The sequence below is a fragment of the Sporolactobacillus sp. Y61 genome, from assembly GCF_040529185.1.
Taxonomy (GTDB): domain Bacteria; phylum Bacillota; class Bacilli; order Bacillales; family Sporolactobacillaceae; genus Sporolactobacillus.
Window position 1 is genome coordinate 1,730,142 of record NZ_CP159510.1, and the last position, 115,343, is coordinate 1,845,484.

Here is a 115,343-nt window from a genome sequence, read left to right on the forward strand (position 1 = left end):
GACCGCCCAGGCGATTGGCCAGCAACTGGGTATTGATGAAGTTCATGCAGAGTTATTGCCGGAAGATAAAGTGGGTTATGTAGAAAAGCTGAAGCAGGCGGGCCATCATGTCGCTTTCATCGGGGATGGCGTCAATGACAGCCCGTCCCTTGCCTCGGCACATATCGGCATTGCCATGGGCAGCGGGACCGATGTTGCAGTGGAAACCTCAGATATTGTTTTAATGAAATCCAGATTTTCTGAGCTTGTCCATGCTTATGGATTAACGAAGAAAACAGTAAGAAATATGAAAGAAAATATTGTGATTGCCATTGCTACCGTTGCGTTCTTATTAGTCGGTCTGATTCTTGGTTACATTTATATGGCGAGCGGCATGTTCGTCCATGAACTCAGCATTTTAGTAGTCATCATGAACGGGATGCGTTTGTTAAGATACCACACGAAGCAGGCTGCGTAACACTTTGCTCTTTATTTTTAAAAGTTGATAACTGTCAATTTATTAATGAACGAGCCGCATTAAACTGAACATGTAAACAAAAGAAAGGGGAATTCAAGATGAAAAAAGTGATTTTACAATTAGAGGGATTGACTTGTCCGTCATGTCTGCAAAAAATTGAATCCGGCCTTGCGCATCAGGAAGGCATTCTAAAGTCGAAAGTCCTGTTTAATTCCAGCAAGGTGAAGACAGAGATCGATCCAGATAAGATCTCAGCCAAAGAAGTGGCGCAGATCGTGTCGAAACTCGGTTATGAAGTCAAATCGGTCAAAGAAAAAGAAGCTTAAGGATTTACAAATTCAGAGGAGGAACGCGTATGTCAATCGATACATTATATGAAGCAGAAGTAGCCCAGACGGAGAAAGATCACCATATCCCGACTGCCGGAGCGATGACCGGCCATATTTTAGCCAATCTGAAGATTCATCAGGAGAAGCTGGCTCAGGCTGTTTATTATGCCAGAGGACCCGAAAGGCCCTTTTTAAAAAAGTCCTTCAGCCAGGCCATTCAAACTGAAAACAGGTTATTTGATGGACTTGCACAATTGTTGTTAGATGAAGACGAAGTGATTCCGACAACAACTGAAGAATTCAGCCGTTACAGCATGTTGGAGGAACATGGAAAATTCAAGTATCTCTCGGCTAAAGAATGGCTTGCATCTGCAGTCAAAGACTTTGATACGCAAAATCTGTTTATCACGCGTGCTATAAAATTAGCTGAGAAAGAGGATAAACCGGCCCTTCAGGCGTTTCTGGTGCAGCAATTAAGCTGGAATAATCGTCAGATCCGTGAATTACAGGCTTACCTGGGTCATGCGCCTCGAGAGGGCTTAGAAGAAGAAGAAGAGGATGACGACTAAGAAATGGAGGTCTGAAAATAAAGAAGCGCGGCCGTTTGATTCCGGTATCCGTGTTCTATTTTAAAAAAAGAGAGCACCTGTTCCGGAAGAACTAAAAATTGTTTTGTCTGATTGTCCCATCAGCCTTTCCCTGATGGGATTTTTTTGTTACCTGCGACTTGTCAGAAGGCAATTTTTGCTTTATGCTTTTTAGGCATTTAAAAAAATACACGCTAATCGACGCGAACAGGCAGGATGATCCGGTCTGTCACGTAATTGTCATTTTTTAAGCAGCAAAACGGGTGAGGAGCCTGCGGCAGGAAGGTTAAGGATTTGTATGCTGCTGCCGGTTGTCTGGTAAAATTGAGATGTAAACATGATGTTGAAATTGATAATCGTTATCAATAGAATGAATAGAGAGCAGAATGTGAATTAGCTGAGGATACAATGAATGGCTCCTGAATCTTTAAAAAGAAAGAAGGAATTAATGTGATTCTTTATACGCGAACCGGTGACGAGGGGAAAACCGCGATTATCGGCGGTCGAGTAGATAAAGACGATCTGCACGTCGAAACCATTGGTACAATTGATGAAGCCAATTGTTTTGTGGGTCAGGCTGTCGCACAACTTGATCCCGGGCGTTTTCATGATTTACTTACCGATTTGAAGAAAATTCAAAATGAGCTGTTTGATTGCGGTGGCGATCTGGCATCGGTCACGAAACATCGTAAAAAACATGTGAATCAGGAAATGATTGATTATCTGGAGAAACGGATCGATCGGCTGATTGATGAAGCTCCGGATATTGAACAGTTCATTTTACCGGGAGGTTCAGTGCCAGCCGCCTCGCTGCACCTGGCGCGCGCGGTAACCAGACGGGCAGAGCGCTGTGCGGTTAAACTGGTGAAGGTGGATCAGAAACAATCCTTATTACCCTTACACTATTTGAACCGGCTTTCCGATTACTTTTTTGCTGCTGCCCGTGTTGTTAATTATCGGCTGAATAAACAAGAGGATTTGTATGGACGCAGTGCGCCGGTTTTTCGCGGGGGCAGAAGAAAGCAAAATCGAATGCCGGGAGAGCAGGAGGGCAGATGAGAAACCGTGGATTGGGCTTTGAACGGAAATTTGTGAACGAAACACACAGCCAGGGGAGAAAAGGAAACATCTGTCACATGGGTCAGGCCCGACCAGATCAAGGAAAAACAGGCTATTAAGGCACGCCGGGTATGGGCAATATTCTGTCGGTGCCATCTCTGAGCGGGTCGCAGGGACAGATCTTATTCTTGAAAACAGGACGTATTACCCATAGAATGTTTAGAGGAGAGAGTGAATCCATTCAGGAGCCGGGACGTCCTGTTCCATCGATAAATTGTCCTGCTTTTCGGGTCTTTCTAAATTTATTTCCGATAGAGTCGATACAGAATATAGAAGAAGCTGGTATACGATGATGACAAAATACAGAACTGGTATTGGAGAAAGCAGCAGTAAAATTATTCTGATTGGTGAACATTCGGTGGTCTACGGGCAACCGGCAATCGCCATGCCCGTACCCGTCGTGCGTGCAGTGACCCGGACCATGCACTGCCCCGGACCGCTGAGGCTGGAGTGTGCCTTCCATCATGGGATTTTGAGCAACGGTGATGACAACATTGCCGGACTCAAAAAGATGATTCCGGCCGTTCTGCGCGCTTTAAAACAACCTGAACGGGATCTTATGATTTCCATCAGCAGCCGCATACCGGAAGAGCGGGGCATGGGTTCGAGTGCAGCTGTGGCCATATCGGTTGTCCGCAGCCTGTTTCATTATTTTAATACACCGCTTGACCGGCACAGACTCCTCAGTCTCGTCGAAATTTCTGAAAAATGCTGTCATGGAAATCCGAGCGGTATTGATGCGGCTGCAGCCAGCAGTGCACATCCGATTTTCTTTATGAAGGAAAAGGGAACAGAATGGATCCACAATACGCTGCATGCCACTCTGGTGATTGCCGATACCGGTTTAAAGGGCCAGACCCTTCACGCGGTTGCCAGCCTGAAAAAGCGATTGAAGCAAAGCGTACATCTCCGGGGAAAAATAGAACAGTTAGGTGTGCTGACTTCATTGGCAAGAAAAACACTGGAAACAGCTAAAGAGGAAGCGCTGGGACCAATCCTGCTCGATGCCCATCTGATTCTCAGAGAACTCGGCGTCAGCCATGCCACTCTGGATCATCTGGTTGATACCGCCATGGCGAATGGAGCGATGGGAGCAAAGCTGACCGGCGGCGGCTGCGGCGGCTGCATCATCGCACTGGTTAAAGATGCAGAAAGGGCGTCACATCTGGCGAAAAAGTTAGTGAGTGCAGGCGCGCACAATACGTGGATTCAGCCGTTTCAGGATGGATATATTCCAGTCAGAACCTGAATCCATGCCCGGCGTGGCATGGGAAAGGGAGTGAATGCTGTGGATGCTGCACGAGCCTATACGAATATTGCTTTGATCAAGTATTGGGGAAAAAGGGATGAGCAGCTGATTTTACCGATGAACAGCAGCTTATCGCTGACTCTTGATACGTTTTACACGGAAACAGGCGTTGAACCGCTAAAAGCGCTGCACGAAGATGAAGTCGTCATGGATGGCGTGCTTCTGAGCGGCGCTTCCGCTGAAAAAGTCAGACATTTTATGCATCTGATTCGCGAAAAATCGGGAAGTCGTCTGTTCGCGCGCATTGTCACCAGAAATCATGTTCCGGTTGCTGCCGGCTTTGCTTCTTCAGCTTCCGGTTTTGCAGCGCTTGCGGCCGCAGCCGCCCGCGTGTATGGGTTGGACTGCTCCCCCGCTGCCCTGTCACGGCTTGCCCGTCGCGGTTCGGGATCAGCTTCGCGTTCGATTTACGGCGGTTTTGTGAAATGGCTGAAGGGAACGGATGATGCAAGTTCTTATGCACTGCCGGTGGATCCGGCCAGATGGCCCATTCGCGTCCTGTCGGTTGTGGTGAATGGAAAAGCGAAAAGGCTCTCCAGTCGTGCGGGGATGAAGCGAACAGTTGAGACCTCACCTTTTTATCCTGCCTGGGTTCGGCAGTCTGAAAAGGACCTTGCCGGAATAGAGCCGGCGATTCGGGCACATGATTTTGAATCTCTTGGCAAAATAGCGGAAGCCAATGCGCTCAGGATGCATGCGGCCATGCTGGCGGCCGATCCGCCTTTTACGTACTGGGAAGAAGGCACCCTGACCGTGATGCGGCGCGCCGCATATCTGCGCAGCCAGGGGGTGCCGTGCTATTTCACGATTGATGCCGGACCGAATGTCAAACTGTTTTGCCTGCAGCCGCATGTTAACCGGATTCGCGAAGATCTGTCCAGGTTCTTCCCCTCTGAAGCGCTCATCGTGACCAGACCGGGTCCAGGTGTTGCGTATCTGGATCATCCGGTTCAGTAAAGGAGACAGATTTAATTGCCCTTCATACAATGTGCACCTGGAAAACTTTATATAGCAGGAGAATATGCGGTCGTTGAACCGGGTTATCCTGCGATCATTGTTGCCGTCGATAAGTACGTGACGGTACAAATTGAACATAACGAAACAACCGGGCGGATCCAATGGGCTGACGCAGCGCTGGTTCTGAGACGCAATGGCGCCAGTCACTGGATTACTGAAGGAGACGCCCGTCCCTTTCGCTTTGTATTATCGGCGATTGAATGGACGGAGCAATACATACAGTCGCTGGGGAAAATGCCTGATACCTATCAAATAACGATCAGCAGTGATTTGACAAGAAAAGATGGGAAAAAATATGGACTGGGTTCCAGCGCTGCTGTAACAGTCGCCTGTGTGAAGGCCATCCTTGCTTTTTATGAAGTAAAAATGGACCGGGAAACCGTCTTTAAACTGTCGGCCATCGCCCATCTTCACATTCAGGGGAACGGGTCCTGCGGAGATATTGCTGCCAGTGTTTACGGCGGCTGGATTGCGTATACATCATTTGATCACCGATGGCTGGCGCAGATGATTCGTTCAGGAGCAGACTGGCTTGGATTGCTTCATACAGACTGGCCCATGTTATCGATACGCTCACTCGCGCTTCCGCCGGATCTGCGATTGCTGGTCGGCTGGACGGGGAAACCGGCATCAACATTCAAACTCGTTGATCGGGTGGAAAAAGCAAGGCGGACGAGGGAGCAGGGTTACCGGCACTTTTTAAATCAAAGCAAGGCCTGTGTAGAAAAGATGATTGGCGGTTTTCTCAAACAGCATGCGCCGGCCATATTAGAGGGGATCCGGGAAAATCGAAGGATTCTGGCCCAATTATCGAGGCTTTGCGGCGTGTTAATTGAAACCGACAGACTGCACCAGCTCTGCAGGATTGCTGAAAACCATCAGGGCGCAGCGAAAACGTCCGGTGCCGGCGGAGGAGATTGCGGCATCGCGCTTGCTCATCGAAAAGTCGATAAAGAAGCGCTCTTTGCCGAATGGAAAAAGCATGGCATCCTGCCGTTAGATCTGCATGTAGCGAAGAAAGTATTCTAAAAGGGAAAAGGGTAATGTGATGGAGTCACGTAAAGATCAGCATGTCCGACTATTTCAGGAAACCTACCGGAAACACGAGAACGATTTTGATTCTGTAAAATTTATTCATGATGCTTTGCCGGAAATGAGCCTTAATCAGATTGACTGTACAACGGAACTGCCGTTTACTTCATGGCCGCATGCCTTTTTTATCAATGGGATGACCGGAGGAAGCGAGAAAACTAAAAAAATCAATGAAAGCCTGTCACGGGCAGCAGCAGCAACAGGGATAGCAGTTGCCTCCGGTTCACAGAAGGCGGCTTTAAAAGATCCGGAATTACGCGGTACATTTCGCGTGCTGCGCCGCGTCAATCCGGATGGATTTATCTTTGCCAATATAGGTGCTGAGCTGGATGCGGAACAGGCGAAAAGAGCCATCGATATGCTGGAAGCAAACGCGCTGCAGATCCACTTAAATGCACCTCAGGAAATTGTCATGCCGGAAGGAGACCGGGATTTTTCATCATGGCTGAAAAATCTGGAGCAAATCGTCCGTTCGGTTGATGTACCGGTTGTCGTTAAAGAGGTTGGATTCGGGATGAGCAGGGCAACGTTTCGGAAATTGGTGAATGCAGGCGTGGATGTGATCGATGTTGCCGGCAGAGGCGGTGTTAATTTTATTTCCATTGAGAATCGCCGCCGGAACCGGGCGCGATACAATTATCTGGAGAATTGGGGTCAGTCGACAGTCATTTCCATGCTTGAAGCGCAGTCTTATCTTGATCAGACTACTTTTTTTGCATCAGGCGGGGTGCGTCATCCTCTTGACATCCTTAAAGCGCTCGCACTGGGCGCCCGTGCGGTTGGCATCTCAGGTACTTTTCTCCATACCGCTCTGGCAGAGGGAGCGGATGGACTGATCAGACAGATTGAAGAATGGAAAGAACAGCTGACTCAAATGATGCTGCTGCTCGGCTGCCCGGATGTGGCCTCTCTTCGCAGAAAAGACCTGATCCTGAGTGGTTCTCCACTGGAGTGGGCACGGCTTCGGGGACCAAATCCGGAAAAACTTGCCAGACGTTCATCCGTAAGTGATTAATTGGACAGCCATCCATGACGGTTCTAAGTATATAGTGAGTATACCACCGCGCCCTGAAAAGACGTGGCCTGTGAGTCAAAGCCGGACGCTAATTTTCTTTAATAATCTTATTCAGCATAGCAAGTACACTCCCGGCATAACCCAGACCAAATTTATCCAGATGAACCATCAGATAATACAGCTGATAAAACGCCAGACGTTTTTCATATCCTTCATCAAACGGACAGGACGCCGCATAAGCCCGGTAAAATTCAGAAGTAAAACCGCCAAAGACCGTTGTCACGCCAATATCCAGCTCTCGATCGCCGTAAAGGGCTGCCGGATCAATTAATGCAGGGGACCCGTCTGCTGTAAACATATAGTTCCCGCCCCATAAATCACCATGCAGCAAGACGGGCTGACTCGGATGTCGTGCCAGCTCGGAGACGATGCAGGCACGACTTTCTTTATATAATCTTTCTTCCTGTCCGGTCCACAGGCCTTTCTTTTGCAGCGCTGAAGCAAGTACGTCCAGACGCCGGGTGACGAACAGCTCCGTCCATGAATCTGTCCAATCATTATTGAATGAAATGCTTGTACCCGAATAGGGGTAATCAAAGCCAAATTTACCGTTCGGGCTTCTATGTTGGTGAAGATGGGCAACCAGTTTTCCTAAATCAGACTGGCTTCCGGTTCCACGCTCAAGGTAATTGAGCAGGAGATAGGCATCACCGTGGATCTGTCCGCTCTTAATGACCTGTGGAGCCTGAACACCTGCTTCTTTAAATGCTTTTAATCCGGCAATCTCACTATCGTAGAAGCTTTGCGGATGATTCGGCTGAACCAGAAGAAAATAGCTTTCCCTGCCGGTATCGACACGGTAAGCCTGATTCACATCACCACCGCCAATACGTGTTACCGACCGGATATCCTTAAGCGGCAACTTGCTTATCCAGTTAGGGTCCATTTTACATCCTCCTCGTCATGAAAAGGTCTATCCCTATATTATAAACCTTAGTGATGCATCCGGGTCTGTTCACCTGTTTTCTTTCCAACCAAATGAGCGGTCATTCACTTCGCTTTTCTTTATGCCAGACACATATGGGTTGCCTTTGACAAAGAAACGGAATGGCCAGCAGGTGCCACTTCCCCGGCGGCTGATCCCTTTACGGGCGGAAACGCCGATTTCTTCCGGTTCCCTTTCTGCAGACAGATCTATGTACAGAGGGGCGTCCCCCATATGTTTCCTGTTTAACGATTTGTCGTGGATGCCCAGTGCTTCCATGAATTTACCCGGACCATTTGTGAGCTCAAAGCCATGCTTTTTTCGGTTCTTTTCCATCAGATCCCTGCCGTCCAGTGGCTCAATGGCACGAATCAGTATCCCCTGGGGAACTTCTTTCTTCTGCACGGCAATGTCCAGCATGGCCCGTCCGTGCAGCAAATAAATATAAATCGTACCGGGCGGCCCGTACAGTGCTTCGTTTGCCGGTGTGCGTCGTCCTTTATAGGCGTGCGCTGCTGAATCTTTTTGCCCCAGATAGGCTTCTGCTTCAACGATATATCCGCTCATGATCCCCTCGGGGTGCTCATAAACGAGCTGTTTTCCCAGAACGGAGCGGGCAATATCGGGAGTCGACTGCTGACTGAAAAAATCGCTGAGTTGTCGCTTCCTGTTCATCCTGTATCACCTGCTGCTGTGTTTTTAACGTTTATATGGCCCGAGGAATACTGCGCAGCTGATCCTTATCTTTTTAAGAGATGCCGAATGGAGAAAATGGGATGATACAGCAGCATCCACGGTCCGGAGAAACGCATGACTTCTTTGATTTTTTTTCGATAAACCGGACTGTAGCAATGGACTTTACAATTGGAGCAGGCACTTTTATTTTCTCCAAAACGGCAATAGGAAAGTCGTTTTAATGCATAATTGTTTAAATCGCGACACGAATCACACAGTTCTTTCTGATGGTGTTTTTTTCTGCAGAAAATCTCGATCATTTTGGTAACGGTTTCTTTTTCTTTGCGGATTACAGGGCCGTTATTTAATGCTCTTTTTCCCATTTCTTTAGCCTTCCTTCTCAAGCGTCGATCAGGGTTCTGCCAAACCCTATTTTACAAGTTATATCACGCTATGGGTATGACAGGGATCAAGGCGCAGGAAAAAACCGGGAAATTTTTCTTTGCTCAGGACATCCCGGTTTTTTACTGCTTTATTGTCAAATCATTGTCATCAGGACAGGAATTTCAACCAGGCTGAGAAGTGTGGTTTCTGTCACCATCACTGCTGCGTAGTCCGAATCGGCATGGTAAAGTTCGGAGACGACCGGCGCATTGGTCATCACCGGCATCGCTGACTGCAGGATAAAAACCTGTTTCATCAATAGCGGCATCGGTGCCGGCAGGACGAGCAGGGTCATCAAGACAGGTGCAGCAATGAATCGTCCGACCAGGACACCAATATTATCCCTGTTCAGGCTTAATTTGTTCAGTCCGGCCTGATGAATGGCGAAACCGATGAAGAGCATCGACAGAGGAATGGTCAGACCTCCGATATAATTCAGATCCGACATAAGGAATTTCGGCAGCCGAATATTCAGCAGGATCAGGATCACGCCGACAATAAAACCCATCAGAGGCGGTGAGAAGATTTTACTTAACGTTTGTTTCAGACTCAGGCGTGAAGAGCTGTCCCCGTCTCTTTGAATCAGATAAACACCCAGAGTCCAGAAAAAAGTAGTATTGGCCATATAATAAACAAGGACATAGGGCAGACTATCATCACCAAACAGCGCCATATTAACCGGCAAACCGATGAAAACGGTATTCGAATTACAGAACATCGATTTAAACAGACCGCTGTGACTATTCGGGACGGCAAACAGTTTGACGGCTAAAAAAGAAAGGGCAAACAGGATAAACATGGACAAAAACGGAAAAAACAGGTCAGGCAGCAATACCATTAATTCCTTACTGGTAAAATCGGCGGTAATGGTACTGATCATATAAGCCGGCAGGGCGATCTGTGTGACCAGTCGCGCCATTAATTTACCGGTTTTCCGATCAAACCAGCCACGGTCGGTTAATACGTAGCCGATACTGATCATGACAAGGATCACAAGAACCCCCTGGATCCCCTGAAAAAACGTTCCCAAGATAAAGGCCTCCATCACTGTGCGACAAGTCATAAATCGTCATAAAATTTACTTATTAATTAGTATCAACGAGCATACAACAATGCTAGAATTATAGTCAAATGTTCATAGGGTCATAAAAAATATTTATATCAGTGAAGAGGACAAATGAATTTACAGGATTTGAAATATTTCCAGCGGCTGGTCCAGGAGCGGAGTTTTACAAAGGTAGCGGAATATTATCATGTCAGCCAGCCGACCATCACTCTGTCCCTTAAAAGGATGGAGAAAGAATTTCAGACCAGACTGGTCGAGCGGAACCATAACCATAATGAACTGCAGATTACGGAAAGCGGAAGGCAGCTTTACCACCATGTTGAGCCTATGCTGAATGAGTGGCGGCTCGCCCATCAGGAGATTTACGCGCTTAACCGGCAGATTATTCGATTTGGGATGTCGCCGACGATCAGTGCCCGTTTTTTTCCAGGTATGACCTATCAGTTATTAAAGTCCGGGCTGCTGAATCACCTGTACACGTACGAAGCCGGTTCCCGGGAACTTCTGCACGCCGTCCTGGAAGGGAAGATTGACATTGGACTGATTGGCAGTGTCACATCGCCAGTGGATGAGCAGTTAATAGAGGAAAGTCTGAAAGTGGTTCCATTTAAAATCGTCGCGGGTCCGGGCAGCCCGCTCGCGGCCTGCCGTTCGGTCAGTTTTCGTGAAGTCGGTGATTTCCCGTTTGTTGTTCTGGACAACCATTATGCCAATCCGGTCGCTTTTGCGCGTATTTCCCGCCAGGCGGGTGTTTCACCGAAAATCATCTATCGCACCAGTAATATCGACACACTGAAAAGGATCGTCAGCGGTGGCATGGCCATCAGTTATATTGCAGATTTGTCCATTCTGCCTGGGGATCCGATTGTCAGCATCCCCCTGACAGATCAGGACCAGCCGGTTCTGACCGTGATGATGGTTTACCGGAAAACGCTGGAGCTGACCGAACGTGTGAATAAATTTATGGATATTGTCCGAAAATACGAATAGCCGGCACATTCACCTGTTTCCGGGCAGAACCGGAATTTTTTTCCGCTTGCGCCTATTCGTGTTATGATAAGGATAGATTCTATAAAAATCAGGTGATAACAGTGAAACAGGGGACAACGATTATTACGCTTGACAATGGATACCATCTCTGGACACATACGCGGGGAACTGGCAATATACACCTGCTGTGCCTGCACGGTGGGCCGGGGGGCACCCATGAATATTACGAGAACTTTGCGGAGAAACTTGCCGGGCAGGGGCTGGATATTCAGGTCCATATGTATGATCAGCTTGGTTCTTTTTATTCTGATCAGCCGGATTACTCCGATCCGGAGACGGCCGGGAAATATCTGACGTATGATTATTTTCTGGGAGAAGTTGATGAGGTCCGCAGAAAACTGGGACTTGATCATTTCTATCTGATTGGTCAGAGCTGGGGCGGACTGCTGGTTCAGCTGTACGCTTTGAAATACGGGCAGCACCTGAAAGGCTCCATCATTTCTTCCATGACCGATAATATTGATGAGTATGTCGCACATATTAATCAGATCCGGGAAAAAGAACTGTCCCCTGATGCGGTGGCCTTTATGAAAAAGTGTGAGGCTGAGAATCATTACGATAATGACCGCTACCAGGGATATGTTGATCAATTAAATAAAGGCTATGTCGACCGGAAACACCCGAAGGCCATTTCCCATCTGATCAGTACGATGGCGACTCCGGTCTATAATGACTTCCAGGGAGATAACGAATTTGTCGTGACCGGAAAACTGAAAGAGTGGGACGTACGGGACCAGCTGAAAAACATCCAGGTACCGACGCTCCTTACATTCGGTGAACACGAGACGATGCCACTTGCGGCAGCCAGGCGTATGGCTGAAAGCATCCCTCACGCACGGCTGGCCACAACTCCGGAAGGCGGTCATCACCATATGATCGACAACGCCCCGGTCTATTTTGATCATCTGGCTACTTTTATCAGGGATGTCGAGAGCGGGAATTTTAAAGATTGAAAAGAGGAGAAGCATCCGGCGCAGGTTCGGATGCTTCGATTTCGTATTTATTGACGGAAGAATCCGTCAGATTATTTTCGCAGACTGATTAATAGCAGAATGCGGTGCCGACGATAATCAGCAGAATGAAGAGAACAACGAGCAGCGCAAAACCATTGCCGTGTCCAATACCTCCGACATTATCATAAGGAGCTCCCACACAGAACACCTCCTCATCCATCAGATAGTCCATTGTATGAAAGAGGGCCCGCTCCGGCATGGGCAAAAGTCGTAGGGACAAAAGCAAAAAAGAAGGAGGATTTCCTCCTTCTTTTTCATGGTGACCGGTTAACGGGAAGATGAAATACCGGAAAGGGCAGCTTCGGCTTCATCCCGGTAGTGATCCCTGTCAGCCAGATCACCAAGTGCGACATAACCAATCAATTTTCCCTGATCGACCACAGGAAGCCGGCGAATCTGATGCTCAGACATCAGGCGCGATGCCTCATGGATATCCATATCAGGTGTTCCTGAAATCAGATGATCACGCGTCATGCACTCTTCCACATGGATCTGATCGCCATCTTTTCCACGTGCTGTGGAGCGAAGCGTCATATCGCGGTCTGTAATCACTCCCAGAAGAGTGTGATCGTTATCGACAACCGGAATCGAACCGATATGGTGATGGCTCATCAGTTCAGCAGCTTCTTTCAGTGTCTGACCCGGTCGACAGCAGATGACGTCATGAGACATAATATCTTTCAGTGTGTGTGTCAATCTCATCAATCCCCTTTCGCTAAATAATTTGCCCTAATAACGGGAATACATGACTGCGAAAAAGAGGGATTTTTTGCTATAGAGCTTCTCCGGATCTTCAGACCAGGTTTAAAAAAAGGCCGGTGCAGAAGGCAATGAGAAACAGGATCAATGCCAGAACGTCGTTTCTGTTCAGCTTCAGAACGGTCAGACGCGTCCTTTGACTGCCCCCGTGATAGCATCTGCTCTCGATGGCATTGGTCAGCTCGAAAGCGCGGCGGAAGGAAGACATAAACAGCGGCAGGATGATCGGAGCATACGATTGAATCCGGCGGATAAGGTGGCCGCTTCCGATTTCAGCACCCCGGGCTTTCTGCGCATCGGTAATCCGTCCGATTTCATCAGCCAGTGTCGGAATAAAGCGCAGCGAAAGCGTGACGATCATAGCCAGATCATCGACTCTGAGATGCAGTTTCCTTAAAGGACGCAGCATTTGCTCCAGGCCTGCTGCCAGGGCATTCAGCGAAGTGGTATAGGTGATCAGTGAACTGCCGGCAATCATGGCGGTCAGCCGGATCATGAGCGACAGGCCGACAAACAGCCCCTCACGTGAAATGTGTATAAAATAAAAAGATAAAAGCGGTTCGCCCCTGACATAAAACAGGTTCATCAGTGCTGTAAAAATGATGACAGGAATCAATGGACGGATGCCGGTGAAAACCTGCCTGATCGATACGCCTGAGAGGCCGATCAGGACGGCAAGAACAGTGACCATGAAACCCAGGCTTGCCGGGCTTCGCGAAATGAAGACCATAATAATGAAAAGAAAGGTCAGGGTTATTTTCACTCTGGGATCCAGGCGGTGCATCAGTGAATGACCCGGAATATATTGCCCTGCAGTGATGTCACGCGTCACAGTCCGTCACTCCCTCTGAACAGCTTAAGAATTTCAGCTTCCGCCTGACTGACGGTCAATGCTGCCGTATTCACAGGATAACCGGCTTGATTCAAGAGATGCAGGAGTTTTGTTACCGGGGAATATCCAGCCCCAGTGATTCGAGGCGATCAGCCTGTGAAAAAATAACAGCTGGCGCGCCGGACATGACCAGACTTCCCTGATCGATAACGATGACTTGATCTACGCGTTCAGCGATATCTTCCATACTGTGCGAGACCAGAATGACGGCACTCCCGGTTTGCTTCCTGTAGGATTCGAGGCGATCCAGCATTTCTTTCCTTCCTGCAGGATCAAGCCCGGCCGTCGGTTCATCCAGAATAAGAACCTGCGGGCGCATGGCGATCACACCGGCAATGGCGATTCGCCGCATTTCACCGCCGGATAACCGGAACGGATTTCGTTCAAGATAAGAGGCATCCAGGCCGACAAAGTTCAGGGCATTCAGCACCCGGCTTTGGATCTCCCGATCGTTGAGACCCATGTTTATCGGACCGTACATGATCTCTTTCTGGACGGTGTCCTCAAAGATCTGTGTTTCCGGATATTGGAAAACAAGGCCGATACGGAACCGGACAGAGCGGATTTGATGAGGGGTACGCCAGATATCTTCGCCGTTTACCCGTACCTGTCCGCTGTCCGGACGTAAAAGTCCGTTCATCTGTTTGATCAAGGTTGATTTTCCGGAGCCTGTGTGGCCGATGATACCTATGTATGCGCCGGCAGAAACCGACAGGGAAATATCCGACAGTGCCTGTTTTTCAAAAGGCGTGCCGGATCCATATCGATAGGAGACATTCCTGAGTTCAATGATCGGCATGACTTTCCTCCAGACTGGCGATCAGTGATGTCGCGCATTCATCGACACTTGTTATTTTTTCAGGTATGGGGATGCCGTGGCGGCGTAAATGACTGCACAGTTCCACGATCTGGGGAACATCAAGCTTCACATGCCGGAGCTGCTCAGGCTGTGTCAGGATATCCTGCGGTTTCCCCTCACGATAAACCTTGCCCGCATCAAGCAGGATCAGTCGATCCGCAAGAGCTGCTTCTTCCATATTGTGCGTGATCAGTATGATCGTGATCCCGTAGTCGCGGTTGAGCCCCCTGATGGTATTCATGACATCCCGGCGCCCTTTTGGATCAAGCATCGATGTTGGTTCATCCAGGACAATACATTTTGGACGCATGGCCAGGATGCCGGCTATCGCGATACGCTGTTTCTGACCTCCCGAGAGCTTAAAGGGGGTGTGCAGACGATAATCGAACATACCTGTCGCCTTGAGGGCTTCATCCACGCGTCTGCGGATTTCTGAGCGCTCCATACCAAGATTTTCAGGAGCAAATGCGACATCTTCTTCAACGATAGTCGAAATGATCTGGTTATCCGGGTTCTGAAAAATTAAACCCACGGTCTGCCTGATGGCCTGTTTTTTCTCCTCATCCCTTGTATCCATGCCGTCGATGAGGACTTCTCCCGAGGAGGGCTGCAGAAGTCCGTTCAGGTGCCTGGCCAGAGTGGATTTCCCGCATCCGTTCGGACCAAGAACGGCCACGAACTCACCGGCCGCCACATCAAAGCTGATTCCATTCAAAATCCACGGCCTGCCGTTGTGGTGGTGCAGATATTGAAAATGTAAATTTCTGACTTCGATCAGGTGTCCCATGGTATACCTCCCATTTCCTGATAAAGTGAAACTTCAATCAGTGGGGAAGTCCTTCAACCCCACTGATTGTTCGTTGACTCATCGGGCTGCTGCGGAAAGCGATTCCCTACCGGGGCCGTTTGTTTATTCATTATAAATGAAAAAGTCCGGACAGATGTTCATTGCCCGAACTTATCATACAAATTCCCTCAGACTTTGGAAACCCCTTTATTTGAATCGAAAATTTCAAGTCCCTTTTTCAGCGGGAAGTAAAGGATGGTGACAATAATGACAGTCGAGACCGCATTGATCGAAGTAGCCAACTGACTCGTGATTGAAGCAATCACTGCGGGTCCGAATGCACTTCCTGATAACAGGGCAAGAATAACATGATAAATAAATTCCAGAATGATTTTGGATGCCCCGGCAATAATCGCCACAAAGAGGATATGGAGCACGGTATCGCGACGTCCGAAAAGGCGAAAAGACCCGGTAACAATTGCTGCAATAATCAGCGCCATGAGTGCTGTAACCGGTGACGTTGAAGCGTATCCGTTCAGAAGATCAAACAGACCCAAACCGATTGCGCCGGCAATGCCTCCGCGTGTACCGCCTAAAAGCAGGGCGGAAAGAACGACCAGTGAATTACCGAAATGAATGAACGGAGCGCCTATCGCAGCCGGGAGCGGGATGCGAAACAGGGAAATACCCAGGTAGGTGATTGCGGCGAACAGTGCCACAAGCACGATGTCACTTACGCCAAAACCGTTTTTTGTCCGACTCATAATGATGTCCTCCTCAAAAAAAGTAAGATAAGTAATAATTCCTATAAATATACAAGGGATAATGGATAAGAATTGCGCTTATTTTACACTCAATGGTCCGTTCTGTCAAACAGACTCAGGCAGAAATGAGGACAGGTCTATTCGATTCTGATAAAATACGCTATGTAAGATGAAAGGAGCTGTTTCAGTTGTCTGAAAAAAAGGTACTGATGATTACGAAAAGGGTCTGCCCATACTGTGAGCGGGCGAAGGTTGTACTGAATAAAGGACTCGAAGGCAAATATAATGATCGGATAGAATTTTTTGTACGTGAAGATGATGAAAAGCGTTTCTCTGATCTGAGAGAAAAGTATCATTTTCTAACTGTTCCGACGTTCATTGATAAAAAAACAGGCGATGTTCTGAGCGATTCTAAGCCTGAAACCATTACCGCCTTTATGAAAAAGGCGTTTGGTGAGTGAGCGGAGTAACAGGTACGGACGGATAAGCATCCGTCTTTTTTTTTAGCTTTTTTTCAGGATTTACCGACAGGGTCACGAGCTTATTGTGTTGTGGGGAACCCCTTGTGCCGTTAAGGGTTCAGAAATTATTTTCTTCCAAAGTAGAAGGCAAATTTTCGTACGGTCAAAAGTTAGGGACGATTTACCCCCATATGAAAAATACTGGGGAGGGTGACCTGGTATCCGCTCTTATCGGTTGGGGGATCAGGTTAAGCGCATGATCAGATGAATAGGCGGAAAACTTTCGCTTATTTAGAAAATAAAATGAAAAATAAGCTACCATAGACGGAGAGCTTCCGCCTATTGCTTTGAAAAGCTGGAAAATAGAGCTTTTTGTCTGGCATAATCGGATAGTTTCCGCTTATATCCCCCGAAAAGAATGCCGTTCTGCCCCTAACCGGAAAATTTCCGCTTATTTTACTTTTTGCTCTCAGGACAAAACATCTTATGACAAGTAAATCAGATGAAAGCCCTCGCAAGATAGGAGATGGCCTGTGGCTACTTTGAAAGGGATCGCAATACGTCAGGAAGGAAAACCTTTGACAATCCGGAAAAGTTGCGCCGCTAATATTGGTGTGATGAAAAAAATCAACATTGAAAAAGCTCACCACATAAATCCCTTTTCTAATGCCTCCATTTCAGTTACGATAGGAAGAGATCTTTCATTTCATTTAAGGAGATATCCGCATGGATGCTGTATCCTGGGTGATCGATGTATTTCTTCACATTGATCAGTTTTTACTTCAGATCGTAAGTCAGTATGGAGTCTGGACTTACGGCATACTTTTCGTCGTAATTTTCATTGAAACTGGTCTCGTCATTTGCCCGTTCCTCCCCGGTGATTCACTGCTGTTTGCCGCGGGGGCGATTGCAGCCAACAGCAGTTCCGGTCTGAATCTGTTCTTACTGATCGTTCTGATTATTGTTGCTGCGGTCCTGGGCGATACAGTCAACTACTGGATCGGACGTGAACTGGGGCAGGCACTGGAACGACATCATCTTTTTCACCGGTTGATTAATGAAGAAAAGATGGAAAAGGCAAGACAGTTTTTTAATAAATATGGCGGATTTGCTGTTTTTCTGGGCCGGTTTATTCCGTTTATCCGAACATTCATCCCTTTCATTGCCGGCGGCAGCCGGATGCATTACCCGTTTTTCTTCTTCTACAATGTTCTGGGCGGAACGGTATGGACACTGGTCGGACTTCTTGCCGGGTACTTCTTCGGACGGATTCCATTTATCAGTGAACATTTCTCCATTATCATGCTGCTGATTATTTTCATTTCTGTGATACCCATTCTGCTGGTCTGGGTGAGCAATACGTTCCGTAACAAAACCGAAAACTGATTGAAAAAGGCAGGGTTCCTGTGGCGGGTGCCTGCTTTTTTAGTTATGATCATGAAATTTGCACTCATGAAACATGAGTGAAATAATAGAAGGGATGAGTCTAATACAAGGAGATCTTTTGTATGGCTAAAAAGTCAAAAGTCGTCATGGAGAAAAAACGGGAAGCGATCGTTGCGAAGTATGCAAAACGGAGAAGGGAATTGAAGAAAGCGGGAAATTATGAAGCCATTCGCAAATTACCCCGTGATTCATCACCGACGCGTTTGCACAATCGCTGTGAATTGACTGGAAGGCCACGCGGCTATCTGAGAAAATTCCATATGTCTCGAATTGCTTTTCGTGAATACGCACATAAGGGTCAGATCCCGGGTGTCAGGAAATCCAGCTGGTAATTCCCGGGTAAAATGAAAACCGACAGGTCAGAGACTTTCTGACCTGCCGGTTCATTCTGTGCGGGTGAAATCATAAGCCAAGGAATCCTCTGGCAAACAGAGCCGCAGCGGCCGCTCCAAGAAATGGGGCGATACCTGGTACAATGATGCCGTATTGCCAGTCATTGTCTGCTTTACCGCCGGGGATCGGCAGGATAGCATGAGCGATTCGCGGTCCCATGTCACGGGCCAGATTCATGGCGAAGCCCGTCGGTCCGCCCATCCCCATACCGATGGCCCAGACAAGCAGCCCGACCGCAATGGGAACCATCCCGGGTGTTTTGACTCCGGAGATGGCAAGAATGGCTGTAATAAATATGAACGTATCAATAAATTCGACAAAGAAGTTACGAGGCAGATTGCGTACATTGGGGTTTGTTGAAAAGATATTTCTGATTTTCACTCGATCAATAGTGACAGATTCTTTGAACTGATCAGCATAAGCAATATAAACTACAATAGAACCGAAAATACCGCCAAGGACTTCAGCGATGCTCAGCGGAATTACCTGGGCCCACGTAATGTTGCCGAGGATCGCCTGCGCGAGAACCATCGCCGGGTTAATGCAGACCTCTCCGAAAATAAATAAGGATATGGTGATCCCAAATCCCCAGGTTGTAATCGCAAAAAGATGTCCGGACCCCTGGTATTTCGACGTGTTGAGGACTTCGCAGCAATGGACGCCGACACCGAAGACAATCATCAGCGCTGTACCGAGAAATTCCGCGACTAATTGATGCATGTTCAACATTTCCCCCTGAATCATCATTTCTGTTTTTTATACCTGAATGAGTATATCGGGAGAAAAACAGGCTGTCTTTTCCGATTTACAGGAGATTGTTATCCAGTTTTAAGAGTATCCGTTTTCAAAATGCAAATTTCCCAACTTGTTCAGGGATTACAGTTAAATACCGGCGCCACAGGAGAAAAAGATGCCCGGACGACTGGAACGAGCGGCTCAGATGTAACAACATCGTCACAAAACGTGGCTCCATTTTCTGATATACTCCTCGTTGTGAGCATCTAAGATGTACCGGGAGGACCTGTTACGTGCACGACATCTCATTTCATTTCGCATCGCTTGATTCTCGAGTCACTTGTCTGAATCAATCCTGCTTTACACTGATGCTGCCTGTTCACGGGTGCATCAGCATGGTCACATCAGCAGGAAATAAAAGAATCAGCGGTACGCAGATTTGTCTGCTTCCAATTCATCATGCCTGTACCTTCTGTGCAGACGGATCGAACGAGAGCCTGGTCATCGAAATTGATGAAATCTACGCGGTTCACTACTTTAAATCCAGATATACGGAGTGTGAGGGGGATGTTCTGGAGATGGACACCGTACTGCGTTCGGTGAAAGAGCTGTTGATCCGTGAAGTACTTCAACATCACCGGGATGAGTCCTTACTTCTTCTCAATTATCTGCTCCACAAGATTACCGAGAGACCGGTAACGCCTTCAATCCTTTTTATTCATGAACATTATGCTGAAAAAATTGACATCAAAGCTTTAGCTGCGATGGAACATTATACCCCTTCTTATTATTGTGACTGGTTTAAGCGGAAAATCGGAATGACCCCCCTTGCGTATATTCATTTTTTACGTATTCACAGAGCAAAAGAAATGCTTCATGACTCAAAGATGAGTGTACTGGACATCTCATACCAGGTCGGCTATGAGTATAATGCCTCTTTTACAAAAATGTTTAAAAAGTACGAACGAAAATCACCATCCGAATATCGGGCAGCCCTGCATCTCTCGTAAAGCTGTTCAGACAGGATATTCAGATGGTGTGACATGAATGGACAGCAAACACTCAGCCGGAGGTAACCTCCGGCTGATATATTTTCCGCCCGGCTGAAATGACGTGGAAACCGGCTGATATATTTTCCGCCCGGCTGAAATGACGTGGAGACCCGCTGATATATTTTCCGGCCGGCTGAAATGACGTGGAACCCGGCTGATATATTTTCTAGCCGGCTGAAATCAACTGGAGACCGGCTGATATATTTTCTAGCCGGCTGAAATGACGTGGAAATCGGCTGATATATTTTCCGCCCGGCTGAAATGACGTGGAGACCGGCTGATATATTTTCTAGCCGGCTGAAATGACGTGGAACCCGGCTGATATATTTTCTAGCCGGCTGAAATGACGTGGAAATCGGCTGATAAATTTCCGGCCCGGCTGAAAAGACCTGGAGATCGGCTGATAAATTTTCTGATCGGCTGAAATGACGTGGAAACCCGCTGGTATATTTTCTAGCCGGCTGAAATGACGTGGAGACCCGCTGATATATTTCCGGCCCGCTGAAATCAACTGGAGACCGGCTGATATATTTCCTGGCCCGCTGAAATGACGTGGAGATCGGCTGATAAATTTCCGGCCCGGCTGAAATGACGTGGAGACCGGCTGATAAATTTCCGGCCCGCTGAAATAAGTCGTAGACCGGCTGATAAATTTTCCGCCCGGCTGAAAAGACCTGTAGATCGGCTGATAAATTTTCCAGCCCGGCTGAATTGACGTGGAAATCGGCTGATATATTTCCGGCCCGCTGAAATCACGTGTCAACCCAGCTGATAACCCAGCTGATAAATCTCGAATTTTGGCCAAATTTCCAGAGGGTCTGATCAAACACTTCCAGACAAATCTTCCAGCACTCCGGCGGCATGTGTGACCCCCTGTTTTTTTGATTGATGCCTTTCTTCAGCCGAAGCCTGCAGATTTCCGGGCCGACCACGCCACGTGTATGAATGATCTGTTCCGGGTTTTGCGCCTCAGAGAACAGGGGAGAGCAGGCGTGAGGGATTGCCGCATGATTTCGGCAAATTCGCTCACTGCTCACAGAACAGGGGAGAGCAGGCGTGAGACCGATTCTTTGAATTTAATCAGTGCTGAGCGTTTCTTATAATCTTCCAACGTTAATTCCCGTGACAATCGCATATCCCGCTTGAAGATATCAGCCAGTTTTCGCGCCGTCTGCTCATGATAAATAAAAGCATTAACCTCAAAATTAAGACTGAAACTGCGAAAATCGAGATTGGATGTACCCACCGTTGCCAGCCGTTCATCTGCGATCATAGACTTGGCATGGAGAAATCCGTTTTGATACAGGTACACGCGTGCGCCTGCTTCAAGCAGCTGTCCGACATTGGAAAGAGTCGCCCAGTAGACGAAGGGATGATCCGGTTTGTTCGGAATCATGATCCGGACATCCACCTGTGAAAGCGAGGCAATAGAAATAGCGGTCAAGAGACTCTCATCAGGAATCAGATAAGGGGTTTGAATATAGACGGTCTGTTTGGCCGACAGGATCATTTTAATAAACCCGTTTTTTATCTGCTCCCATTTTTTATCCGGTCCGCTTGATACAATCTGAATCCCGACTTCTCCGTAATGCTTCCTGTTATTAATCTTATAATATTGCTGAAAAGGGACCTGTTCGCCTGACGCCTGATTCCAGTCCAGGAGAAAGCGTGATTGAATACTGTTCACTGCTTCACCCATAATACGCAGATGCGTGTCACGCCAGTAACCGTATTTGGCACTCAGCCCCAAATACTCATCGCCGACGTTAAAACCGCCGAGATAGCCGATTTCTCCGTCTATGATGACTAATTTTCGGTGGTTGCGATAATTAATTCGCAGGTTTAACAGCGGAAGACGCCCGGGGAAGAACGTCTGAAACTTGCCTCCCGCACGAGTCAGCCTCCGGACCAGCTTCTTTGAGAGGTGGCGTGATCCCTCATCATCAACGAGCAGACGGACGATCACGCCTTCTTCAGCTTTCTGCGCCAGTGTATCGATCATTTCATTACCGAGAAAATCGCTGCGGAAAATATAATACTCAATATGAATATGGTATTTTGCCGCTCTAATATCCTGAAGCAGCTGTCTGAACTTCTCTTCTCCGTCTGTGTAGATGGTCATGCTGTTGTTCAGCGTGAGCGGTGCTTCATCATTATTCAGATTCATATAAATCAGTCCGTGATAATCTCTGAGAACAGGTTGGGTAAATGGCGGGTCGTTATTAATGATCGCCAGCATTTGCTTTTTTACCAGCTCACGGGTACGCAAGTGCACGTTATGGTCCCATTTAAAAATCTTACGGCGGCTGAGGTTCTGCCCGAAAACCAGATAAAAAATAAAACCGACAATCGGCATGAAGTTAAGAATCATCAGCCATGCCCAGGTGGAACTGATACTTTTTCTTTCCAGAAAGACAACTGTTGCTCCCAGGAAAATATTAGATAAAATAATGACGCCCAGCAGTATAGTCGTAATGGTCATTCAAACACACATCCTTTACCCCGCGCCAGCAGGCGTTTAAATTATATAACAAAAACAGACAGCCCTGCCAGCATCTGCATGATAGCAAGGGAGGTTTTTCATTTCACTGCTGCCCGTCATCGTGAAAATCAGGGTATCCTGCCAGTGTCTGCGTTGATTCATTGATTCTGCACACGCTATAATAGAGTAAGCGAAAGGTCCCGAGACCGGTGGCGAAAGTTGATAAAGGTGTGATCACGTACTGTGCTAAAAAAACATTCAAAATTGATATTCTGGACAATTGAACTGCTTGCACTTTCTCTGTTGATTTTTGTTCTGACAAAAATTTCCTTCATTTTCGTACCGATTGTTACGCTGATCACGACACTTTTCTTTCCGATCATCGTCGCCGGTTTTTTATTTTTTCTGCTCAGTCCACTTGTCGATCTGATTCAGCATTTTAAAATCCCCCGAGGATTGGCGATTCTATTGATCTACATCCTTCTGGCCGGCTTAATCGTGCTGCTTGTGGTGTCCGTCGGTCCTCCGCTCGGCAATCAGGTCAAGTCTCTGTTTGCACAGATCCCGGATTATATCAGAAACTGGCAAACAGGGATCGAGCATTTGGCGGATACGCGCGGCTTCAAATGGCTGATTCATCAGGATTATTATTCAATAGATAACATCCAGAAAAATTTTGCTGAAATGATTCAGAATTACTCAAAAAACGCAAGCTCCGGTATCTCCACCTTTTTTAATGTTCTGGTCAATATTACATTAACGGTGGTGACTGTACCTTTTATTCTATTCTACATGCTGAAAGATGGGGACAGGCTGCCACATGCCGTCACACGTTTTTTCCCCTCTCAGTATCATCACGAAGTCACAAAGATTTTGCAAGATCTGAGTACAACTCTTTCATCGTACATTCACGGCCTGATTATCGTTGCATCTTTTGTAGGCATCAGCTCAAGCCTCGGATTTTCGATCATCGGTCTGCCCTACAGCCTGCTTCTGGGGCTTGTTGTCGGTATAACGAACATCATTCCTTATCTTGGCCCGATACTCGGCGCGACACCGGCGATCATTATCGCACTGATGGATTCGCCGACAAAAGCACTGCTTGTTCTCGCGGTCATTGTGACCGTGCAGCAGATGGATAGTCATCTTATTTCTCCGCTTGTCATGGGGAAAAGACTGCAGACGCATCCGCTGACGATTATTTTTCTTCTCCTGGTTTCAGGGAAATGGCTCGGCCCCATCGGGATGATTCTTGCGGTACCCACCTATGCGATGATCAAAACGATTGTGATGCACGCCGTCAGGCTATTCCGTCTGAGAAAGAAGAGTAAGGATGACAGTTTAATTGATAAGTAATCCGTCAGTCGATCACTTTCCCGATTTTACGGGTCAGGCTGATAAACTGGTGCATGGCGGGATTACTGTTGGTCTTGCGTCTGGCCAGTGAAAGAACAGCATGGAGTTTAATCCCTGCAATTTCCCGATAGACGACATCAAGATTGAACAGCTTTTCGGCACCGGCGGGTACGACACCAATACCGATCCCGGCTGAGACCAGTCCGACGACCATTTGATATTCCGTTGCTTCCTGGACGATGTTTGGGGAAAAGGGGACATCACGGAACAGCGATAGAAATTCATCATACAGACCGGGCCAGATTTCACGGCTGACCAGGATGAAGGACTGATCACGTAAATCTTCGATATGTAATTTCTTTTTTTCAGCAAGCGGATGATTTTTCGGGAGGGCCAGGGCGGCAAAACCCTGCTTCACAGGCTCTGCTTCAATCAGTGATGAACTGATCGGAGGGTGAAGCAAACCGATATCGATCCGGTTGCCGATCAGTGCGCTGATCTGGTCGGGAGTGGAAAGCTCATGAAGAACCACTGCCACGTCCGGGAAGTTCTTTCGATATTCGCGAATAAATCGGGGAAGAATATCATAAGTAGCCGAACCGACGAATCCGATGACCAGGCGACCAAACTCCCCCCGCTGTGCACGCTGCGCGGTACTGACCGCCTGCTCAGCCTGAGCGAGCACCTGCCGGGCTTCCGGGAGGAAAAATTCTCCGGCCGTTGTCAGTTCCACATGTCTTTTGTTTCGCTTAAACAGGGTAACACCAATCTCTTCCTCAAATTGCTGAATCTGTTTGCTGAGTGGCGGCTGGGTCATACGCAGCCGTTCAGCAGCCCGGCCAAAATGCAGTTCCTCAGCCACTGTGATGAAATAAATAAATTGACGGAGTTCCATCCGTATTGCCGCTCCCTTTCGTGAATCCTGTAAGTAGTTTCATTATAATTGTTGCCGTTTTCATTTTCAATTAATATATATTATATATTACAACGAAAAGAATAATATATTTCACAACAATGAACATGCCATGTAAAATGATAGTAAATACTAAACAGAGTAGTTATTGATCTGAAAAAGGCGGGATCTGCGCTCTTTTCAGATGAGTTAAGGGAGTGAGAATCAATGAGCCGTATTGAGAAAAAGCAGAAAAAGACACGGACAACAGGTGCAGAGCTGGTCGTTGATTGTCTGATCAGACAGGGTGTTCAGTATGTGTTTGGTATTCCCGGTGCAAAAATTGATGCAGTGTTCGATGTGTTACAGGATCGCGGTCCGGAACTGATTGTCTGCCGCCATGAGCAGAACGCCGCATTCATGGCAGCCGCTGTGGGGCGCATCACGTGTAAGCCGGGGGTCTGCCTTGTCACTTCAGGACCCGGTGCCTCAAATCTTGCGACCGGAATCGCTACCGCGAACGTTGAGAATGATCCGGTTGTCGCGCTTGTGGGGGCAGTACCACGGGCGGATCGGCTGAAAAGAACCCACCAGTCCATGGACAACGCCGGACTGTTCCATCCGATTTCAAAATTCAGCGCTGAAGTCGTCGATCCGAAGAATGTCGCCGAAGTAGTGACAAATGCCTTTCGTGCTGCCGAATCCACAGCGGCGGGGGCAAGTGTCGTCAGCTTCCCTCAGGATGTCATGCAGGCGGAAACGGATGTCACCGCGCTCGGGCCACTAAAGACCCCTGAACTCGGGACGGCTTCTGATGCGGCGGTTGATGCAGCCGTTGACGCTTTGAGTAATGCGAAGATGCCTGTGATTCTGGCAGGGATGCGTGCCAATCGTTATTCTGTCGTATCCGCCGTCCGGTCACTTCTGAGAAAGATCTCCTTACCTGTCGTTGAAACCTTCCAGGCAGCAGGACTGATTCCACGCAACATGGAGGAACATTTCTTTGGACGTATCGGACTCTTCCGCAACCAGCCGGGAGACCTGATTCTGGAGAAGGCAGATGTGGTGCTGACGATCGGATACGATGCTGTAGAATATGATCCGAAATTCTGGAACCATTCAGGTCACCGGAAGATCATCCATCTGGATGAGATACGTGCCGATATTGACCACTTTTATCAGCCGTCTATAGAGCTGGTTGGGGATATACCGGGGACGGTAAAAGAAATTGAAAAGAAACTGACACACCTCAGTATCGCACCGGAAAATTTGGATGATCTGGAGCAGATGAGATTGCGCCTGGACGCTTACGATGAACTGCCGGAAAACCTGGCGAGTCATCTGGTTCATCCGCTGCAGCTGATTCATACCCTGCGCCGTCTGATCAGTGATGAGACAACAGTGACCTGCGACGTTGGGTCCCATTATATCTGGATGGCCAGACATTTCCGTTCTTATGAACCCAAAACGCTGCTGTTCAGTAATGGGATGCAGACCCTTGGCGTGGCACTTCCATGGGCCATGGCAGCAAGTCTGATTCATCATAAGGCAAAAACGATCTCGATGTCGGGAGACGGTGGTTTTCTGTTCTCGGCGATGGAGCTTGAAACGGCGGTACGGCTGAAACTGCCGATCGTCCATATTGTCTGGCGGGACGGCGCGTATGATATGGTTGCCTTCCAACAGAAGATGAAATATAACCGGACTTCAGGTGTGGATTTCGGAAAAATTGATGTGGTGGCTTATGCTGAAGCATTTGGTGCAATCGGGATGCGCGTAGACAAACCGGATGATCTGGAATCTGTCCTTCGCAAAGCGCTTGACATTCAGGATGTACCGGTGATCATTGACGTTCCGGTCGATTACAGTGATAATATTGCACTTGGAAAGAGTCTGATTCCAAATCAGCTGAACTGATCTGGAGTCATGCACTCGAAATACAGTGACCATTTTTTGTAAAGGAGATTTTAATTGTGACAAGTGAAGGAAACAAAGAAACCGGAGAAGTTTTTCAGCTTTCTACAATGACCTCGCTGCTCGCAGGTGTCTATGAAGGGGCTATGAACTATCATCAAATTAAGGAACACGGTGACTTTGGTATTGGAACATTTGAACATCTCGACGGAGAAATGATCGGCTTTGACAATAAATTTTATCGATTGCGTGGTGACGGGACGGCCACACCGCTGAAACCGGAAGACAAGACGCCTTTCTGCTCGCTGACTCACTTCCGTCCGCAAATCAAAAAAAATTTCGATAAGCCATTAAATAAAGCGGAATTTGAGCAGGAACTGCACCGGCTGGTACCGAGTGATAATCTGTTCTATGCTTACCGGATTGACGGTGTGTTCAGGGAAGTACGGACACGGACCGTCGCTTATCAGGAGAAGCCGGTGCCGATGACAGAAGCGGTAAAAACCCAGCCTGTTTTTGATTTTGAAAACAGAAAGGGGACGATTATCGGATTCTGGACGCCTGCTTTCGCCCAGGGCATAGCGGTTGCGGGTTATCATTTTCATTTCATCGACGAAGAGAAACAGGGGGGAGGCCATGTGCTTGATTATGTCCTTGACCATGGCACGCTGCTGATTGATCAGAAGACGCATCAGAGTCTGTATACCCCTCATACCGAATCTTTCCTGAAAGCCGACCTGGCACGAAATGATCTTGAAAAAGAAATTCAGGTGACTGAGGGCTGAGTCGGCCCGCAAACAGAACGATGATGCATTTAAACCCGGTAACACCGGGCTTTTTTATACCGTGAACGGTCAAACGACTGGTGCCGCACCGGATGAAAAAAGGGGTATGCTTCCTCGGACCTGCGCGAGGGCCGGTGCCAGATGATTCTTTTCCTGCTTCACATTTAGTATAATTCTATATAGATCCATCATCCTGATCATTCGGAGGAAAAAAGTGTGAATAACCATGATATCACCTGTGATTGAAGGGCAGGACTTGCCGGATGTCCGGATGGGCCTGATCCCGGGGAAACGGTGATTGCAAAAAGCGGGTGACGATTTTTGGTGAGAGCTGGCTCTTTTGACCTGCTTGACGGCAGAGAATCACTCCCGTGCCGATGGGTGAAAACGATTCAGTTGAGATCTCTTCCGGATCATGTAAGAATGGATACAGGGCAAAATATTGAATACCAATTTTTACTGGAGTGGCTAAAAAAGTGGGAAACAGAGAAAAGGTATCAGGAAACGGATCAGACAGGAAGAGTTTTAAACTTGTATTCTGGCTCTTTGTTGCTAAAATCGCACTCATTCTGCTACTGGCCGGCTTTGCAGTCTGGCTGATTTATGTGGTGAAGCAGGCGGTGACAGGGGACAACTCAGGTCTTCACTTCAAACATATTACAGGCAGTGGCTACACGCAGAACGGAAAGCTCTGGGTCGCATCCGACTCGGGCCTTGCCGGTTACCATGACGGGAAATGGAGCAGGAGTTCTGAGAACAAAACGAAAGGGACCTTTTTCCTTCCGGTGGATAACGGTTATTTCCGAATCACTGGAAAAACGATTGAATACATAGCGGATGGAAAGGTCATTACAAAGAATGAGTTGCCTGCAGGGCTCGGTAAGGGAGTCTGGGCTGCCGGTTACAAGTCGCACGCAATCAGTCACCTGAGCCGAGATCAGTTGTCCATCTCCGTAGATTCAGGAAACTCCTGGGAGGACCAACAGCTGGAAGGGATCAAAGGAAATCCGCAGCAACTGGCGATTGACCCGGGGAACGACAGAAATTTTGCTGTAGCAACAGATCGGGGACTTTATCTGACTTCGGATGGCGGAAAGACGGGTATTGCTATGCTGAAAGGTGAGAACGTCACCAGTGTGTCATACGGATTTAACAGCCGCCAGACACTGCTTGCGGGTACTTCAGGGGATGAAACGGCGCTCTACAGCATCATTCCCGATGAGGATAAGGCGATTCATCTGGATATCGGCTCGGTTGAGAGCGACCGGCTAATTCAAATAAAGCAGAATCCCGTACGTCATCAGGAGGCTGTTCTGATCACAGCAGGTGGAAATATTTATATGACGGAAAACGGGGGTCAAAACTGGGTCATTATCGCTCAAAACGGCCGTGCTTTATCTCTCCACTGAGCGACGGACAGGACGGCAGCAATTTCTGACACTTTTCTGAGCCCTTCAGACCACTCCGGGACGGACAACGATGACTGAAGCAAGACATGAAGTGCAGTGTTCAAAATGAGTGATGGGATTGGTGAACAGGGGAAAATGATAAAAACAATTTTATTTGATGTCGACGGGGTTTTCCTGAGTGAAGAACGCTACTTTGACGCTTCGGCGCTGACGGTCAGGGAGCTGCTGCTAAGTGATCATTATCTTGGACTCGGCAGGGCGCATGAGTTCAAGACAAGGTACAGCGACCGTGAAATTGCTGGCATTCGCGCGAACATTTTTCTAAACGATGATGTATTAAACTTTATGAAATCCAGAGGCATGAATGCAAACTGGGATATGATTTACGTCACTTTTTCCGTGCAGCTGATTCACTTAACAGCACAGTTGCCGGAAGATGCACGCGAGGAGGCGAAAAAGTGGTTTCAGAAACCGATCGACAGGGCGTCACTCGATCAGTTCAGAACGCTTTTCCGGAAATATCCGGTTCAGCCTGATTTCTCTCAGTTTATGACTGATTTTGCCGATACAGAGGTAACCCGTCAGGGCATCATCCTCTATCTGAATCAGATCGCCGGGAAACGTCTGGGACTGGAAACGGACATTTTCAGGCCGAAAAGTGCGTTATGGCATATCGGGGAACATGCTTCCCAGGAATGGTATATTGGTGATGATCATGTACTTGCCGCAACAGGTATGCCTTCCGTACAGACAGGGAAAGAGGGCTTCATGAATGAAGAACGGACACTGGCAGATCCGGCGCGGATTCGCCGGTTGTTCAGCCGGCTCTCTGATAGCGGAGTGAAGATCGGTATTGCAACCGGACGACCGCATCTTGAAACCTTCAGACCCTTTGGTTATCTGCACTGGCTGGAACTGCTCGATGAGAATCACATAGCGACAGCCGATGACGTCCTTATGGCAGAAAAAAAATACGATGCAGCCCCGCTTGCCAAGCCGCATCCATTTACCTATCTGCTCGCCCGTTATGGAAAGGACAGCGATGTAAAAGCACTGACGGTAAGGAAACCGGAAAAACTTGCAGATGGGAAGGAGACGTTAATCGTCGGGGACTCTCTTGCCGATCTCTTCTGCGCCCGTCAGCTGGGCTGCCGCTTCGCCGGTGTTCTGACCGGTCTCTCCGGTCAGAAAGCAAAGCCGGAACTTGAAGCACACGGTGCAGATTACATTCTTGATTCCATAGCCGATATGGAAGATCTTGTTTTTGAAAAGCTGAATAAATAAGCCGTTTTGTTAAGAAAATTCAGCAAAGTGGAGCCTCCGGCGGCTGAGCCGATCGAGATTTATCCCTGCCACCGGGGATTTTGTTTTTCTGAACCTTTTTTCCTTAAAAGTTATATGCCGTTTAAAAGTACAGAAAAAACCCCCTCCGGATGTCGAAGGGGATTTTTTCTAGTTCTGTAAAATTGTCCGGCGGGAACGAGAAATCAGAACCTGATCAGTCATTTTCCGGAACGTCAATTTCCGCGAACTGAACATCATCCAGATCCGGAAGGGAGAGGATTTCCTTTCTGATTTCCCGGAAACGGGCTTATCTACAGTGAGGATCATCACCGCTTTCCCGCCAACCGCCTGCCGGCCGACATACATGCTGCCGATATTGATATGATCTTTGCCGAGCAGTGATCCAACATTGCCAATCATGCCGGGCACGTCATTATGGGTGATGTAGAGAGAATATTTTTCAGGCTCCATATCCAGACGATAACCGTTAATGGAAACAATACGGCCGCCGAATCCCGGCAGATAGGTGCAGGCGATGGTCGCCCTTTCACCGTCATGTTCGATTTCGAGTTCAATAAAATTAGTGAACCCTTTATGCGCCGCATTCTTCTGTACATTGTAAGAAAGACTGTGTGCCTTCAGTACCTGCATGACATTAACGATGTTGATTGATGTATCCAGATAAAATGAGAGCAGAGCCTTAATGATTTGTCTGGTCAGGAGTCCGGTATCTTCCAGAAAAAGTTCGCCATAATAATTGATCGTAATTTTTTTGGGCGCTTTTTTGAAAATCTGCATCAATAGCTCAGCCATCTGTTCGCTTAATGTCAGGTAGGGCTTGATTTTCTGCTGAACGGCAGCAGAGATATGCGGAAGATTCAGTGCATGCTGGACACTTCCCGTTTCAAAAATTCCGACAATCTCTTCACTGACCGACTGGGCTACCTTCTCCTGAGCTTCGGCAGTTGAGGCGCCAAGATGCGGCGTCACAATAATCTTGGGATTTTGCGTAAGCCCTGTGTTTGCCGGGGGTTCATGCTCAAAAACATCAATGGCGGCTCCCGCCACCTGGCCGCTGTTTACGGCATCTACAAGTGCCTGTTCATCAATGATACCGCCGCGGGCGCAGTTAATGAACCGAACGCCCTTTTTGGTTTTCGCCATAAAGCCGGCATCAATCAGACCTCGAGTCTCAGCGGTCAGCGGAGTATGTACCGTAATAAAATCCGCCTGCGCCGCAATCGTGTCCAGATCGGACTTAGTGACCCCCATTTTTTTTGCCCGGTCTTCAGTGAGAAACGGATCATAGGCGAGTATGTTCATCCGGAAGGCTTTTGCCCGTTTCGCGACTTCTGTCCCGATGCGTCCCATGCCTACAACGCCGAGCGTTTTCTGGTACAGTTCTACACCCTTAAACCGTTTGCGGTCCCATGTTCCCGAAGAAAGGGAACCGTACGCCTGCGGGATGTTCCTGGCAAGTGCAAGCATCATGGCCAGGGTATGTTCCGTTGCGGCAATCGTGTTACCGGCCGGAGCATTGATCACGATTACCCCTTTTTCCGTAGCTGCATCGATATCGATATTGTCTACACCGACACCGGCGCGGGCAATCACCTTCAGATGATCGGCTGCCTGAATGATCTCGCGTGTCACCTGTGTCTGACTGCGGACAATCAGGGCATCATAACCGCTGATAGCATGGACCAGTTCCTCCCGGGGCAGTCCCGGACGCTGATCAACCTGGACGTCGGGATGGTTAAATAGCGCTTTTAATCCTGTTTCATTTATTGGATCGGTAACGATAACTTTATACATGCTGGATCCACACCTTCTCTGCTTTTTTCGTTGCCACACCAAGCTGTGGTTCCTGACCCAGTTTTGCAAGTGTCAGTTCAAGAGCGCTCAGCACTTTAAGCACATCAAAGGGTGTGCAGTACCCCATATGCCCGATTCTGAAAATCTTTCCTTTGAGTTTCTTCTGACCGCCGGCTATGGTGATCGAAAAATCTTTTTTCAATGCTTTCTGAATGTCTGGTGCAGGAATGTCTTCCGGCTGAACCGCGGTGACGGTCGGAGAGGCATCTTCATCGCTTGTCAGAAGCGGCAGACCCAGCCCGCGGATGCCGGCACGCATCATGTCCCGGAGCAGGGTATGACGCTCGACGACATGGTTCCAGCCTTCTTCTTCAATCATCGTGCAGACTTCACGGGCTCCGGCAATCAGCGAAACAGCCGGGGTGAAGGGTGTGGATTTCTGCTCTTCATAGGCTTTTACGTACCGGTTCAGGTCAAGATAAAATCTTCTTTCAGGGCAGGCCTTAATGGCCTCAAGGCCCCGGTCGCTGAAGGAAACAAAAGCCAGCCCCGGCGGCAGCATCAAGGCTTTCTGTGAACTTGTGACGAGCAGGTCAATCTGATCGGCTTCCATATCTACCGGAACCGCACCGATACAGCTGACGCCGTCGACGATAAAGAGAGCGTCTGTTTTTTTACGGACCACCTTGCCCAGTTCATGAATGGGATTCAGCACACCCGTTGACGTCTCATTGAAGGTGGCAAATACGGCTTTTACAGGTGTTCCTGACAGTTTGTCGAGGAAAGCTGCCAGTTCATCCGGAGAACAGGATTTGCCCCATTCAATATTCAGCCGGTGCGTATGAACGCCGTAGTTTTCAGCGATTGTCGCGAATCGGTCACCGAAGGATCCGGCCACAATCACCACAGCGTGTTCGCCCGCGGCAACCGTATTGACAACGGCGGCTTCAAGTGCCGAAGTACCGCTGCTTGTCAGGGCGAGTACCGGGTGTTTCGTACCAAAAACCGGCATCAGTTTAGTGGCCACTTCTTCAATGAGAACGGAAAAATCCGGACTGCGGTGGCCAATCATCGGTCGGGCCATTGCTGCATTTACTCGATTGGGTATGGGAGTCGGACCCGGTGTGAACAAATACGTTTGATCAAGAAACAGGTTGCTCATCATTTAACTCATCCCTTCTCTTCTCTGTTTTTTGTTGCTCAGGTTCTGCCCGCCATGTCTGTTGATTCTCGATCCGGCCGGTATCCCGAATCAGCCAGTATATAGCATGAACATTGCCCTTAGAGTATAAAAACGCCCCCCGCAGTGTGCATAAACTCACTGCGAGGGGCGTGATTATCGCTGTGCCACCCTCATTTACCGTCTGCATTGCAAACGGCCTTCCTTACGCTATAACGGTCAGATTTTTCTACCGGACCGGCCTACTGAAACATTCAGCCGATCAGTTCCGAAGGGCTAAAGCTGAAGAAACATACACCGGTTTCCAGCACTCCCGGCTCTCTGTCTGTACCTTTCCAAAGCCTGTTATCTTCTTCATCACTGTTATTTTAATTGTGTACAAATTGTAACAGCATTTTGGCAGTTTGTAAAGAAAAATATTTTCAAAAATGTTTACCGGGTTTCACAAACTGGGTTCGGACAGGGTTTCATTCATCGCCTGTTCAAGGACGGGCAGCAGGCCCTTCATATCATTCATTTTTCCAATCGTGATTCGGACCCCGTCTTCAAAGGCCTGAATCAGATAACCGTTTCGTTTGCAGATCTCCTGTACGGCTTTGGCATGCCCCGTTTTTACAAAGATAAAATTCGCCTGGGAAGGAAAATAAGGGATCTCTTTCCTGTCCAGAAAAGCGTATGTCATATCGAGAACTTCTCTGTTCTTTCGTACGCAGGCCTCTTTAAAGGCCTGATCCTGGAGGGCGGCGAAGGCTGCGATCTGGCTTAGCCGCGGATTGTTAAACGGTGGCCTGACTTTTTCTATTTCTTCAATCACGCGACGCCGGCCAATGGCATAGCCGATTCGGAAGGAGGCAAGACCGTATGATTTTGAAAAGGTGCGCAGGACAAGTACGTTTTCCTGATCATTTATCCATTCAAGTGACCGGGGAAAATCTTCTGCAACGACAAAATCGATATAGGCTTCATCCAGGACGATGAGCACATCGCCCGGTACGCGCTTCACGAAGGCGTAAAGTTCTCTGCCGGTGACATAGGTGCCCGTCGGATTATTCGGGTTACAGATCCAGACGACTCTGGTGGTCTGATCAATCGCGTCGAGCATGCCCTGAAGGTCGTGCCTGCCTTCCCTGTTGCAGGGGATCTTGCGCGTTTGTGCCCCTTCAATCTGCGCATGGCAGTAATATTCGTAGAACGTCGGCCATGCCATGACGATACTGTCTCCGGGAGCAAGAAAAGCCCTGCTGACCAGCACAATAATTTCATCCAGCCCCAGTCCGAACAGCAACTGGTTTTCATTAATGTTGAGCCGCTTCGCCAGGTCCTGCCTCAAAGCGCTGTCCTGGCAGTCCGGATACAGCTCAGGGAGAAGGGCTGCCTGAGCGATAGCCCGGGCTACCTCAGGTGAAGATCCATAAACATTTTCGTTGGCGTCGAGTTTGACGAGATGATCCAGACCATATGCTTTTTTTATCTCATCAGGAGACGGCCCCGGGTCATAAGCCCGCAGATGAGCGAGATTTTTTTTAAACATGTCAGACACTCCCTGTTAATCATTTAACCGATATGATATATGTATGATGATTGCCCTTTTTTGGGTAAAGGTGCCGTTTTCGGGAAATGTGCAGAATGGCCACCTTCATGATTCAATTTAAACACGCCGGTTCTGCTATGTAAAGAGACCTGACATAAGGGCGAATGAAGTTATCGGACGAGCCCATTGACTTGAATGACATTTTTTTATAATCTGTGTTCATACTGATTTTATCGCGGCAGAAGCGGGAGGGACGGCAAGTGACGGCAGATCGTCTGAGGCAATTACGCAGGGAGATTGATACTATTGACAGAGAACTGATCGGATTACTGAATCAGCGGGCCCGTGTTGTTCGGGAGGTGGGCAAAGAAAAAAAGGCAGCAGGGACCGCCTACACCGATTCGCTGCGTGAAAAGGAAATACTGAACCGGATTGCAGAGGAAAACAGAGGCCCGTTTCCTACCGCCTCTCTGCAAAAACTGTTTGGTGAAATCTTTGAAATCAGCAAGCATCTTGAAAAGAAAAGCGATTCAGATTAAATATTTTGTTTAATTTCAGCAAACGTTTACAGAAAATTATTTTCAAATGTAAGCGTTTGATGTACAATAAAGATATGATATAAATAGGGAGGGGAAGAATGATGACACAGCAACAATGTCTGATTCGCATTCAGTCGGCATACCCGCACCTGAGCGAAAAGGAGAAAAGGATTGCCGATTATATTCTGAACGACCCGGAAGAGACGGTGCACAGCAGTATTAATCAGGTGTCGGCGAGAATTAAAGTAGCTGACGCGACGGTCTTCCGTTTCTGCAGGAGGCTGGAATTCAAGGGATTCCAGGAAATGAAAATTGTTCTGGCGGCAGACATCGCCAAAAGCCGCCATCTTGAACAGGAAAAGGTTAGGTTTGACGGCGACGAAGAGATGCTGCTTGCCGATCATGTCTTCAGAGATAATATCCGCACGCTTGAGAACACGTTTCAGATCCTGAACAGCGATCATTTTAAGCAGGCGGTAAAAATCCTGTCCGGTGCCAGGCGTATTGCCTTCTTTGGCAGCAGCGGTTCGGCGATGATGGCTCAGGAAGCCCACCGTAAATTTGTCCGGGCGGGCATGATGACTTTTGCTCCGTCGGATAATGAGTTCCAGATGCTTTCGGCTTCTCAGCTGGGTGAACGTGATGCGGCCGTTTTTATCTCGTATTCAGCGTCCGATAAGCACCTGCTTCAGGTTGCCAGAACGGCAAAGTCAAAGATGAGCCCGACAATCGGTCTGACCGGATTTATGAAGTCCGCACTCAGTGATCTGATGGATGTGTCTCTTCACACGGTGTCTGTATCTGCCGACTACAGATCAGAATCTTATGTCGCCCGGGCGGCACAATTAACACTGATCGATGCCCTTTTTGTTAACGTGATGCGACGTGTCAGGAAAGACCGCCATAATGAGCAGGAACGTGTTGTTCTCCAGAGTTAGAGTGTTCATAAATGATTGCTTTGGAAACGTTTGCAATAGCATCTAGTGGGAATGGACAACGAGATAGACAACATATAAGATGCCCAGTAAACATGCAAAGAAAAAGATAAAGCCCCAGCCAATTTTTACTTTCATAAAAAAACTCCCTTCTCTGTCTTATTATTGGCAGAAGAGGGAGTTTTATGTGTCCGGGTCAGGTCTGTTATTGATCTTTTGTGCGTGGCACCGCTTCGGTCACCCTGGAAACAGCCCCTTCTGAAACGGGGTGCAGGGTGACACAGATGTCATTTGGGAAAGCTGTCTGCAGTTTTTCCTTTATGGCGGAACTTTTTCCCTGAGGAGCCAGACACATCACGGTCGGACCGGCTCCGCTCAGGAAAGTGCCGAATGCACCGGCTGACTTCGCAAGAGAAGAAATCCCCTCGAGGTCGGGAATCAGTTTCGCGCGGTACGGTTGATGAAAATGATCACTCTCCATCATCTGACCGGCCAGTTTGCCGTTATGACTCAAGAGAGCGCAGATCAGTACATTAGCCACACTGCTGCCTTCTATAGCCTGATGGAAGGGAAGGACATCAGGCAGGACATGACGGGCATCACTGGTTTTCAGTTCAAAATCAGGAATCAGTGTGACAAAATCAAAATCAGGCACGGGCAATTTAACCGAATGGACAGCCGCAGCCGATTGGGTGGATATCACAAGCCCCCCGTACAGAGAGGCTGTGACATTATCCGGATGGCCTTCGGTGCGGCAGGCGAGCCATGATTTTTCTTCTATGCTGAGCTTCAGGTCAAGCAGAAAGTCAGCCAGTTCAATCCCGGAAATAATTGCTGCACCACTGCTTCCCAGACCACGTGCAAGGGGAATATCACTGTGCACGGTGATTTCATAGGGAGGAAGAGATGCCTGGAAGTGTTCTGCAAGCTTTTTCGCTGTCCTGTAAATCAGATTTTCTGCAACAGGAGGATGAAAGTCAGGCTGATCCACATAGTTGAACTGCCATCGGTCTGCCTGCCGGGCATCCAGCACAAGATAACGATTGACGGCCATACCGATTGAATCAAAACCTGGTCCGAGATTGGACGTACTGCCCGGAACTTTGATCTGGAAAGCGGGAGGATGTATCATTTTGCCACCTGCCGGAGTGAATCGACGACCGCGGATTTTTCCGCACCGATCTCAGTCGGTTCAATAGTCAGCGTGTCCATAGCGGTAGCGGGATCCTTTAGTCCGTTTCCGGTCAGGATGCAGACAATTTTTGATCCCTTTTTGATTTTACCTGCGCTGATATGCTTGATCAGTCCGGCGATCGAAGCACAGGAAGCCGGCTCGGCAAATACACCTTCTGTCCGGGCTATCCGCTTATAAGCTTCCAGAATCTGCATGTCAGTCACATAATCAATCTCACCATGGGATTCTTTTTCAGCAGCGACGGCCAGTTTCCAGCTGGCCGGATTGCCGATACGGATGGCAGTCGCGATCGTCTCGGGATGCTCGATCACCTTGTTCTTTACGATGGCGGCAGCTCCTTCTGCCTCAAAACCGTGGATCTCCGGAGGGGCAATCTGCCGCTTGTCGCGCAGTTCCTTAAATCCTTTCCAGTAAGCAGAGATATTGCCCGCATTGCCTACCGGGATGCAAAGAACATCCGGGGCTGTACCGCCCAGCTGTTCAACAATTTCGTAGGCACCTGTTTTCTGCCCTTCAAGACGATAAGGATTGATTGAATTCACAATTTTATATTCAGAGTGAGCCCCGGTATACCGGACGATGTCAAGCGCCTGATCAAAATTGCCATCGACTTCAAAAATACGGGCACCGTACATGACCGACTGGGCCAGTTTCCCGAGCGCAATTTTTCCCTTTGGAATCACAATGATGCAGTCCATACCTGCGCGGGCACTGTATGCAGCAGCTGAAGCAGATGTATTTCCTGTTGATGCGCAGATGACTCCTTTAGCCCCTTCTTCTTTTGCTTTAGCAACGGCAAGAAACATCCCGCGGTCTTTAAAACTTCCGGTCGGGTTCAGCCCTTCGAACTTCACACTGATCTCACATTCCAGCTGTTCTGATAGTTTGTCCAGCGGAATCAGGGGTGTATTCCCCTCCAGTAAGGTCAGCCGTGGTGTCTTCTCTGTCACAGGCAGGACATCTTTGTATTTTTCCATAAGCCCCTTCCAGACCATTTGCTTATCCCCTCTCAACGCCAAAGTATTTTATGTTTAACACAACATCCAGACTTTTTAATTTTTCAAAAGATTTTTCGAAAAGTAACTTGCCGGTTTTATGGGTGATAATGGAAACCTCTGCTGCCTGATCACCGGCAATGGGTTCCTGATACAGCTTTTCAAGACTGATATGCTGTTCTTTAAATAAGTCGGTCAGCTTTGAAAAAGAGCCGGGCTCGTCCTTAATATGCAGCCTGACAAAAAACTGGCTTTCCATCTGACTTTCTTTTCGGGCATGCATTTCTTTCTTAGGCAGGAAAATATGTTTTCCTGTTACGCCCAGACGGATGTTTCGCACGATGGACATCAGGTCCGAGATCACGGAGACTGCAGTCGGGCCTTCACCTGCGCCGGGCCCGTAATACATCGTTTCACCAAGTGCTTCACTGTATACGTAGATCGCATTATTTTCGTTATCTACAGACGAAAGCGGATGATCATCCGGTAACAGTGTCGGTGCAACCCGTACATCAATTTCATCATTGCTGACTTCTGATATACCGACGAGTTTGATTGTATAGCCCAGTTTATGGGCATAAATAATATCCTCACGCGTGACATTGGTAATGCCGTCAATCCGCACATCATCCATCGTCACTGGAATGGAGTAGGCGAGGTGGCTGAGGATGACCATTTTTCTTGCGGCATCCAGACCTTCAACATCCGATGTGGGATCTGCTTCGGCAAAACCGAGTGCCTGAGCGGATGAAAGGGCCTTTTCGTAAGACAGCCCGTCATGACTCATTTTACTCAGTATATAATTGGTCGTTCCGTTGACAATACCAATCATTTTCCGGATCCGGTCGGCCCCCAGACTGTCCGTCAGGGTTTTGAGAATGGGGATACCTCCTGCCACACTGGCTTCGTAATAGAGGTCGCAATCCCTTTCCCTGGCTGACATGAGGAGTTCCTCACCATAAGTGGCCATCAGGTCTTTGTTAGCTGTAATCACATTTTTTCCGGCATGGAGTGCGCGCAGAATATAGCGATAGGCTCTGTCTACTCCACCGATCAGCTCAATAACGATATCAATTTCCGGATCATCCAGTATATCTGAAATATCGGTTGTCAGCTTGCGATTGTCAATAAGCACCTTTCTGGGTCTGTTTTTATTGCGGACCAGAACTTTTTTTAAATCAATTCTGCAACCGGTTCTCTTCTTCAGTCTTTCCTGATCCCTGGTCAACAGTCGGACAACACCGGTGCCTACTGTACCGAAACCAAGCAGCCCCACAGTTACTTTTTCCAATCCCATCACTCCCCGTAACACTTGCGATTATCCGGTCATCCCCGCGCTTTTCGCTGATTTCCGGGTGGCGGAAAGCGCTTTTTGTCTATATATATCTTGCATTATAACCCGAAGCTAAAGAGACAACAAGATTCACTTAATGGCAAAATCATTTTAAAATCCGTATGCCTGTCGTGTTAAGGCGTGTCATACCGAAAAAATGGGTTTAAAAATAGTTTAGCACACTGCCGCAGGAAAAAGGAAGGCCCGGACCACATCTGTTTTCCGGCAGGGGATGGTGACTTACTGCCCGGGAGAGGGAGCTTGCCTTGTTACGACCTGAAGCCATCCGAAAACAGGAGCTCACGGATCTTCGCGCATGCTCTTCATGGCGGTTTCAATCAGACGGCAGGCTTCCTTCTGAAAATCAGGACGGATCCGGAGTTTCGATGGATCAAACCGGGTAAAAGCAGGCGTCTGTTTTTTTATCTGTTTTCCGAATACAGAGAGCATCCTCTGATATTCAAAATCATCATTGACAGGCAGAACAGCAGAGATTTTCTGCACCTTTTTTGATTTATCGAGCTCGGAGATCCGGTAAATGATGACGGCTGCAATATGTTCACAGGGCAGCTCTCCGCCGCAGCTGCAATGGAAAGTTCTTTTGTCCATGTACCGGGGGAGGGGGCCGGCAGGATCACTGCGGGCTGCATCCCATCTGATATCGACCTGGCAAAATTCCGAATGACGGTCTTCAACATTGGCGTGGATCGATGTCTGTGAAGCATGGTAGTCCCATACACGGTTACGGCGGCAAAAATCATAACCTCTGCTGAATTTTGTACGGTCTATTGTCCCGGAAAAATGGATCAGCCAGTCAGCCAGCTGAGGATCATGTATCGAAATGAGCCCCTTCACTTTACATCACGCCTTCTCTTAATCGAATCAGATCGAAAATTTCACTGTCACTCAGTTCGGTCACCCAGCCTTCTCCTTTATTAAGGATCTGCTGCTGAAGTGTCTTTTTCTGTTCAATCAGCTGGTCGATCCTTTCCTCAAGTGTTCCGCTGCAGATTAATTTATACACCTGTACATTATGTTTCTGGCCGATACGGTAAGCTCTGTCTGTCGCCTGTTCTTCGACGGCCGGATTCCACCAGCGGTCATAGTGAATGACGTAACTTGCGGCTGTCAGATTAATCCCGACACCACCGGCTTTCAGGGACAGGATAAAACAGGCAGGGCCTTGGGTATCTTCCTGGAATTTGCGGATGAACTGTTCCCGCTTTCTGGCCGAAAGAGATCCATGAAGGAAAGAGATATCAGCGTCCGGATATCTTTTTTTCGTTTCATGGAGCAATTTTTCTCCCATCCCGACATATTGGGTGAAAACGAGGACTTTTTTCCCGCGGCTGAACAACGGATCCAAAAGATCATAAAAGAGTGCGAGTTTTCCCGATGCTTTTTTACCGCCCTCTCCACTCATAATCAGGGCCGGGTCATCACAGACCTGTTTCAGCCGGGTCAGCGCGGACAGGATCAGTCCTTTTCTCTGAATACCGCCGGCAGATCTGACTTTCTGTTCCAGCCGATTGACAATAGACTGATAAAGAGAAGCCTGATCTTTACTGAGATAACAGGTTTTTTTGGTTTCAAATTTATCAGGAAGATCACGAATGATCCGTTTGTCCGTTTTTTCCCGGCGCAGAATAAACGGCTGAATAATCCGGGTCAGATCTGCTGCCCGCGTGCGGCTGTTCTTTTTCTCTACCGGACGGATAAACTGTCTGCGGAACCGTTCCAGCGTACCGAGATAGCCGGGATTCAAAAAATCCATGATGGACCAGAGTTCTTCAAGCCTGTTCTCAATCGGCGTGCCGGTCAAAGCCAGTCTGTGCGCGCATCGTATGGTTCTCAGGGCACGTGTTTTCTGTGCGTGCGGGTTTTTGATCGCCTGAGCCTCGTCAAGGATCGCGCTGCGCCAGACGATCTGCTCAAACCAGGAGGCCTCTTTGGTGTAAATCGTATAACTGGTTACGACGACATCGGCCTGTCTGATCCGCTGCATCAGCCGATCACCGTGAAGTCGGGCGGATCCATGGTGTATATAAATGTCGAGCCCGGGTGAAAAAGTGTTAAATTCGTGTTTCCAGTTCGCAACAAGCGAGGTCGGACAGATAATCAGGGACGGGGTATCCGGTGCTTCCTTTGAAGGAAGCTGACGGCAATAATCGAGATAGGCAATGGCCTGAACCGTTTTTCCCAGCCCCATATCATCTGCCAGACAACCGCCGACATGTCTCCGTCGCAGGTTGACGAGCCAGGTATATCCCTTTTTCTGGTAGGGACGGAGCTCGCCTGTAAATCCTGACGGAACAGGAACGGTACGTGAGGGCTTTTTCAGGATATTTTTCAAATAATTTTCCAGATCGGCTGTCATGCGTATGTGGGTGAGCCGGTTCCGCTTTCTGCGCGTTACCGCTTCCAGACGCAGAGCTGCTGCGACATCAGGCCGGTTTTCAAACAACTCCATGGCGTCGCTGATTTCCTGAAAGGCCTTCTCCATTTTGAGTCTGGGCAGGTGAATCCACTTGTTGCCATGGCGGATGAAGGACTGATTGGCTTTCACAAGCTGTCTGAACGTTTCAGCTGACAGCTGAAGATCGCCTATGGAAATCCGCCAGTCGTAACTGATTAATGAGGCAAGACTGAACAGTGATCCATCCTGTCCGGGCGCTGAATGAATACTCAGATCAACAGATACTGTGTCGGGGCTGTCACTGATTTTCAGATCTGCCGGGAAAAGCAGCCTGACAGCATACGTCTCAAGTGTACCCTTCTGCTGATAAAGTTCGGAGATGTCGGGAGAACTGAGGTATCCGCGACCCGAACCTTCAAACAGCTGCATCACTTTTTCGGGAACTGCATCGCTCAGTTGTTTCAGCTGCTTATCCAGCCATTTTTTGCCTGCCAGTGCGATGGTATTCCGAAATGCCTCCAGTGGTTTTTCGAGTCGTTCTCCGTCCTGGGTACCGAACACGTGGACATCATAAGCCCAAAGCGTATTGGCTGAAAATGGATCTTCCGGATGGTCCGGTTCGAGTGAGACAGTCAGCCTGTCTGGGAGAAAGTTTTCCTTATTCTGCTTCTTTTTAAAATTGATCAGTGCAGCTATCCATTTACGGGACTCTTTTCCGGCTGCCGGCTCCACCCATTCGGCAACTTCGAGTTCCAGAAGATTCAGTTTTTCAATCTGATCCGGATCAGCTGTTGTGATCCACGGTTTTTCCGAAAAATTGAAGGGAAAAGATCTTTCCAGTCGTCCGGTCAGGTGATCAGGACCCTTCATTTCAGAAGCGGCAGTATGATGCCGGATAAGGGCATTCATCCAGTAAATGACAATGAGATAGAGCCATTGCTGCACGCGTTCATCCTGCAGGTCGGCAATTTCGAAGGACAGATGGGGAAGCCGGCTGAGCCAGTCAGAAAAAAGCCCGCTCTGAAGAAGGGGGCCCGGGACAGGCAACCAGGTGCAGAAGTAGCTGCGGGTTCGGTCTGCATCTTCCAGGTGATACATATACGGATAGAACTGACCCTGATCAATGATCAGTGATACAGCTTCGGCGATATGACCGAACCATTGCATGGTCTGGCCGGGTGCTATATCCGAAACCCGTTCTGCCGGGCACAGATGACGGATCATCCGGTAAACGTTTTCCATTGTTGACAGAGCGCCGGACACCGGATACGTACGGTCGGTGCTGATAAAGGACGCCTGAGCCGGGACCAGATGGTAAGGCGACCCTGCCTTCAGCCATTCGGGTCCAGCTTCTTCCGCTTCACCGGTTCCCGGAAACGGCAGCGGATGACCGTTTTCATCTGTCAGCCAGAGAAAAAAATTCTGCTCTTTTTCAATCTGAGGGATGAAAGTCAATTGCAGGTAACACTTCACGTACAATAATCTCCTTTTCACTTCGGAACAACCTTAAGATGCAGCTGTCGGGCAATTCCCGAACCGGCAACGTCATAAATGATCTATCCTTTAAGTTTAACATATCCCATGTTTCAATGATACAGACCCTTAAAGGGGAAGTTCAGCCGGATAAGACGTGCTGCTATGATTCTGCTACCCTTAACGGGGAATTCCTGATATGATAGAGGAGAAGGACGACGTGAGAGAATCAGAATAATGGCAGCGCTAACATTTTATGGACTGCCCCTGGGGGCGAAACGATAAGATGCAGTCAGATCACTGGTCTTTTATGGATTCAGGCAGGCAGACCCCGGCCTATAATATGGCCCTTGATGAATATCTTCTGAATCGCGGAGCAGGCGGCAGAAAAAAGCCGGTTCTCCGGTTTTACGGATGGGATCCGCCCGGCCTTTCCATCGGCTATTTTCAGAAAACAAAAGGAAGAATCAGCAGCGAGGGAATCCGGCGTCACGGAATCAAACTGGTTCGCCGGCTGACAGGCGGGCAGGCTGTACTTCATCATCATGAACTGACTTACAGTGTCCTGATACCGGAGGATGATCCGGATATGCCGGGAAGTGTTGTCGGTGCCTATCGACTGATTTCAGAGGGATTGCTCAAAGGGTTCAGCCATCTTGGCCTCCACGCAGAACTTGCCATACCTGAAAAGAAAAAAAGCCACAGTCATTCACCCGTCTGCTTTGAAGAGGCGTCATGGTATGAACTTGTTGTTGAAGGCAGAAAAGCAGCAGGAAGTGCTCAGACGCGGCAGAAAGGGATGATTCTTCAGCATGGATCTATCCCGATTGATATCGACAGGGAAGAACTCTTCGATTGTTTCATCTACCCGAACAATCGGGTCCGCGACCGCGCCAGGCAGGCTTTTCTGCACAAAGCCGTGACGATTGATGAGATTGCCCGCCGGAGAATCACTCTGGATGAGGTGAAACAGGCTTTTTATCAAGGGTTTGAGCAGGGCCTTGGCATAAAACTGGAGACAGAAGGCATCACACGGGCGGAAGAAGAACAGGTTCGGATACTTGCACGGACAAAATATGAGACGGATGCCTGGAACTGGAAAAGATAAATCATCCGGAAGGGGAGAACTTCAATGGAGAAACATAGAGAATTTCTGAGAAAACCGGACTGGCTGAAGATCAGACTGAATACAAACCAGGATTTTCGCGGAATCAGGACATTAGTGCGACAGGAGAGGCTGCATACGGTCTGCGAAGAAGCGAAATGTCCCAACATCCACGAATGCTGGGCTTCAAGACGAACCGCAACTTTTATGATTCTTGGTGATATCTGTACCCGCGGGTGCAGGTTTTGTGCCGTTAAGACAGGACGGCCGACAGAACTTGACCTCAGAGAACCGGAGCGCGTTGCCGATTCAGTGAAAAGAATGAAACTTCGTCATGTCGTCATTACTGCAGTTGCCCGTGATGATCTGAATGATGGCGGTGCCGGTGTTTTTGCCGAGACGGTCCGGGCCATCCGGAGAAAAGTGCCATACTGTACCATTGAGGTTCTTCCTTCCGATATGAAGGGTGACGATGCAAGTATCGAGACCCTGATGGATGCGAAGCCTGATATTTTTGACCATAATGTAGAAACCGTTCGCAGATTAACCAAAAGAGTCCGGGCGATCGCAACTTATGACCGATCGCTTGCCGTTCTGCGCCGGGTCAAGGAACTGAGCCCGAATACACCTACTAAATCCAGTATTATGCTGGGTCTTGGTGAAACAAAGGAAGAAATACTGCAGGTTATGGACGATTTACTGGCCAACCATGTCGACATTATGGTTATCGGTCAGTATCTTCAGCCAACGAGAAAACATCTGGACGTTGTGCGTTATTACAGTCCGGAAGAATTTAATGAGCTGAGAGAAATTGCCCTTTCCAAAGGCTTTCGTCATTGTGTGTCGGGACCGCTCGCGCGTACCTCCTATCATGCTGATGAACAGGTGGGCGAAGAGTCACGCAGGAGGCATGACCGGTTGATTGCTGAGGAAGAAGAGTCCGGTCAGTAAAGACAAAGACGGCCTGACACATAGGAAGCGGGCATCCGGTCTTCAAACCGGATGCCCGCTTTATATCATCACATGTATTACTGCCCAAAACGATACAACCGTTCATAGAACTGATCTGTAAAACTGGAGAACAGCTGTTCTGACGGGGCGAGTTCCCGGTCCCGCGGCCGGATGACTCCGACCGTTCGGGATATTCTTGGCGCTTCAATCGCAGCGGTTGTAATCTCAGGAGACAGATTATAGGCTACCGAGTTCTGCGGCATTAACGCAATACCGAAATTAGCAGCAACGAGTCCCTTAATCGTATCCATATCTTCTCCTTCAAAGACAATGTTCGGCTTAAATCCTGCCTGCGCGCAGGCCTCGCGGAACAATTCCTGAAGGGACAGCCGGCTCCGGAACGTAATAAACCGTTCGTCTTTCAGCTGGGATAAGGATACCGGGCCGCGCCCTGCAAAAAGGTGATGCTTCGGCAGCAAAAGTACCAGTCGTTCGCTGTAAAGAATTTTGCTTGAAACACTGTCAATATCTTTCGGGACGGGGGAGGCAAAGGCGAGATCAATCCGCCCCTGTTCAATCATCCGGATCAGGTAGGGAACCGTCCCCTGATGCAACTGAAAACTAATGCCCGGATGGGCTTTTCTAAAGTTTTGCAGGATGACAGGCAGCGTATGAACGGAAAGGCTTGTCGAGATCCCGAGAGGAATCGTGCCTGTTTCCGGATTAAGATGCTCCCTGATTTTTTGTCTGGCTTTATTCAGTTCTATTAATCCCCGCTCTGCATGTTCCAGAAAGATTTTCCCGGCCGGTGTCAACTGGATATTTCGGCCTTTTCGTGTGAACAGGGCGATACCAAGTTCTTCTTCGAGTACCGCAATCTGCCTGCTGACTGCTGACTGGGCAACGTGCAGGGATTCGGCGGCTTTAGTCATATGTTCACGTTTTGCTGCTTCGATAAAATATTCAATTTGCCGCAATTCCATGTATCCCGACTCCATTCATATCAATATGAGATTGATATATTCTTAATTATATATTGTAAAGATTGATATATAAAGTGTAAAATATAATCAACATACTTTTCGGAATAAAATGATAAGAGACAGAAAAGCATTTTCTGAAAAGTGGAACAGATAGATGCAGATATACGAGTGATGATGGCATACAGAAGGAAGGATGAGGTTAATGCTGCCAACAAGTCAAACAGGAGAAAAGGTTACGGAAGGCCTGTACCGTCCTGAATTTGAACATGATTCATGTGGTATTGGTCTGTATGCGGATATAAAAGGACGGGCGACAAATGATGTGGTCAGGACAGCACTTAAAATGCTCACTCGTCTTGATCACCGGGCGGGTAAAGCTGCTGATGGAAAAACAGGTGACGGGGCTGGCATTCTTGTACAGATTCCGGATCGTTTTTTTCAGGAAGTGTGCACGTTTTCTCTTCCTGAAGCCGGGCATTATGGCGTCGGCATGTTTTTCCTTCCTCAGGACCGTTCAAGCCGGCTTGTGGCCATAGGAAAGATCAAGGCATGTATTTCCGCACGCAACATGCGACTTTATGGAGAACGCGATGTTCCGGTATCTGAAAATGAAATCACGCCGCTTGCCCGCAGTAAAGCGCCGTTTATGATGCAGATGTTTATCGGGACGGCATCTCACGATTCAGGGCAGGCTCTGGACATCAAATTGTATCTGTTAAGAAAAGCGATCGAAGAGAAGCTGAAAGGTGAAATCTATGTCGCAAGTCTTTCCAGCCAGACACTGGTCTATAAAGGTATGCTTCGTGCAAAAGAAGTGGCCGCTTATTATACGGATTTACAGGATGAGCGTTTTATTTCGTCACTCGCTTTAGTGCATTCCCGCTACAGTACAAATACGTTCCCAAGCTGGGAGAGGGCACACCCGAACCGTATGATTGTTCATAATGGCGAAATCAATACCATCCGCGGGAATATAAGCTGGTTTAATGCCATGGCTAAACGGCTGTCGGGCGGAAGACTGCCTCAGATTATTGATCCGGAAGGCAGTGACTCAGCCATTTTTGATAATGTGCTGGAATTTCTGACGTTCCACGGATTCTCGCTGCCGCATGCCATTATGATGATGGTGCCGGAACCGTGGGAAGGGGATTCTGAACTTCCGGATTATCTGCGTCAGTTCTACGAATTTCACAGCCGGCTGATGGAACCGTGGGATGGTCCCATGGCGCTCGGCTTTTGTAACGGTAAACAGATTGGTGCTGTTCTGGACCGTAACGGTCTGCGCCCTGCCCGCTACTATATTACAAATGATGACAAGGTTGTGTTCTCCTCCGAGGTGGGTGTGGCTGATCTGGATCCGGCAAACATTCGTGAAAGATGTCACCTGAAGCCTGGACAGCTGCTGCTCATTGACACGGAGAAAGGAAGAATTATTCCGAGCGACGAGCTCAAAAAAGAGATCAGCCTTTCTGAAAATTATCAGGAATTATTGAAAAAGACGGTTATTGAATTAAAAGGAGGAGCAGCAGAACCGGAGAAACTCCCCGTAGCGTGCGACTTTATCAGCAGAAAGTGCAGGGGTATACGTATGAAGATGTAACCAAAGCGATACAGCCGATGGCAGAACAGGGAAAGGAACCCACCGGTTCGATGGGAAACGACACCCCGCTTGCTGTTCTTTCCAATAAACCGCAGCTCTTATTTGATTATTTTAAGCAATGGTTCTCCCAGGTGACGAATCCGCCAATTGATGCGATCCGGGAGGCATGGGTCATGTCGAAGATCACCTGGCTTGGCCCTCATGTCGGACTTCTTGACCCGACGCATCACCTGACCAGACAAATTCGGCTGGAGCATCCGATACTGGATCGCCGCACGTTCCGCGCTGTAACCCGTCAGGGGCTCAAGTCGGCGACGATTGACACACTCTTTACGGCAGATAAGGGGGAGAAGGGCCTTTCCGATGCGCTGGATCAGGTGATTTTACGGGCTGATCAGCTGATCCATGAAGGGGTTTCCCTGTTGATTCTCTCTGACCGAAAAATTGATGAACATCACCTGCCGATCCCTTCGCTGCTGGCAGTCAGTGCCCTGCATCATCATTTGATTGATAAGGGGACCCGGCCGGAGGTCAGTCTGATTGTTGATTCCGGAGAGCCGCGCGACAGCCACCAGGTGGCTTTACTGCTGGGTTACGGAGCAGACGCCATTCATCCGTATCTGGCCATTGAAACGGTCTGTGCGCTGAGAACGGCCGGACATCTGACTATGGATGAGGAAACGGCCGAAAAGAATTATATAGCCGCACTTGTCGGCGGCCTTGTGAAAATCATGTCCAAGGTAGGTATTTCATCTATACAGAGTTACAGGGGTGCTCAGACATTTGAAGCGCTCGGCCTTTCAGATAAACTGATTCAAAAATATTTTAAAGGTACCGTTTCCCAGATCGGCGGTATCGGACTCGACGAGATCGCTGAGGAAACGATTTTACGGCACAGAAAAGCCACTGATGAACTCAGGGAAGGAAGACTCAGATCACTCGATGCCGGCAGTACGCTGCAATGGCGCAGGGGCGGTGAGCAGCATAAAATTGAACCGCTCATTATTCATATGCTTCAGCAGGCGACAAGACGAAATGATTATAAATTATATAAAGATTATGCGGAAATGGTTGACAATGCCCCATTCTCAACGATTCGCAGCCTGCTGACTTTCGAAAGAGACAGAGAACCGATTCCTGTCGATGAGGTCGAACCCGTTGAAAACCTGTTCAGACGATTTAAAACAGGGGCTATGTCCTATGGATCAATCAGCAAAGAAGCACATGAAGCCATGGCCATAGCCATGAACCGGATTGGCGGAAAGAGCAACAGCGGTGAAGGCGGCGAAAATCCCGAACGATTCACCCCTGACGCAAAGGGTAACTGGCGCAGGAGTGCCATTAAACAGGTGGCCTCGGCACGTTTTGGCGTAACAAGCTACTATCTTTCGGAAGCATCAGAACTCCAGATCAAGATGGCACAGGGTGCAAAACCGGGCGAGGGCGGTCAGCTCCCTGCCGGTAAAGTGTACCCCTGGATTGCACATACAAGAAGAGCAACGCCCGGTGTGGCCCTGATTTCACCCCCGCCTCACCATGACATTTATTCTATTGAGGATCTGGCGCAGCTGATTTATGATCTGAAATCCAGTAATCCAAAAGCGAGAATAAGTGTGAAACTGGTCGCCAAAGGCGGGGTCGGAACAATCGCTGCCGGTGTTGCGAAAGGAAAAGCCGACGTGATTCTGATCAGCGGCCATGACGGCGGGACAGGTGCCGCGTCCAAAACATCGATTAAGCATGCCGGACTTCCGTGGGAAATCGGCCTGGCCGAAGCCCATCAGACATTGATGAAGAACGGGCTTCGCGACCGTGTCAGACTGGAAACGGATGGAAAACTGATGACAGGCCGCGATGTATTGATTGCTGCCTGCCTGGGTGCTGAAGAGTTCGGCTTTGCGACAGCTCCGCTTATTGTGCTCGGGTGTCTGATGATGCGCCATTGTCATCTGGACACCTGTCCTGTCGGCATTGCGACTCAGAATCCTGAACTGCGCAAAAATTTTTCCGGCAGTCCGGATTACATTGTCAACTTTATGACTTTCATCGCTCAGGATCTCCGCGAACAGCTTGCTGATCTGGGTTATCGCTCACTGGATGAGGTGATCGGTCAGGCGCACCTGCTGCGGATTAAAAAAGAAGTGCATAATCACTGGAAAGCAAAGCATCTTGATCTTTCGGATCTTCTCTATCAGGCCGAAAGCGATGTCTCCAAACGGCATTTTGCGCGGGCTCAGGATCATCATATGGAACGTCGTTTCGATGAACGTCATCTGATATCTACATGCCTGTCGACGATTGAAAATAAACATCCGATTCATCTGTCCTATAAGATCAGAAATGCAGATCGGACGGTGGGCACTACCCTGGGGTATGTGATTTCCAAGTCTACAGCCGGTCGCGGTTTACCCGAGGATACCATCAATCTTCAGTTTGCCGGAAGTGCCGGCCAGAGCTTTGCCTCGTTTATTCCCAAAGGGGTCACGATGTCACTTATCGGCGACGCCAACGATTATGTAGGAAAAGGTCTCTCCGGTGGTAAAGTGATCATCAGGTCTGAAGAAGTGGCCGGTGTGAATACCGACGCTCAGGCGATGATGGGGAACGTTGCCTTTTTTGGTGCCACGGATGGAGAAGCCTATATCCGTGGTACTGCCGGCGGCCGGTTCTGTGTCCGCAACAGTGGGGCACAGGCGGTGGTCGAAGGAGTCGGTGAGAACGGATGCGAATATATGACAGGCGGAAACGTGATCATTCTCGGTGCAATAGGACGGAATTTTGCTGCCGGAATGTCCGGCGGAGTGGCTTATATCCTTTCTGAACAGCCCGAAGATCAGCTGGTTCATCATATTAATCAGGCGCTCGTCAATATCGAACGAGTGACGGAGAAAGATGAGCAGATGAAGGTATACGAACTGATGAAAAATCATCTCGCTTATACCGGCAGCCCGAAAGCAAAGGCTGCGCTTGATCACTGGAGTGAGACACTTGAGCGGCTGGTCAAAGTCATCCCGCGCGATTATGAAACCATGCTGGCACAGATTAGTCGATTGGAGTCGGAAGGCCTGTCTCAGAAGCAGGCTCAGGAACAGGCTTTTTATTTAAAGAAGAGTGGAAAGCTGACGGCCGGCTATGTCAAATACCAGCCGGTATAATAAGTGATTATCGGGAAAATCCGGAAAGGATGAAGAGTGACTATGGGACAACTGATGGGTTTCCTGAATATAGAGAAGAAGAATCAGAAAGAACGTTTACCGCTTGAGCGGGTTCATGACTGGAATGAATACCGGTTGACCATGTCAGAAGGAGATGTCAGAAATCAGGCTGCCCGCTGTATGGATTGTGGGACACCCTACTGTCAGTTGGGTACTGTTCTGAACAGAGGAACAAGCGGCTGTCCGATTCACAACTTGATTCCGGAGTGGAACGATCTTGTCTATCATGGACTCTGGAAAGAAGCTTACGAACGTCTGACGAAAACAAATAATTTTCCGGAATTTACGGCAAGAGCCTGCCCGGCACCGTGTGAAGGCTCATGTACGGCAGGTTTTGTCAGTGAGCCGGTTTCCATTAAATCTATTGAACGGGCCATTATCGACCGGGCATTTGAAGAAGGATGGGTTACGCCGCATCCGCCCAGACGCAGAACAAATAAGAAAATAGCTGTCATCGGATCGGGCCCGGCGGGACTTGCCTGTGCCGATCAGCTCAACAAGATCGGCCACAGGGTCACGGTATTTGAACGTTCAGACCGCCCGGGCGGTCTCCTGATGTACGGTATTCCCAGCATGAAAATTGAAAAGGATATTGTCGATCGACGGATCAGTCTGCTTAAGAAGGAAGGGATAACGTTCCGGACAGGTGTGGATGTCGGCAGGGACATCACGCCGTCAGAACTTCGGGACGATTATGACGCCGTTGTGCTTTGCACGGGTGCGGGAAAGCACCGGGATGTGTCGATTGAAGGACGGAATCTCGATGGCATTAATCCGGCGATGGTTTATCTGACAGCAAGTAATCGCCATTTACTCTATGGTGAACCGCTAAAAGCGGATTTAAATGCAAAAGGAAAACGCGTCATCGTGATCGGCGGCGGTGATACAGGGGAAGACTGTGTCGCAACAGCTTTGCGTCAGGGATGCACCAGTGTCGTGCAGTTCGGAAAGCATGGCAGACTCCCGGACGAGCGGCAGAAAGATAATCCCTGGCCGGAACATCCGAATGTCTTCTCACTGGATTATGCTTACGAAGAAGCTGACCAGCTGCTCGGCAGGGATCCGCGTGCATACTATATAAAGACAAACAAGTTTATTGGTGATGAGCAGAATCATGTCAAACAGCTGGTTACCGGATTATTTAAGTCAGATCAGTCAGATGAGACAGAGCGGATCTGGGATGCCGACATCGTGTTGATCGCGATCGGCTTCATTGGTGCGGAAGACCGGCTGATCGATGATTTTCAGGTTGATAAAGATCCGTCGGGTCGTGTGGTCCAGGCAGATGCAGAAAGTTATATGACCAGCCGGGAAGGCGTATTTGCAGCAGGTGATGTGCGCCGGGGTGCTTCCCTTATTGTATGGGCAATCGAAGAGGGGCGCCGGGTTGCTGCGGCTGTCGATCTTTATCTGGACAAAAAATATGCACTGATGAAATGAATGAGACAGGAAAATAAAGATCATGTATGATTATCCTGAACATCTGCAAAATGTTCGGGGTTTTTCTTTGTCTTTAGTGTCTTATCCAGGTGACAGGAGTAAACCTGAGACCGGAGTATCCTGTGTTTTTTTGTAAAGATCGGTCAGGACGGTTAAGTTCTTTGTTCTTTTACTTTATAATAAAGACAGAAATATGCCGTTTCATGAAGAAAACCCTGCCGGCCGGCCGCCTCTGGCACCGGCTGAGGCAGGGTTCGCTGACACGATCATCCAAAGAATTTTTACGGATAAGAAAAGACAGGGCTTGTGAAAATGGGGTGAAGACGACGGGAAGACACAGACTCTTTGCGTCCATAACAGTAGGATTACAGGTGATCGACCTGAAAATTGCCGATATGACGAGTCTTAAGGTACTCGAAGATGTCAGTGCCGATGTCACAATCGGTGCCGATATCTATAATCACGACATGATTGCTTTCCGTACGGTGGATCAGGCCTGCCGGGCGCTTGCCGGGTTTGTCCGGATTATGAAAGATTATGGCGTGGATGAATACAGAGCAGTTGCCGCAAGTTCTGTTCAGGAGGCAGCAAATGCCGCCTATGTCAAAGAACAGATCCGGATTAAGACAGGACTTAATCTTGAATGGCTGTCAAATGCGGAAGAACGCTATCTGCATAATCAGGCGGTTTCATATAAAACAGAAGGATTCAGTAAACTGATTGAGGAAGGGACCATGCTGATTGACATCGGCTCCGGGAGTATGCAATTGACCGTCTATAATAACGGGCAATTTATTTTTTCCAGAAACATCAAACTGGGACCGCTCCGTATCCGCGAAATGCTTGGCAATCTTGAAGGGCAGACGGGTAATTATGTAGATATCATGGAAGATTATATTATGAGCAAGATTAACGGGTATCAGCAGTTTGCACCGAAGAATGTCCGTTACGAACATTTTGTTCTTGTCGGAACGGATCTCCTCGCATTTAAAAGAGCATTTTTGAAAACAAGCAGCGATAAAATCAACAGAGAACGTTTTAATGAACTCTATCGCCATATTTTGAATATGCCGGTTCAGGTTCTTGCCCGGCAATACCGGGTACCTTATGACTCTGCCAATCAGCTTCTTCCTTCTGCCATGATACTGAAAATCATGCTGGAGATGACCGGCGCAAAGAGTATTCTGCTTTCTGAAGCAGATCTGGCAGACGGGCTCCTGATCCATAATGAACTGGAACATAACAAAAGGAGATTTAATCATTCTTTCACAGAGGATATTATCGGGTCAGCACGCAATATTGCGGCAAGATATAATTGTGATGCGCAGCATATTGCTACGGTCGAGAAGTTTGCGCTGCATTTATTTGATCGTCTGAAGCCGCTTCACGGGCTGGATAAAAGGTGCCGTCTTTTGCTGCAGCTGGCAGCGATTCTCCAGGATGCCGGAAGCTTCATCGATATGAATGCGCATTATATTCATTCTTACTACATCATCCAATCATCGGAAATCATTGGCGTATCAGACAGAGAACGGGATATTATTGCCTGTATTGCACGTTATCACAGTGTAGAAACTCCGGTGAAAGGGTCTGCAGCATTCAGTATACTTGATCCGGACAGCAGACTGATTGTAGCCAAGCTTGCCGCTATTCTGCGTCTTGCGGATGCCCTTGATGACAGCCGCCAGCAGAAGGTCCGACGTATCACGGTTTCTCTTAAACACGACCAGGTGGTTATTACTGCGGCAGCCGAAGATGACTTATCCCTTGAACATTTGACATTTGGGGAAAAATCTGGATATTTTGAAGAAGTTTACGGATTGAAACCGATATTAAAAGGATGAGGGGATTCAATCATGGATCAATACGGGAAAACAGAATATTTTACAAATCGTGAATTAAGCTGGCTGCAATTTAATGAGCGTGTACTGGAAGAGTCGCGTGATAAAGATAACCCGTTGTTTGAACGCGTCAAATTTCTTTCGATCACGGCCAGTAATCTGGATGAATTTTTCATGGTTCGCGTGGCCTCACTCAGTGACATGGTTAACGTCGGTTATGAAAAGGCGGATCCCGCCGGTCTGAAACCGGACAGGCAGCTTTCACTGATCAGTGAAGCGGCACACAAAATGATTGGACAGCAGTACACCACTTATAACCGCATCCTGAAAAAACTGCTGAGTGAGCAGAACATCCGGATCTATGAGCTTGCGGAACTCAGTGAAAAACAGCTCGATTATACAGATCACTATTTCAGCCGGGAAGTATACCCTGTATTAACGCCGATGGCGGTGGATTCTTCGCGCCCTTTCCCGCTTATTTTAAATAAAAGCATCAACATTGCCGCATTGATCCATAAAAAAGGGAGCGGCACCAGACACCTTGAATTTGTGACCGTTCAGGTACCCAATGTCCTTTCCCGCGTGATCCGGGTTCCGGATGAGGCGGGCCGCGTCAGTTTTGTCCTGCTTGAAAATGTCATTCGCCGTCACCTGGGAGACTTATTTATTGGCTATGATATTGATGAAGCGTCATGCTATCGGGTGATGCGTGATATGGATCTGGAAGTCGATGAGGAAGATACGGAAGACCTCCTGAAAGAAATTGAGAAACAGCTTCGTCTTCGACAGCGCGGTAACGTGATTCACCTGGATGTCGAAGCCGGGATCAGTGATCGATTGATTCATAAACTGATCAATCGTCTTTCGGTGAGTGCCGACAACGTCTATCGCGTCAATGGACCGATTGATCTGACTTTTCTCTCGAAGATGATTGATACACTTGATGATAACGAGAATCTGCGTTTTCCGGTTCATCACCCGTTCGTTCATTATGAACTGATGGAACATTCTATTTTCGATACCATGCGAAAACATGATATCTTTCTGCACCATCCTTATGATTCATTCGAACCGGTGATTGAGCTGATCAGGCAGGCGTCCAGCGATAAAAGTGTACTTGCGATAAAAATGACCCTTTACCGTGTATCCGGAAATTCACCGATTATCCGTTATCTCGAAAAAGCGGCGGAAAACGGGAAACAGGTCACCGTTCTGGTTGAGCTCAAAGCACGGTTTGATGAAGAAAACAACATCAACTGGGCACAAAAGCTGGAGAAAACCGGATGCCATGTCATATACGGGCTTGTCGGGCTGAAAACGCATTGTAAGATGGCTCTGATTGTCCGACGGGAGACAAACGGTATCAAGCGTTACATGCATTTTGGAACGGGTAATTACAATGATATTACTGCAAAGTTTTATACGGATATGGGTCTGCTTACAAGTAATGAGCAGATGGGTATTGATGCCTCGAATGTTTTCAATATGCTGTCCGGTTACTCTGAGCCGCCTTATTTTCACAAACTGGTCATGGCGCCGCTCTGGCTGAGAAACACGTTACTTGATCTGATCGAACGCGAGACGGAAAACGCGCGGGCGGGGAAACCGGCCTTCATCCATGCAAAAATGAATTCTCTTTCCGATGACGGGATGATAAAGGCACTCTATAAAGCATCTGCAGCAGGCGTAAAGATTAAACTGATTGTCCGCGGAATTTGCTGCCTCAGGACGGGGATACCCGGAATCAGTGAGCATATCGAGGTTCATTCCATCGTCGGGCGCTATCTGGAGCACAGCCGGATATATATTTTTGGAAATGGCGGCGAAGAGAAAGTTTTTCTGGCCAGTGCAGATCTGATGCCGCGCAATCTGAACAGACGCGTTGAACTGATGTTCCCGATAGAAGATGAAAAGATACGGGCACAGATTATTGAGATTTTCCGGATTATGATGAACGATAATGTGAAAACCCGGGTGCTTGGCCGTGACGGAAAATACAGAAAGAAGGACCGGAGAGGGAAAACAGCAATGAATGCACAGGAGTATTTTGCACGTGAAGCGGAGAAGCGTTCCATCACCCGCCATAAGTCCATCCATGAACAGCGTACCTTTACGCCGATCGTCGGAAAAGAGAATCCGGAGGAGCAGAAATAATGCGCTCCGCTTATCTCCCGTGTTTCCCTGATTCGCCTGCCAGAACAAGAGCTGACTGCTTGCCACTTACTATATATTGTGGTAAATTAATGATTACAGGCTATATGTAGTACTATCCGAGTAAAATGAACATAATTTGGAAAACAGTCTGAACAGGCTTTTTTCTTTTTTCAGGGGGGATTCCGGTGCTCATATTATATGAAAGTATGACCGGAAATGTCAGACGTTTTTTAAGTAAAACGGGGCTTTCATTTCAGCCCATCAGTCAAACAGATACAGTCGATCAGCCGTTCATCCTGGTGACCAACACCATTGGGTTCGGCGATGCCCCTGAGTGCGTCAAACATTTTCTGGCGCGAAACGGGCGTTATCTGAGGGCAGTAGCAGCGAGCGGCAATCGGAACTGGGGCAGAAATTTTGCCCATGCCGCTGATGTAATTGCAGAGACCTGCCATGTCCCGGTATTATACAAATTTGAGCTGGGCGGAACAGCAGAAGACGTTGTGAATTTTCGGGAAAGGGTGAGGGCATTTGTTGAACGAAGCGACCAGGCAGAAGTCATACATTGAGCTGAATAATGAGGTGCTCACACGTGGAAAAGAGGGCTTCTATCAGCTGGAAAAAGATCAGGAGGCTATTCAGGCTTTTTTGGAAGAAGTACGTGCAAAGACCGTCCGGTTCGACAGTATTTTAGACCGACTGCATAACCTGGTTGATCATCATTACTATTATGATGTATTCAGTGAGTATGATGAAAGGGCAATAGAATCCCTGCACCGGATGGCGGCGGATTATAACTTCACATTTAAGTCCTTTATGGCTGCAAGTAAATTTTATCGTGACTATGCGATGAAAACCAATGATAAATCTCACTATCTGGAAAACTATGATGAACGCGTGTCTATTGTCTCACTCTTTCTTGCACATGGTGATTTTGATAAAGCGCTGCGGCTGATGCATGCCATGATGGAGCAACGTTACCAGCCGGCGACTCCGACTTTCCTGAATGCAGGCAAAGCCAGACGCGGTGAAATGGTGTCCTGCTTTCTGATTGAAGCCGATGATTCTCTGAATTCAATCAACTACATAGAAAGTACATCCCAGCAGCTGTCGAAAATTGGCGGAGGGGTGGCCCTTAATCTTTCGAAAATACGCGCCCGCGGTGAAGCGATTAAAGGCGTTGAAGGGGTGGCAAAGGGTGTTGTGCCGGTTGCACGGAAACTGCAGCTTGGTTTTTCCTATGCCGATCAGCTCGGCCAGAGACCGGGTGCCGGTGCCGCTTATCTGAATATTTTCCACTGGGATGCACCAGAATTTCTGGATACTAAGAAGGAGAATGCGGACGAAGATATTCGGCTGTCAACGCTCTCCATCGGACTGATCGTACCGGGAAAATTTTTCGAACTGGCTGAAGAGGGAAAGCCCTTCTTCATGTTCGCTCCTTATACCGTATATAAAGCTTATGGCAAACACCTGGATGATATGAACATGGATGAAATGTATGATCAGCTGGTTGCTGATCCGTCGGTGAAAAAGAAGAGTGCCGATGCACGTGAATTTCTCAATCTGATTGCCCAGATGCAGATGCAGTCCGGCTATCCCTATATTTTTTATAAGGACAACGCCAATAAAAATCATCCGCTGCACCGGCTCGGAAATATCAAAATGTCTAATTTATGTACAGAGATTTTCCAGCTGCAGGAAACGTCAACAATCAATGATTATGATGTACCTGATCTGATCCGCCGTGATGTCTCATGTATTCTGGGTTCACTTAATATCGTCAACGTGATGGAAAGTGGCAAAATCCGTGATTCTGTCCATGCGGGCATCGAGGCACTGACCCAGGTCAGCGATATGACCCACATTGCCAATGCTCCCGGAGTACGCCTTGCAAATCAGGAACTGCATTCCGTCGGCCTGGGTGCAATGAATCTGAATGGTTACCTCGCAAAGAACCAGATCGCCTATGAATCGGAAGAGGCCCGGGATTTCGCTCGTACCTTTTTCTCGCTGGTCAATTATTATTCGATTGAAAAATCGATGCTGATTGCCCGGGAGCGCGGGGAAACATTTAAGGGGTTTGAAAAGTCCGACTATGCGGATGGCTCTTACTTCAAAAAGTACGAACAGGAGTATTTTGGTCCGCGGACAGAACGTGCAGCCGAACTGTTTCAGGCGATTCACATTCCAACAACGGAAGAATGGGCGCATCTGAAAGAAAAGGTGATGAAATTCGGGTTATATAATGCCTATCGTCTTGCGATCGCACCGACACAGTCCATCAGTTATGTTCAGAATGCAACCAGTTCGGTCATGCCTGTTGTCAATGTCATTGAGCGGCGCAAATACGGTAACAGCGAAACCATCTATCCCATGCCCTTCCTGTCCCCGCAGACGATGTGGTACTTTAAATCGGCGTATCAGACGAATCAGTACCGGGTCATTGATATGATTGCCGAAATCCAGCGACATGTGGATCAGGGCGTGTCGACCATTCTGTATGTTGACAGCATGACCAGCACGAGACAGCTGGCACGGCTTTATGTCTATGCCCATAAAAAAGGATTGAAATCACTGTATTACACGCGGACACAGCTGCTGTCGCCGGAAGAATGCACAGCCTGCGCCGTATGATACGATCAAGCATGTAAGGACGGTTGGAAAATGAAAGCTATAAACTGGAACAACAGTGATAACCAGATTGCAAAGATATACTGGAAGCAAAATATCAATCAGTTCTGGACAGAAGAGGCCTTCAAGGTTTCACGGGATCTGCCCGACTGGGGCCGGATGACTGAGGCAGAACGGCGTACCTATGTCGAAGTCCTGTCCGGGCTGACAGGGCTTGATCGTGAACAGGGGGATAACGGCATGCCCCTGATCTCGATTCATCATGATAATATGCATGAGCAGGCTGTGTTTGCCTGGATGGGGATGATGGAACATATCCATGCAAAATCTTATTCCCATATTTTTTCAACGCTCATACCATCGAAGAAAACCAATTATTATCTGGGTGAATGGGTAGATCGGCAGCCGGAACTTCAGGCAAAGTATCAGGCGATTGCCTTCTGGTATAACCAGCTTTATGATCGGCGGGAAAATGTGACGCCGTTTAAACGGTATATGGCCATGACCGCATCCGTTTTCCTTGAAAGCTTTTCCTTTTACAGTGGCTTCTTCTATCCGGTTTACCTGTCCGGACAGGGGCGGATGATTGCCAGCGGTGAGATCATCCGGAAAATCATTCAGGATGAATCGATTCACGGGAGTTTTACCGGAATGGTCGCCCAGAGGCTTTACCAGGAGGATCTGTCGGACAGTGAAAGAGTGAAGGCGGATCATGAATCTTTTAAACTCCTTGACCATTTGCTTGATATCGAGAAGAGATACACGCAAAAGATCTATGCGGATGTCGGTCTGGTGAAAGAAGTGAACGATTACGTCCTGTATAATGCCAACCGGGCACTGCAGAATCTGGGCCGGGACGATAAATACGAACATGATCCGGTCAGCCAGATTGTGCTGAACGGGATTGATACCGGTACGATCAATCATGATTTCTTCTCAACAAAAGGAGATTATGTTGTTCCGCTGAATATCGAACCCTTAACTGACGACGATTTTAAATTTGATAATGTGTAACTCCTGACAGCCTGTGATCCTCTTCGCAGGCTGTTTTTTCGAAAGAAGGACTGATGTTTCGGAGCGCTGCGAATGATATAATAAGAGTACAGATGACGGAGAGCCGGGAGGGGATTTTTTGATTCCAAAATTCATGAGAAAAACACTAATTGGAATAGTCGCTGTACTGACATTTGGCGCCATTGTCCCCACTTTTCCGGCGAATTATCTTGATAAACAAAGTGATAAGCAAAATATCCAGAGCACGAAAGGTCAGAAAACAGATCTTCCAGCTTATGTAGAGACGCAGGAAGCAAGCAGGAGAACAGGCTGGAGTGCCGCAGTTCCTGACAATGAGCCGGTGGAGAAACTGATCAGTGCCTTTTCGTCCTATGCGCTCCTGGAAGTCAGGTATCAGGGCCTGCATAAATTTGGTCGGCGGATCACAGAGAAAATGGGTTATCAGTATGCTACTGAAGTGGCTCCTGCATTTGCAGCCGTCATACGGGAGCTAAGTCGCGGCCATGATTCAGAGTGGGTCCGCAGTCTTGCCGTAACGCACTCTGCTGCACCGGGACTGGGTGAACGAATTTTGCACATTTACAATACGGATTCTGGAAAAAATGTACTCAAACTGCACGTCCGCCGGGATCACCCGCCGCTTGACGGTTACTGGTTTGATTTTCATTATCATTCTGCGCGGGATGGTTTTCAGGCACATCATGAATTGAAGAAAATATACTGGGGGAAAAATATACCACCTAAATGGCGGGCATAGCCGTCAAACAGCCGGGCTGATGGAGTTCCGGCTGAATGTATAGATAAAAAAATCAGTTCTCTGGCAGCTTACCGGTATGTTCGGAACCGGATCTCTGGTAAGGGTCGAACCCCAGTTCAGCAACAACCTGCGTCATGAGGCGGTAGCCGGCCGGATTGGGATGCAAATGATCGAAACTGAGCAGATAAGGCTCATAGCCGGTGAAAGCCTGATAGATATCCGCCGTGCGGACAAAAGGAAAGCGTTCGAGAGCAGACAGGCCCTGATTGTACTGTTCAATCCAGAGGCTCGAGCCGGGAACATGAAATAAAGGGTTGTAAAGGTTAAGGACCCGGATCATGAGAGGTCCGGTCTGATGAATATCCAGAATAGCTGACAGGATTCGTTCCATTTGATCCAGACATTTACGGACTGCTGTTCTCGCTATGCTGTCATCACCGGTTTTCAGCCAGGCTCTTCCGGCACGAAGGAGATCATTCCCGCCTCCTGTGATTGTGATAAATCCAGCCTGTCGGACGGCTTCGGAGACGGCCGGATGAGCCAGACTGCGAAGAATGTCTGCTGTCGTTGCACCGTTTCTTGCAAACACTTTCAGCCTGACAGGGAGCCGGAAGCGGTCTTTCAAAATACGGTGATATTGCCTGACAAAATCAGGATAAAATAAAGTTGATCCCACGCCCACGGTAAGAGAATCGCCGAGGGCTACATATAGCGGGTTACTCATCGTCATAACCTCCGCGAAGTCAAGCTTCTTTTTTCATACTATTCAGCAGCGCCCGCAACGTTACCTTACCGATTTGAAATAACAGGCAGCGCCGGATACATGGTCCGGCGCTGCCTGTTATAGTTTATGATTAATGAATTAAAATAACGGATTGAAAATTATTCTCCAATAAATTCCTGAGTCCAGTACGTGCCGTATGATCCACCTTCAACAAAGCCGACACCAATTGTTGTAAAATTAGCGTTGAGAATATTCGCACGGTGTCCCGGGCTGTTCATCCAGCCCTGAACGACTTCTTCCGGGGTTTTTTGACCGGCTGCAATATTTTCTCCGGCTGCTCTATAGTTGATTCCGTATTTTTTCATCATATCAAAAGGAGATCCGTAGGTCGGTGACTGGTGGTCAAAGTAATTCCTGTCTCGCATATCCTGCGATTTGGCACGTGCCATTTTCGCCAGCTGGGCATTTCCCGATTTCAGCGGCGCCAGTCCGGCTTTTGTTCGTTCCTGATTCGTCAGTTCAACGACTTTCTTTTCAAATGCATTCATCTGACTCGTTGATTGCTGATGATCAGAAGGTTCAGGACTTTTGTCCGGTGCCGGTTTTTCCGGAGTTGCGGGTTTTTCCGGGGCTGCCGGCTTTGCCGGTGCCTCAGGCTTTTGTGGTTGAGCTGCCTGTCCCGGGTTTTTCTGCGGCTGATCTGTCTTTTGACCGATATCCACCACGATCGGCTGATTTTTCAGATGAGAAAGATCAACCTGAATGCCGAACTTTTTCAGCAGTTCATTGACGTCGGGCAACTGATTGTCCTTCAACTTCCACAGATTTAAAAGGTCAGTCGCAGCAACTTTGAGCTGGACATTATTTGGAAGAGCTGCAGCTTCTGCGTGTCCCCCTGAAACGAATGGCAAGGCAAGCGACCCAGCAAGAGTTAAAGCAAGAATTTTTTTGAACATGTTTTGTAACTCCCTCCTTGGTCAATAGGTTTCGAGATTATGAGACTTTCGGAGGGGTACAAAAGAAATTGCATGATGTTACCAGTTAAATGGAAAAACCGGCCTGCGCGTCAAGATATGCTATTTCCCGGGAAATCCACGGGTTTAGCCAGGCCTGAGGCGCCGGCTGAACCCGAGTTGCATCCATAGATTGTGATCCTTCCTCTATGTAAAAAAAGGCACTGCTCCATTCAGGAAACAGTGCTGTAAATTCATTCGATTAAGAAAGGATTAGAAAAACCGGATTTCTGGCGCATCGGCAACTTGCCAGAGCAGTCTTTTTTTCAGCCCCTTCTTATTTGGGAAACTGCTGCCGGGCATACTGGTTGAACTGTTGCTGTGTCTGCTGCATTTTCTGAGGTTCCTGAGATTCAAATTTATACCATCCCTTGTTAAACATCAGATTGTACAGATCGCGCTGATGGTCGCAGGTGGCATCAAAAACAGATTTAATATCCTGATAAAGCGCCTGATGACTCGCTTCCTGCATGGCATGTACATAGGAAATGCCCATATATTTTTCCGACAGGAGCAAATCATTTAAATAATCCCTGTCATTCATCTGCGGCGTTTTCGGAACCTGGGATTCTGTATTCTGGATCGGCGTCGACTGTGCGGGCTGCTTCATCATTTCGAAATCCCTCCTGTAACAGGGGTCTGTATGTGTTTACCTAGGTGATTCAGGATATCCTGATAATGGCGCTGATGAAGCTGACAGGTTCGATTCATCGCCTGCATCACATCCTGATCCTGACACATAGAAGCATAGGCGTGTGCTTTCTTGATGAGATCCAGGTTCCATGAAAGCATGTCTTCAATATACAAATGATCTTTAGTGGACAGGATGTCCGGCGGCTGCGGGAAGTTCGTCTGAGACTGCCCGCCCTGCTGCATAAACATGTGTGTTTCACACTCCTCTGTTAATTAAATTAATGGTGACGGTGCTCAGGTGTATTATGTCCCTGCGTGCGGAAATCATTTGGCTTTCTTTTTATTTTCTACAGGAAACAACAGTCACATGCCTTTAGATGATCTTATGAAATAGGCTATACTATAAGAAACAGGCCCGTTCAGCCTGCCTGTTATTTTTCACTCAGGTGTCATTTTCCGCGGGCGATCCGTGCCTTTCCTCGCCCGGTATATTCGCTGCGGGGGCTCACCAGGTTGCTGGTGCCGCCGGAGTGTCGCACCTGCCACTGATCCATTAAGGGCAAAACAGGCAGCGCGGACAAAGCCGGTAAAAAGAATAAGCGAAGGGGTGGTGAAGCACGTTGCTGACGATGTATGGTTATCCGACCTGCGGGACATGTAAAAAGGCGAGAAAATGGTTAAACGACCACGATATCAACTACAGCGAGATACAGATTGCTGAGCATCCGCCTGCAAAGAATGAACTCAGAAGTCTCTACCGAAAATCAGGACTGCCTCTGAAGGAATTTTTTAACACAAGTGGCAGACATTATCGGGACCAGGATATAAAGACAAAGATCAGAACCGAACCTGAAGAAAAATGGCTGGAATGGCTTTCTGCTGACGGCATGCTGATCAAACGCCCGATTATAACCGACGGGGAACATGTTACGGTTGGCTTTAATCCGCAGCAGTTCGAAGCCATCTGGGGCAAAGTCATGAGGGAAAATTAAAGGGCATCACAGAGAAATTACGATATAATGGTATTGAAAAAAAATAAAAAGACACAGTGCGGTCAGCCGCTTAACTGAAACGGAGGCATTATAATGAGTATTCCTGAAGATTTACTTTACTCGAAAGATCATGAATGGGTGAAAAAAGAACCAGACGGCAAAGTCCGAATCGGAATCACGGAGTACGCTCAGAAGGAATTAGGTGATATTGTTTTTGTCGAATTACCGGAGACAGGCAATGAATTAAAAAAAGGAGACTCGTTCGGCAGTGTCGAATCGGTGAAAACCGTCTCGGAACTTTATGCACCTGTTGGCGGGACGGTATCGGACACAAATAGTGATCTTGAGGATTCTCCCGAATTTGTTAACGAATCACCCTATGAGAAGGCCTGGATGATTGAGCTTGAATCTGTGGACTCAGATGCTTTCAATCAGTTACTTGACGCAGCGGCTTATGAGAAACTGATCGGCGAAAAAGGCTGAGATCAGACTCCCTCTCCATCTGGTAAAAATATCATGTTTTTTAACAGCCCTTGTCATCTGAATGTTACCATAATGTCGCTTCCCCTGCGGTAGCTGTCATGGTATAAAAGAGACAAGGGCATTTTACTGATTCTGACAGGAAACGATGTCGTTCGACTGAAAATACGGCACAGATTTTGACATTAACAAAAGTTTTTGACAATACTCACCAGAACTGTATTGACGTGATATGTTTAAATCAAGATCAATTGACCAGAAAAAAGCGAGAGGTGGAATCGTGATGAGCGCCGGCCAGATTGCTATAGGTGGAGCGTACAATTTTCCGCTTGAAACCAATATTTTTAAAGCACAGCAGGGCGATGAGACCCTGAGAAATAAAATTATCGAATCGTACCAGCCTTTTATTAAAAAGGTTGTTTCTAAAGTATGCAATCGTTTTATTGATCAGACCATGGATGAATTCAGTGTCGGAATGGTCGCTTTTAATGAAGCCATAAACCAGTATAAAAAAGGACAGGGCAGTAAATTCCTGACGTTTGCCGATATGGTTATTCGGCGCAGAATTATTGATTTCATACGTAAGGAATCAAGACAAATGCGCAATATCTATCTGGATCAGGCGCAGCATGATGATGAAAACAATATGGAAGAAAGCTATGTTGAGCAGCAGGCAGCCATTGATTTTTATGAAGAAAAATGCCGGATCAGTGAGCGCACGGAACAGATCGACAGTTACAGAAAACTGTTGCTTGAATACGGGATCACCTTCGATGTCCTGAGCAGGCACTGCCCGAAACATGCCGATGCCCGTGAGAACGCCAAGATTTCAGCGAAAATTCTTGTAGAACACAAGGAGCTTGTTCAGTTTTTGCGTAAGAAAAAGCAGCTGCCGATAAAAGATTTACTGCAATTTGTTTCATGCAGCCGCAAAACCATTGAAAGGAATCGAAAGTATATAATAGCATTAGCGCTGATCTATATCGGCGGATTCAATGCACTAAAGTCATATATTGAACCGGAGTACTCAGAGGTTCATTGACGTAAGAAGGGCGGGGAGGAAACTGAACAATCGTGGAGTTCTTGTCTCCAAACAGGGACGCCGGGCTGTCATTCTGACAAATGATGGTGATTTTGAATCGGTCAGACTGAGGCGCACCGCCACATTGTCAGTCGGGGAAACGGTTTTATCCGCTCACCTTGCTCATTCATTTCATCTTGGCAGTTATTTTCTTATACCTGTACTGGCTCTTGGATTTTCCATGTTCTGCTTTGCACCCTTATCGCATAGTACCTTCCAGCCGGACCGGCCGGTTGCCGCCTATGTCAGTTTCGATGTTGCATCCGATATTGAAGCGAGTGTCGATCCGGACATGCGCATTATTTCCGTTCAGACCCTGGATGGGAATGCTAAAGCATTACTTCCGGATCCGGATGCATTCCGGGATATGTCTTTCAGTGCCTTTACATCACATTTGTTCGAGAGGCTCGATGCGCGGGGACAGTTAACCGGACAGACCCTGTGTCTGATTACGACCGTATTTACCAATCAGATCACGCGGTCAGAGCGAGACCATTTTAACAGAAAATTATTCGAAGCATACACGGAAGGAACGGCCCGGACGGCCATACGAAGTGGATCGGCGTCAAAGTGGCAGATCGCATCGATGGCCGGACGGCAGAATGCCAGACAGGCGGGACTGTCGATGGGCAAATACCTGTTGTATCTTAAGGCTAATGCGTTTCACAAAGTGCTGTCACTGGATCAGGCGCGACAGCTTTCTGCGTTACGTCTTGAACAGCAGCTTTCTTCCTCCAGACCGGTCTGGTATCCATTTATCAGGGAGCTGACGGGGAAATTTCAGAACGGTGAAAACCAGGCTGCGAAAGCAACTTTTCATTATATTAAAGAAAATTCACTGTTCAGAAATCCCTTTAACGGTCTGGAGAAGAAAAAGCCTGCTGAAGATCTGAGCGGTATGCGTCTCAGTGAGCCGCGGTCAGTTGCGTTGACTCATGCCCTGCGGCAACGTCTGGAAGCCTGATGAAAAACATAATCATGGATTCTGATGTTCAGGCAGGGGCGGCAGGCTGAAGTGCATTATTTGAAGATCAATCTGTTTCCGGATAAAGGAGACAGGTTATTTTTTTGGGCAAAATTTTTAACTGAAGAACTGATTTCCAGTGGGCAAGCCGTTGTTCTTCATTTTCCGGGTAGATCCTCATGCTGTTTTCTGTAAAAAATTGTCTGATCTGATAAATGTTCTTATAGCTGTCTTATCCTGCATCAAATATTAAACAACTGTAATGAAGACGTATCGCTTCTGTTAACAGCATGTAACTGCCATGAAAAATCTGGGGACTATGATTAACCTTGTTGAAAAGTTTAATACACATGTACATATAAGCGACGCGTGATTTTTGAAATACGAGCAGGAGGTTATCCGAAAATGAAGAAAAAAGGAATTATATCAGCAACGCTTATCGGCGGACTGGTTGTAGCAGGAACGGGTGCCGGAGGAGTAGATCAGGCAAAGGCAGCTCCTTCGGGAAATGCAGCAAGTTTGGCCAGACAGGGTATTGGTCAGCAATACAGATGGGGAGCTAACGACTGCTCCGGCTTTACGATGAAAGTCTTTGCCCGTTTAGGGGTGAATCTGCCTCACAGTTCTGCGGGGCAGGCAGCGTACGGTGCTTATGTCAGCAGAGATAACCTTCAGCCGGGGATCTCGTCTTCTTTAACACCAATAATAAAGGAATTTCTCATGTGGGGATCTATGTGGGCAATAACCAGATGATCAGTGCTGAAAATGAAGAAACAGGTGTCCGTCAGACGCAAATTTTTGATGGCGGTGCATCCAGCTACTGGGAACCCAAATATGTGACCGCCAGACGGATTTCTGAAAGCACCCCACCCGCTCAGAAAGCGAAAAAATCTGTACGTCCTGCAGTAAGACAGGCCGCACCGGCTTCGAACACGACTCAGAAAGCCACAAGCAACAATCAGGCGACGCCGTCTGGAACCTATAAAATTCAGGACGGGGATACGCTGTCAGGAATCAGTCAGAAGACAGATGTATCGGTGTCTCAGCTGAAAGCACTGAACGGGCTGAACTCGAATCAGATTAGATCCGGCCAAGTACTCCGGCTGAAGGGCAATCCGATTTCGCCATCCAAAGCTCCTTCAAAGGTTTCTGCAGCAAAACCGGCTAAAGCTTCTGCAGAAAAGCCGACAACAGCTTCTGCAGCAAAACCGACAACAGCTTCTGCAGCGGAACCGGCTAAAGTTCCTGCAGCAAAACCGAAAGCACAGACGGTTAATAAGTCAGGAGTTAAGGAAGCGGCGCAGCCTGCACAGTCGGCAGAACGTCCTGCCGCTGCTCAATCAGATAAAGTGTCCGGCGGAACTTATTTCGTCCGGACGGGTGACAGCCTGTGGGCGATTTCAAGACATCACGGAATCAGCGTATCCGAAATTAAACTGAACAATCATTTGAAGTCGGATGTGATTTATCCGGGTCAAAAGCTTAATTTCAATGTGCAGAATAAAGGCCAGACGCATAATCAGGCAAATAAAACATACGCGATTAAGCGCGGGGATACCCTGTGGGATATTGCAAGAGCGCATGGCACGACAGTCAGCAAGCTGATGAAAGAAAATCATCTGCATTCTTCTCTGATTTTCGCAGGTGATCAATTAAAGTTGCCGAAAAAATAATTAAAAATTTCATAATGATCATAAACGCCGGGCAGGAGGAAAATCTTGCCTGGTGTTTTTTTGAATCGTCGATTTGACAACTTTCAGCCACCATGTTAAGTTAAATTTACGCATAAGAATAGAAGAATAGGTAATCACTCTTATCAAGAGCGGCGGAGGGACTGGCCCGATGATGCCCGGCAACCCCTGTTTTCTGTTTATTCGGAAGACAGGAAGGTGCTAATTCCTGCAGAAATGCAAGTTTCTGGCAGATGAGAGAGGCAGCGGGCTCCTCTTTCATTGAGGAGTTTTTTGTTTACCTTCATGAAGCGTGAAAGGGAGGAGATACAGGTTTCGGATTTTCCGGAATATCCGGCTAAGCGTATAGAAAAGGTTTTGAAAGTGAGGAAATGGTGTTGATTGAGCTTCAAGATGTGAAAAAGGTTTACCAGACTGATGCCGGACCGGTTGAAGCTTTGTCTGACGTCAGCCTGAGCATCCGCCGGGGTGAGATATTCGGCGTCATCGGCTACAGCGGTGCCGGTAAGAGTACGCTGATCCGGCTGATTAATATGCTGGAGAAGCCGACATCCGGTCAGGTGGAAGTGGACGGGCGTGTGCTGTCTGATTTATCAGATAAACAATTGAGGAGGGAAAGACAGCAGATTGGAATGATTTTTCAACACTTTAATCTGCTGTGGTCCCGCACGGTTGCTGAAAATATTGCTTTCCCGCTTGAACTGTCCCATCTTCCAAAAACTAAAAGGAAGGAGCGGGTGTCGGAACTGATTCGGCTCGTCGGGCTATCAGGACGCGACTCGTCCTATCCGTCACAGCTGAGCGGAGGCCAGAAGCAGCGTGTGGGCATTGCCCGGGCTCTTGCCAGTAACCCCAAAGTGCTGCTCTGTGATGAGGCGACGTCCGCACTGGATCCGAAAACAACAGAGGACATTCTCCGACTGCTCAGCGAAATTAATAAGAAACTGGGAATCACGATTGTGATCATTACCCATGAGATGCATGTCATTCATCAGATCTGTGATCGTGTTGCTGTCCTTGATCGGGGAATCATTGTCGAAGAAGGTTCCGTTCATGATGTTTTTCTGCATCCACAGAAGGAGATCACAAGATCGTTTGTCGGCCGGACAGACGAATCGCTGACTGAAAAGGAGCGAATCAGCTCGTTTCAGGAGCATCATCCGGGAGGGACCATTATCCGCATCACATTCAGGGAAGGGGACAGCCAGAAACCGCTGTCGACGATTTTATTCCGGAATCCGGCTCTTGAGGTGGCTGTCATTGAAGGCGATCTGTCATCGGTGAATGGCGGTTCAGAAGGGCTTCTTCTATTAAATCTGACCGGTGCGGAAACCGATATAAAAGCTTCCATTGAGAAGCTCCGGGCAGGGCATTTGGAAGTTGAGGTGATTTCCCGATGAACGGTTTCTTATCAAGTATCGACTGGCCGGGAATGTGGCTGGCTACCGAACAAACGCTTTATATGACTCTGGTTTCCGGTGTCCTGACTTTTGTTATTGGTCTGATTCTCGGCCTGATTCTTTTCCTGACGGCAAAAGGCGGGCTCTATGAGCAGCTGTTTGTTTACCGGATTGTTGCGGCAGTTGTCAATGTCTTTCGATCGATTCCATTTATCATCTTAATTATCTTGCTGATTCCGTTCACTGTTCTGATTGTCCGGACGATGATCGGCGCAACAGCAGCTCTTCCTGCGATTATCATCGGGACAGCCCCGTTTTACGGGCGCCTTGTAGAGATCAGTCTCCGGGAAGTAGATAAAGGGGTCATTGAAGCCGCTCAGGCGATGGGAGCTTCCCGCCTGCAGATCATTGTTAAAGTCCTGCTTCCTGAAGCCTGGCCGTCGCTGATCTCCGGCATGACCGTCACGCTGATTGCCTTAATCAGTAATACCGCGATGGCGGGCGTTGTCGGCGCAGGCGGACTGGGCACCATTGCATACAATGACGGTTTTCAGGCGAATAATAATCAAATTACCTTTGTCGCGACAGTCATTATTCTGATTATTGTTTTTATTATTCAGTTTATCGGTGACCGTATCACCCGGCATGTTGATAAGAGATAAACAGACAGATCATAAATGATGGATTTTTAAATGAAGAGCACATCTGAACTATTGGAGGACTGCAACATGAAAAGGAAAATTTTATCATTAATACTGGCCTTATCCGTTATTCTGGCGCTTGCTGCCTGCGGAAACGGAGGCAGTGCGCAAAGCGGTACAAAAGGAGAAACAACACTGACGGTCGGCGCGACGGCTGTACCGCATGCAGAAATACTTAAAAAGGCGGCTCCGCTGCTTAAGAAAACGAACATCAACCTGAAAGTGAAAGTATTCCAGGATTATGTGCTGCCGAACAAAGCACTTGCTGCCGGACAGCTTGATGCAAATTACTTCCAGCACATCCCGTACCTGGATTTATATAATAAAGAACATCATACGGATCTGGTCAACGCCGGAAAAATCCACATTGAACCCTTCGGTATTTATTCAAGTAAATTTAAGTCTGTTGATGATGTTAAAGATGGCGCAACCGTCCAGATCAGCAACAATAAAGCCGAACAGGGTCGTATCCTGATGCTGCTTGAATCAAAGGGATTGTTAAAAATAAAACCGGGCGTTGACAAAATGGCGGCGACATTGAAGGATATTGAGAACAAAAAACATCTGAAATTCCTTCAGCCGATTGATCCGGCTCTGCTGCCGAAAGCTTATCAGCACAATGCAGCTGATCTGTTTGCTATTAATACGAATTTTGCTCTGCAGGCGAAACTTAATCCGGAAAAGGATGCCCTGATTCTTGAGGGGGGAGAATCACCTTATGCCAATGTTGTCGCTGTGCGCAAGGGTGATGAAAAGAAAAAGGCGATTAAAGAACTTGTCTCTGTGCTTCAGTCGAAGGAGATTCAGGACTATATCAAAACAAAATATAAAGGGGCTGTACTGCCGGTCTCTGATTAACCTGAGGGTGGTTTTAAAAATCTGTTTCCGCCAACTGTCCGGAAACGGATTTTTATTTTTATTCTGAGTCATGCTAAACCCGTTCATCCATTTTTCTTGAGTAAAATCAGCGTTATAATGAAGAGAAAGGTTTATACAGATTTTTCACGTATTTTCCTGAGGGCTTTAGTTGCTATCTGATTACATGTGATATAAGATGATAATGAGAATAGACTGAGAATTTATTTCAGTGAGCTTTCAGATCACACGTCATTAACTATTGGAGGTTATGGTATGACAGTACCAGAATTAAAAATAAAAAATCTTCATGTATCAGTAGAAGGAAAGCCGATTGTCAAAGGCTTTGATCTGGATATTAAAGGCGGAGAAATTCACGCCCTGATGGGGCCGAACGGAACAGGAAAGTCAACGGTTGCTTCTGCTGTGATGGGGCATCCAAAGTATGAAGTCACAGCAGGCAGTGTCGAACTTAATGGAAAAAATCTCCTTGATATGTCTGTTGACGAACGGGCCCGTGCCGGATTGTTCCTTGCCATGCAGTATCCCAGAGAAGTCAGTGGTGTAACCAATGCAGACTTTATGAGAACCGCTATCAATGGCCGCCGCGGTGAGGGTAATGAAGTACCTCTGATGAAGTTCATCAAAAAGCTTGATAAAAAGATGGACCTTCTTGAAATGGACCATAAATTTGCGGAACGTTACGTCAACGAGGGCTTTTCCGGTGGCGAAAAGAAAAGAAATGAAATTCTGCAGCTGCTTATGCTTGAACCGAAGTTTGCGATTTTGGATGAGATTGACTCCGGACTGGATATTGATGCCCTGAAGTGGGTTTCCAAGGGCGTTAATTCCATGCGTTCAGAAAATTTTGGCTGTCTGATCATTACTCATTATCAGCGCCTTCTCAATTACATCAAACCGGATAAGGTCCATGTGATGATGAATGGGCATATTGTAAAAACCGGCGGACCGGATCTTGCCCTGAAGCTTGAGGACGAAGGTTATGACGGACTTAAAGCTGAACTTGGCATCAAAGACGACGAGACAGTAGAGGCATAATAGAAATGCAGGGAGTCAGGAGGGAGAACATGTCGACGCAATTGATGAGTCTTCCGTTTGACGCGGAAGAAATCAGTCTCTTTTCAAAAAAAAGAAATGAACCTGAATGGTTTTTAAATAGACGTCTAGAGGGGCTACGTTTTGCAGAGCAACTGCCACTGCCGAAAACGGAAAAAACAAGAATCACGGATTGGAACTTTACGAATTTTAATTATGACATCCAGGAAAATACGGTGACGGAAAAATCACAGCTTCCGGAAGAGGTTGTCAAGCTGATTGGTGAAGAGGAAAAAAGCGGGAATGTTCTGATTCACCATAACAACAGGCCTGTCATCCGCAGGCTGTCTGCAGAACTTAAGCAAAAAGGGGTTATTTTCACAGACCTGGCCACCGCAATGCATAAATACGGTGACCTGGTACAAAAATATTATTTTAAGACCACCCCGGCAGACAAACATAAACTTACAGCGCTGAATGCGGCTTTAGTGAACGGAGGGTCATTCCTTTATGTTCCAAAAAACGTTATCATTGAGGAACCGCTGCAGACCGTCTATTATCAGGACGCGCCCTCATCGGGACTCATTGCTCACTCACTGATTATTGCTGAAGAGAGCAGTTCAGTCACCTATATTGAAAGTTACCTTTCAAGTGAATCCACAGGAGACAGTGTGGCCAACCTGGTCAACGAAGTCTCTGTCGGTACGAATGCCCAGGTCAAATATGGGGCCGTTGACAACCTTACAGGGGGCGTGGTTTCCTATATCAACAGACAGGGAAATGTGGAAAGGGACGGGAGTCTCCAGTGGGCACTCGGCCAGATGAACGACGGGAATACCGTCTCGGAAAATGCAACCAATCTGCAGGGTGACGGATCTTCCGGTGACACGAAAGCCGTCAGTGTCGGAAGCGGATCGCAAAAACAGAACTTTGATAATTACATCCGCCATGTCGGTAAAGAAACGGTCAGCCGGCTGCTCGTTCGGGGCGCTCAGAAAGATGCTTCCAACTCGATTTTCAATGCGCGGACGAAAATTGAACACGGCGCTTCCAAGGCTGACGGGGAACAGACCCAGCGCGTGCTGATGCTGAGTGATAAAGCACGTGGCGATGCCAACCCGATTCTCCTGATCGACGAGTATGACGTCATTGCCGGCCACGCGGCTTCAGTTGGCCGTGTCGATCCGGACCAGCTTTATTATTTGATGAGTCGCGGAATTAAAAGAGAAACGGCTGAAAAGCTGATTGTTGAAGGTTTCCTCGAACCGGTCGTTGATCTGCTCCCTATCGAGGGCGTACGCAAACAGCTGTCCGGGCTGATTGAAAGGAAGGTGGGATGATGCTGGACGTACAAACCATCCGAAAAGATTTTCCGATCCTTGGCCGTGAAGTAAACGGCCATCCGCTGGTCTACCTGGATAACGCAGCGACTTCTCAAAAGCCCAATTCGGTTATTCAGAAGCTGGTTGACTATTATCAAAATTATAATTCGAATGTTCACCGCGGTGTCCATACACTTGGTACCCTGGCCACAGAGCAATTTGAAGAGGCAAGGGAGAAAATCCGCCGATTTATTCACGCAAAGAGTACGAAGGAAATTATATATACAAGGGGGACGACAGATTCCCTTAATATTGTGGCCTATGGCTATGGAAGAGTGAATCTGACAGCCGGTGATGAAATTGTTATTTCCCCGATGGAGCATCATGCCAATCTGATCCCGTGGCAGCAGGTTGCCCAGGTGACCGGTGCTGAATTGAAATACTTTCCGATGAAACCGGATGGTACGCTGGATCTGGATGATATCCGGGAAACCATAACCGACAAGACTAAAATTGTGGCTTGCACGGAAGTCTCCAATGTCCTTGGTACAGTCAATCCTGTGAAGGAAATTGCGGCGATCGCTCATGAAAAAGGGGCCATCATGGTCGTTGACGGGGCACAGAGCACGCCTCACATGCCTGTTGATGTTCAGGATATGGATGCCGATTTCTTTGCTTTTTCCGGACATAAAATGCTTGGCCCGACAGGTATTGGTGTTCTTTATGGCAGGCAGGAGCTTCTTGAAGCTATGGAACCTGTTCAGACCGGAGGAGAAATGATTGATGAAGTGGATTTCCACAGTGCAACCTGGGCAGAACTCCCATGGAAGCTGGAAGCGGGGACACCGCATATCAGTGGTGCGATTGGTCTTGGTGCAGCTGTAGATTATCTGGAAAATATCGGTATGGAAGCCATTAATCGATATGAAACGGAACTTGCTGATGCGGCTTATGAAAAACTCAAAGAGCTGGATGGTGTGACTGTATACGGACCGAAGCACCGCGCCGGTCTGGTCTCCTTTAATATTGATGGAATACATCCGCATGATGTCTCAACAGCACTGGATTCAGATGGCATTGCTGTTCGGGCAGGGCATCATTGTGCTCAGCCGCTCATGCGCTGGCTGAAATGTGAATCAACGGTCAGAGCCAGCTTTTATTTCTACAATTCACTTGATGAAATTGAAACGCTGGCGAAAGGAATTAAGGATGCAAAGGAGTTCTTCGGACATGTCATTTAACCATCTGGACCAGTTATACCGGTCGGTCATCATGGATCATTATAAACGTCCGCACAACCACGGGATGATTGACGATCCGGGCTGGATTACAGTCAGTATGAACAACCCTTCCTGCGGAGATAAAATTCATCTTTCTTTGAAACTGGACGGAGATAAGATTGTTGATGTCAGGCATAACGGAAGCGGATGTGCCATCAGTCAGTCTTCCGCATCAATGATGACCGATGTGATTAAAGGTAAGAGTATAAAAGACGCACATGAATTGTCATATGATTTTTCCGAGCTGGTTCAGGGCAGGGAGCACGATGACAATCTCGACCTTGGTGATGCAGAATCCCTGCAGGGTGTCTCTCAGTATCCCGCACGGATTAAATGTGCGACCCTCCCATGGAAGGCTATGGAGAAAGGGCTCCGAGAAGCCGCAGGAGAACATGCGGATCAATAATTCGACTATTATGTGAACTATGATAAAATAGAGATAACGACTTGGAAAATAAACAGGGACTGTATGAATAGATAATGGATAAGAAAAGGAGGATTCCAGATGGCGACACAGCAGCAAGTACCGGAAATAGACGAATATAAGTATGGTTTCAGGGAAAAAGATGTTTCGGTGTTCCGTACGAAACGTGGGCTGACAGAAGACGTTGTCCGCGAAATATCCAGGAAGAAGAACGAGCCGAAATGGATGCTGGAATATCGGCTGAAGGGTCTGCGTCATTTCTATAAAAGACCGATGCCGCAGTGGGGTGCCGATCTCTCGGCTATGAACTTCGACGACCTGACTTATTACGTAAAACCCGTACAGAATCAGGGGCGGACCTGGGACGAAGTGCCGGGTGAGATCAAAGACACCTTTGATAAACTGGGCATCCCGGAAGCCGAACGTAAATACCTGGCCGGTGTTTCCGCACAGTATGAATCCGAAGTGGTTTATCACAGCATGAAGAAGGATCTCGAAAAAGAAGGGATTATCTTCATGGATACGGATTCGGCCCTGAAGAAACACGAAAAACTGTTCCGTGAATACTTCGGGAGGGTAATCTCCTACGCGGATAATAAATTCTCTGCACTTAATGCAGCCTGCTGGTCAGGTGGATCATTTGTTTATGTTCCGAAGGGCGTGGTCTGCAAGACGCCGCTTCAGGCGTATTTCCGGATTAATTCGGAAAGTATGGGCCAGTTCGAGCGGACGCTGATTATTGTTGATGAAGGAGCCTCCGTCCATTATGTGGAAGGATGCACCGCACCTGTATACTCCAGCAGCTCGCTGCACAGCGGAATTGTTGAAATTTATGTCCGTAAAAATGCCTATTGCCGCTACACCACCATTCAGAACTGGGCGAACAACGTGTATAATCTGGTTACGCAGCGGGCGATCTGTGAAGATCATGCCACGATGGAATGGGTAGACGGCAATATTGGTTCCTGTGTGACAATGAAATACCCGTCTGTCGTTCTTAAAGGGGAAGGCGCCCGTGGGAGTACCCTGACGATTGCCATCGGCGGAAAGGGACAGAACCAGGATTCCGGTTCCAAGATGATTCACCTGGCGCCGAACACGTCGTCGACGATCATATCAAAATCGATCGCCAGGAACGGTGGCAACGTGACTTATCGTGGAAAAGTTCATTTCAGCCCGAAGGCGAAAAATTCACGTGGTCATGTTGAATGTGACACATTAATCATGGATGACAAGTCGACATCTGATACAGTTCCCTATAATGAAGTGCTGAACAGCGACATTTCACTGGAACATGAAGCAAAAGTATCGAAAGTTTCTGAAGAACAGCTTTTCTACCTGATGAGCCGCGGCCTGTCAGAAGAAGAAGCGACAGAAATGATCGTGATGGGCTTTATTGAACCGTTTACCAAGGAACTTCCGATGGAATATGCAGTCGAAATGAACAGACTGATCAAGTATAATATGGCAGGCGCTATCGGCTGATTTAAAAATAAAACAGGTGACAGGATAGATTTAAGCCTTTCGGTCTGATCGCAGGACCGGCAGGCTTTTTCATTTTTCCGGAACACATACAGAACGGGACGGCAGCAGGATTCAGGCGAAAAGACGGTTATCTGCAGAATTGCACAGGGCCTCTTTTTAGCGATACAATATACTGTGGATTCGATTGTTCGTACACTCGTGGGAGGGCTCTTTTTGATTTCACTCCATTTTTTTCATACAAACGATTTACACAGCCATTTTGATCATTGGGGGAGCCTCATCAGTTATCTGAACCATGAGAGGACACGGCTCCGGGCAGAAGGTCAGCCTTATCTGACTCTTGATCTTGGAGATCATATGGATCGTTTTCATCCCATGACAGAAGGTCTGCTCGGAAAAGGCAACGTGAAATTACTCAACGATGCAAAATATGATTATATTACGATTGGCAATAATGAAGGTATTACATTTACTAAAGATATACTGAACACGGTTTATGATGATCGTCACTTTGAAGTGATCCTTGCCAATCTTTATCATACAAACGGCAGGCGGCCCGACTGGTGCAAGCCCTATGTGATTTGTGATATGCAAGGGGTAAAGGTCGGACTGATTGGACTGACCGCAGCTTTTCCGAAATTCTACAGATTGCTTGACTGGGACATACGAGATCCTTTTACTGAATTGAAATCGCTGGTCAGGAAACTCAGGCCGCAAACGGATCTGATTGTGCTCATGTCCCACGTCGGCCTCCCGTTTGATGAGCGGGTAGCAGAAGAAATCAGCGGCATTGACGTGATCATCGGGGCACACACGCATCATGCCCTCGAACGTGGCAAACGGGTTGATTCGACATTAATCGCACAGGCTGGAAAATATGGGCACTATGCCGGTCATGTGGTTGTTGAATATGATGAAAAAGCGCACCGCGTCCTTCATAAGGGGGCAGATCTGGTCACTCTGCGGGAAAAACCTGATCCTGAAGCTGTTGAGGAAGTCCGCAGATTAACCGGGGAGGGTGTGGCTCATATGCAGCAGAAGATTGTCTGGCTGGACCATGCCCTGCCGGTTGACTGGTTCAGAGATACGGAGATCACGCGAATGATGGCGGCCGCACTGAGAAAATGGTGCCATGCGGAGGTTGGACTCGTCAATGCCGGCGTGATCCTTGATGGTCTTCCTGCGGGACCGGTCACCTGGTTTGATGTGCATCGTATTTGTCCGCATCCGATTAATCCGTGCCGGGTTGAGGTGACGGGGCAGGAGATCGAGGAAATGATCCGCATCGGTTTAAAAAAGGATTTTCAGACCTATGAACTGAAGGGATTCGGTTTCCGCGGAAAAGTACTGGGTAAACTGGTCTTCAGCCATCTGACTTACGATACCCGGCTTAAGGAAGGCAAACTGGATCCCTGTGATATCCGGGTTAAAGGCATTCCGCTTGAGAAGGAGAGACGATACAGTCTGGGTACGATTGACGTCTTTACGATGGGACACTTTCTCCCGCCGATTGTCAAGGCGAAGCAGCGTTTTTATCTGCCAGAAACCTTGCGGGATCTGCTGGCGTGGCGCCTGAAAGAAATCAACTAAGGGCACCTGTCACCTGACCGCCCAAATTTCCATAAGATGTAACAGGAAAGGAGGCGGCAGAATGATCGATCTGAAACCGTTACGTATTGATGGTAAATTTTATCGCGCTGTATCTGTTGAACTGCCGAAAACCAGTCTGCTGGCCATTGCGTCGGACAAAAGTTATATCATGTGCGGAGCGCTTGATGTCGGACTGTTGAACAGCAGGCTGGCTGATCGCGGCATTATTGCCGGCAAGGCGACAGGCGTCCGTACCCTTGAAGAATTACTGAATGCGCCGCTTGCCGAGGTGACCCTGGAAGCAGAAAAGTATGGCATCAGGCCAGGTATGATCGGTCGTGAGGCCCTTTTAAAAATGCCTTAACCCTGATTTTCAGACAAACACAGATCAGAATCCATGATCCGGGTCCGGCTTGTTCAGAACGGATAATGAAAAACAGAAAAAGACTTTTAACCCCCCTTTATTTTGCATATAGATGAGATAAAGGGGGGCTGTCATGTTTAAACCGAGCAGACGATACCGTAAGCGGATGATGCCGATCAGGCGTGTCTTTATCCTGACCTTAATGCTGTTTATTATCATGACGTCGGCAGGTATCTGGACGGTAAATGAACAGATGAAACCCGCTCTTATATCTATTGCTGAGACGCAGGCAGAGCAGCTTGCCAACTATGCCATTAACTATGGGATTGGAGAAAGCGTCCTGACAAATGCTTCAGGACCCCGGGATCCGAATGAGATGCCGGATATTGATTTTACAAAACTGATTGTGGCGAATCGGAATAACCAGGAAGAAATCAGTGATTACAGTCTGGATCCTGCGGAAGCGAATCGGATTAAGGGTGTGATAACCAACCGTATTCTCTGGTTTATCAGATCCGCCGAGAAGGGGAAAATTACACTCACCAATGGACCGGGTGAAGATCTTAAATATCTGAAAAACAATCACACCGAAGGGATTGTCGCAGACATCCCGCTCGGTCAGATTCTCAATAATGCGCTTATCAGTAATTACGGGCCGAGGGTACCTGTTGAGATGGACGTGGTCAGTAATATATCCACTGATTTGCGCTGGGATTTCAAGAACATTGGCATTAACAATATCGTCTATACGATTTATCTTGATGTGAAAGTGAAAGTCGATGTCATTGTCCCTTTCGCACTGAAGACGAAAATGATTTCGCAGCATATCCCGCTCGGATCTAATGTACTGCCCAGGAACGTCCCTTATTTTTACGGCGGTGGTGGAGTAACTCCGTCGGTGCCGGTTGATCCGCCTGGGCAGTCCGGCCGGGGGGCAGTGAAAACAGGCGAGTAACAGCTGCTTTTAGTGCGTGGCTTTCTTTTTTGCCCGTTCTTCTCTTTCCCATACACGCAGGACGGGGTAAGGATCAACAGAAAATTCAGTCTTTCCGTTATCAAGGTACAGGCCGTAGTGAAGGTGCGGGGGAAATTTACCCATGGTGCCGGGCGGACCGTAACCGGAACTGCCGACATAACCGATCTCCTGTCCAGGTTCAACAATATGCCCTTTTTGTAGATGCGGGGCGTAGCCTTTCAAATGCGCAAAATAATGGTAATTACCCCGGATATCTCTGATACCAATCCGCCAGCCGCCATATTTATTCCATCCGATCATCTCAATGATCCCGTAACCCGTCGACCGTACCGGTGTGCCATAATCGGCAAACAGGTCTGTCCCTTCATGGATCCGCAGACCGCCCCACCCGCGCCGGGAGCCCCAGGTTGACTGATAATCGTAATGGGCGGCAAGGGAAAGAGGGAAAGCATGTGCAGATAAATCCAGGGTGTTATAATGCGAATAGAGTCTGCTGAAGCCATCAATCATTTCAACGGCCTTTCCGCGCCGGAAAAACTTCCATGCGGCAATCCGGTTGTTATCCTGACCCGGACCTTCGGCAGCGATCCACTGGGCAAAAGCAAACAGGCGGTCTTCGGGGTTTTCACGGTCAGACTTTCCGTCACCATTGCCGTCCAGTCCTGATCCTCCGAAGAAAGCAATGGACAGGGGATTCTGATCCTCTTCATTCGGGTTGGCAAGTCCCGCCCATTCTCTTTTACTGAAATGAAGAGCGATGAGCGGCTCTGAAGTCTGTTTCCGCGTGCTCATCCGTGCATATTGATCGCAGCCTGCAAGAAATTCCCACGGGACGCCGGTCAGTGCCGAGGTTTTCAGATAAAGGGCCTTTCTTTCCCGTAAGGGTTCATCGGCGGATTTTTCTTTACCCACGGCTGTTTCAATCAGCAAAGCAGACAGAATCAAAAAGCAACATGTCATGTGTGTCAGAAGCTTCATTTACGGTCCTTATCCTTTCTATAAGCGTTATGTGTCAGACGGCAAACATACTTTGTTCAGAATCGATCTGTTATAATAGAGACAGAAACTGGTCCTGCACTGCATCGGAAACCGGAAAGGAAGGGAAAATCAGTGACGAATCCTGTAGTTTCCATCGATCACAGCCATTATGAGGTCGTTGAAAACGTCCGCAACGGCTGGAATGAAGAAGCGTTTATCAGTCGTTACAGTGAAATTTTAAATAAATTCGACTACATCGTCGGGGACTGGGGATATAATCAGCTCCGACTTCGCGGCTTCTATGATGACCATAACCATAAATCCTCGTTTGATACGAAGATCAGTACACTGGTGGATTATCTTGTTGAATCCTGCAGCTTTGGGTGTGCCTACTTTGTACTGAAAAAGATATCTAAAAAAGCAAAGCTTCATTAACCGTATTGTGTGTTAAAAATCGATTTCTCATTAAATAACATACAGGATGTAATAAAAAGAGGGGACAGACATGTACTTTGTAGATCGTCGCAAAATAAAGGAAATACTGGATTATCTTGACCGGCTGCTCGGCCTTTTTGAAAAGGGTCAATGGAATACGGACATCAATCAGCTGGCCCTCGAACGGATCACACAGAATGTGATTGAGTCGATGATTGACGTGGGTAATCAGATGATTGACGGATTTATCATGCGCGATCCCGGGGGATATGAAGATGTGATCGACATCCTGGAAGATGAATCGGTCCTTCCTCATGAAGAAGCAGAGCCGATAAGAAACGTTGTTGGGCTTAGAAAGACGCTGGTTCAGCATTATACAGCTGTCAATCACAACCGGCTGAAACAGACTCTGAGTGACGCCATGGGTCCGTTAAAACATTTTTCCGGCCGTATCTCGGATTATATTGAAAAAGAACTTGGACCGGTATCCGCATTTTCACCGGATCAGCCGGGGAATAATAAATAAGACACGATTCTGGAGGAACATGATGGGAAAGACTTACGACGCATTTTTACTTGATCTGGACGGAACGGTTTATCGGGGCAAAGAGGAGATTCCCGAAGCCGTTACTTTTGTGAAAGAATTAAAACGAAGAGGGCTCAGATATCTGTTTGTCACAAATAATTCAACACGGACAAAGGAAACCGTTGCCGGACAGCTGCAGGGCTTCGGTATCCCCTGTACGGCAAATGATGTGCTAACGACCAGCATGGCAACCGCACGGTACATAAAAAAACAGAAAGCAGATGCATCTGTTTATTATATTGGTGAGGCTGGTCTGAAGCAAGCTATGGATCAGGAACGTCTGCACTATCAGGAAGATCATCCGGATTTTGTCGCTTTTGGCATGGACAGGCAGATTACGTATGAAAAATATACTAAAGCCTGTCTCGCTGTGCGTGCCGGTGCCCGTTTTGTTTCGACCAATCCGGATGTTGCCCTGCCAAATGAACGCGGGCTGGTTCCGGGGAACGGGTCGCTGACTTCAGTGATCCGTGTATCGACCGGCGTTTCACCCATATATATTGGCAAGCCCGAATCGATTATCGTTGAGCAGGCACTGGAGAAAACGGGCACAACAAAGGAAAGAACGCTGATGATTGGTGATAATTATGACACCGACATTATGGCAGGTATTCGTGCAGGGCTGGATACGCTGATCGTTCTCACCGGTGTAACAAGTCCTGATGCATTGAAAAAGAAGAAGATTCAACCGACATACACGCTTCGTTCATTAAGTGAATGGAAGTTCTGATTAAGGAACAGCCTGAAAAACCGGGACTGTTTTTTTCATACTCACACTGATCTGGTGCATAGAATGAGGGTAAGAACGTTGGCGGAGGATAACATGGAAAGCAAATTTCAGACGTTTAGTGAAAAGAGGGATACAATGGATCAGGCTTCCGGACGTTTCTTTTTCCAGCCGCTTGATCATTTTTTCCATAAGAATATTGAAGCCCTCGCGACCATGTCTGAACAGCTTTACGAAAACGGGATGCCGGTCTGCCGGATGATCCGGAGTCATGAAGGACAGCTCGTCGTGACAGACGGCGGCGTCCAGGGCGTTCTCATGCAGGCTCCGGAAACCGAACCCGCAGGAGCTGTTTCGGAAGGGACTGCACTGGCTTCATTTCAGCTTTTCACAACAGGTATTGACCCGCTGGCGTTTCCTGAGTCGCCGATGTACAGCAGAACGGCCGGCATGATTCAAAGTATCGATACACTTATGGAAAAATACCGGCAAATTGACAGTAAATCCCCGCAAACGGCCTTCGAAAAGCTGTTCTATGAAAATTTCCCCTATTTCTCAGGATGCGCAGAAAATGCGATCCAGCTTTTGACGGATCTCTCAATTGATATTCGTGGACGGGAACCCGCCGTCATCGCCCACTATCGTTATACGGGTCGTTCCACGCAGATTCTCGAAAATCCCGCTTTGTGGGTGATCGACGGACCTTCACGTGATGTTGCAGAATGGCTCCGCCTGCATGCATGGAATCGCGGAGGAAAGGCATTTGAATTAGAGGTAGACACTTTTCTTACGGATTATGAAGCGATGTATCCGCTTGATCCATCTCACGCAGTCCGCACATTCGCCCGTCTGCTTTTCCCACTTTCCTATATCGAATGCTGTGAACGGTACTTTTGGGGACCAGGTGATCAGGACCATCAGTGGTTTTGCGAGATGATCCGGTTAAATGAAGAAAAGATTGCGGATTATGAACACCTGCTGAAACGGCTTGCCAGACGGTATGCAGGTATTCGTGTCCCGGAATGGATAACCGGCGAAATGACCGGATGATGAAAAACCGCCTGTATCATCAGGCGGTTAACGACTTAGAAAACCTGTTCAAGCTCTCTGACGCCGGGGACATTATCTATTAAAGCACGTTCAATGCCTGCTTTCAGTGTAAGGGTTGAACTGGGGCAGTTTTCACAGGCACCCAAGAGACGCACGCGAACGATTCCATCTTCAACATCCAGAAGCTCGACGTCACCGCCGTCCCGAATCAGAAAAGGACGCAGTTTATCCAGCACTTCCCTGACCTGATCGTATATTGGAGACACTCCTTTCCCTTTTCATCTGCTCTCATTATACCGTCATTCCAGTGAAAAATCTATTTTCAGATCAGGTGCCGCAAGATTCGTCTGAAACGGTATGATATATTTATACAGTAAGAATCGATAAAAATTTTATGGATGAGAACCCGGACTTGCCCGTCGGCAGGTTTCTCTCTATGATGATACAGAAAAAAGGTGAGGTGAACGCGTCTGGAAATGACAGTCTACGGAGCGGATGCGGTCTGCGCCAGCTGCGCGCAGGTACCGCCCGCCAAAGCAACCGCTGAATGGCTTGAGGCAGCGCTGACGCGAAAATACGGGGACCGCATCACAGTAAGATACGTTGATATTAATCAGCCGCAGACCGGGCAGGATCGCCTGTTCTGCGATAAAATAAAGGCTGACGAATATTTCTATCCGCTGCTGGTTGCGGGAGAAACGATACTTGGTGAGGGTTTTATTTCCCTCAGGCCTGTTCAGCAGTATATTGAGCGGCAGGAATGAATGATGCGGCAGGCGAAGAGTTGGTGAAAGCCGGTGACATTAACGTCCTGCCGTGTTACAATTAAAAATCAAAAGCACGAGTCCGACCGGGCTTACGGGAGATGGAGTATGAATGCTGGATTTTCACCACAGCTGGCCGTATGAACGTGTCATGAAAGATATTTATTTTGAGGAATGCCCGTTTTGTCATGCTTCATCTGTATTAATTCCAATTAAAGAAGAAGCGGTTAATCGGGCGTTTGAGGGGATAAAAACTCACGTCGTCATGCCCTGCTGTCACAATAAAATAGTTATTGAAAAAATGGACAGGGATTACATCTGGTCCAGGGAACCACTTAGATAACACGAGCCGGGAAGTGGAAGTATGGGAAAAACATATCCATTTACAAAAATGCATGGACTTGGGAATTGTTATATTTATCTGGACGGAATAGCCAATCATCTGGATATTCCCTCACCTGCAGAGCTGTCAGTTAAAGTATCCGACCCATTCAGGGGAATCGGTTCAGACGGGATGATCTTAATTCTCCCGTCTGAACAGGCCGATGTCTGTATGCGCATCTTTAATAAAGACGGTTCTGAAGCGAGAAACTGCGGCAATGGGTTAAGATGCGTAGCGAGGTATGTTTATGAGCAGGGTTATGTACCGACCAGACGTTTCACAATAGAGACCCTGTCCGGTAATAAGCGGGCAGAAGTTCATCTCAGGGACGGCAGGGTGGATCAGGTGACCGTGGATATGGGCGTACCGATCCTCGAACGCAGCCGGATCCCTGTTGCTGGCGGGAACGGAAGACAGATGGTCATTCGTGAACCCCTGCGGGTGAACCATGAAGATTATACGTTTACAGCTGTATCCATGGGTAATCCCCATGCCCTGTTTTTTGTCAACGATGTGGACGCGGCACCAATTCATCAGCTCGGCCGGCTGCTCGCAGACACTTACCCGTTATTTCCGGAGGGTGTTAATGTTGGTTTTGTTCACCTCCTGTCTGACCATGAACTGGATTATCGCGTCTGGGAACGCGGGTCAGGGATCACACAGGCATGTGGCACTGGTGCCTGTGCCTCTGTTGTTGCTTCCATTCTTGAGTCAAGAATAGAGAAGGATACACCGGTGACCGTACACCTGGCGGGTGGATCCCTTTCTATAGAATGGCGGTCTTCTGACGATCATGTGTTTATGACCGGAAGTGCTGAAGTGATTTGTAAGGGTATATATTATGAATTGTGATTAATGTCACTGCAAGGTATAATGAAATAAAAAGAAGGAGTTGATCAGATGAACATTACACTCACTGAAGCAGCAAACTTCCGCGTGAAAGAAATGCTGAAGGAACAGCCGGGAGAGAATCTATTTCTTCGGGTAGGTGTCGGTGGCGGAGGATGTTCCGGGCTGACATACGGCATGGGCTTTGATGATAAAATGATTGATGGTGATCTGGCACTTGAGGATCGGGGACTGAAAGTGGTTGTTGATAAAAACAGTGCCGCCCTGCTTAACGGCGTTACGATTGATTTTAAACAAAATCTTTCCGGCGGTGGATTTACGATCGATAATCCGAATGCCATTTCCACATGCGGATGCGGTAACTCGTTTAAAACGAGTGACAATGCCGGCAAACCAGCAAAACAGTGCGATTGCTGATAATCTAAGCGAATAACAGGGGCTGGACAGAGTAAAACTGTTCGGTCTTTTTTTTAAGATGTTTTTCTCCCCAGGTACCTGCTTTCAGCCAGCGATGGATAAGCCTCAGCGCCCGGTGCCCTCACTGCGACGTCTCTTCTGGAGCGTGCTCCCGCAGAAGTCATACCTCTTTCGCTCTAAGCAAGATAACAATAACACAGTCAGAATACCTGAGATGCTGTCAGTACGCGCGACCTGACCGTGAAACAGTTTTTTTCGGATATTTTTCTTGAAATGTTAACAAAAAAGACATAATATTGATGTGAAGAAAAAATATCAGTGATTGTGATAAATTACACAAACAGGATAAAACATAAAAAGGTGGCATTGGATCATGAGCAATCCCAGGATATTAATCATCGGCGCCGGTTACGGCGGAATGATCACAACCGTTAATCTGGCCAAGGAACTGAGTCCGGATGACGCAGATATAACATTAGTGAATAAGCATAACTATCATTACCAGACCACATGGCTGCACGAAGCAGCAGCCGGTACGATTCATCATGACCGGACGAGAATGCTGATCAAAAACGTGATCAACACCAATCGAGTGCATTTCGTTCAGGACAGCGTGGTTAAGATAGATAAGGATAATAAAAAAGTAATTTTGAAAAACGGAGAACTCAGCTATGACTACCTCGTGGTCGGACTTGGCTTTGAGTCCAATACCTTTGGCATTAAGGGACTGAGTGAACATGCCTTCTCGATTCGCAGCGTCAATACAGCGAGAAAAATCCGCGAACACATTGAATACAAATTCGCCAGCTATAATAACGATCCGGATGCAAAAGACAGTGACCTGACTCTGGTTGTCGGCGGTGCCGGATTGAGCGGTGTTGAATTCCTGGGTGAACTGGTTGACCGTATTCCCGGCCTGTGCAGGGAATATGACATTGATCAGAATAAAGTCAAAATCATTGACGTGGAAGGTATGCCAATGGTTTTGCCACCATTCGAACGTGATCTTGCAGAATATGCACAGAGGTATCTGGAAAGTAAGGGCGTTATCTTTAAACTGGGGACCTTCATAAAGGAGGCTACGCCGGACGGTGTCTTTGTTCAAAAAAAAGATGCAGAAAAAATGGAAGAGATTAAAGCAGGAACAGTCGTCTGGACCGGCGGTGTAAAAGCCAGCCATATTCCGGCAGATTCCGGCTTTAAAACAAATCGTGGGAAAATCCCGGTTACAGATGATCTTCGTGCACCAGATGACGATCATGTCTTTGCTGTCGGAGATGTTGCCGTTGTCTTTCCTGCTGAAGGTAAGCGTCCTTATCCGCCGACAGCGCAGATTGCTGTTCAGGAGGGGGAGCTTGTCGCCAGAAACCTGAAACATCTGATTAAAGGTGAACCAACAGAAAAGTTTGTTTATAAGAAGAGAGGTACCGTGGCATCGCTTGGCAACCATCAGGGAATCGGTGTTGTTTATGATAAAAAGCTGAAGGGAAAACCGGCGGCTGCCATGAAAAAAGTGATTGATGACCGCTATCTGCTTGAACTCGGCGGAGTGGGTCTGATGCTGAGAAAAGGAAAATTAAACTTTCTCTGATTTTATTTTAGTATGAAAAGAAACAGCCCGGTTGCTATGCAGCCGGGCTGTTTCTGTAAACAAGAGTCATTCCTTTTTGATCAGCAACCATATCTTCATTATTTTCTCTGCTTCATCCGGATGCTCTGTCAGGTATCGGAAAAAATCCATCAATCCGTGAACATGCTTTGCTTTTTGAATAAATCTGCTGTCTTCTCTGGTCAGATAGGGAACATCAGATTCTCTGACTGATGACGTGCGTCCAAGCAGATAATCGGTGGTAACGTTCAGGTAATCGGCAATTTGGACCAGCATATCCGGATCGGGTTTTCGGGCGCCGGATTCATAGCGGTTCAACTGGACATTTGAAATATTCAGCTGATCAGCCATCTCCCTCTGCGACAAATTCTTTTCATCGCGGAGGAATCGAATCCTGATTCCGAGCGTGTTCGCCATTGAAACGGTCCTCCAATCCGGGATGATCAAACGTTTTTTTCCAGATACAAAAAAGTTTATCACGTAACTTTTAAATAGAATCGAAAATTGCCAATTGGGTAATATGAACCGTGTTACCAGAACCATTTATGGTATAATGAATAGAAAAAATTACCGTAAAGGTAAATTCGGGGAGATGGAGAAGGATGCTTACTGTAGATCTGAAGAAGCTCAGGGAGAGGCGCAAGAGGTGTATGACACTCGAACAAATGTCGGAAAAGCTGGGCTATCAAAGCCCGAACGGTTACTTTTATCTGGAATCCGGGCGAAGCAAAATTACGGCGGAAATGCTGGCAAAAGTCGCGACTATTCTGGAAATACCCATTCAGGAATTATTTACCGAAAGCACAGATTATCCAAAGAAATAACATCCTTGTTATGAAGCGTTTCCAACTCTTTGAAATTTTCCGCTTGAATGATAGACTGAATACGGGAATAATAAAGTAAGGTCGGCGTGAAGCCGGTACCTGATGGAATCCCATCGAGGTACAGACGAAAGGGGATTATTATGTGCGGGTTTTGCGGTTATATTTCAAAGAGTAATGATTTAACACCGGGACAGCACGATCAGAATGCGATGACCGCACGGACAGAAGTGATTAACCACCGGGGTCCTGACGATGCTGGCTATTTCACGGATGATCAGGTCCAGCTTGCTTTCCGCAGATTGAGTATTATTGATCTTTCGGGAGGGCATCAGCCGCTCCCTTATGATAATGAACGTTTTTATATCATTTTTAACGGTGAAATTTATAACTATGTGGAATTAAGAAATGAACTCATTGAAAAAGGATATACCTTCCGGACAACATCGGATACGGAAGTTATTGCAGCCCTCTATGCGGATCGCGGCGAACAATGTGTCGATTTTCTTCGCGGCATGTTTGCTTTTATGATCTGGGACAGGCAGGAGAAAACACTGTTTGCGGCACGGGATCATTTCGGCATCAAACCTTTTTATTATATGGAGAAAGACCATGGCATCTTTTTTGCTTCCGAGGAGAAGAGTCTTTTAATCGATGAAAAACCGGATCCGGTTGCCAGAGAAGCCCTGCAATACTACCTGACATTTCAGTTTGTTCCTGAACCTTATACCCTGCAGAAGAACATTCGAAGTCTTGAACCCGGACATTATCTGATCAAGAAGAACGGCGGCCCACTTGAAAACAAGACGTTCTGGACACCTTCCTTTGCACCTGTTGCACAGACCCTGGATGAGGCAAAGAAAAAAATTCAGGATGTTCTGATCGATTCAGTAAAAATGCACATGAGAAGTGATGTTCCTGTCGGGGCATTTCTTTCAAGTGGTATTGATTCAACGAGTATCGTGGCGCTTGCCAGACGCTTCAATAAGCATATTGAGACATTTACCGTCGGATTTGCCAGTAAGGGGTACAATGAGATCGATATTGCCAGGGATTCAGCAGAGAAACTCGGTGTTGAAAACTATGCGCTGGAAATTACGCCTGAGATGTGCATGAAGGAACTGCCGAGAATTGTCTGGCATATGGACGATCCGGTTGCAGATCCGGCAGCCATTCCCAATTATTTTGTGGCACGGGAAGCAAGAAAACATGTCAAAGTGGTGCTTTCCGGCGAAGGATCAGATGAACTTTTCGGAGGCTATAATATTTATCGTGAGCCGATTTCACTCAGGTGGTTTGACGCCGTTCCGAAGCCCGGGAAAGAACTGCTTCATGCGCTGGCTTCCAGGTTACCTGAAGGCATAAAAGGGAAAAGCTTCCTTCTGAGGGGAACGACTCCGCTGTCCGAACGTTATGTCGGTAATGCCTTCATATTTAATGAGGATGAAAAGAAGTATGTTTTGAAGACCTTTTCCGATCAGACCCCGTTTACAGATATTACTGATCCTGTTTATCAACAGGCAGCGGGCGACTCAAAGCTGGATCAGATGCAGTTGATTGATATTGAAACATGGCTGCGCGGGGATATACTGGTGGTTGCTGACCGGATGACGATGGCCCATTCGCTGGAACTCCGCGTTCCCTTCCTTGATAAAGCCGTATTTGAAGTAGCAAGAACACTTCCGGATTCACTCAAGACAGGAGACGGAACGACGAAGTATGCTTTTCGTGAAGCTATGCGCGGAATTGTACCTGATTCCATCCTTTTCCGTAAAAAGCTCGGATTTCCGGTACCCATCCGTATCTGGCTTAAAAATGAGATGTATGACTGGGCAAGAAAAATCATTCAGGAAAGTGGCACTGAACGCTATATCAACAAGTCTTATGTGCTGAAATTACTTGAAGATCATCGAGCGGGCAGACAGGATAACAGCCGTAAAATCTGGACTGTTCTGATGTTCATGCTGTGGCACCAGATTTATATTGAAAAAACGCTGCACGTCGACCCGCGTCCGGTTCATTAATCTTGATTTTGCTGAAATAGAAAAAGATCCCGTTCAGGGATCTTTTTAATACGATATCAGAAAAACCAGGCTTCGGCCTTTGCTGTATGCTACATACCGGCCGGCTTTTCTTCAGGTTTTTTACCGGGTTTCTGTTTCCCGTCTGTGCTCCAGTTCCTCACTGGGTTTGAATAGCAGAGTCAGACAATAAAGAGCGCAAAGCCCGACAATGCCGTAGATAATCCGTGCCAGCGCTGTATTTGCGCCGCCGAAGATCGCTGCAATAAGATCAAATTGAAAGAAGCCGATCAGGCCCCAGTTGATGCCTCCGATAACGAGAATTGCGAGACAGGTTCTCTGTAAACCGCTCATCTTGTTCCCTCCTTTGTGGACGTGCCCGGTATTCAGTGCATCCCTAGTTTGTCTACATTTCTCAGTCATTATACATGGAAGAAATCTTTTCTCTTATCTTTGAGGTGGGGGTTTTACTGCCCGTTAATGCGGGATAAAGTGAAACTTCAATCAGTGGGGGTGGCTTTATCCCCCACTGATTGTTAGTTGAACCAATCGGGCTTTTATGGGCAGTTAACCCCCACCGGGGTCAGTTCGTTTACCCACATTACTTTTGAGGTAGGGGTTTTACTGCCCGTTAATGCGGGATAAAGTGAAACTTCAATCAGTGGGGGGACTTTATCCCCCACTGATTGTTAGTTGAACCAATCGGGCTTTTATGGGCAGTTAACCCCCACCCGGGTCAGTTCGTTTACCCACATTACTTTTGAGGTGGGGGTTTTACTGCCCGTTAATGCGGGATAAAGTGACATCTGTGTGAAATCGATTCCAGTGTGGTGAAATCACCGCCCGGCAACTTGAATTTACCGTCTCTGTCCTGTACAGTTAGAAATGGAACAACTTCGTTATCACTTATTGGAGGCAGGAGAACATGAGCAGCAAAGTAACCTTTGATTACAGCAATGCCCTTCCTTTTGTGGCAGAGCATGAAGTAGATTATTTATCGGCTCAGGTAGCAGCAGCTCACAAGGCTATTCATGAAAAAACGGTTGTAGGGAATGATTTTCTTGGCTGGCTGGATCTCCCCACGGCATACGACAAAGAAGAGTTTGCCAGGATAAAAAAAGCGGCAGAAAAGATCAGGAACGATTCCGATGTACTCGTTGTCATCGGCATCGGTGGATCTTATCTTGGAGCCCGCGCCGCTATTCAAACACTTCACCATTCCTTTTACAACGAACTTGCGGATTCTGACCGCAAGTCGCCGCAGATCTTTTTTGCAGGCAACAGCATCAGTTCGACGTATCTGAATGAATTATTTGATGTACTGAAGGACAAGGATGTATCCGTTAACGTCATTTCCAAGTCCGGAACGACCACGGAGCCTGCCATTGCCTTCAGGATATTCCGTGAATTTCTGGAAAACAAATACGGTAAAGAAGAAGCGAAAGGGCGTATTTATGCCACAACGGACAAGGCGAAAGGGGCGCTGAAAACCCTGGCTGACAGAGAAGGGTACGAAAGTTTCGTCATTCCTGATGATGTTGGCGGACGTTTCTCTGTACTGACCGCTGTAGGGCTTCTCCCAATCGCAGCATCCGGCATTGACATAGACGATCTGATGAAAGGGGCACGTGATGCTCAGGACGATTTCAGCGAACCGGATCTGGCAAAAAACCAATCTTATCAGTACGCTGCTGTTCGTCAGATTCTCTATAATAAAGGGAAATCTGTAGAAATGCTTGTCAACTTTGAGCCTCATTTGCATTACTTCTCTGAATGGTGGAAACAATTGTTTGGTGAAAGTGAAGGCAAGGATTTCAAGGGACTTTATCCATCATCAGCGGATTTCAGTACGGATCTGCATTCACTGGGTCAGTTTGTTCAGGAAGGCAGCCGGGTTATGTTTGAAACGGCCGTTCTTGTTGAAAAGCCAAGAAAAGACGTGACGATCCAGTCTGAAACGGCAAATCTCGATAATCTGAATTTCCTGAGCGGCAGGACCATGGATTTCGTCAATAAGAGAGCAGCAGAAGGTGTACGACTTGCCCACACGGACGGCGGGGTGCCACAGCTTGTAGTCAGGGTACCGGAACTGACTCCTTATCATTTCGGTTACCTGCTCTACTTCTTTGAAAAGGCAGTTGCTGTCAGTGGATTTCTGCTTGGCATCAATGCGTTTAATCAGCCTGGAGTTGAGGCTTACAAGAAAAATATGTTTGCTCTGCTTGGTAAACCTGGCTTCGAATCGGAAAAAGATGCTCTGGAAAGCCGTCTCAAACACTGAGACAACCTGAGTGCCGGTAAAAAATATGAAAAGTTGAAAAAAGTCTTGCCGCGACAGGCAGGCTTTTTTTAATTGACGATGAACCGTTTTTCCATTAACATGAGAGCAGCGGTCTTCTGGAACGGAAGCTTAATCCATACATTGACTTGGAAGGGAAGAATGGGATGTGAAAGGGAAAAGCAGCGGTATGTTCCCAAAACTGGTGAGTATTCTCCTGACCGTGATACAAATTATCATTACACTCTATATTCTGCTTAAATTTTTCGGCGCGAACGAAACACCGTTTGTGGTTTTTCTGAATGGTCTCAGCGCGCCGCTTCTCAATCCCTTCAGAAATATATTTGATTCGGTCGTATTCAGCGGACATATATTGGATCTCTCAGCTGTTTTTGCTCTAATCGTATACAGCGTCGTAGGTTTCGGACTTCAAAAAATCCTCAGTATCCTCAAAATGAAATAAAGCGAAACGTCTATCAGTGGGGGGCGCACAGGATGAACGCCTTCGTTTTTCGCCAGTGCATCCCCCACGGATTGTTCGCTGTGGTACTGCCCTTAATACGGGATAAAATGCTGCAGTGATCTGAAATTCGGGTAAGTAAAATGTATGAGGGTGGCAGGAAAAATGTGAGGAGAGAGCCGCCGGGTCCGACGGCTCTCTCCTCAACTCAAATTCCCGATTATTGACGAATATTGTTCATTCTGCTAGAATAACGACGTTGATCATTTTCACCTGTTCGCATGGGGCATTAGCTCAGCTGGGAGAGCGTTGCCTTCGCATGGCAGAGGTCAGGGGTTCGATCCCCCTATGCTCCATATTTCATGATTCAGACGGCCACCGGACGAAATGGATGACGGTGGCTTTTCTATATATACGGAATCCTGAATGTACGAGGGTGATCCTTATCGCTGAAAAGAACATAACAGACAAACTGAGACTTGACAGGTACAGGTCAACCGCTGTACTCCATCTTCCGGAAAAAGAAGCTGTGCATTTCAATGAGCTGAGTGGATATGATGTACAACTGCAAAATAAGAAATACGATCTGGTCTTTGCTTTCGTCTTTTCTCTGGATCAATTTGTCCAGCTTGTCCGGCGGATCAGGGATCTCGACTGCTTATTAGAAAAGGGCTATTTATACGTTGCTTATCCGAAGAAAGGGAATAAAACCTATCCGGATTTTGTGCACCGGGATGAGATATTCCCTGCGCTCCACGTGACACCACCTGAAGGTTACATTGACAGTAGTACGATCAGATTTTCGCGCATGGTCAGTCTTGATGCCACCTTTACAATTGTCGGCATGAAAAAAGATTCTGCCAGCCAGGGTCAGCCATCCACGAAGCCCAGCCAGCGTGTGAATGACTATATTTCCTATATTCCGTATATCGAGTCCCGCCTGGCTGACAAGCCTGCTCTGTCCGCTTTTTTCAGCAGCCTGACGCCGGGTTACCGAAAGGACTGGGCCCGTTATATCTATAGTGCGAAAAGAGAATCAACTCAAAAAAAGCGGTTTTCCGAGATGGAAATGATTCTCGATAAGGGATTCAAATCCAAAGATTTGTATCGTCGGTCCAGATCATGAGTAAAAATGCGCGGTGGCCATGAAACAGCCACTGCGCATTTTTTTAGTGCGCATGAACGGGCAGTACCCCTCAGGGGGGATGTGAAGGTAAAATAACATGCCCTGAGAGGGGGATAACAGCCCGCAGAAGCCCGATAGGTTCAACGAACAATCAGTGGTGGATGAAGCCCTCCCACTGATTGAAGTTTCACTTTATTTGTTAACTTATTGTCAGCTTTTATTACATAAATTTATCTAAGTTATTGAAAAATAAATTCAATTAACTATAATGAATAGATATAGAATTATTTTTTATTCTTTATTCATATTGAATTTTTGGGGCTTTAAAGTGAGCGATTTGTTTCGGAGAAAACCGATTTCCGAACTTTTGGAAGAATCGCAGGGGAAAACGGGGTTAAAAAAATCACTGGGCGCTTTCGACCTGACGATGCTTGGAATCGGCGCAATTATTGGTACCGGGATTTTCGTCCTTACCGGAGTAGCAGCGGCGGATCTGTCAGGCCCGGCATTGATCCTGTCTTTTCTGCTTTCCGGTCTGGCCTGCTGTTTCGCCGCACTGTGCTATGCGGAATTTGCATCCATGATTCCCGTAGCAGGAAGTGCTTATACATACGGTTATGCCGGACTGGGTGAAATCTGGGGCTGGATTATTGGCTGGGATCTGATTCTGGAATATGCTGTTGGTATTGCTACAGTCGCTATTGGCTGGTCAGGATATGTTGTGAATTTACTGGGGAATATAGGCATTCATCTGCCGAAAGCCATTACTGTTTCACCGTTTGAAGGCGGAGTGATTAATATTCCGGCCATGGTCATTATTGGATTGATCGCCTGGCTTCTGATCAGTGGTGTGCGGAATACATCCGGTGTGAACGGCGTGATTGTTATCATTAAAGTTTCTGTTGTTCTCCTGTTTATCGTACTGGCCGTCTGGCATGTCAAACCGGCCAACTGGACACCGTTTATGCCATATGGTTTCCAGGGCGTCGTATCTGGCGCGGCCGTCGTATTCTTTTCATATATCGGTTTTGACGCTGTGTCAACAGCAGCTGAGGAGACGCGTAATCCTCAGAAAAATATGCCAAAAGGGATCATTTATTCCCTGTTGATCTGTACTGCACTGTATATTGCTGTTTCTGCCATTCTCACAGGCATTGTTAAGTACACAGCTTATAAAACACCGGCAGGACATGCGGCACCAGTCGCCTATGCTCTGGACCAGATTGGCATCCACTGGGGTGCAGCACTCGTATCAGTCGGCGCGATCTGCGGCATTACATCTGTTTGCCTGGTTATGATGTATGGCCAGTCACGTATTTTCTTCGCCATGGCCCGTGACGGATTGATCCCCAAGGTGCTCGGCAGTGTTGATCCGAAGCATCAGACACCGGCTCTTTCAACAACCATTGTTGCTACAGCATGTGCCCTTACAGCCGGTTTCTTCCCGATCAGCATTGTTTCCGAACTTGTAAGTATCGGTACTCTGTTTGCCTTTATCATTGTCTGCGCAGGCATTATCGTTCTGCGTCAGAAAAGGAGTGATCTGAAGAGATCATTCAAGGTTCCGTTCTATCCGGTGACACCGATATTAGGAATTCTTTCCTGTGCGTATCTGATTACAGGCCTTAAGCCGGTAACATGGTTGCGGTTCATTGTCTGGTTTGCTCTTGGTTTAATTGTTTATTTCGCCTACAGCCGTCGTCACAGTCTTCTAAGACTTGAGAATCGACAACCGAAAACCGCGCGCGAATGACTGATTGGTTATAGAAACACAATTCTTTTATTAAAGTCCCCCTTCTTTTATATTGAAGGGGGGCTTATTTCCTGTCCCATTCTGTCAAAAAATTTATAAAAAAGTTACGCCATGCTCTTTTTTTGGTAAAGTTAAAGAAGAAATTGCAAACACTGTAAAGAGGATGAGTATGCACGGGTTACGTGAATGCTTCGGTAAGATCGGAGAGAATCATATGGACAGAAAGAGGATAGAAAAGCGTTTATTTCAGATAGCTTATTTTGTATTAAGCGCAGCGATTGTCGGCCTTTTTGTCTATTTTGTCATCCTGCTCATTGGTAATCACTATACCGATGATGAGAAGCTCGTGATGAGTCGCACGTCGATTATTGTCGATCAAAAGGGGCAGGAAATATCCAGACTTTATGCAGAGAACCGTGAGCCGGTCTCGTTAAAGAAAATTCCCGAACGGGTACAGGATGCGTTTATTGTGACTGAAGATATCCGGTTCTATGATCATTCGGGAATTGACCTTCGCGGGATTTCCCGGGCCATTGTTTCAAATCTCCTTTCCGGTGAAAAGCGCGAGGGAGGGAGTACCATTACCCAGCAGCTGGCAAGGAACGCCTATCTGTCCAATGAAAAATCCTGGATGAGGAAGGCCAAGGAGGCAGCTATTGCCATCAGTCTGGAACGAAGATACAGTAAGAAACAGATTCTGGAGATGTATCTGAATCAGCTGTACTTTGGACACGGTATCTATGGTATCCAGACGGCTTCCAGGTTCTTTTTCAATAAGAGTGCAGACGAACTGAATGAGACTGAGGCTGCACTGCTTGCCGCACTGCCAAAGGGCCCGAATGGTTATTCGCCCATTCTTCATCCGAAAAAAGCACTGGAGCGACGTAACCTCGTGATCGGTTTACTTCAGAAACACGGGAAGCTGAGCGCTGAACAGTCAGTCAGGATGAAAGGAACGACTCTCGGCCTTCATATTCAGAGGATCCAGACTCATCCGGAGTATGACTCCTATGTTGATCTGGTAAAAGATGAGGCGCAAAGACGTTTTCACATTGACGAAGATGAACTGATCCGCGGTGGATACAAAATTGTTGTTCCAATCAATAGAGAAGCGCAGAAGGCGTCATACCAGGCGTTTAAGGATAACCGTTATTTTCGCGGGTCCAATCCGAAATTATCCCCGCAGGGTGCCTTTGTACTGATGAATAAAAACGGGGCGATGCTGGCTGCTCAGGGGGGACGGAACTATGTACGTGGCAGTCTGAACCGTGTTCAGTCCTCGCGGCAGCCGGGATCTTCATTCAAACCGCTGGCAGTATATGGACCTGCCCTTGATTCAGGAAAATATCAGCCGTATTCGCTGCTTCAGGATAAGGAAGTTTCTTATGGAAAGTACGCACCGACAAACTATACCGGTCGTTATACAGGTGAGATGACGATGTACGATGCGATTACGGTTTCTCAGAATGCTCCGGCTGTCTGGCTGCTGAATCAGATTGGCATTGAAAAAAGTAAATCTTACCTGAAGAAAATGGATATTAATCTGCCGGATAAGGGGCTGGCTATTGCCCTTGGAGGACTCCGTGATGGCGTCACGCCGCTGCAAATGGCTTCTGCTTATACGGCCTTTGATAATCAGGGCGTGCAGTCTGAACCCTGGTTTATCCAGACGCTCTACGATCATCAGGGCAGAAAAATTGGCGGAGAACCTGCTGAAAAGAAGAAAGTTTTCTCTGCTCAGACGGCCTGGTATATGACTCGAATGTTACAATCTGTTGTCAAAAACGGAACAGGGCAGGCGGGATACAGTGCGTCCGAAATTGCCGGGAAAACGGGATCCGTTGCGTATTCAAGAAACGGGTTGTCGGATGCCTGGTTTGTCGGATATACCCCTGAAGTGACAGGTGCTGTCTGGATCGGCTACGATCAGACGAATGAGAAGCAGTATTTATCCGGATCAAGCGACGATGCGGTAAGTCTGTTTAAGACCATCATAAACGGTGTTCCCGGTCAATCCCGGCTGGCTTTTGAAAAACCTGACGGAGTGGCAGATCTGGATCAGCCGATCCGAATGGCGGAGGTGACCCGCCTCACGGCGAAAGGGACACTGGGCAAGTTCGCCATGCCGGCACTCGAACTCAACTGGAATGGTTCTAAGGATAAACGGATGATTTACAGTATCTATGCAGAAGAAAACGGGAAAACAAAATTAAAGGGAAAAGTGACCGGAGAAAACCACTATCGCATTGATTTTGTCAATCCAATGGCTAATGCTTCCTATTACGTCATTCCTTACAATCCGCAGACCGGAAGGCATGGAGCGACATCTCCTAAGGTGGAAGCGAACTGGTTTTCAAAGTTGTAATCATTTTCCAGTTACACCAGGTGCATTTCCTGAACATTTCCCTTAGAATAAGAGGTGGAAACGTTTTAGAAAGAAAATCAGGACAGAGATCCGAACAAATAAGGAATGAAGCCAGTGTTTCATGATACTTTTTTAAAAGCATGCCGTCAGGAACCCGTATCCCGGATTCCGGTATGGTACATGCGGCAGGCGGGCCGCTATCAGGCAGAATATCGTGTTATCCGCGCGCAACACCACAATTTTTTCGACCTCTGCAGGGACCCCGAACTGTGTGCGAGGGTAACCCGGCTCCCGGTTGAGCATCTTGGCGTGGATGCTGCCATTTTATTCTCCGATATTATGACCCCGTTAAAGGCAAGAGGTTTAGATGTTGAACTGGTTGAAGGGACAGGGCCGGTCATCAGACATCCATTTCGCCGTGCGCACGATCTGTCATCGCTCAGGACCCTCGACCCGGATCGTGATCTTCAGTATGTGATCGAGACGGTTAAACTGCTTCACAGCCAGCTTTCCGTTCCGCTTATCGGTTTTGCCGGTGCCCCGTTCACGCTGGCCAGTTATATGATTGAAGGCGGGCCCTCAAAAAATTATCACCTGACAAAGGGATTTATGTACACGCATCCTGATGACTGGCAGGCGCTTATGGAGGATCTGGCGGCCATGACGGTGAGCTATTTAAAAGCTCAGATAGCAGCCGGTGCTCAGGCCGTACAGGTTTTTGATTCGTGGGTCGGGGCTCTTGGCGCAGAAGACTACCGGACGTTTATTGCCCCCGTTATGAGAAATATTTTTACAGCATTGCGACAAACAGATGCCGTTACCCTTTACTTTGCTGCCGGTGCAGGGCATTTACTGAAAGAGTGGGACAAACTTCCGGTTGATGTGCTGTCCTTTGATTGGCGGACGTCCCCGCAGTTCATCCGGGGGATGCATCTGTCAAAGGCCGTTCAGGGCAATCTCGACCCCTCAATGCTTCTGGCTCCTTTTCCGCTGCTAAAGGAGCGGACCAGGCAGATATTAGACGTTATGGGCTGTCGTCCGGGATTTATCTTTAATCTTGGTCACGGCCTGTTCCCTGAAGTTGATGAACAGCAGCTGAAACGGTTAACAGATTTTATTCACCAGTATCCAATTTATAAAGAAAGAAGCTATGAAGATGAGTAATAAGAAAAAAATGGGCCTCCTTGTTATGGCTTACGGGACGCCTTATAAAAAGGAAGATATCGTTCCGTATTATACCGCCATCAGACATGGGAGACGCCCGTCTCAGGAACAGATAGAGGATTTGACCAGGCGTTACGAAGCGATTGGCGGTGTTTCACCGCTTGCCCGATTGACAAAAGCCCAGATGGACGCCCTTACCGAACGACTAAATCACGGACAGGATGACATCATCTTTCAATCCCGGCTCGGCCTTAAATACATACATCCTTTTATTGAAGATGCTGTCGAGGACATGCGACAGGATGGAATTGAACAGGCTATTGCTCTTTCCCTTGCACCTCACTATTCCAGATTCAGTGTTCAGGCGTATACAGACCGTGCCAAAAAGGCGGCGGGAGATCAGGGACCGGCTATATACCCGATTAAAAGCTGGTATACTGAACCGAAATTCATCCAGTACTGGTCACAGGCAATCCGCGGGATTCTGGATGCTCTGCCGGAAGATGAGCGCAGCACAAGTGTTGTTATTTTCAGTGCGCACAGTTTACCCCGACGGATCTTAACCGGCGGTGATCCGTATCCGGACCAGATCGCTGAAACAATACAAGCAATTACCGCGCAAACCGATATTCCGCATGTTGCCCAGGCATGGCAGAGTGCCGGAAAAACGCCTGATCCATGGCTTGGTCCCGATATAATGGATAAGATTCGTGAGTTAATGACAGGACATCACTATAAACATCTGATTTTCTGCCCTATCGGATTTGTCTCCGAGCACCTGGAGGTTTTATATGATAATGATATGGAGTGTCGTACACTGGTGGAGTCTCTGGGCGGGGCTTATCATCGTCCCTCCATGCCGGATACTGATCCTCTGTTTATTGAGGCCCTGGCAAGTGCAGTATGGAAGGCCTGTCAGAAAAATAAAGGAGTCCTGTCATGAGATAAGTAGTTCAGTTTTTGTGCGAGAAAAACAAAAAAATCGTATAAATAAAGTGCTAAATCGCATGGCGTTTAGCACCTTTTTTTGCTTATGTATCAAAAATAATATGTGTTTCGAGCTGAAATGAACAAACAGTATGACAATAACTATTGTGGTCGTTCTCATCGATGCGCGAAATGGGTTATTATTTACTTTGTTAGTTTGAATATAATGAGGTGTTCTAAAGAGCTGTGCAAGTGTAAAATTAACAGTGATAAAAAAATTAAGTGCGGGGTTGATAAATGTATGTATATGACAATCATTATCATAGCATCCTTATATGTGTGGTCTGCAGCACTACACGAACTAATTAAACCTTTAAAAAAGCAAAATAGCCGAAAAATAATCATCTTAACTTCTTTTGGCACTTTATCAACGTTAGTTTTAACTGTTTGGCTTTTCCAAAGTCTATTCTTATAATAGAATTCATTTTTTCAACCTTTTCTGAGTTTCCCGTCTCCAGATATTTTACCCCTTGAACGGGTACGGCGGGTGTGTTAATATTTCATAGTAGAACGAATTGACTGGAATGTTCATTCGGTCAATAGAATGGTGATGGCAAAGAATGGTCGACCGTAAAGAAAACATCCTGAAAGCCGCGGAGCAGACATTCGCATCTTTTGGTTATAAGGCAACAACGATGGATCTTGTTGCGCGCATGGCGAATGTCGGAAAGGGGACGATTTATACTTTTTTTACAAACAAAGAAGACCTTTTTTTTGAAATCATGAAGCAGTTTATTGAAAAAATCAAAAAGGTCGCAAGCAGTGCGATTCATGATGAAGATGATTTTTTTACCAATCTTCACCGGGCACTTTACAGTGTACTGGAGTTTCGCAAGGAGCATCAGCTGACCATTAAACTGACTCAGGAGATCAAAGAAATTGGAACCGTGCAGGCAAAACAGGCTTTAGGTAACGTCGAGGATGCTATTCTGGATTTTCTGGAGGGCAATATTAAGAATGCCTTGAAGAAAGGCGAGATCAAGACCTGCGATCCTAAGGTGACGGCTTTCGTTATCCTCAGGCTCTATATCGCGCTCGTCTTTGACTGGGAGTTGAGACATGCTCCTCTGTCCAGCAGTGAGATTGCCGATTTGTTTGGATTGTATCTCGTCAGAGGTTTAAAAAAGTGATGGGCATCACATTTATTTTTTTGCAGGAAAGTGACTAAATGACTAAAATAGTCATTTTGAACTGGAATCAGGCAAGTATGAGAAGAAAAGGGTGTGTGCAACATGAATGTAATCCATCTAATATGGGCGGAACTGAAAGCCATAGTGGCTAAACCACACAATATTGTTGTGATGGTTGCTGTGATGTGTATTCCGTTACTTTATGCAGGAATGTTCCTGTATGGATTCTGGGACGCGTTTGGCAAAACCGGGCAGCTGCCTGTTGCCGTTGTGAATCAGGATTCAGGTGCAGAGATTGCCGGCAGGCAGCTTCATGCGGGTGACGATCTGGTAGATAATCTGAAGAAAGACGATAATTTTAAGTGGTCGTTCGTCAGTGAAAAAAAGGCTGAAGACGGCTTTAAGGATAATCATTATTTCATGACGGTTCGGATCCCGTCTTCTTTCTCAGAGAATGCAACAACATTATCAGATCAGAAAGTCAGACCAGCTAATATTGAATACCGGATTAATCGGGATTATAACTTTATTTCAGGGAAAATGGCAGATACGGGCATAAAAAATCTTCAGACGCGTATTTCAGATGCAATCACAAAAACCTATGCCAAAACGATGTATACACAAATCGATAAACTGACTGACGGTCTGGCAGATGCCTCTAAAGGAGCAAATGATCTGTCCGGCGGCGGAAAATCTGAACTTGCCGGTTTGAATCAGTTAAAAAGCGGCTTCAAAGACCTGGCAAATGGCACCGGTCAGCTGACAGACGGGTCAGAAAAACTTACAGGCGGCGCTTCGGAGCTGAATGACGGGGCAAAGACGTTAAACTCCGGAGTTCAGCAATACACCGGAGCGGTAAGCAATCAGATTGCACCTGGATCAAATCAACTGGCCTCAGGATTAAATCAACTGAACAGTGGCATTCAGCAGCAAAACCTGGGCGGAAATGTTAATCGACTGAATAGCGGAATGCAGGACTTTTATGCCATTATTCAAGGGCTTCCGCAACAGATTGATCACTCTATTAATCCGGCTCAAATTGGAAATACAGCTATGCAACAGGTGGCTGGAAATAAAACAGAAATTCAGAGTGCTGCGAGAAAGCAAGTAAAAAATAATGAGAAACAAATTATTCAGTCCGCACAGAGTTCAATTAATCACTCTGAAGTAGAAGCAGCGGCACTGGCTGCCGCTAATAGTCAGCCGGGAGGTACAATACAGGAGCAGGCTGATGCAAATGCATCAAAAATAACAAAGACTATTTCAGATTCAGTGAAGAGTCAGGCTACAATAGACCAGGTTACTGCGGGATTAAACAATAATAAACAATTAAATCAATTACTACTTTCCCTGTTGAATAAAGCAGGATATGACCCACATACATCAAAAGCAGTTATTAATAACCTGTACAATGTAATGGCACAGTCAACAACGAGTACAATCGGAGAATCGGTCAATTCGGGAAAGAATACGAATGCAATTGCAAGTTCTCTCCAGACTTCAGCAGAAGAAACAATCAAAAAAACAGCTTCAGGAACTGCACAGAGAGTCGCACCAGCAGCTGCTGTTGCTACTGCCGAACAGATTGCTCCGGAGACTGCTCTAAGTACGGCACAACAAGTTTCCCGTCAGACTGCGACGGAAACCGCGGCGCAAATGAAGAGTGGTGTTATCAGGAATATGCAGCAGAAAGATCCGAGAACCGGTCTGACCCTTAATTCTGCCGCTCGTCAACTAGCTGACGGAACAGCGCAGCTGTCCGGGCGTAACGGCATTCCACTTATTACTTCCAGCGTCAGTCAGGCGACACAAGGTGCACAGACATTAAATAGCGGTCTCAATCAGTTGAACAGCAACTCAGCCAGTCTGGTAAATGGATCATCTGCACTTGCCGGGAACACCGGTAAACTGGCAAATGGTGCTGCATCGCTGACGAATGGCCTCTCCGGCCTCTCAAGCGGTCAGCAGCAGCTTTCTAATGGCACAAATAAGGTAGCCGGCGGTGCACAGCAGATTTACAAGGGAAATTCGAAGCTGGCCGGAAGCCTGTCCGATGCACACAGTCAGCTGGCGGAGACGCCAACCGACGACAGCCATGCTCAGAAATTCTCGGAGCCCGTAAGGCTGATCGACAGCTCAAACCAGGCGGTTGATACATTTGGCTCCGGATTTACTCCCTATTTCATTTGCATCGGCCTGTTTGTCGGAGCACTGGTGCTGACCCTTATTTATGATCTTGGTAAACCGGCAGGACTTGCGACAGCGGGATGGAACATTGCGCTGAGTAAATATTTCATCACGATTCTGATGTCCGTCGCTCAGGCCCTGCTGGTTGATCTAGCAGTACTGGGCGGACTTGGGTTGTCCGTCGATCACCCGTGGACCTTCATTGGGTTTACCATTCTAACCAGCATGAGTTTCATGGCGATCATTCAGTGGCTGGCCGGTTCCTTTAATAACGAAGGACGGTTTGTTGCCCTCGTGATTCTGCTCTTCCAGCTTGTGACGAGCGGGGGAGCCTATTCTATCGAACTGATCCCGGGCTGGCTTCAGAAAATTTCACCCATACTTCCGATGACCTATGCAGTCAATGGATTCCGAAATATCATTGACGGCGGCCAGCATCAGATGCTCGTGAATAATTCTATTGCGCTTCTGGTCTTTATTCTTGTGGGACTCCTGTTAAGCATCATCACCTTCTCAATCAAATTCCACAGAGATCAGAAAAACAATAAAGCAGGAAAGTTATCCGGTTCTCCTATGGAACTTTCTAATTAACTTTTTGATTGATCAAAAAAACGCCGGGCGGATTCTGCATCCGTCCGGCGTTTTTACATAGTGAATCAGGAGATTTTTAAAACGGATCCTCTCTGCCGACATAATCCACCCGGAAAGTGCCGTGGTCAAAAATCAGTTTTGTGACACTTGTATTGGGGACAGGAGGGAGGTGCGTGCCTTTTTCCATCAGGGTATAGACGACACAATTAATATACATCCCGTGGCTCACGGCAAGAAGGGTAGAGCCTTCAGATGAGGCAAACACATCCAGAATATGTTCAATCCGCTTTTTTACATCTTCATAACTTTCAGCAAGACCGGTTTTATCTGCTTTTTTAATGCCGGCGAGCCCCTGAATCCGCAGTTCATCAGGGGAATCGCCATTCAGCCCGGGAATTCCCGATGCTTCTTTTGCCCCTCTCCATGTGAAATCATTGGGATCGCCTTCAAACATACCAAAGCTGACTTCTCTGAGACAGGGCGTTTCGAAGAGCGGAAGCTCAGGATTAGCTGAATGAGATAATAGAATTTGCGATGTTTTTCTTGTACGGCTGAGGTCACTGGTATATGCCGCGTCAAAAGAAATGCCGTTATTTTTAAAACGTTCACCAAGCTCTGCTGCCTTCTTCAGACCTTCAGCTGTCAGCGGGGTATCTGAAATTCCCTGTACTTTATTTAATAAGTTGAATAATGTCCGTCCATGTCTGACCAAATAAATCGATTTCATATCTTCAGACCTCCTGGCAGTGTCCTGGCCGCGTACAAACTGTGACCACTTGAATCAGTTTAATGGAAATTTCGGTTTGATGCAAAAAAAATATCCGTATCGTGAAGCCGTGAATAAAATTAATTTTAGCACAGGTGAATACCGGTACCTGCGCCTGGACGGCAGACTGAAGGCACTTTAGAATGAAAGGAGTGATGTGACAACTTTTTTGGGGGACTTTTCATGATTTACATTAATAATCGGGATGTTCTTGACCAGACATTGAATTTTGCGTTGGAGGAATATGCATTAAAATATCTGGATATCAATGAGACGTACCTGATGTTCTATCGCATGGCACCGACTGTTATTGTCGGACGCAATCAGAATACGGCTGAAGAAATCAACAGGGATTATATTCGGGCGAATAAGGTCACGGTAACCCGGAGGCTTTCAGGTGGAGGAGCTGTGTATAACGATCCGGGCAATTTAAGTTTCAGCTTTATCGCCAAAGACGACGGAGACAGCTTTAACAATTATCGTAAATTTACAGAACCCGTTATTCGGGCTCTACATTATATGGGTGTCGAAGCCCGGCTTGAAGGAAGAAATGACCTGACGCTTGATGGTAAAAAAATATCGGGGAATGCGCAATTTGTCACTCAGGGGCGTATTTTCAGTCATGGTACGCTGCTTTTTGATGTTAATCTGGATCATGTTTCAAAAGCGCTCCATCCCGATGCGGCAAAATATGAATCAAAGGGGATCAAATCCGTACGAAGCCGGGTCACCAATATCCGTGAGCATCTGACGAAGGATATGACAATTCAGCAATTCCGTGAAACCTTGCTTCACTATATTTTTGAAGGTCAGGAAAAAATTCCGGAATATCAGATTACGGACGAAGACTGGACAAACATTGTTGATATTGCCAATAAGCGTTATAGAAACTGGGATTGGGTTTATGGCAAATCTCCTGAATTTAATGTTCAAAAGGCAAAACGCTTTCCCGGCGGGCGGATTGACCTGAGAATGAATGTGAAAAAAAGTGTGGTTGAGAAAATGACGATTTATGGTGACTTCTTTGGTGCGGGTGATGTAACGGACATTGAGAAGCTTCTCGTCGGCACAAAATATGACCGGAAGGCTATTGAAGAAAAGTTAAATGGTGTGGACGTACACAAATACTTCGGAAGAATCAGTGAGGAGGAACTCTTGTCTGTTCTGATCTGAGGGATGAGCGCCTGTTCTAAACAGTCCGGGGACAAACTAGAATAAGAATGGCCAGTCCTTTCGGGGACCGGAAGACTGAAGATCCCATAACCCTAAAAGGAGGGTTCATCTTGAAAAAGGTTGTCCGGGGATTCATCCTGATCTATCTGATCTATCTCATCGCCATCGGTGTCTACTTTTTCTTATGGGCGAAAACAGGGATCCCCGCAGAAGCAAAGGGAACACCTGCGGATCCGGCGCAGTTTATGAGTAAAGACCGCATCACGGAAAGCCTGAACTACAATGCCCTGCGGCACTTTATATCTTTTGCCCTGATTCCGCTGGAGTGGGGTGTCTATCTGTTTGTTCTGATCAGCGGTTTCTCTGTGTGGCTGAGAAACCGTTCTGAAAGAATAACCGGCCATTTTCTCATTCAGATGCTCATCGGCTTCGCCGCCCTGTCCCTTGTAGGCGCCATTGTTTTTCTCCCGGCAGACCTGATTTCCTATCAAATTTCTCGGCACTATGGCATTTCTGTTCAGCCTTTTTACGACTGGCTGAGAGATCAGGGGATCAGTCTGGCGGTTGACAGCCTGATCGGCTTTTTTGCACTGACTGCCGTTTTCTTTTTTATTCGCAGATATCCGGCAAACTGGTGGCTGCCCGTCTGGCTGCTGGCTGTTCCGTTTGTTGTTTTTCTGATCTATATCCAGCCGGTGGTCATTGATCCGCTGTACAATCATTTTCAGAGCCTTCAGGATGGCAGGCTGAAGCAGGAGATTCTGCAACTGGCCGCACGTGCCCAAATTCCTGCAGATGATGTCTATGAGGTAGATATGTCCAGTGAAACGAATGCAATGAACGCCTATGTGAACGGGCTGGGCTCTCATTTGAGGATTGTGCTCTGGGATACGACGATCAGGCAATTGAGTCCCCCGGAAGTGCTGTTTATTATGGCCCATGAAATGGCCCATTACGTCATGCATCACATTGTGTGGGCAGTCACAGCTGCACTTGCCGGTTTGCTGGTTGGTTTAATCCTCGCAGCAAAATTTCTGCTCTGGGCGGTGCAGAAATGGGGAGCCAGGCTCAATCTTAACCATCCGGGAGATATTGCTGCTTTGCCGCTTGTCTTACTCATATTTTCAGTTCTGTCCTTTGCTTTTGAACCGGTACAGGGTGCCATTTCAAGACAGTTTGAGCGTTCAGCTGACAGCTACGCCATCCATCTGACCGGTGACCGGGAAGCCGCTATTTCATCCTTTCAGAAGATTTCTTCTGCCAGTCTGGCGGAAATCAATCCACCTGCACTTGTCAAATGGATCCAGTATGATCACCCGACCATGCTTGAGCGCTTCCAATATCTGGAGCAGGTGAATCTTAAAGATAAAGAATGAAAAAATTCCTCCACTGATGATGGTTTATGCTAAACTAAAAAGCGGCGGGTATATAAGATCCGCTGGAATCAGAAAGAGAATTGAGGCATTCATAATGACGAATGAAAAAAAGAAAGTCGCCGTGCTCTATGGCGGGAAGTCAACTGAATATGAAATATCACTTCTGACCGCTTTCTCTGTGATTAATGCCATGGACCGAAGTAAATATAGAATTTTCCCGGTTCATATCAGGCAGAACGGTCAGTGGGTAGCGGGTTCGGAGATTACGAAGCAGTTAACGAGTAAGGATCAGCTGCTCCTGAATGAAAATGCACAGCTGGAAGAGCAGTCTGAACACTGGCTGGCTCCGTCCGCTCCCATTGCAAAGGTAAATCAGCCCGATATTGTTTTTCCACTGCTGCACGGTCCCAATGGTGAAGACGGTACCGTTCAGGGACTGTTTGAGTTACTGAATATTGCCTATGTCGGCTCAGGCGTTGCCGGATCAGCGACAGGCATGGATAAAGTCATGATGAAGGATATCCTTAAGACCCATCAGATTCCCGGACCTGATTATCTGTCTGTTTCCCGCTATCAGTGGGAGAACGACGCTCCTTCGGTTATTCTTGAGATCAAGAATTCAATCGGGTATCCATGCTTTATTAAGCCGGCGAACTGCGGCTCAAGCGTCGGCATCAGCCAGTGCCTGAGTGAGACCGGAATATCCGCTGCGATTACCGATGCTTTCAGGTTCGATACGAAAGTCATCGTTGAGGAAAAGGTAAGTGGTCGTGAGATTGAATGCGGTGTGATTGGTAATCATGACCTGTCTGTGTCCGTTCCCGGTGAAATTATCACGAAAGACGCGGCATTTTACGATTATCAGTCAAAATATCAGGAAGGTAAAAGCACCTTGATCATCCCAGCTGATCTTCCCGATAAAGTGGTAGCAGAACTTGAAGATGTGGCCAGGCGGGCATTTATGGCTTTGAATCTGTCAGGCCTTGCACGTGTTGACGTCTTTGTCAGGGATAAAGACCATAAAATTATTCTGAATGAAGTCAATACAATGCCGGGATTTACTCAGTTCAGTATGTTTCCCCTGCTGTGGAAACATACCGGCGTTTCTTACAGACAGCTGATTGAAAAACTGATTGATCTCGGTTTGGAGAGACACAGGGAAAAACAAACCATACAGTATCGGATCGATAAGTAAAGAAAACCTGGTCACCGGCAAACGCCGGAAGCCTGAATTTGCCGTAAGATAGTGAAAAAAAAGCGATGAGCCGAAGGGCTCATCGCTTTTTAAAACGCATATTAATGCAGAATCTGAATGGTCATTGTCCGACGCCCGAATTGGAGGGCCTGCTGCCGGGTCGGAAGATGGATATCGATTCTTTTTCCTTTAATATTTCCCCCTGTATCTCCGGCAGTATAGATACCATAACCCGGTACTTTGACCCGCGAACCGAGTGGAATGACGCCTGGATCAACCGCAATGACTTTTGCATTCGGGTTATCTGAGAAGTTAATACCCGTGGCCGATATGCCGCCGAGCGCATAGCTTGTTGCTGTAACCGTAATGGATGAACCAGCCTGCCTCTGAGGCGCAGGCGCTTTTTTCGCTGCTTTATGAGTTGCTTTCGTGACCTTAGTGACCTTAACAGGCTTCACCGGTTTTCTGGCAGCCTGTTCTTTCTCACGGTCCGCAATAGCTGCGGCTTCGGCAGCTTTTCTTGCTTTTTCCTTTGCCTCAGCCTTTGCCTCAGCTTTTGCTTTGGCCTTTGCTTTGGCTTCTGCTTTAGCTTTTCTCTCAGCAGCAGCCTTTTCTTCCTGTTTCATTTCAGCGGCTCTTGCTTTGTATGCACTGGCTTCATCGGACGAAGAGTACACGGTATACAGTGCTGTTTTTGTATTTGGGCCAACCAGTCCGTTCTCAGCGATGTGCTGGTTTGACTGGAAGTGCTTCACGGCATCTGCTGTCAATTCCCCAAATACGCCATTCACTTCTCCTCCATAATAACCCAGTAAGCGAAGTGTATCCTGAATCTCTGCAACGGAAGGACCGCTGTCTCCCAATTGCAACAAACTATTTCCGAATATTCTGGTGATACTGTTACTATCTGGTTGTAAACTCGGATCATTCTGACTGAATCCTACTGCTGTTTTGAGTTCAGGATCTTGACTTTTTACAGCGTGACTATCATTTGTACTGCTCGTTTTCGCGAAGGCAATCGTTGTCGGTGCAAGAATACCGAAAAACACCGTCAGGGTTGTCAGCGCGGTCAGCCTTTTAATGATATTCATTAAGTAAAAACCTCCTTAGGCGGGCAAAACAGGATAGCCTGTTTTGCATCCAACGGTAATTGTAAGGGCTCAACATCTCAGACGTGTATTAGTCAGATTACAGTTCTGTAACAATGAGATAAGTTTTTTTGGATTTGTCAATATGTTTTCTCAAATTTATGATAAAAATATTTACATATTTGTCTCCCTGACGGGTATCATGAAGTGCTCTCAATTTGTAAAAAAAATAATTTGCTCTAAACTAGAGAAGGACAGAATACAGATCGTATAAATTAACTACCAGGGGGATAACAAGGTGGAAGCGAAAAAAATGAATGCATCACGTTCGGTTACTTCTGTACACGTCATGCCGAACGATACAAATAATCATGGCACATTTTTCGGCGGAAAACTGATGATGTATGTTGATAATATCGGAGCTGTATCGGCCATGCGCCATGCGCGGCAATCGGTGGTCACCGCATCGATAGATTCTGTGGATTTTCTCCACCCCATAAAAGCAGGTTCGTCTGTCTGCCTCGAAGCGATGGTGACATGGACGCACCATACGTCCATGGAAGTATTCGTGAAAATTGTTACTGAAGATTTAATGACCGGTGAACGTAAATTGTGTACCACGTGCTATCTTACGTTTGTTGCTATCGGTAAAAATGGAAAACCGGTTCCTGTACCTAAAGTCATACCGGAAAGTGAAGAAGAACGGATGCTCTTTAAGTCAGCCGAAAAGCGCTATTTGCGCAGGAAGGAAAGACGTCTGGAAACGAAAAAATTTGCTTCAAAGCTGACACTGGACAAACCCTGGGACCGTGAGATGAACAATATCTGATGTCCACACCTTTAGGAGTGACCTGCATAGAATGTACTGTTGAGTGGGGAAAACTGCTCAAAATACGGAATAAAGGGGCGAGTGACGATATGGGTGCAACTTCCGGCGGTTACAGCAACGGTTTTGCGTTAATCGTTGTTCTGTTCATTTTGCTGATCATTGTTGGTACGGCATTCGTTTATTAATAAGCAGGCCGACAAGATGAACCGGTAATAAAAACAGCCGCGGACTTTTTTTAGTCCGCGGCTGTTTTTCGTCAGGAACAGATCAGGCAGCTGTATGCTTTCTCTGAATAAAATGTTTTAAGCGTGCACCGAGCGGGATCATTAACAGGGTCAGAACTACACCTTTGAGCAGATTAAAAGGTGCGACTCCATAAACAATTAATGTCATCAGGTTCTGAATGTTGTGGTTGGCTGCCTGGGACATCTGTACGGCACTGTCTATACTCAGTCCAAGAAAGACAGCATAAGCAGGAAAGATAAGGTAATAATTGGCAAGGGCCATCAGTATGGTCATGATCAGTGTGCCGACAAGCATACCCTCGGCAAGTGAGAAGAGTGTATGCTTTTTCTTGTAAAACCACCAGGTAACGAGAATTAATATCGAGCCGGCAGTAAAATTGGCCAATTCACCGACAGGTACGACTGTCAGTGATCCGGTCAGTAACACGTGGAGAATATTTTTAATGGCTTCAATAGCAATACCGGCCCCGGGTCCGAGTATGATGGCACCAATCAACGCAGGTATATCGCTGAAATCCATGGTCAGAAAAACAGGGAAAAGCGGCACAGGAAAAGCGATCAGCATAATCAGGAAACCCAGAGCTGCAAGCAGTGACACCAGAACCATTTTCTTCAAAGATAAAGCCTTCATAATAGATCACCCCATGATAGTATTGGGATGATGTGTGCGGTGAGTTTCTATCAGGATACAACCATCGGTTCAGCGGTTATTTAAAAGCCGGTAAAAATAAAGAAGCCCAAAGGATAAGTAAATTCCTTTGGGCTTCGCTGATATCACTGAGCGCACGACAGACCTGTCATCACGCTTCGCTGTTCAACGCTGAATAGAAGGCGGAAAATGCGCCGTCACATCATCCTTCTTTCATCCAGACTGTACTGTCGGTCCCGGCATCTCACCGGATCTGCCAAAAGGCTCGCGGACTCTGGACGTTTAAATCCAATACCGCCGGTCGGGAATCACACCCTGCCCTGAAGGAATATTTGATTCAATTTACACATACATTTTACACCCGTTAAGCGTATTCATCAAGACTTTTTTTCACATAAATACGAATCCTGATCTGAACTCCCTGATCCGTTGTCAGATCACATAATCCAGTACAAGTCCGACCGAGAGCAGGATGCCAAAGAGTGTCTGCATCTGTGCCGTAGCTTTCATGGCCGGCATCAGCTGAATAGAACGTGTCTTTCCACGAAACAACTTTGTCGCCTGAATGGCTTTCGGAAGGCTGGCGAAAACAACCAGAAGCCAGGCTGATTCAACCTGGAAGACCATTAATCCGATGATCCACAGATAAGAAATCACAAACAGGGAAGCGAGTACACGAATGGCAGCCGGCCGTCCGAGCAGAACAGGCAGGGTTTTTCGACCCTTTTCCTTATCCCGGGATAAATCACGAATGTTATTCGCCATATTAATTCCCCCGACGAGAAGGCCGATCGGAATGGAGATAAGGACCGTGTTCAGTGTCAGCATATCCGTTTGGATGAAGAAAGAGATCCAGATGATAAAGATACCCATAAATAAGCCCGAGATCATTTCTCCAAAGGGGGTATAGGCGATCGGTAACGGTCCGCCGGAATAAAGGTAGCCGGTGAGAATACAAACCGACCCGGCGGCGGCAATCCACCAGTTGCTTTTCATACAGATATAAACCCCGATCAGCATGGAAGCGGCGCACAGACTGAGCGCGAGATAAAGGATCGTCTTTGGCCGGAATCCATCACGAACAATACTGCCGCCAATGCCGACTGAGCTGGAATCATCCAGGCCTCTTTTAAAATCAAAATACTCATTGAACAGATTGGTTGCAATCTGGATCATCATGGAAGCAATTAACATGGCGATAAAAAGTAAAAAATTGGGAATTCTTATGGGCAGAACCAGTGCCGTACCGAGTGCGACGGGAACAAAGGAAGCCGTCAGGGTATGCGGGCGGATCATCTTCCACCATTTTTTAAAACCTGTATTCTTCTCCAAAACGGATCCATTCATATTTGATCTCTCCTATAATAAGATGCCAGAAAGGGCAGGAAGATTGGCTGACAGACGATCAGCTGCCACAACCAGAAGGATATGGCCTGTAACGCACAGCTCGAATGAGCCCGCCGTTCAGCGCATGTGGTGCTCCTGCGTCATGCAGCTATATCATCGGGCGGCTGACAGCACCCGATAAATGTTAAAATGAAATGATGAGACAAAAGGGTCACGAATTCGACATTTTTGTAACAATTTTAGTTTATGAGATTAGTAAGGTACTGTCAATCCTGAAGTACATACGCAGCATTTCTGCTTTTAATGATGGTCCTGTCGGAAGGACTGCACGGGTACAGGGTGGGGGCAAAAAAAGAGTCAGGACTTTACTGAGGGATGGGGAGTTCCCGGTTCAGAAGATGCCGGTATCCGTGGCCGGGGAAACCGGACATTGAGCAGTGTCCGGAGCGCATCACATTCAACACCGGTCAGGGTAATGCCTCTTCTCATTTTTTTCTTGTCGGCTGACCAGCTTCTGATATCGTATTTTGCTTCACGGTTATTCCAGCTGACCAGATTAAATTCCCGAGTCCATCCGGAAGGCTCTTTTGACAGAACACCGAAATGTTCGACAATGTGACATGTAATTCTTTGTTCTGATTCTGACATACGATCACCTCATTATTAGATATAGAACAAATGTTCTATAATCATCATAAACGGGAACAAGCGTTCTGTCAAGGGTTCGGATAAATAAATAAAGTCTTCAGGTCGCATTTTGTTATAATGATAAGAAAAAGATCATGTCAATCATTAGAGGGGATACATATGCTGCGCTATACACTTGCTCTGATTCAGTATAAAGGGAAGATACTCATGATTAACCGGGAAAAAAATCCGTGGCAGGGTGCATGGAACGGCGTCGGCGGGAAGCTTGAGCCGACAGAGACGCCGGAACAATGCGTGATCCGTGAAATCCGGGAAGAAACAGGCCTTCAGGTCACTCACCCGTTATACCGGGGCATCGTCACATGGAACGCTGACAGTGAGAAACTGGAGGGAATGTATCTGTTTGTCGTTCGCGCAGTGGATGCTGCGGCGCTTCATACACCACTGAGGACCAGAGAGGGGATACTTGAATGGAAGACAGAGCAATGGATCCTGTCAAAGGATAATTTCGGGACGGTGCCTTCCTTATTCAGTTTCATGCGGGATGCTCTCGACATAGATCATTGTCAGCCGAAAAACTACCACTGTGTGTTTAACGGAAACCAGCTGGTTCACACGGAAATACGACCGGTTCCGCAATCCATAAAGAATAGAGAATTATAAAAAAAACATGATCAGCAGCATCAGACAGGCGAGGACACCCAGAAAAAACACAATCCAGAAATCGAGTCCCATATTAACGATGAGCAGAGGAGAGATGATCAGAGCAGTACCGGCAAGAA

109 protein-coding genes, 1 tRNA gene, 2 pseudogenes and 2 riboswitches (2 of these 114 cut by a window edge) are annotated in these 115,343 nt (G+C 47.4%); of the genes and pseudogenes, 76 read left to right on the top strand and 36 right to left on the bottom strand.

The features are described 5' to 3' along the window. From ABNN70_RS08195 to fni, 8 genes are all read left to right on the top strand, one after another. Positions 1 to 457, top strand: partial view of a heavy metal translocating P-type ATPase gene (locus ABNN70_RS08195; protein WP_353947509.1) — the 3' portion only. Its footprint begins 1,415 nt before the window's first position; 457 of the gene's 1,872 nt are visible here — the last part of the coding sequence; the start codon falls outside the window, past its left edge; its stop codon occupies positions 455 to 457. Between the two features lie 98 nt (positions 458 to 555). Then, positions 556 to 783 (top strand): cation transporter, encoded by a 228-nt coding sequence (locus tag ABNN70_RS08200; protein ID WP_129928711.1) that lies wholly within the window; start codon positions 556 to 558, stop codon positions 781 to 783. Positions 784 to 812: 29 nt separating this feature from the next. Next, on the top strand, positions 813 to 1,355 hold the full coding sequence (locus ABNN70_RS08205; protein ID WP_353947510.1) for a ferritin-like domain-containing protein: 543 nt from the start codon (positions 813 to 815) through the stop codon (positions 1,353 to 1,355). Between the two features lie 468 nt (positions 1,356 to 1,823). Continuing rightward, positions 1,824 to 2,432: a cob(I)yrinic acid a,c-diamide adenosyltransferase gene (locus ABNN70_RS08210; protein ID WP_129928709.1), complete on the top strand. Its 609-nt coding sequence runs from the start codon at positions 1,824 to 1,826 to the stop codon at positions 2,430 to 2,432. Between the two features lie 352 nt (positions 2,433 to 2,784). Next, positions 2,785 to 3,741: a mevalonate kinase gene (mvk, locus tag ABNN70_RS08215; RefSeq protein ID WP_353947511.1), complete on the top strand. Its 957-nt coding sequence runs from the start codon at positions 2,785 to 2,787 to the stop codon at positions 3,739 to 3,741. 39 nt (positions 3,742 to 3,780) lie between these two features. Further along, entirely contained in the window at positions 3,781 to 4,758 is a 978-nt protein-coding gene (gene mvaD, locus ABNN70_RS08220; protein ID WP_353947512.1) for a diphosphomevalonate decarboxylase, read from the top strand. Positions 4,759 to 4,773: 15 nt separating this feature from the next. After that, a complete protein-coding gene (locus ABNN70_RS08225; protein ID WP_206184275.1) occupies positions 4,774 to 5,847 on the top strand; it encodes a phosphomevalonate kinase in 1,074 nt (357 codons plus the stop codon). 19 nt (positions 5,848 to 5,866) lie between these two features. Then, complete coding sequence (gene fni, locus ABNN70_RS08230; protein ID WP_353947513.1) at positions 5,867 to 6,925, top strand: type 2 isopentenyl-diphosphate Delta-isomerase; 1,059 nt, start codon at positions 5,867 to 5,869, stop codon at positions 6,923 to 6,925. A gap of 88 nt (positions 6,926 to 7,013) precedes the next feature. Here fni and ABNN70_RS08235 read toward each other — a convergent pair whose 3' ends face one another. From ABNN70_RS08235 to ABNN70_RS08250, 4 genes are all read right to left on the bottom strand, one after another. Further along, on the bottom strand, positions 7,014 to 7,871 hold the full coding sequence (locus ABNN70_RS08235) for a fructosamine kinase family protein (RefSeq protein ID WP_353947514.1): 858 nt from the start codon (positions 7,869 to 7,871) through the stop codon (positions 7,014 to 7,016). Positions 7,872 to 7,940: 69 nt separating this feature from the next. Next, positions 7,941 to 8,585, bottom strand: coding sequence for a DNA-3-methyladenine glycosylase (locus ABNN70_RS08240; protein ID WP_353947515.1), 645 nt, complete (start codon positions 8,583 to 8,585; stop codon positions 7,941 to 7,943). A gap of 65 nt (positions 8,586 to 8,650) precedes the next feature. After that, the gene (locus ABNN70_RS08245; protein ID WP_129928704.1) at positions 8,651 to 8,968 is read right to left on the bottom strand and encodes a nitrous oxide-stimulated promoter family protein; all 318 of its coding nucleotides are present in this window, start codon (positions 8,966 to 8,968) and stop codon (positions 8,651 to 8,653) included. Between the two features lie 155 nt (positions 8,969 to 9,123). Next, positions 9,124 to 10,059 carry an AEC family transporter gene (locus ABNN70_RS08250; RefSeq protein WP_240697245.1) on the bottom strand — a complete coding sequence of 312 codons (936 nt, stop codon included), beginning with the start codon at positions 10,057 to 10,059 and terminating at the stop codon, positions 9,124 to 9,126. Between the two features lie 147 nt (positions 10,060 to 10,206). Between ABNN70_RS08250 and ABNN70_RS08255 the strand changes: the two genes are divergently transcribed. Further along, positions 10,207 to 11,085, top strand: coding sequence for a LysR family transcriptional regulator (locus tag ABNN70_RS08255; RefSeq protein ID WP_353947516.1), 879 nt, complete (start codon positions 10,207 to 10,209; stop codon positions 11,083 to 11,085). A 101-nt stretch (positions 11,086 to 11,186) separates the two neighbouring features. Beyond that, positions 11,187 to 12,098 (top strand): proline-specific peptidase family protein, encoded by a 912-nt coding sequence (locus ABNN70_RS08260; RefSeq protein ID WP_353947517.1) that lies wholly within the window; start codon positions 11,187 to 11,189, stop codon positions 12,096 to 12,098. Positions 12,099 to 12,186: 88 nt separating this feature from the next. Here the strand turns inward: ABNN70_RS08260 and ABNN70_RS08265 are convergent, their stop codons facing one another. From ABNN70_RS08265 to ABNN70_RS08290, 6 genes are all read right to left on the bottom strand, one after another. Continuing rightward, positions 12,187 to 12,297, bottom strand: a complete 111-nt coding sequence (locus ABNN70_RS08265; protein ID WP_326407518.1) for a YjcZ family sporulation protein — start codon at positions 12,295 to 12,297, stop codon at positions 12,187 to 12,189. A gap of 128 nt (positions 12,298 to 12,425) precedes the next feature. Further along, positions 12,426 to 12,830, bottom strand: a complete 405-nt coding sequence (locus tag ABNN70_RS08270) for a CBS domain-containing protein (protein WP_353949410.1) — start codon at positions 12,828 to 12,830, stop codon at positions 12,426 to 12,428. A gap of 121 nt (positions 12,831 to 12,951) precedes the next feature. Beyond that, positions 12,952 to 13,749 carry an energy-coupling factor transporter transmembrane component T gene (locus ABNN70_RS08275; protein WP_353947518.1) on the bottom strand — a complete coding sequence of 266 codons (798 nt, stop codon included), beginning with the start codon at positions 13,747 to 13,749 and terminating at the stop codon, positions 12,952 to 12,954. 112 nt (positions 13,750 to 13,861) lie between these two features. Further along, the gene (locus tag ABNN70_RS08280; RefSeq protein ID WP_353947519.1) at positions 13,862 to 14,608 is read right to left on the bottom strand and encodes an energy-coupling factor transporter ATPase; all 747 of its coding nucleotides are present in this window, start codon (positions 14,606 to 14,608) and stop codon (positions 13,862 to 13,864) included. Then, positions 14,595 to 15,455, bottom strand: a complete 861-nt coding sequence (locus ABNN70_RS08285; RefSeq protein WP_353947520.1) for an energy-coupling factor transporter ATPase — start codon at positions 15,453 to 15,455, stop codon at positions 14,595 to 14,597. The genes ABNN70_RS08280 and ABNN70_RS08285 overlap by 14 nt, the downstream gene beginning before the upstream one ends. Before the next feature lie 188 nt (positions 15,456 to 15,643). Continuing rightward, the gene (locus ABNN70_RS08290) at positions 15,644 to 16,219 is read right to left on the bottom strand and encodes an ECF transporter S component (protein ID WP_353947521.1); all 576 of its coding nucleotides are present in this window, start codon (positions 16,217 to 16,219) and stop codon (positions 15,644 to 15,646) included. A gap of 188 nt (positions 16,220 to 16,407) precedes the next feature. On the opposite strand from ABNN70_RS08290, the gene ABNN70_RS08295 reads away from it, so the two are divergent. The 3 genes from ABNN70_RS08295 (at position 16,408) to rpsN (ending at position 18,458) form a co-directional block, all read left to right on the top strand. Continuing rightward, positions 16,408 to 16,680 (top strand): glutathione S-transferase N-terminal domain-containing protein, encoded by a 273-nt coding sequence (locus ABNN70_RS08295; protein ID WP_353947522.1) that lies wholly within the window; start codon positions 16,408 to 16,410, stop codon positions 16,678 to 16,680. 726 nt (positions 16,681 to 17,406) lie between these two features. Beyond that, positions 17,407 to 18,066, top strand: a complete 660-nt coding sequence (locus tag ABNN70_RS08300; RefSeq protein ID WP_129928694.1) for a VTT domain-containing protein — start codon at positions 17,407 to 17,409, stop codon at positions 18,064 to 18,066. Positions 18,067 to 18,188: 122 nt separating this feature from the next. Further along, positions 18,189 to 18,458 carry a 30S ribosomal protein S14 gene (rpsN, locus tag ABNN70_RS08305; protein ID WP_129928693.1) on the top strand — a complete coding sequence of 90 codons (270 nt, stop codon included), beginning with the start codon at positions 18,189 to 18,191 and terminating at the stop codon, positions 18,456 to 18,458. 70 nt (positions 18,459 to 18,528) lie between these two features. Here rpsN and larD read toward each other — a convergent pair whose 3' ends face one another. Further along, entirely contained in the window at positions 18,529 to 19,239 is a 711-nt protein-coding gene (larD, locus tag ABNN70_RS08310) for a D/L-lactic acid transporter LarD (protein ID WP_353947523.1), read from the bottom strand. Between the two features lie 308 nt (positions 19,240 to 19,547). Between larD and ABNN70_RS08315 the strand changes: the two genes are divergently transcribed. Beyond that, positions 19,548 to 20,264, top strand: coding sequence for an AraC family transcriptional regulator (locus ABNN70_RS08315; protein ID WP_129928691.1), 717 nt, complete (start codon positions 19,548 to 19,550; stop codon positions 20,262 to 20,264). Positions 20,265 to 21,339: 1,075 nt separating this feature from the next. Here the strand turns inward: ABNN70_RS08315 and cls are convergent. After that, positions 21,340 to 22,788, bottom strand: a complete 1,449-nt coding sequence (gene cls, locus ABNN70_RS08320; protein ID WP_353947524.1) for a cardiolipin synthase — start codon at positions 22,786 to 22,788, stop codon at positions 21,340 to 21,342. A 243-nt stretch (positions 22,789 to 23,031) separates the two neighbouring features. Here cls and ABNN70_RS08325 point away from each other — a divergent pair, with 243 nt between their 5' ends. Then, positions 23,032 to 24,144 (top strand): AI-2E family transporter, encoded by a 1,113-nt coding sequence (locus ABNN70_RS08325; protein WP_353947525.1) that lies wholly within the window; start codon positions 23,032 to 23,034, stop codon positions 24,142 to 24,144. A gap of 4 nt (positions 24,145 to 24,148) precedes the next feature. Here ABNN70_RS08325 and alsR read toward each other — a convergent pair whose 3' ends face one another. After that, positions 24,149 to 25,039, bottom strand: a complete 891-nt coding sequence (gene alsR, locus ABNN70_RS08330) for an acetoin biosynthesis transcriptional regulator AlsR (protein ID WP_129928688.1) — start codon at positions 25,037 to 25,039, stop codon at positions 24,149 to 24,151. 225 nt (positions 25,040 to 25,264) lie between these two features. Between alsR and alsS the strand changes: the two genes are divergently transcribed. The 4 genes from alsS (at position 25,265) to ABNN70_RS08350 (ending at position 30,428) form a co-directional block, all read left to right on the top strand. Next, the gene (gene alsS / locus ABNN70_RS08335) at positions 25,265 to 26,953 is read left to right on the top strand and encodes an acetolactate synthase AlsS (protein ID WP_353947526.1); all 1,689 of its coding nucleotides are present in this window, start codon (positions 25,265 to 25,267) and stop codon (positions 26,951 to 26,953) included. Positions 26,954 to 27,009: 56 nt separating this feature from the next. After that, positions 27,010 to 27,735: an acetolactate decarboxylase gene (budA, locus tag ABNN70_RS08340; protein ID WP_353947527.1), complete on the top strand. Its 726-nt coding sequence runs from the start codon at positions 27,010 to 27,012 to the stop codon at positions 27,733 to 27,735. Positions 27,736 to 28,211: 476 nt separating this feature from the next. Further along, positions 28,212 to 29,144 (top strand): group-specific protein, encoded by a 933-nt coding sequence (locus ABNN70_RS08345; protein ID WP_129928685.1) that lies wholly within the window; start codon positions 28,212 to 28,214, stop codon positions 29,142 to 29,144. A 105-nt stretch (positions 29,145 to 29,249) separates the two neighbouring features. Next, a complete protein-coding gene (locus ABNN70_RS08350; RefSeq protein WP_353947528.1) occupies positions 29,250 to 30,428 on the top strand; it encodes an HAD hydrolase-like protein in 1,179 nt (392 codons plus the stop codon). A gap of 168 nt (positions 30,429 to 30,596) precedes the next feature. Here ABNN70_RS08350 and serA read toward each other — a convergent pair whose 3' ends face one another. From serA to hisC, 3 genes are all read right to left on the bottom strand, one after another. Next, complete coding sequence (gene serA / locus ABNN70_RS08355) at positions 30,597 to 32,243, bottom strand: phosphoglycerate dehydrogenase (protein ID WP_353947529.1); 1,647 nt, start codon at positions 32,241 to 32,243, stop codon at positions 30,597 to 30,599. Then, the gene (locus tag ABNN70_RS08360; protein ID WP_353947530.1) at positions 32,236 to 33,405 is read right to left on the bottom strand and encodes an alanine--glyoxylate aminotransferase family protein; all 1,170 of its coding nucleotides are present in this window, start codon (positions 33,403 to 33,405) and stop codon (positions 32,236 to 32,238) included. The genes serA and ABNN70_RS08360 overlap by 8 nt, the downstream gene beginning before the upstream one ends. A gap of 460 nt (positions 33,406 to 33,865) precedes the next feature. Beyond that, entirely contained in the window at positions 33,866 to 34,954 is a 1,089-nt protein-coding gene (gene hisC, locus ABNN70_RS08365; RefSeq protein ID WP_353947531.1) for a histidinol-phosphate transaminase, read from the bottom strand. A gap of 260 nt (positions 34,955 to 35,214) precedes the next feature. Here hisC and ABNN70_RS08370 point away from each other — a divergent pair, with 260 nt between their 5' ends. Continuing rightward, positions 35,215 to 35,493, top strand: coding sequence for a chorismate mutase (locus tag ABNN70_RS08370; protein ID WP_353947532.1), 279 nt, complete (start codon positions 35,215 to 35,217; stop codon positions 35,491 to 35,493). A gap of 101 nt (positions 35,494 to 35,594) precedes the next feature. Beyond that, complete coding sequence (locus tag ABNN70_RS08375) at positions 35,595 to 36,431, top strand: MurR/RpiR family transcriptional regulator (protein ID WP_353947533.1); 837 nt, start codon at positions 35,595 to 35,597, stop codon at positions 36,429 to 36,431. 202 nt (positions 36,432 to 36,633) lie between these two features. Here ABNN70_RS08375 and thrB read toward each other — a convergent pair whose 3' ends face one another. The 5 genes from thrB to ABNN70_RS08400 all read right to left on the bottom strand — a co-directional run bounded on the left by thrB (position 36,634) and on the right by ABNN70_RS08400 (position 43,840). Beyond that, the gene (gene thrB / locus ABNN70_RS08380) at positions 36,634 to 37,560 is read right to left on the bottom strand and encodes a homoserine kinase (protein ID WP_353947534.1); all 927 of its coding nucleotides are present in this window, start codon (positions 37,558 to 37,560) and stop codon (positions 36,634 to 36,636) included. Further along, a complete protein-coding gene (gene thrC / locus ABNN70_RS08385) occupies positions 37,557 to 38,618 on the bottom strand; it encodes a threonine synthase (protein WP_129928678.1) in 1,062 nt (353 codons plus the stop codon). The genes thrB and thrC overlap by 4 nt, the downstream gene beginning before the upstream one ends. A gap of 4 nt (positions 38,619 to 38,622) precedes the next feature. Next, a complete protein-coding gene (locus ABNN70_RS08390; RefSeq protein ID WP_129928677.1) occupies positions 38,623 to 39,909 on the bottom strand; it encodes a homoserine dehydrogenase in 1,287 nt (428 codons plus the stop codon). A 342-nt stretch (positions 39,910 to 40,251) separates the two neighbouring features. Further along, positions 40,252 to 40,806, bottom strand: a complete 555-nt coding sequence (locus ABNN70_RS08395) for an SWIM zinc finger family protein (RefSeq protein ID WP_129928676.1) — start codon at positions 40,804 to 40,806, stop codon at positions 40,252 to 40,254. 1 nt (position 40,807) lies between these two features. Beyond that, a complete protein-coding gene (locus tag ABNN70_RS08400) occupies positions 40,808 to 43,840 on the bottom strand; it encodes a DEAD/DEAH box helicase (protein WP_353947535.1) in 3,033 nt (1,010 codons plus the stop codon). A 286-nt stretch (positions 43,841 to 44,126) separates the two neighbouring features. Here ABNN70_RS08400 and ABNN70_RS08405 point away from each other — a divergent pair, with 286 nt between their 5' ends. Next, positions 44,127 to 44,948: a biotin/lipoate A/B protein ligase family protein gene (locus ABNN70_RS08405; RefSeq protein WP_129928674.1), complete on the top strand. Its 822-nt coding sequence runs from the start codon at positions 44,127 to 44,129 to the stop codon at positions 44,946 to 44,948. Positions 44,949 to 44,972: 24 nt separating this feature from the next. Then, complete coding sequence (gene lipA, locus ABNN70_RS08410; protein ID WP_129928673.1) at positions 44,973 to 45,896, top strand: lipoyl synthase; 924 nt, start codon at positions 44,973 to 44,975, stop codon at positions 45,894 to 45,896. A gap of 77 nt (positions 45,897 to 45,973) precedes the next feature. Here lipA and ABNN70_RS08415 read toward each other — a convergent pair whose 3' ends face one another. Further along, complete coding sequence (locus ABNN70_RS08415) at positions 45,974 to 46,879, bottom strand: LysR family transcriptional regulator (protein WP_129928672.1); 906 nt, start codon at positions 46,877 to 46,879, stop codon at positions 45,974 to 45,976. A 202-nt stretch (positions 46,880 to 47,081) separates the two neighbouring features. On the opposite strand from ABNN70_RS08415, the gene ABNN70_RS08420 reads away from it, so the two are divergent. The 9 genes from ABNN70_RS08420 (at position 47,082) to ABNN70_RS08460 (ending at position 61,534) form a co-directional block, all read left to right on the top strand. After that, a complete protein-coding gene (locus ABNN70_RS08420) occupies positions 47,082 to 48,479 on the top strand; it encodes a hypothetical protein (RefSeq protein WP_353947536.1) in 1,398 nt (465 codons plus the stop codon). Next, positions 48,431 to 51,634 (top strand): glutamate synthase large subunit, encoded by a 3,204-nt coding sequence (gene gltB / locus ABNN70_RS08425; RefSeq protein ID WP_353947537.1) that lies wholly within the window; start codon positions 48,431 to 48,433, stop codon positions 51,632 to 51,634. The genes ABNN70_RS08420 and gltB overlap by 49 nt, the downstream gene beginning before the upstream one ends. Before the next feature lie 42 nt (positions 51,635 to 51,676). Continuing rightward, positions 51,677 to 53,134, top strand: a complete 1,458-nt coding sequence (locus ABNN70_RS08430; RefSeq protein ID WP_129928670.1) for a glutamate synthase subunit beta — start codon at positions 51,677 to 51,679, stop codon at positions 53,132 to 53,134. Positions 53,135 to 53,337: 203 nt separating this feature from the next. Beyond that, positions 53,338 to 54,978 (top strand): exopolyphosphatase, encoded by a 1,641-nt coding sequence (locus ABNN70_RS08435; RefSeq protein WP_129928669.1) that lies wholly within the window; start codon positions 53,338 to 53,340, stop codon positions 54,976 to 54,978. A gap of 12 nt (positions 54,979 to 54,990) precedes the next feature. After that, positions 54,991 to 57,129 carry an RNA degradosome polyphosphate kinase gene (locus ABNN70_RS08440; RefSeq protein ID WP_353947538.1) on the top strand — a complete coding sequence of 713 codons (2,139 nt, stop codon included), beginning with the start codon at positions 54,991 to 54,993 and terminating at the stop codon, positions 57,127 to 57,129. A gap of 185 nt (positions 57,130 to 57,314) precedes the next feature. Further along, positions 57,315 to 57,698 carry a class Ib ribonucleoside-diphosphate reductase assembly flavoprotein NrdI gene (gene nrdI / locus ABNN70_RS08445; RefSeq protein ID WP_129928667.1) on the top strand — a complete coding sequence of 128 codons (384 nt, stop codon included), beginning with the start codon at positions 57,315 to 57,317 and terminating at the stop codon, positions 57,696 to 57,698. Next, complete coding sequence (gene nrdE, locus ABNN70_RS08450; RefSeq protein WP_353947539.1) at positions 57,661 to 59,766, top strand: class 1b ribonucleoside-diphosphate reductase subunit alpha; 2,106 nt, start codon at positions 57,661 to 57,663, stop codon at positions 59,764 to 59,766. Before nrdI ends, nrdE begins: the two co-directional genes overlap by 38 nt. Before the next feature lie 30 nt (positions 59,767 to 59,796). After that, positions 59,797 to 60,777, top strand: coding sequence for a class 1b ribonucleoside-diphosphate reductase subunit beta (gene nrdF / locus ABNN70_RS08455; RefSeq protein WP_129928665.1), 981 nt, complete (start codon positions 59,797 to 59,799; stop codon positions 60,775 to 60,777). Between the two features lie 118 nt (positions 60,778 to 60,895). Then, positions 60,896 to 61,534 (top strand): YpjP family protein, encoded by a 639-nt coding sequence (locus ABNN70_RS08460; RefSeq protein WP_353947540.1) that lies wholly within the window; start codon positions 60,896 to 60,898, stop codon positions 61,532 to 61,534. Between the two features lie 52 nt (positions 61,535 to 61,586). Here the strand turns inward: ABNN70_RS08460 and ABNN70_RS08465 are convergent, their stop codons facing one another. The 4 genes from ABNN70_RS08465 to ABNN70_RS08480 all read right to left on the bottom strand — a co-directional run bounded on the left by ABNN70_RS08465 (position 61,587) and on the right by ABNN70_RS08480 (position 64,153). Continuing rightward, complete coding sequence (locus ABNN70_RS08465) at positions 61,587 to 62,258, bottom strand: GDSL-type esterase/lipase family protein (RefSeq protein WP_353947541.1); 672 nt, start codon at positions 62,256 to 62,258, stop codon at positions 61,587 to 61,589. A 158-nt stretch (positions 62,259 to 62,416) separates the two neighbouring features. Continuing rightward, positions 62,417 to 63,214, bottom strand: coding sequence for a CAP domain-containing protein (locus tag ABNN70_RS08470; protein ID WP_353947542.1), 798 nt, complete (start codon positions 63,212 to 63,214; stop codon positions 62,417 to 62,419). Positions 63,215 to 63,548: 334 nt separating this feature from the next. After that, on the bottom strand, positions 63,549 to 63,884 hold the full coding sequence (locus ABNN70_RS08475) for a spore coat protein (RefSeq protein ID WP_129928661.1): 336 nt from the start codon (positions 63,882 to 63,884) through the stop codon (positions 63,549 to 63,551). Further along, on the bottom strand, positions 63,881 to 64,153 hold the full coding sequence (locus tag ABNN70_RS08480; protein WP_353947543.1) for a hypothetical protein: 273 nt from the start codon (positions 64,151 to 64,153) through the stop codon (positions 63,881 to 63,883). Before ABNN70_RS08480 ends, ABNN70_RS08475 begins: the two co-directional genes overlap by 4 nt. Before the next feature lie 380 nt (positions 64,154 to 64,533). Here ABNN70_RS08480 and ABNN70_RS08485 point away from each other — a divergent pair, with 380 nt between their 5' ends. The 17 genes and pseudogenes from ABNN70_RS08485 (at position 64,534) to yunB (ending at position 80,544) form a co-directional block, all read left to right on the top strand. Continuing rightward, positions 64,534 to 64,896 carry a Spx/MgsR family RNA polymerase-binding regulatory protein gene (locus ABNN70_RS08485; protein WP_353949411.1) on the top strand — a complete coding sequence of 121 codons (363 nt, stop codon included), beginning with the start codon at positions 64,534 to 64,536 and terminating at the stop codon, positions 64,894 to 64,896. 93 nt (positions 64,897 to 64,989) lie between these two features. Continuing rightward, positions 64,990 to 65,379: a glycine cleavage system protein GcvH gene (gcvH, locus tag ABNN70_RS08490; RefSeq protein WP_353947544.1), complete on the top strand. Its 390-nt coding sequence runs from the start codon at positions 64,990 to 64,992 to the stop codon at positions 65,377 to 65,379. A 280-nt stretch (positions 65,380 to 65,659) separates the two neighbouring features. Beyond that, positions 65,660 to 66,418: an RNA polymerase sigma-I factor gene (gene sigI / locus ABNN70_RS08495; RefSeq protein ID WP_129928659.1), complete on the top strand. Its 759-nt coding sequence runs from the start codon at positions 65,660 to 65,662 to the stop codon at positions 66,416 to 66,418. Then, positions 66,390 to 67,421: an anti-sigma factor domain-containing protein gene (locus ABNN70_RS08500; protein WP_353947545.1), complete on the top strand. Its 1,032-nt coding sequence runs from the start codon at positions 66,390 to 66,392 to the stop codon at positions 67,419 to 67,421. Before sigI ends, ABNN70_RS08500 begins: the two co-directional genes overlap by 29 nt. 582 nt (positions 67,422 to 68,003) lie before the next feature. Next, positions 68,004 to 68,212, top strand: a pseudogene (locus ABNN70_RS08505) (NlpC/P60 family protein); the annotation flags it as partial. Positions 68,213 to 68,458: 246 nt separating this feature from the next. Then, positions 68,459 to 69,094: a LysM peptidoglycan-binding domain-containing protein gene (locus tag ABNN70_RS08510; RefSeq protein ID WP_353949412.1), complete on the top strand. Its 636-nt coding sequence runs from the start codon at positions 68,459 to 68,461 to the stop codon at positions 69,092 to 69,094. A gap of 137 nt (positions 69,095 to 69,231) precedes the next feature. Next, positions 69,232 to 69,352, top strand: a riboswitch (SAM riboswitch). Between the two features lie 137 nt (positions 69,353 to 69,489). Further along, positions 69,490 to 70,512, top strand: coding sequence for an ATP-binding cassette domain-containing protein (locus ABNN70_RS08515; protein WP_353947546.1), 1,023 nt, complete (start codon positions 69,490 to 69,492; stop codon positions 70,510 to 70,512). Continuing rightward, positions 70,509 to 71,174, top strand: a complete 666-nt coding sequence (locus ABNN70_RS08520; protein WP_129928655.1) for a methionine ABC transporter permease — start codon at positions 70,509 to 70,511, stop codon at positions 71,172 to 71,174. The genes ABNN70_RS08515 and ABNN70_RS08520 overlap by 4 nt, the downstream gene beginning before the upstream one ends. Before the next feature lie 66 nt (positions 71,175 to 71,240). Continuing rightward, on the top strand, positions 71,241 to 72,071 hold the full coding sequence (locus ABNN70_RS08525; RefSeq protein ID WP_353947547.1) for a MetQ/NlpA family ABC transporter substrate-binding protein: 831 nt from the start codon (positions 71,241 to 71,243) through the stop codon (positions 72,069 to 72,071). A gap of 273 nt (positions 72,072 to 72,344) precedes the next feature. Continuing rightward, entirely contained in the window at positions 72,345 to 73,127 is a 783-nt protein-coding gene (gene sufC / locus ABNN70_RS08530; protein ID WP_129928653.1) for a Fe-S cluster assembly ATPase SufC, read from the top strand. 29 nt (positions 73,128 to 73,156) lie between these two features. Next, positions 73,157 to 74,464, top strand: coding sequence for a Fe-S cluster assembly protein SufD (sufD, locus tag ABNN70_RS08535; protein WP_129928652.1), 1,308 nt, complete (start codon positions 73,157 to 73,159; stop codon positions 74,462 to 74,464). A 2-nt stretch (positions 74,465 to 74,466) separates the two neighbouring features. Next, positions 74,467 to 75,687, top strand: a complete 1,221-nt coding sequence (locus ABNN70_RS08540; RefSeq protein ID WP_353949413.1) for a cysteine desulfurase — start codon at positions 74,467 to 74,469, stop codon at positions 75,685 to 75,687. Further along, positions 75,677 to 76,132, top strand: a complete 456-nt coding sequence (sufU, locus tag ABNN70_RS08545) for a Fe-S cluster assembly sulfur transfer protein SufU (protein WP_129928650.1) — start codon at positions 75,677 to 75,679, stop codon at positions 76,130 to 76,132. The genes ABNN70_RS08540 and sufU overlap by 11 nt, the downstream gene beginning before the upstream one ends. Positions 76,133 to 76,231: 99 nt before the next feature. Beyond that, a complete protein-coding gene (sufB, locus tag ABNN70_RS08550; protein WP_353947548.1) occupies positions 76,232 to 77,635 on the top strand; it encodes a Fe-S cluster assembly protein SufB in 1,404 nt (467 codons plus the stop codon). 213 nt (positions 77,636 to 77,848) lie between these two features. After that, positions 77,849 to 79,225, top strand: coding sequence for a bifunctional UDP-sugar hydrolase/5'-nucleotidase (locus ABNN70_RS08555; RefSeq protein ID WP_353947549.1), 1,377 nt, complete (start codon positions 77,849 to 77,851; stop codon positions 79,223 to 79,225). Between the two features lie 61 nt (positions 79,226 to 79,286). Further along, complete coding sequence (locus ABNN70_RS08560) at positions 79,287 to 79,589, top strand: DUF1805 domain-containing protein (RefSeq protein WP_353947550.1); 303 nt, start codon at positions 79,287 to 79,289, stop codon at positions 79,587 to 79,589. A gap of 133 nt (positions 79,590 to 79,722) precedes the next feature. Next, a complete protein-coding gene (gene yunB / locus ABNN70_RS08565; protein ID WP_353947551.1) occupies positions 79,723 to 80,544 on the top strand; it encodes a sporulation protein YunB in 822 nt (273 codons plus the stop codon). 9 nt (positions 80,545 to 80,553) lie between these two features. Here the strand turns inward: yunB and ABNN70_RS08570 are convergent, their stop codons facing one another. Further along, entirely contained in the window at positions 80,554 to 81,543 is a 990-nt protein-coding gene (locus ABNN70_RS08570; RefSeq protein ID WP_353947552.1) for a M23 family metallopeptidase, read from the bottom strand. 132 nt (positions 81,544 to 81,675) lie between these two features. On the opposite strand from ABNN70_RS08570, the gene ABNN70_RS08575 reads away from it, so the two are divergent. From ABNN70_RS08575 to ABNN70_RS08590, 4 genes are all read left to right on the top strand, one after another. Continuing rightward, positions 81,676 to 81,978 (top strand): YutD family protein, encoded by a 303-nt coding sequence (locus tag ABNN70_RS08575; RefSeq protein WP_129928644.1) that lies wholly within the window; start codon positions 81,676 to 81,678, stop codon positions 81,976 to 81,978. A gap of 70 nt (positions 81,979 to 82,048) precedes the next feature. Then, positions 82,049 to 82,504 carry a DUF86 domain-containing protein gene (locus ABNN70_RS08580; protein WP_353947553.1) on the top strand — a complete coding sequence of 152 codons (456 nt, stop codon included), beginning with the start codon at positions 82,049 to 82,051 and terminating at the stop codon, positions 82,502 to 82,504. A 22-nt stretch (positions 82,505 to 82,526) separates the two neighbouring features. Next, positions 82,527 to 83,294 carry a TIGR01457 family HAD-type hydrolase gene (locus ABNN70_RS08585; protein ID WP_129928642.1) on the top strand — a complete coding sequence of 256 codons (768 nt, stop codon included), beginning with the start codon at positions 82,527 to 82,529 and terminating at the stop codon, positions 83,292 to 83,294. A gap of 93 nt (positions 83,295 to 83,387) precedes the next feature. Next, positions 83,388 to 84,341, top strand: coding sequence for a spore coat protein YutH (locus tag ABNN70_RS08590; protein WP_353947554.1), 954 nt, complete (start codon positions 83,388 to 83,390; stop codon positions 84,339 to 84,341). A gap of 35 nt (positions 84,342 to 84,376) precedes the next feature. Here ABNN70_RS08590 and ABNN70_RS08595 read toward each other — a convergent pair whose 3' ends face one another. Next, positions 84,377 to 84,598: a NifU family protein gene (locus ABNN70_RS08595; RefSeq protein ID WP_129928838.1), complete on the bottom strand. Its 222-nt coding sequence runs from the start codon at positions 84,596 to 84,598 to the stop codon at positions 84,377 to 84,379. A gap of 219 nt (positions 84,599 to 84,817) precedes the next feature. Between ABNN70_RS08595 and ABNN70_RS08600 the strand changes: the two genes are divergently transcribed. The 5 genes from ABNN70_RS08600 to ABNN70_RS08620 all read left to right on the top strand — a co-directional run bounded on the left by ABNN70_RS08600 (position 84,818) and on the right by ABNN70_RS08620 (position 88,344). After that, on the top strand, positions 84,818 to 85,105 hold the full coding sequence (locus ABNN70_RS08600; protein ID WP_353947555.1) for a DUF1462 family protein: 288 nt from the start codon (positions 84,818 to 84,820) through the stop codon (positions 85,103 to 85,105). 112 nt (positions 85,106 to 85,217) lie between these two features. Further along, entirely contained in the window at positions 85,218 to 85,448 is a 231-nt protein-coding gene (locus ABNN70_RS08605) for a hypothetical protein (protein WP_129928639.1), read from the top strand. A 21-nt stretch (positions 85,449 to 85,469) separates the two neighbouring features. Next, on the top strand, positions 85,470 to 86,339 hold the full coding sequence (gene dapF / locus ABNN70_RS08610; RefSeq protein ID WP_353947556.1) for a diaminopimelate epimerase: 870 nt from the start codon (positions 85,470 to 85,472) through the stop codon (positions 86,337 to 86,339). 48 nt (positions 86,340 to 86,387) lie between these two features. After that, positions 86,388 to 86,753, top strand: a complete 366-nt coding sequence (locus ABNN70_RS08615; RefSeq protein ID WP_353947557.1) for an iron-sulfur cluster assembly accessory protein — start codon at positions 86,388 to 86,390, stop codon at positions 86,751 to 86,753. A gap of 373 nt (positions 86,754 to 87,126) precedes the next feature. After that, positions 87,127 to 88,344, top strand: coding sequence for an NAD(P)/FAD-dependent oxidoreductase (locus ABNN70_RS08620; protein ID WP_353947558.1), 1,218 nt, complete (start codon positions 87,127 to 87,129; stop codon positions 88,342 to 88,344). Positions 88,345 to 88,410: 66 nt separating this feature from the next. On the opposite strand, the gene ABNN70_RS08625 is transcribed toward ABNN70_RS08620, so the two are convergent. Beyond that, complete coding sequence (locus tag ABNN70_RS08625) at positions 88,411 to 88,779, bottom strand: helix-turn-helix transcriptional regulator (RefSeq protein WP_165364229.1); 369 nt, start codon at positions 88,777 to 88,779, stop codon at positions 88,411 to 88,413. Positions 88,780 to 88,964: 185 nt separating this feature from the next. Here ABNN70_RS08625 and ABNN70_RS08630 point away from each other — a divergent pair, with 185 nt between their 5' ends. Next, positions 88,965 to 89,186: a helix-turn-helix transcriptional regulator gene (locus tag ABNN70_RS08630; RefSeq protein WP_129928634.1), complete on the top strand. Its 222-nt coding sequence runs from the start codon at positions 88,965 to 88,967 to the stop codon at positions 89,184 to 89,186. A 140-nt stretch (positions 89,187 to 89,326) separates the two neighbouring features. Beyond that, positions 89,327 to 91,207 carry an asparagine synthase (glutamine-hydrolyzing) gene (gene asnB / locus ABNN70_RS08635; protein WP_129928633.1) on the top strand — a complete coding sequence of 627 codons (1,881 nt, stop codon included), beginning with the start codon at positions 89,327 to 89,329 and terminating at the stop codon, positions 91,205 to 91,207. A gap of 120 nt (positions 91,208 to 91,327) precedes the next feature. Here asnB and ABNN70_RS08640 read toward each other — a convergent pair whose 3' ends face one another. After that, positions 91,328 to 91,558: a DUF378 domain-containing protein gene (locus tag ABNN70_RS08640; RefSeq protein WP_129928632.1), complete on the bottom strand. Its 231-nt coding sequence runs from the start codon at positions 91,556 to 91,558 to the stop codon at positions 91,328 to 91,330. A 571-nt stretch (positions 91,559 to 92,129) separates the two neighbouring features. On the opposite strand from ABNN70_RS08640, the gene ABNN70_RS08645 reads away from it, so the two are divergent. The 10 genes from ABNN70_RS08645 (at position 92,130) to ABNN70_RS08690 (ending at position 105,245) form a co-directional block, all read left to right on the top strand. After that, positions 92,130 to 93,485, top strand: coding sequence for a glucose-6-phosphate isomerase (locus tag ABNN70_RS08645; RefSeq protein WP_353947559.1), 1,356 nt, complete (start codon positions 92,130 to 92,132; stop codon positions 93,483 to 93,485). 166 nt (positions 93,486 to 93,651) lie between these two features. Next, positions 93,652 to 93,945, top strand: coding sequence for a YggT family protein (locus tag ABNN70_RS08650; RefSeq protein ID WP_129930863.1), 294 nt, complete (start codon positions 93,652 to 93,654; stop codon positions 93,943 to 93,945). A gap of 280 nt (positions 93,946 to 94,225) precedes the next feature. Then, positions 94,226 to 94,298 (top strand) — tRNA-Ala (locus ABNN70_RS08655). Positions 94,299 to 94,378: 80 nt separating this feature from the next. Next, complete coding sequence (locus ABNN70_RS08660) at positions 94,379 to 95,068, top strand: YdeI/OmpD-associated family protein (RefSeq protein ID WP_353947560.1); 690 nt, start codon at positions 94,379 to 94,381, stop codon at positions 95,066 to 95,068. Positions 95,069 to 95,396: 328 nt separating this feature from the next. Continuing rightward, positions 95,397 to 96,821 carry an amino acid permease gene (locus tag ABNN70_RS08665; RefSeq protein ID WP_353947561.1) on the top strand — a complete coding sequence of 475 codons (1,425 nt, stop codon included), beginning with the start codon at positions 95,397 to 95,399 and terminating at the stop codon, positions 96,819 to 96,821. A gap of 169 nt (positions 96,822 to 96,990) precedes the next feature. Beyond that, positions 96,991 to 99,186 carry a PBP1A family penicillin-binding protein gene (locus ABNN70_RS08670; protein ID WP_353947562.1) on the top strand — a complete coding sequence of 732 codons (2,196 nt, stop codon included), beginning with the start codon at positions 96,991 to 96,993 and terminating at the stop codon, positions 99,184 to 99,186. A 105-nt stretch (positions 99,187 to 99,291) separates the two neighbouring features. After that, positions 99,292 to 100,350: a uroporphyrinogen decarboxylase gene (gene hemE / locus ABNN70_RS08675; RefSeq protein ID WP_129930869.1), complete on the top strand. Its 1,059-nt coding sequence runs from the start codon at positions 99,292 to 99,294 to the stop codon at positions 100,348 to 100,350. Next, positions 100,343 to 101,293: a ferrochelatase gene (gene hemH, locus ABNN70_RS08680; RefSeq protein WP_129930871.1), complete on the top strand. Its 951-nt coding sequence runs from the start codon at positions 100,343 to 100,345 to the stop codon at positions 101,291 to 101,293. Before hemE ends, hemH begins: the two co-directional genes overlap by 8 nt. 604 nt (positions 101,294 to 101,897) lie before the next feature. Continuing rightward, a complete protein-coding gene (locus ABNN70_RS08685; RefSeq protein WP_129929745.1) occupies positions 101,898 to 102,467 on the top strand; it encodes a TetR/AcrR family transcriptional regulator in 570 nt (189 codons plus the stop codon). 102 nt (positions 102,468 to 102,569) lie between these two features. Next, entirely contained in the window at positions 102,570 to 105,245 is a 2,676-nt protein-coding gene (locus tag ABNN70_RS08690; protein ID WP_353947563.1) for a YhgE/Pip domain-containing protein, read from the top strand. 76 nt (positions 105,246 to 105,321) lie between these two features. On the opposite strand, the gene ABNN70_RS08695 is transcribed toward ABNN70_RS08690, so the two are convergent. After that, positions 105,322 to 105,972, bottom strand: coding sequence for a histidine phosphatase family protein (locus ABNN70_RS08695; protein ID WP_353947564.1), 651 nt, complete (start codon positions 105,970 to 105,972; stop codon positions 105,322 to 105,324). 222 nt (positions 105,973 to 106,194) lie between these two features. Between ABNN70_RS08695 and ABNN70_RS08700 the strand changes: the two genes are divergently transcribed. The 3 genes from ABNN70_RS08700 (at position 106,195) to ABNN70_RS08710 (ending at position 109,755) form a co-directional block, all read left to right on the top strand. Beyond that, positions 106,195 to 107,184, top strand: a complete 990-nt coding sequence (locus ABNN70_RS08700; RefSeq protein WP_353947565.1) for a lipoate--protein ligase — start codon at positions 106,195 to 106,197, stop codon at positions 107,182 to 107,184. Positions 107,185 to 107,294: 110 nt separating this feature from the next. Beyond that, positions 107,295 to 108,560: a M48 family metallopeptidase gene (locus ABNN70_RS08705; RefSeq protein WP_353947566.1), complete on the top strand. Its 1,266-nt coding sequence runs from the start codon at positions 107,295 to 107,297 to the stop codon at positions 108,558 to 108,560. A 94-nt stretch (positions 108,561 to 108,654) separates the two neighbouring features. Then, a complete protein-coding gene (locus ABNN70_RS08710; RefSeq protein WP_353947567.1) occupies positions 108,655 to 109,755 on the top strand; it encodes a D-alanine--D-alanine ligase in 1,101 nt (366 codons plus the stop codon). 101 nt (positions 109,756 to 109,856) lie between these two features. On the opposite strand, the gene ABNN70_RS08715 is transcribed toward ABNN70_RS08710, so the two are convergent. After that, positions 109,857 to 110,846: a 3D domain-containing protein gene (locus ABNN70_RS08715; RefSeq protein ID WP_353947568.1), complete on the bottom strand. Its 990-nt coding sequence runs from the start codon at positions 110,844 to 110,846 to the stop codon at positions 109,857 to 109,859. Positions 110,847 to 111,141: 295 nt separating this feature from the next. On the opposite strand from ABNN70_RS08715, the gene ABNN70_RS08720 reads away from it, so the two are divergent. Both ABNN70_RS08720 and ABNN70_RS08725 read left to right on the top strand, forming a co-directional pair. Further along, positions 111,142 to 111,672: an acyl-CoA thioesterase gene (locus ABNN70_RS08720; RefSeq protein ID WP_129929738.1), complete on the top strand. Its 531-nt coding sequence runs from the start codon at positions 111,142 to 111,144 to the stop codon at positions 111,670 to 111,672. Positions 111,673 to 111,761: 89 nt separating this feature from the next. Beyond that, positions 111,762 to 111,857, top strand: coding sequence for a YjcZ family sporulation protein (locus tag ABNN70_RS08725; RefSeq protein ID WP_129929747.1), 96 nt, complete (start codon positions 111,762 to 111,764; stop codon positions 111,855 to 111,857). 82 nt (positions 111,858 to 111,939) lie between these two features. On the opposite strand, the gene ABNN70_RS08730 is transcribed toward ABNN70_RS08725, so the two are convergent. From ABNN70_RS08730 to ABNN70_RS08740, 3 genes and pseudogenes are all read right to left on the bottom strand, one after another. Further along, positions 111,940 to 112,548 carry an ECF transporter S component gene (locus tag ABNN70_RS08730; protein WP_129929737.1) on the bottom strand — a complete coding sequence of 203 codons (609 nt, stop codon included), beginning with the start codon at positions 112,546 to 112,548 and terminating at the stop codon, positions 111,940 to 111,942. Between the two features lie 219 nt (positions 112,549 to 112,767). Continuing rightward, positions 112,768 to 112,898: riboswitch (FMN riboswitch) on the bottom strand. A 100-nt stretch (positions 112,899 to 112,998) separates the two neighbouring features. Beyond that, entirely contained in the window at positions 112,999 to 113,913 is a 915-nt protein-coding gene (locus ABNN70_RS08735) for a 1,4-dihydroxy-2-naphthoate polyprenyltransferase (protein WP_353947569.1), read from the bottom strand. A 429-nt stretch (positions 113,914 to 114,342) separates the two neighbouring features. Further along, positions 114,343 to 114,561: pseudogene (locus ABNN70_RS08740) on the bottom strand (PC4/YdbC family ssDNA-binding protein); the annotation flags it as partial. Positions 114,562 to 114,720: 159 nt separating this feature from the next. Here ABNN70_RS08740 and ABNN70_RS08745 point away from each other — a divergent pair. Continuing rightward, positions 114,721 to 115,224 carry an 8-oxo-dGTP diphosphatase gene (locus ABNN70_RS08745; RefSeq protein ID WP_353947570.1) on the top strand — a complete coding sequence of 168 codons (504 nt, stop codon included), beginning with the start codon at positions 114,721 to 114,723 and terminating at the stop codon, positions 115,222 to 115,224. On the opposite strand, the gene ABNN70_RS08750 is transcribed toward ABNN70_RS08745, so the two are convergent. Beyond that, positions 115,219 to 115,343, bottom strand: the 3' portion of a protein-coding gene (locus tag ABNN70_RS08750) for a hypothetical protein (RefSeq protein ID WP_353947571.1). 160 nt of this gene lie beyond the right edge of the window; the window shows 125 of its 285 coding nt (coding positions 161–285); its start codon lies beyond the right edge, outside the window — the gene reads right to left on this strand; its stop codon occupies positions 115,219 to 115,221. The two genes, ABNN70_RS08745 and ABNN70_RS08750, sit on opposite strands and share 6 nt — an antisense overlap.

Bases quoted from the DNA above. Each gene is read 5' to 3' on its own strand.
- ABNN70_RS08560 (WP_353947550.1), top strand. From the start codon at position 79,287: ATGATCGATCTGAAACCGTTACGTATTGATGGTAAATTTTATCGCGCT.
- ABNN70_RS08290 (WP_353947521.1), bottom strand. From the start codon at position 16,219: ATGAGTCGGACAAAAAACGGTTTTGGCGTAAGTGACATCGTGCTTGTG.
- ABNN70_RS08715 (WP_353947568.1), bottom strand. From the start codon at position 110,846: ATGAATATCATTAAAAGGCTGACCGCGCTGACAACCCTGACGGTGTTT.
- ABNN70_RS08255 (WP_353947516.1), top strand. From the start codon at position 10,207: ATGAATTTACAGGATTTGAAATATTTCCAGCGGCTGGTCCAGGAGCGG.
- ABNN70_RS08730 (WP_129929737.1), bottom strand. From the start codon at position 112,548: ATGAAGGCTTTATCTTTGAAGAAAATGGTTCTGGTGTCACTGCTTGCA.
- larD (WP_353947523.1), bottom strand. From the start codon at position 19,239: ATGCATCAATTAGTCGCGGAATTTCTCGGTACAGCGCTGATGATTGTC.
- alsS (WP_353947526.1), top strand. From the start codon at position 25,265: ATGAGCCGTATTGAGAAAAAGCAGAAAAAGACACGGACAACAGGTGCA.
- ABNN70_RS08375 (WP_353947533.1), top strand. From the start codon at position 35,595: ATGACACAGCAACAATGTCTGATTCGCATTCAGTCGGCATACCCGCAC.
- sufD (WP_129928652.1), top strand. From the start codon at position 73,157: ATGTCGACGCAATTGATGAGTCTTCCGTTTGACGCGGAAGAAATCAGT.
- ABNN70_RS08580 (WP_353947553.1), top strand. From the start codon at position 82,049: ATGTACTTTGTAGATCGTCGCAAAATAAAGGAAATACTGGATTATCTT.
- ABNN70_RS08245 (WP_129928704.1), bottom strand. From the start codon at position 8,968: ATGGGAAAAAGAGCATTAAATAACGGCCCTGTAATCCGCAAAGAAAAA.
- ABNN70_RS08520 (WP_129928655.1), top strand. From the start codon at position 70,509: ATGAACGGTTTCTTATCAAGTATCGACTGGCCGGGAATGTGGCTGGCT.
- ABNN70_RS08735 (WP_353947569.1), bottom strand. From the start codon at position 113,913: ATGAATGGATCCGTTTTGGAGAAGAATACAGGTTTTAAAAAATGGTGG.
- hisC (WP_353947531.1), bottom strand. From the start codon at position 34,954: ATGTTTAAAAAAAATCTCGCTCATCTGCGGGCTTATGACCCGGGGCCG.
- sufC (WP_129928653.1), top strand. From the start codon at position 72,345: ATGACAGTACCAGAATTAAAAATAAAAAATCTTCATGTATCAGTAGAA.
- mvk (WP_353947511.1), top strand. From the start codon at position 2,785: ATGACAAAATACAGAACTGGTATTGGAGAAAGCAGCAGTAAAATTATT.
- ABNN70_RS08300 (WP_129928694.1), top strand. From the start codon at position 17,407: ATGGATGCTGTATCCTGGGTGATCGATGTATTTCTTCACATTGATCAG.
- hemE (WP_129930869.1), top strand. From the start codon at position 99,292: ATGAAGCCAGTGTTTCATGATACTTTTTTAAAAGCATGCCGTCAGGAA.
- thrB (WP_353947534.1), bottom strand. From the start codon at position 37,560: ATGATACATCCTCCCGCTTTCCAGATCAAAGTTCCGGGCAGTACGTCC.
- fni (WP_353947513.1), top strand. From the start codon at position 5,867: ATGGAGTCACGTAAAGATCAGCATGTCCGACTATTTCAGGAAACCTAC.
- alsR (WP_129928688.1), bottom strand. From the start codon at position 25,039: ATGGAACTCCGTCAATTTATTTATTTCATCACAGTGGCTGAGGAACTG.
- ABNN70_RS08405 (WP_129928674.1), top strand. From the start codon at position 44,127: ATGCAGTCAGATCACTGGTCTTTTATGGATTCAGGCAGGCAGACCCCG.
- gcvH (WP_353947544.1), top strand. From the start codon at position 64,990: ATGAGTATTCCTGAAGATTTACTTTACTCGAAAGATCATGAATGGGTG.
- asnB (WP_129928633.1), top strand. From the start codon at position 89,327: ATGTGCGGGTTTTGCGGTTATATTTCAAAGAGTAATGATTTAACACCG.
- ABNN70_RS08465 (WP_353947541.1), bottom strand. From the start codon at position 62,258: ATGAGTAACCCGCTATATGTAGCCCTCGGCGATTCTCTTACCGTGGGC.
- nrdF (WP_129928665.1), top strand. From the start codon at position 59,797: ATGAAAGCTATAAACTGGAACAACAGTGATAACCAGATTGCAAAGATA.
- ABNN70_RS08485 (WP_353949411.1), top strand. From the start codon at position 64,534: ATGTATGGTTATCCGACCTGCGGGACATGTAAAAAGGCGAGAAAATGG.
- ABNN70_RS08745 (WP_353947570.1), top strand. From the start codon at position 114,721: ATGCTGCGCTATACACTTGCTCTGATTCAGTATAAAGGGAAGATACTC.
- ABNN70_RS08525 (WP_353947547.1), top strand. From the start codon at position 71,241: ATGAAAAGGAAAATTTTATCATTAATACTGGCCTTATCCGTTATTCTG.
- ABNN70_RS08590 (WP_353947554.1), top strand. From the start codon at position 83,388: ATGGAAAGCAAATTTCAGACGTTTAGTGAAAAGAGGGATACAATGGAT.
- ABNN70_RS08270 (WP_353949410.1), bottom strand. From the start codon at position 12,830: ATGTCTCATGACGTCATCTGCTGTCGACCGGGTCAGACACTGAAAGAA.
- ABNN70_RS08695 (WP_353947564.1), bottom strand. From the start codon at position 105,972: ATGAAATCGATTTATTTGGTCAGACATGGACGGACATTATTCAACTTA.
- ABNN70_RS08600 (WP_353947555.1), top strand. From the start codon at position 84,818: ATGACAGTCTACGGAGCGGATGCGGTCTGCGCCAGCTGCGCGCAGGTA.
- ABNN70_RS08430 (WP_129928670.1), top strand. From the start codon at position 51,677: ATGGGACAACTGATGGGTTTCCTGAATATAGAGAAGAAGAATCAGAAA.
- sufB (WP_353947548.1), top strand. From the start codon at position 76,232: ATGGCGACACAGCAGCAAGTACCGGAAATAGACGAATATAAGTATGGT.
- ABNN70_RS08725 (WP_129929747.1), top strand. From the start codon at position 111,762: ATGGGTGCAACTTCCGGCGGTTACAGCAACGGTTTTGCGTTAATCGTT.
- ABNN70_RS08640 (WP_129928632.1), bottom strand. From the start codon at position 91,558: ATGAGCGGTTTACAGAGAACCTGTCTCGCAATTCTCGTTATCGGAGGC.
- ABNN70_RS08470 (WP_353947542.1), bottom strand. From the start codon at position 63,214: ATGTTCAAAAAAATTCTTGCTTTAACTCTTGCTGGGTCGCTTGCCTTG.
- ABNN70_RS08615 (WP_353947557.1), top strand. From the start codon at position 86,388: ATGAACATTACACTCACTGAAGCAGCAAACTTCCGCGTGAAAGAAATG.
- thrC (WP_129928678.1), bottom strand. From the start codon at position 38,618: ATGGTCTGGAAGGGGCTTATGGAAAAATACAAAGATGTCCTGCCTGTG.
- ABNN70_RS08630 (WP_129928634.1), top strand. From the start codon at position 88,965: ATGCTTACTGTAGATCTGAAGAAGCTCAGGGAGAGGCGCAAGAGGTGT.
- sufU (WP_129928650.1), top strand. From the start codon at position 75,677: ATGTCATTTAACCATCTGGACCAGTTATACCGGTCGGTCATCATGGAT.
- serA (WP_353947529.1), bottom strand. From the start codon at position 32,243: ATGTATAAAGTTATCGTTACCGATCCAATAAATGAAACAGGATTAAAA.
- yunB (WP_353947551.1), top strand. From the start codon at position 79,723: ATGTTTAAACCGAGCAGACGATACCGTAAGCGGATGATGCCGATCAGG.
- ABNN70_RS08475 (WP_129928661.1), bottom strand. From the start codon at position 63,884: ATGATGAAGCAGCCCGCACAGTCGACGCCGATCCAGAATACAGAATCC.
- ABNN70_RS08670 (WP_353947562.1), top strand. From the start codon at position 96,991: ATGCACGGGTTACGTGAATGCTTCGGTAAGATCGGAGAGAATCATATG.
- ABNN70_RS08420 (WP_353947536.1), top strand. From the start codon at position 47,082: ATGCTGCCAACAAGTCAAACAGGAGAAAAGGTTACGGAAGGCCTGTAC.
- ABNN70_RS08435 (WP_129928669.1), top strand. From the start codon at position 53,338: ATGAAGAAAACCCTGCCGGCCGGCCGCCTCTGGCACCGGCTGAGGCAG.
- ABNN70_RS08415 (WP_129928672.1), bottom strand. From the start codon at position 46,879: ATGGAATTGCGGCAAATTGAATATTTTATCGAAGCAGCAAAACGTGAA.
- lipA (WP_129928673.1), top strand. From the start codon at position 44,973: ATGGAGAAACATAGAGAATTTCTGAGAAAACCGGACTGGCTGAAGATC.
- rpsN (WP_129928693.1), top strand. From the start codon at position 18,189: ATGGCTAAAAAGTCAAAAGTCGTCATGGAGAAAAAACGGGAAGCGATC.
- ABNN70_RS08645 (WP_353947559.1), top strand. From the start codon at position 92,130: ATGAGCAGCAAAGTAACCTTTGATTACAGCAATGCCCTTCCTTTTGTG.
- ABNN70_RS08700 (WP_353947565.1), top strand. From the start codon at position 106,195: ATGATTTACATTAATAATCGGGATGTTCTTGACCAGACATTGAATTTT.
- ABNN70_RS08360 (WP_353947530.1), bottom strand. From the start codon at position 33,405: ATGAGCAACCTGTTTCTTGATCAAACGTATTTGTTCACACCGGGTCCG.
- hemH (WP_129930871.1), top strand. From the start codon at position 100,343: ATGAGTAATAAGAAAAAAATGGGCCTCCTTGTTATGGCTTACGGGACG.
- ABNN70_RS08350 (WP_353947528.1), top strand. From the start codon at position 29,250: ATGAGTGATGGGATTGGTGAACAGGGGAAAATGATAAAAACAATTTTA.
- ABNN70_RS08620 (WP_353947558.1), top strand. From the start codon at position 87,127: ATGAGCAATCCCAGGATATTAATCATCGGCGCCGGTTACGGCGGAATG.
- ABNN70_RS08285 (WP_353947520.1), bottom strand. From the start codon at position 15,455: ATGGGACACCTGATCGAAGTCAGAAATTTACATTTTCAATATCTGCAC.
- sigI (WP_129928659.1), top strand. From the start codon at position 65,660: ATGAGCGCCGGCCAGATTGCTATAGGTGGAGCGTACAATTTTCCGCTT.
- cls (WP_353947524.1), bottom strand. From the start codon at position 22,788: ATGACCATTACGACTATACTGCTGGGCGTCATTATTTTATCTAATATT.
- ABNN70_RS08480 (WP_353947543.1), bottom strand. From the start codon at position 64,153: ATGTTTATGCAGCAGGGCGGGCAGTCTCAGACGAACTTCCCGCAGCCG.
- ABNN70_RS08710 (WP_353947567.1), top strand. From the start codon at position 108,655: ATGACGAATGAAAAAAAGAAAGTCGCCGTGCTCTATGGCGGGAAGTCA.
- ABNN70_RS08625 (WP_165364229.1), bottom strand. From the start codon at position 88,779: ATGGCGAACACGCTCGGAATCAGGATTCGATTCCTCCGCGATGAAAAG.
- ABNN70_RS08685 (WP_129929745.1), top strand. From the start codon at position 101,898: ATGGTCGACCGTAAAGAAAACATCCTGAAAGCCGCGGAGCAGACATTC.
- ABNN70_RS08240 (WP_353947515.1), bottom strand. From the start codon at position 8,585: ATGAACAGGAAGCGACAACTCAGCGATTTTTTCAGTCAGCAGTCGACT.
- ABNN70_RS08280 (WP_353947519.1), bottom strand. From the start codon at position 14,608: ATGCCGATCATTGAACTCAGGAATGTCTCCTATCGATATGGATCCGGC.
- ABNN70_RS08200 (WP_129928711.1), top strand. From the start codon at position 556: ATGAAAAAAGTGATTTTACAATTAGAGGGATTGACTTGTCCGTCATGT.
- ABNN70_RS08205 (WP_353947510.1), top strand. From the start codon at position 813: ATGTCAATCGATACATTATATGAAGCAGAAGTAGCCCAGACGGAGAAA.
- ABNN70_RS08440 (WP_353947538.1), top strand. From the start codon at position 54,991: ATGGATCAATACGGGAAAACAGAATATTTTACAAATCGTGAATTAAGC.
- dapF (WP_353947556.1), top strand. From the start codon at position 85,470: ATGGGAAAAACATATCCATTTACAAAAATGCATGGACTTGGGAATTGT.
- ABNN70_RS08690 (WP_353947563.1), top strand. From the start codon at position 102,570: ATGAATGTAATCCATCTAATATGGGCGGAACTGAAAGCCATAGTGGCT.
- ABNN70_RS08605 (WP_129928639.1), top strand. From the start codon at position 85,218: ATGCTGGATTTTCACCACAGCTGGCCGTATGAACGTGTCATGAAAGAT.
- ABNN70_RS08235 (WP_353947514.1), bottom strand. From the start codon at position 7,871: ATGGACCCTAACTGGATAAGCAAGTTGCCGCTTAAGGATATCCGGTCG.
- ABNN70_RS08585 (WP_129928642.1), top strand. From the start codon at position 82,527: ATGGGAAAGACTTACGACGCATTTTTACTTGATCTGGACGGAACGGTT.
- ABNN70_RS08570 (WP_353947552.1), bottom strand. From the start codon at position 81,543: ATGAAGCTTCTGACACACATGACATGTTGCTTTTTGATTCTGTCTGCT.